Annotated in this window: 64 protein-coding genes and 2 CRISPR repeat arrays; of the genes, 29 read left to right on the plus strand and 35 right to left on the minus strand. The window is 46.1% G+C overall.

Going from position 1 to position 81,866, the window contains the following annotated elements:
- Positions 1-279 precede the first annotated feature (279 nt).
- Positions 280-2,394, minus strand: a complete 2,115-nt coding sequence (gene recQ, locus DKW60_RS12840) for a DNA helicase RecQ (protein WP_109838057.1) — start codon at positions 2,392-2,394, stop codon at positions 280-282.
- Positions 2,395-2,509: 115 nt separating this feature from the next.
- Between recQ and purM the strand changes: the two genes are divergently transcribed.
- Positions 2,510-3,559 (plus strand): phosphoribosylformylglycinamidine cyclo-ligase, encoded by a 1,050-nt coding sequence (gene purM / locus DKW60_RS12845; protein WP_109838058.1) that lies wholly within the window; start codon positions 2,510-2,512, stop codon positions 3,557-3,559.
- Positions 3,560-3,562: 3 nt separating this feature from the next.
- Positions 3,563-4,201: a phosphoribosylglycinamide formyltransferase gene (purN, locus tag DKW60_RS12850; RefSeq protein ID WP_109838059.1), complete on the plus strand. Its 639-nt coding sequence runs from the start codon at positions 3,563-3,565 to the stop codon at positions 4,199-4,201.
- A gap of 99 nt (positions 4,202-4,300) precedes the next feature.
- Here purN and DKW60_RS12855 read toward each other — a convergent pair whose 3' ends face one another.
- The 11 genes from DKW60_RS12855 to murJ form a co-directional block, all read right to left on the minus strand.
- Positions 4,301-4,699, minus strand: coding sequence for a hypothetical protein (locus DKW60_RS12855; protein WP_109838060.1), 399 nt, complete (start codon positions 4,697-4,699; stop codon positions 4,301-4,303).
- Positions 4,700-4,781: 82 nt separating this feature from the next.
- Positions 4,782-5,540 carry a 3-deoxy-manno-octulosonate cytidylyltransferase gene (gene kdsB, locus DKW60_RS12860; RefSeq protein ID WP_109838061.1) on the minus strand — a complete coding sequence of 253 codons (759 nt, stop codon included), beginning with the start codon at positions 5,538-5,540 and terminating at the stop codon, positions 4,782-4,784.
- Positions 5,537-5,722, minus strand: coding sequence for a Trm112 family protein (locus DKW60_RS12865; protein ID WP_109838062.1), 186 nt, complete (start codon positions 5,720-5,722; stop codon positions 5,537-5,539). The genes kdsB and DKW60_RS12865 overlap by 4 nt, the downstream gene beginning before the upstream one ends.
- Positions 5,719-6,741 (minus strand): tetraacyldisaccharide 4'-kinase, encoded by a 1,023-nt coding sequence (gene lpxK / locus DKW60_RS12870; protein ID WP_245929705.1) that lies wholly within the window; start codon positions 6,739-6,741, stop codon positions 5,719-5,721. Before lpxK ends, DKW60_RS12865 begins: the two co-directional genes overlap by 4 nt.
- A gap of 16 nt (positions 6,742-6,757) precedes the next feature.
- A complete protein-coding gene (msbA, locus tag DKW60_RS12875; RefSeq protein ID WP_245929706.1) occupies positions 6,758-8,515 on the minus strand; it encodes a lipid A export permease/ATP-binding protein MsbA in 1,758 nt (585 codons plus the stop codon).
- A gap of 22 nt (positions 8,516-8,537) precedes the next feature.
- Positions 8,538-8,960 (minus strand): ExbD/TolR family protein, encoded by a 423-nt coding sequence (locus DKW60_RS12880; RefSeq protein ID WP_109838063.1) that lies wholly within the window; start codon positions 8,958-8,960, stop codon positions 8,538-8,540.
- Complete coding sequence (locus tag DKW60_RS12885) at positions 8,957-9,682, minus strand: MotA/TolQ/ExbB proton channel family protein (protein WP_109838064.1); 726 nt, start codon at positions 9,680-9,682, stop codon at positions 8,957-8,959. Before DKW60_RS12885 ends, DKW60_RS12880 begins: the two co-directional genes overlap by 4 nt.
- Before the next feature lie 172 nt (positions 9,683-9,854).
- Positions 9,855-11,183, minus strand: a complete 1,329-nt coding sequence (gene rlmD, locus DKW60_RS12890; protein ID WP_109838065.1) for a 23S rRNA (uracil(1939)-C(5))-methyltransferase RlmD — start codon at positions 11,181-11,183, stop codon at positions 9,855-9,857.
- A gap of 8 nt (positions 11,184-11,191) precedes the next feature.
- The gene (locus DKW60_RS12895; protein WP_109838066.1) at positions 11,192-12,448 is read right to left on the minus strand and encodes a hypothetical protein; all 1,257 of its coding nucleotides are present in this window, start codon (positions 12,446-12,448) and stop codon (positions 11,192-11,194) included.
- 32 nt (positions 12,449-12,480) lie between these two features.
- Positions 12,481-13,854 carry a DUF945 family protein gene (locus tag DKW60_RS12900; protein WP_109838067.1) on the minus strand — a complete coding sequence of 458 codons (1,374 nt, stop codon included), beginning with the start codon at positions 13,852-13,854 and terminating at the stop codon, positions 12,481-12,483.
- A complete protein-coding gene (gene murJ / locus DKW60_RS12905) occupies positions 13,851-15,407 on the minus strand; it encodes a murein biosynthesis integral membrane protein MurJ (protein WP_109838068.1) in 1,557 nt (518 codons plus the stop codon). The genes DKW60_RS12900 and murJ overlap by 4 nt, the downstream gene beginning before the upstream one ends.
- Positions 15,408-15,732: 325 nt before the next feature.
- Between murJ and DKW60_RS12910 the strand changes: the two genes are divergently transcribed.
- From DKW60_RS12910 to yjgA, 4 genes are all read left to right on the plus strand, one after another.
- Positions 15,733-20,394, plus strand: coding sequence for an Ig-like domain-containing protein (locus tag DKW60_RS12910; RefSeq protein WP_109838069.1), 4,662 nt, complete (start codon positions 15,733-15,735; stop codon positions 20,392-20,394).
- A gap of 150 nt (positions 20,395-20,544) precedes the next feature.
- Positions 20,545-22,431 (plus strand): DNA topoisomerase IV subunit B, encoded by a 1,887-nt coding sequence (gene parE, locus DKW60_RS12915; RefSeq protein WP_109838070.1) that lies wholly within the window; start codon positions 20,545-20,547, stop codon positions 22,429-22,431.
- A 283-nt stretch (positions 22,432-22,714) separates the two neighbouring features.
- A complete protein-coding gene (locus DKW60_RS12920; RefSeq protein ID WP_146203480.1) occupies positions 22,715-24,391 on the plus strand; it encodes a hypothetical protein in 1,677 nt (558 codons plus the stop codon).
- Between the two features lie 138 nt (positions 24,392-24,529).
- Positions 24,530-25,054, plus strand: a complete 525-nt coding sequence (yjgA, locus tag DKW60_RS12925; RefSeq protein WP_109838072.1) for a ribosome biogenesis factor YjgA — start codon at positions 24,530-24,532, stop codon at positions 25,052-25,054.
- 18 nt (positions 25,055-25,072) lie between these two features.
- Here yjgA and DKW60_RS12930 read toward each other — a convergent pair whose 3' ends face one another.
- The 4 genes from DKW60_RS12930 to DKW60_RS12945 are packed head-to-tail and all read right to left on the minus strand — an operon-like array spanning position 25,073 to position 27,870.
- The gene (locus DKW60_RS12930; RefSeq protein ID WP_109838073.1) at positions 25,073-25,927 is read right to left on the minus strand and encodes an SPFH domain-containing protein; all 855 of its coding nucleotides are present in this window, start codon (positions 25,925-25,927) and stop codon (positions 25,073-25,075) included.
- Positions 25,928-25,938: 11 nt separating this feature from the next.
- Positions 25,939-26,391: an NfeD family protein gene (locus DKW60_RS12935; RefSeq protein WP_109838074.1), complete on the minus strand. Its 453-nt coding sequence runs from the start codon at positions 26,389-26,391 to the stop codon at positions 25,939-25,941.
- Positions 26,392-26,393: 2 nt separating this feature from the next.
- Positions 26,394-26,582 (minus strand): hypothetical protein, encoded by a 189-nt coding sequence (locus DKW60_RS12940; protein WP_109838075.1) that lies wholly within the window; start codon positions 26,580-26,582, stop codon positions 26,394-26,396.
- Complete coding sequence (locus DKW60_RS12945) at positions 26,575-27,870, minus strand: hypothetical protein (RefSeq protein WP_109838076.1); 1,296 nt, start codon at positions 27,868-27,870, stop codon at positions 26,575-26,577. The genes DKW60_RS12940 and DKW60_RS12945 overlap by 8 nt, the downstream gene beginning before the upstream one ends.
- A 320-nt stretch (positions 27,871-28,190) precedes the next feature.
- On the opposite strand from DKW60_RS12945, the gene DKW60_RS12950 reads away from it, so the two are divergent.
- From DKW60_RS12950 to DKW60_RS12960, 3 genes are read left to right on the plus strand one after another with little or no spacing between them, the layout of a single operon-like run.
- Positions 28,191-28,391, plus strand: coding sequence for an RNA polymerase sigma factor (locus DKW60_RS12950; RefSeq protein WP_109838077.1), 201 nt, complete (start codon positions 28,191-28,193; stop codon positions 28,389-28,391).
- Positions 28,360-28,785, plus strand: coding sequence for an RNA polymerase sigma factor (locus DKW60_RS12955; RefSeq protein ID WP_109838078.1), 426 nt, complete (start codon positions 28,360-28,362; stop codon positions 28,783-28,785). The genes DKW60_RS12950 and DKW60_RS12955 overlap by 32 nt, the downstream gene beginning before the upstream one ends.
- Positions 28,772-29,245 carry a cupin domain-containing protein gene (locus DKW60_RS12960; RefSeq protein WP_109838079.1) on the plus strand — a complete coding sequence of 158 codons (474 nt, stop codon included), beginning with the start codon at positions 28,772-28,774 and terminating at the stop codon, positions 29,243-29,245. Before DKW60_RS12955 ends, DKW60_RS12960 begins: the two co-directional genes overlap by 14 nt.
- 77 nt (positions 29,246-29,322) lie before the next feature.
- Here DKW60_RS12960 and DKW60_RS12965 read toward each other — a convergent pair whose 3' ends face one another.
- Together DKW60_RS12965 and DKW60_RS12970 are read right to left on the minus strand one after the other, a co-directional pair.
- Entirely contained in the window at positions 29,323-29,595 is a 273-nt protein-coding gene (locus tag DKW60_RS12965) for a hypothetical protein (protein ID WP_109838080.1), read from the minus strand.
- A gap of 18 nt (positions 29,596-29,613) precedes the next feature.
- Complete coding sequence (locus DKW60_RS12970; RefSeq protein ID WP_109838081.1) at positions 29,614-31,083, minus strand: DUF4331 domain-containing protein; 1,470 nt, start codon at positions 31,081-31,083, stop codon at positions 29,614-29,616.
- A 163-nt stretch (positions 31,084-31,246) separates the two neighbouring features.
- On the opposite strand from DKW60_RS12970, the gene DKW60_RS12975 reads away from it, so the two are divergent.
- The 3 genes from DKW60_RS12975 (at position 31,247) to DKW60_RS12985 (ending at position 33,557) form a co-directional block, all read left to right on the plus strand.
- The gene (locus DKW60_RS12975; RefSeq protein ID WP_146203481.1) at positions 31,247-32,563 is read left to right on the plus strand and encodes a toll/interleukin-1 receptor domain-containing protein; all 1,317 of its coding nucleotides are present in this window, start codon (positions 31,247-31,249) and stop codon (positions 32,561-32,563) included.
- Positions 32,564-32,636: 73 nt separating this feature from the next.
- Positions 32,637-33,014: a DUF3127 domain-containing protein gene (locus tag DKW60_RS12980; RefSeq protein WP_109838083.1), complete on the plus strand. Its 378-nt coding sequence runs from the start codon at positions 32,637-32,639 to the stop codon at positions 33,012-33,014.
- A gap of 114 nt (positions 33,015-33,128) precedes the next feature.
- Complete coding sequence (locus tag DKW60_RS12985) at positions 33,129-33,557, plus strand: DUF3429 domain-containing protein (protein WP_109838084.1); 429 nt, start codon at positions 33,129-33,131, stop codon at positions 33,555-33,557.
- Positions 33,558-33,615: 58 nt separating this feature from the next.
- Here the strand turns inward: DKW60_RS12985 and DKW60_RS12990 are convergent, their stop codons facing one another.
- The 3 genes from DKW60_RS12990 to DKW60_RS13000 form a co-directional block, all read right to left on the minus strand.
- Positions 33,616-34,104, minus strand: coding sequence for an enolase-like domain-containing protein (locus tag DKW60_RS12990; RefSeq protein WP_109838085.1), 489 nt, complete (start codon positions 34,102-34,104; stop codon positions 33,616-33,618).
- Positions 34,105-34,116: 12 nt separating this feature from the next.
- A complete protein-coding gene (locus DKW60_RS12995; RefSeq protein WP_109838086.1) occupies positions 34,117-34,929 on the minus strand; it encodes a hypothetical protein in 813 nt (270 codons plus the stop codon).
- A 78-nt stretch (positions 34,930-35,007) separates the two neighbouring features.
- Complete coding sequence (locus DKW60_RS13000) at positions 35,008-35,388, minus strand: VOC family protein (protein ID WP_109838087.1); 381 nt, start codon at positions 35,386-35,388, stop codon at positions 35,008-35,010.
- Between the two features lie 249 nt (positions 35,389-35,637).
- On the opposite strand from DKW60_RS13000, the gene DKW60_RS13005 reads away from it, so the two are divergent.
- From DKW60_RS13005 to DKW60_RS13020, 4 genes are all read left to right on the plus strand, one after another.
- Positions 35,638-36,141 (plus strand): sigma-70 family RNA polymerase sigma factor, encoded by a 504-nt coding sequence (locus DKW60_RS13005; protein ID WP_181389691.1) that lies wholly within the window; start codon positions 35,638-35,640, stop codon positions 36,139-36,141.
- Positions 36,134-36,811, plus strand: a complete 678-nt coding sequence (locus DKW60_RS13010) for an anti-sigma factor (RefSeq protein WP_109838088.1) — start codon at positions 36,134-36,136, stop codon at positions 36,809-36,811. The genes DKW60_RS13005 and DKW60_RS13010 overlap by 8 nt, the downstream gene beginning before the upstream one ends.
- Before the next feature lie 20 nt (positions 36,812-36,831).
- A complete protein-coding gene (locus tag DKW60_RS13015) occupies positions 36,832-37,044 on the plus strand; it encodes a fasciclin domain-containing protein (protein ID WP_109838089.1) in 213 nt (70 codons plus the stop codon).
- Positions 37,045-37,123: 79 nt separating this feature from the next.
- Positions 37,124-38,592: a CRISPR direct-repeat array (repeat unit 28 nt; unit sequence TTTCTAAGCTGCCTGCACGGCAGTGAAC).
- A 109-nt stretch (positions 38,593-38,701) separates the two neighbouring features.
- Positions 38,702-39,864 (plus strand): IS3 family transposase gene (locus DKW60_RS13020; RefSeq protein ID WP_109838090.1). Its coding sequence is split into 2 segments (ribosomal slippage): positions 38,702-38,957 and positions 38,957-39,864, totalling 1,164 coding nucleotides; the frame shifts between segments, so codons are not numbered across the junction.
- A 37-nt stretch (positions 39,865-39,901) separates the two neighbouring features.
- Positions 39,902-45,934: direct repeats of the CRISPR family, unit length 28 nt; unit sequence TTTCTAAGCTGCCTGCACGGCAGTGAAC.
- Positions 45,935-46,120: 186 nt separating this feature from the next.
- Here DKW60_RS13020 and cas6f read toward each other — a convergent pair.
- The 6 genes from cas6f to cas1f are packed head-to-tail and all read right to left on the minus strand — an operon-like array spanning position 46,121 to position 54,721.
- The gene (gene cas6f, locus DKW60_RS13025; protein ID WP_109838091.1) at positions 46,121-46,750 is read right to left on the minus strand and encodes a type I-F CRISPR-associated endoribonuclease Cas6/Csy4; all 630 of its coding nucleotides are present in this window, start codon (positions 46,748-46,750) and stop codon (positions 46,121-46,123) included.
- A 14-nt stretch (positions 46,751-46,764) separates the two neighbouring features.
- Positions 46,765-47,751 carry a type I-F CRISPR-associated protein Csy3 gene (csy3, locus tag DKW60_RS13030; RefSeq protein ID WP_109838092.1) on the minus strand — a complete coding sequence of 329 codons (987 nt, stop codon included), beginning with the start codon at positions 47,749-47,751 and terminating at the stop codon, positions 46,765-46,767.
- Positions 47,752-47,779: 28 nt separating this feature from the next.
- The gene (gene csy2, locus DKW60_RS24050; RefSeq protein ID WP_219988751.1) at positions 47,780-48,931 is read right to left on the minus strand and encodes a type I-F CRISPR-associated protein Csy2; all 1,152 of its coding nucleotides are present in this window, start codon (positions 48,929-48,931) and stop codon (positions 47,780-47,782) included.
- The gene (gene csy1, locus DKW60_RS13040) at positions 48,928-50,421 is read right to left on the minus strand and encodes a type I-F CRISPR-associated protein Csy1 (protein ID WP_109838093.1); all 1,494 of its coding nucleotides are present in this window, start codon (positions 50,419-50,421) and stop codon (positions 48,928-48,930) included. Before csy1 ends, csy2 begins: the two co-directional genes overlap by 4 nt.
- Positions 50,418-53,777 (minus strand): type I-F CRISPR-associated helicase Cas3f, encoded by a 3,360-nt coding sequence (gene cas3f, locus DKW60_RS13045; RefSeq protein WP_109838094.1) that lies wholly within the window; start codon positions 53,775-53,777, stop codon positions 50,418-50,420. Before cas3f ends, csy1 begins: the two co-directional genes overlap by 4 nt.
- 2 nt (positions 53,778-53,779) lie before the next feature.
- Positions 53,780-54,721 carry a type I-F CRISPR-associated endonuclease Cas1f gene (cas1f, locus tag DKW60_RS13050; RefSeq protein ID WP_109838095.1) on the minus strand — a complete coding sequence of 314 codons (942 nt, stop codon included), beginning with the start codon at positions 54,719-54,721 and terminating at the stop codon, positions 53,780-53,782.
- 218 nt (positions 54,722-54,939) lie between these two features.
- Here cas1f and DKW60_RS13055 point away from each other — a divergent pair, with 218 nt between their 5' ends.
- The 4 genes from DKW60_RS13055 (at position 54,940) to DKW60_RS13070 (ending at position 57,221) form a co-directional block, all read left to right on the plus strand.
- Positions 54,940-56,052, plus strand: coding sequence for an AAA family ATPase (locus tag DKW60_RS13055; RefSeq protein ID WP_109838096.1), 1,113 nt, complete (start codon positions 54,940-54,942; stop codon positions 56,050-56,052).
- 64 nt (positions 56,053-56,116) lie between these two features.
- Positions 56,117-56,359, plus strand: a complete 243-nt coding sequence (locus DKW60_RS13060; RefSeq protein WP_109838097.1) for an antitoxin — start codon at positions 56,117-56,119, stop codon at positions 56,357-56,359.
- A complete protein-coding gene (locus DKW60_RS13065) occupies positions 56,359-56,763 on the plus strand; it encodes a type II toxin-antitoxin system VapC family toxin (RefSeq protein WP_219988752.1) in 405 nt (134 codons plus the stop codon). The genes DKW60_RS13060 and DKW60_RS13065 overlap by 1 nt, the downstream gene beginning before the upstream one ends.
- 35 nt (positions 56,764-56,798) lie before the next feature.
- Positions 56,799-57,221: a VOC family protein gene (locus DKW60_RS13070; protein WP_109838099.1), complete on the plus strand. Its 423-nt coding sequence runs from the start codon at positions 56,799-56,801 to the stop codon at positions 57,219-57,221.
- A 446-nt stretch (positions 57,222-57,667) separates the two neighbouring features.
- Here DKW60_RS13070 and DKW60_RS13075 read toward each other — a convergent pair whose 3' ends face one another.
- Genes DKW60_RS13075 through DKW60_RS13090 form a run of 4 tightly spaced genes read right to left on the minus strand, consistent with a single transcriptional unit; the run spans position 57,668 to position 64,977 of the window.
- Entirely contained in the window at positions 57,668-60,739 is a 3,072-nt protein-coding gene (locus tag DKW60_RS13075) for an efflux RND transporter permease subunit (RefSeq protein WP_109838100.1), read from the minus strand.
- Between the two features lie 2 nt (positions 60,740-60,741).
- Positions 60,742-62,001, minus strand: coding sequence for an efflux RND transporter periplasmic adaptor subunit (locus tag DKW60_RS13080; RefSeq protein ID WP_109838101.1), 1,260 nt, complete (start codon positions 61,999-62,001; stop codon positions 60,742-60,744).
- Positions 62,001-63,479, minus strand: a complete 1,479-nt coding sequence (locus DKW60_RS13085) for a LysM peptidoglycan-binding domain-containing protein (protein ID WP_109838102.1) — start codon at positions 63,477-63,479, stop codon at positions 62,001-62,003. The genes DKW60_RS13080 and DKW60_RS13085 overlap by 1 nt, the downstream gene beginning before the upstream one ends.
- Complete coding sequence (locus DKW60_RS13090; protein ID WP_109838103.1) at positions 63,469-64,977, minus strand: efflux transporter outer membrane subunit; 1,509 nt, start codon at positions 64,975-64,977, stop codon at positions 63,469-63,471. Before DKW60_RS13090 ends, DKW60_RS13085 begins: the two co-directional genes overlap by 11 nt.
- Before the next feature lie 121 nt (positions 64,978-65,098).
- Here DKW60_RS13090 and DKW60_RS13095 point away from each other — a divergent pair, with 121 nt between their 5' ends.
- Positions 65,099-65,674, plus strand: coding sequence for a TetR/AcrR family transcriptional regulator (locus tag DKW60_RS13095; protein WP_181389692.1), 576 nt, complete (start codon positions 65,099-65,101; stop codon positions 65,672-65,674).
- 215 nt (positions 65,675-65,889) lie between these two features.
- On the opposite strand, the gene DKW60_RS13100 is transcribed toward DKW60_RS13095, so the two are convergent.
- From DKW60_RS13100 to DKW60_RS13110, 3 genes are all read right to left on the minus strand, one after another.
- Positions 65,890-66,933 carry an IS630 family transposase gene (locus DKW60_RS13100; RefSeq protein ID WP_109838105.1) on the minus strand — a complete coding sequence of 348 codons (1,044 nt, stop codon included), beginning with the start codon at positions 66,931-66,933 and terminating at the stop codon, positions 65,890-65,892.
- A gap of 52 nt (positions 66,934-66,985) precedes the next feature.
- Complete coding sequence (locus DKW60_RS13105) at positions 66,986-68,158, minus strand: MalY/PatB family protein (RefSeq protein WP_109838106.1); 1,173 nt, start codon at positions 68,156-68,158, stop codon at positions 66,986-66,988.
- An 85-nt stretch (positions 68,159-68,243) separates the two neighbouring features.
- Positions 68,244-68,669 carry a DUF1223 domain-containing protein gene (locus DKW60_RS13110; protein WP_109838107.1) on the minus strand — a complete coding sequence of 142 codons (426 nt, stop codon included), beginning with the start codon at positions 68,667-68,669 and terminating at the stop codon, positions 68,244-68,246.
- Positions 68,670-68,878: 209 nt separating this feature from the next.
- Between DKW60_RS13110 and DKW60_RS13115 the strand changes: the two genes are divergently transcribed.
- The 6 genes from DKW60_RS13115 (at position 68,879) to corA (ending at position 78,047) form a co-directional block, all read left to right on the plus strand.
- On the plus strand, positions 68,879-70,543 hold the full coding sequence (locus DKW60_RS13115) for an NAD(P)H-dependent oxidoreductase subunit E (protein WP_245929708.1): 1,665 nt from the start codon (positions 68,879-68,881) through the stop codon (positions 70,541-70,543).
- Positions 70,540-73,278 carry a formate dehydrogenase subunit alpha gene (gene fdhF, locus DKW60_RS13120; RefSeq protein ID WP_109838109.1) on the plus strand — a complete coding sequence of 913 codons (2,739 nt, stop codon included), beginning with the start codon at positions 70,540-70,542 and terminating at the stop codon, positions 73,276-73,278. The genes DKW60_RS13115 and fdhF overlap by 4 nt, the downstream gene beginning before the upstream one ends.
- A 301-nt stretch (positions 73,279-73,579) precedes the next feature.
- A complete protein-coding gene (locus DKW60_RS13125; protein WP_109838110.1) occupies positions 73,580-73,828 on the plus strand; it encodes an OadG family protein in 249 nt (82 codons plus the stop codon).
- Between the two features lie 54 nt (positions 73,829-73,882).
- On the plus strand, positions 73,883-75,703 hold the full coding sequence (gene oadA / locus DKW60_RS13130) for a sodium-extruding oxaloacetate decarboxylase subunit alpha (RefSeq protein ID WP_109838111.1): 1,821 nt from the start codon (positions 73,883-73,885) through the stop codon (positions 75,701-75,703).
- Positions 75,704-75,714: 11 nt separating this feature from the next.
- Complete coding sequence (locus tag DKW60_RS13135; protein WP_109838112.1) at positions 75,715-76,887, plus strand: sodium ion-translocating decarboxylase subunit beta; 1,173 nt, start codon at positions 75,715-75,717, stop codon at positions 76,885-76,887.
- 89 nt (positions 76,888-76,976) lie between these two features.
- Positions 76,977-78,047: a magnesium/cobalt transporter CorA gene (corA, locus tag DKW60_RS13140; protein WP_109838120.1), complete on the plus strand. Its 1,071-nt coding sequence runs from the start codon at positions 76,977-76,979 to the stop codon at positions 78,045-78,047.
- Between the two features lie 20 nt (positions 78,048-78,067).
- Here the strand turns inward: corA and DKW60_RS13145 are convergent, their stop codons facing one another.
- Positions 78,068-78,721, minus strand: a complete 654-nt coding sequence (locus DKW60_RS13145) for a TetR/AcrR family transcriptional regulator (protein ID WP_109838113.1) — start codon at positions 78,719-78,721, stop codon at positions 78,068-78,070.
- A 123-nt stretch (positions 78,722-78,844) separates the two neighbouring features.
- Here DKW60_RS13145 and mtoX point away from each other — a divergent pair, with 123 nt between their 5' ends.
- Both mtoX and DKW60_RS13155 read left to right on the plus strand, forming a co-directional pair.
- Entirely contained in the window at positions 78,845-80,227 is a 1,383-nt protein-coding gene (gene mtoX, locus DKW60_RS13150; RefSeq protein WP_109838114.1) for a methanethiol oxidase, read from the plus strand.
- 6 nt (positions 80,228-80,233) lie between these two features.
- Positions 80,234-81,866, plus strand: a 1,633-nt coding sequence (locus tag DKW60_RS13155; RefSeq protein ID WP_109838115.1) for a cytochrome c peroxidase, incomplete at its 3' end; no start/stop codon positions are given.

The following is an 81,866-nucleotide window of genomic DNA, read 5'->3' on the forward strand; positions in this document are numbered from 1 at the left end:
ACTCTTGACCATAGCTCCCGATTGTGAGATACAAAATATGATACCAATCCAAATATAGATATCTTTTGAATCAGGTGGAATGAATGAAAAGAAGTTTTCCAATTTTATTACCTATGTTACGGAAGTGAGTGGTTACTGCTAGGTAACTGTGACTACTCGTTTCTGTGAGAAGTCACAAATTGTTTCATTTTCAATTAATTCATTAGTGAATCTACATTTGGTGAAGAAATTTGGCTTGCAATAAACAAAAAACTCATGAGGATCACCAAACTTATGACCTCAAACACCTGCTAACACACAACGTAATACTCCATAATTCCAGTGGCCACCTAGTGACTGATACAAATCATTTACAGCACCTTCTGAGCGATTAGGCAGCTTGACTATGGCTTGTCGTATCACTTCAATATCTTCAGGGTCGAGATCTGTCGCATCTTCAACTGAGATCTTTCCTTCACGCACAGCATCCGCCAAGTCACTGTAAACCGTTGTGGCTACCACTTGTCGCTTCTGCATGATTTGCTCAACCGTCATACCTTGATTAAACATAGCGAGGGTTGAATTAGCAGAGCTCTCAGTGACCGGCTCCTGATTGCTGGCAAACTCTGCAATTACCGCCATAAACTCATCGCCGTAGCGCTCAAGTTTTGACTCACCGACGCCACCCAAATATCGGAACTCATCATTAGTCAGCGGTTGGTTCTGTGCCATTTCTTCTAGTGTGCGGTCATGGAAGATGACATAAGGTGGCACGCCCTGCTCTCGAGCCAGATCCAAACGCAGCGCCTTTAATGCAATCAATAAACTCTCATGCTCTGGTGAGAGGTCGGCACGCTCTCTGGAAGAACTACTTTTCTTGGCTAGCTTAGGAATGGCCAGTTTTCTGGCGAGCAGCTGTTCCTGACCTTTAAGTAACGGTCGGGCTTTTTCTGTAAGCTGCAAAGCACCATATCGCTCCATATTGATATGCAAAAAACCTTGCGCAATTAGCTGCCTGAACAAACTGCGCCAATCGACCTGCGTATGATGTTTACCCAAACCGAATACTTTTAGGTGATGATGACCGTTTTTCTGAATTCGCTCATCGTCCTTGCCCACCAGGATATCGGTGACATAAGTGACACCGAAGCTTTGCCCGCTACGATATACCGCAGATAACGCTTTTTGTGCATCTTCTGTCGCATCCCAGGTTTCGGGTGGATTCAGGCAATTATCACAGTTGCCACACTTATCCGCAGAAGACTCCCCAAAATAACCTAGTATCGCCGAACGCCTGCAACTCACGGTTTCACACAGTGCCAGCATAGCTTCTAATTTGTGCTGAGTGATCCGCTTGTGTTCTTCACTCCCACTGCTTTCCTGCATCATCTGGCGCAGTGTAATGACGTCCTGCAAACCGTAACTCATCCACGCATTTGCTGAGTTTCCATCACGCCCTGCCCGGCCTGTTTCCTGGTAATAAGCTTCGATATTTTTGGGCAAACTTAAGTGCGCGACAAACCGGACATCGGGCTTATCGATGCCCATACCAAAGGCAATCGTTGCCACAATAATCACGCCCTCATCTCGCAGAAAACGCGCCTGAGTATGCTGACGAAGTTCAGCGGGTAAACCTGCGTGATAAGGCAAGGCCGTTCGCCCTTTTCCGCTCAGCCAATGTGCAGTTGTTTCGACCTTTTTACGAGATAAGCAATAGACAATGCCGGCGTCTCTAGGGTGGTTCTCCTGAATAAAACGCCACAGCCGGTCACGAGAGTTCTGGGCATCTGACAAGGTATAACGGATATTCGGGCGATCAAAACTATTAACAAACACTCGTGCTTGTTGCAGATCCAGCTGCTCAATGATCTCATAGCGGGTTCGCTTGTCAGCAGTCGCAGTTAGAGCAATGCGTGGGATATCGGGAAAATATTGCGCCAGTATTCTTAGTTGTTGGTATTCCGGTCGAAAGTCATGACCCCATTGCGATACACAATGTGCTTCATCAACCGCAAATAATGAAATAGTGCATCGCTGAAGTAATTGCAGGGTGTAATCATTAGCCAGACGTTCCGGAGCAATATACAAAAAATCCAATTCACCCCTGCGTAGGTCTGACTCAACCGCCTGACGCGCCTCTGCATTTAGCGTCGAATTCAAAAAAGCGGCTTTAACACCGACTTGTTTCAGAGCATCCACCTGATCCTGCATCAGTGCAATCAATGGTGACACCACAACACCGACGCCATCACGAACAAGTGCGGGGATTTGATAACACAGCGACTTACCGCCACCGGTTGGCATTAGAACGAAGGCATCTTGTCCGGCAATCACGGTATCAATGATGTCGGCCTGATTATGGCGGAATTCTGAGTAACCAAATGTTGAATTAAGAATTTCCAGCGCACGCGACATAAACAAACCTTGAACATTTTGATGGGGAACCAATAAAAGCACATCGCACATCGTAAATGAATTAAAACATGATAGAATTCTATTTTTTAAACGGTTCGCAAGGATCCACGCTTCAATGGAAGAGAACAAGCCCTCCCTGACTTATCAGGACGCCGGAGTTAGTATTGAAACCGGTAACGCCCTTATTGATCGCATTAAGCCACACGCACGCCGTACCAAACGCCCGGAAGTACTGGGGAATATCGGTGGCTTTGGTGCACTCATGTCACTGCCTAACCGCTATAAAGACCCGGTTCTGGTCTCCGGAACGGATGGTGTTGGTACCAAACTAAAGCTGGCTATTGATATGAAGCGATTCGATACGATAGGTATCGATTTGGTTGCGATGTGCGTGAATGACATCATAGTGACTGGCGCGGAGCCACTATTCTTCCTTGATTATTACGCCACGGGTAAGTTGGATAATGACGATGCTGAAGCGGTTATCAAAGGAATTGCGGACGGTTGTGAATTAGCAGGTGCTGCGCTGATTGGTGGTGAAACTGCCGAGATGCCCGGAATCTACTCCGAAGGTGATTTTGACCTTGCTGGCTTTAGTGTCGGCGTGGTTGAGCGTGACGCTATCTTGGATCAAAGCGCTGTTGCTAATGGCAATGTGTTGATTGGTCTGGAGTCCAGCGGCCCTCACTCCAACGGATATTCATTGATTCGTAAAGTGCTGGAAGTGTCTGGTCAGACGCTGGATCAAACTTTTGCTGAGAATGATGATACAACATTGGGCGATGCGCTACTTGCACCGACAACTATCTACGTTAAGCCCCTGCTACAAGCACTGAAGCAATTTGATATTCGTGCGCTGGCACACATCACTGGTGGTGGGTTAACGGAAAACTTACCGCGTGTATTACCAAGCCACTGTAAAGCTGAGATTGATTTAAGTAGTTGGGAGCGCCCGGCCATTTTCAATTGGCTGCAAGAGCAAGGCAATATCGAAAACATGGAAATGTTGCGTACCTTTAACTGTGGTATTGGTATGGTGATTGTTGTGGCTGAAGATCAGGCAGACGAGATGATCAATAGCTTCAAGCTACAACAAATCCAAAGCTGGAAAATTGGCCAAATCAGCGCGACTGATGCCGATGAGTCATTTGTAGAGTACGTATAAGCAATGCTATCAATTGTTGTACTGATCTCTGGTGGCGGGACTAATCTGCAGGCGATTATGGATTATATCGCCACCGAAAAACCAGATGCAAACATCGAATTAGTGCTGAGTAACCGACCTGATGCCTACGGCTTGCAGCGCGCTGCCGGCGCATCCATCAAAACGGAAGTGATAGACCACAAGGCCTTTGATTCACGTGAAAGCTTCGATCAGGCGATGATCGAGGTGATTGATCCTTACCAGCCTGATCTCATCATTTTGGCTGGCTTCATGCGTATTCTGAGTCATGGTTTTGTTGAGCATTATGAAGGGCGAATGATTAATATCCACCCTGCTTTATTGCCCGCTTACAAAGGACTACACACGCACAAACGAGCATTGGCAGATGGTGTGAGTCATCACGGAGCGAGTGTTCATTATGTGACACCTGAGCTGGATTCTGGTGCAGTCATCGCGCAAGGTCGCGTGCCGGTACTAAAAGATGATACGGAAGAATCACTGGAACAACGTGTACATCGTATCGAGCACATAGTGTATCCGGAAGTTGTTAAATGGTTTGCAGAAGGTCGACTGAGTTATAGAGATAATCAGGCCTATATGGATGATACGCTTTTGACTGAACCTGTCGTTATTGATCTATAGCGACTGTGCCATACGAGATTGATGAAGGGACTATAATCGAAACGATTAAGACAGCCATTTCAGTAGCAGGAAATGGCTGTTTCAATTTCTGTCGGTTAGTTACTCAGGGACGCCCTGCCACAGCATTTCATAACCCGTTTCATAAGCGTCATCACAGAACTCTAATAGCTCATCGAACTTATCACGAAATGCTTTATCAGCATGTGACTTTTCATGCTGCTCGTAGGAGTTCCAGTACGTGATTATCGCCAACTCACCGGGCTTGATGCGCTTCTCTTCCGGCTCTTCGGCAAACGATCCTTCCTCAGAAACGAAGCCACCGTATTTGAACACCTGACCGGCTATAAAACCGCCTTTATCATCACCGTAAGTGTTTTTCACAACGTTACACATTTCGCCTAACGTCATTTCTACGTCTTCAACGGTAACGCCTTCTTTCAGATCGACCACATTGAACAACATGACACAACCGAAAGGAATAGAGATTGGGTGAAACATGATAAGACCTCATTATTAGAATAGTTTTATCATGCTAACAATCCAAACTAAGCGGTATCCATACCTCTTTTGGGTGAGCTAATCAGATGAAGGCTGCTTCACGTTTTTGGAAGACTTTCTCGACAGCTGCAAGATCTTCAGCAGTGTCGACACCACCTCCCGGCACTTCTGCCGCCTCAGCAACGTGGATTCTTGTGCCGTACCACATAGCACGCAGCTGCTCTAGCTTTTCCAGTTGCTCCAGCTGACAGCTTTCCATTTTCACAAAATTACGTAAATATTTGGCACGGTAAGCGTAAATACCAATATGCCGGCTAGCAAACTCAGAGATGCTCAACTCAGGATCACGCTGATATGGAATGGAAGCACGAGAGAAGTACATCGCCATGCCAGCATTATCGGTCACTACTTTCACAATATTTTTATCCGCATACTCTTCAGCGCTGGTGATTGGTGTGCTCAGTGTGGCAATCATTGCTTCAGAGTTATTTGCTAAATTCTCAGCGACCTGATGAAGGTTCACAGCAGGCGTCAGTGGTTCATCACCCTGTAGGTTGACCACGATATCTTCATCATCAAAGTGTCGGAGCGCAGCAACTTCAGCCAATCGGTCACTACCAGTTTCATGTGAGCTACTGGTCATACACACATCAGCAGCAAAACTTTCGCAAACCTCACTAATGCGTTCATCATCAGTCGCAACAATAATATTGTCAAAACCGGCTAATCGCGCACATTCGTAGACCCGTTGAATCATTGGCTTACCGGCGATAGGTAGCAATGGTTTTCCGGGAAGGCGTGTAGAGTTGTATCGCGCAGGGATTACCAGGATTGTTTTCATAATTTTTCGACCTCTTCCTGAGTCAGCACTCGGGCTTCGTTTTCCAACATCACAGGCTTACCATCGATGATTGGGTATGCAAGCCTTGCGGAGCGGGAAATCAGTTCTTGTTTATTTTTATCGTATATTAAGCGCCCCTTTGTAACAGGGCAAACCAGTATATCTAATAGCTTGGTGTTCATTGTTTATCCGACTTAATTTCGTTAATTCGTGCCAGTAGATTCTCAGCAAAAGCACTCGTCACGATTGCGGTGACTGGCACGAACCAATGATTGTCTTTTGCAAAACCGCGACACTTGACGGCATCTTTTTCAGTCATGACAACGGGAATTTCGTCGGCGAAGTCTACATCAGCCTGACTGAATGCATGATGATCAGGGAATGAATGCCTGGTCACCATTAAGCCGGATTCTTCTAACATATTGAAAAAGCGCAGAGGGTTACCAATACCTGTTACCGCGTGAATATGGCGACCTTTCCAATCAGATAATGGTTGCTTCAGATCAGAATTCAAGCGACGTATTAGCGTTGCCTGCAATTGCATACTCAGTTCAGAGTGAGGTTCAGGTTCATTGAAAATCACAAAATCACAGCTGGCCAGTCGTGATTTAGGCTCACGCAGTGGCCCTGCAGGTAAACAGTATTCGTTACCCAAGCCACGCTCCCCATCGATCACCACTATCTCAATATCACGCTTCAAACGGTAATGCTGCAAGCCATCATCACTAATGACAATATCAATGTTTCCTGGCTGAAGTAACGCGTCAACATCAGCATTTCGGTCCGGCCCGGCAACGACAGGAACACCACTGCGTTGTGCCATCAGTACAGGTTCATCACCATAAAGCGAGGCATCACCATCAGCTTCAACAAGTAGCGGCCAGTGAGAGGCGCTACCGCCATAACCGCGTGTAATTATACCCGGCCGATATCCCGCCTCTTTTAACAAATGAGCCAGATAAATCACCAGAGGAGTTTTACCTGTACCACCTACACTGATATTACCCACTACAATAACCGGCACAAAGTGGTTGACTTGTTTGTTGAGACTGAAGTGTTTATCCAAACGTGCAAGTAATCGATACAAGGCTTCTAAAGGCTTCAATAAATAAGCCCCTGAACCTCCCTGATACCAAATAGTCTCCAGTATGCGTTGCAACCAGGAGGTATTGTGATTAGTTTTTTGTGGTCGTGGACTCACGTTAACTCTCTAAGCACTAGTCATCACTTTGCATTTGCTGCAAGGTCGCATAAACACCATTTTGCGCTAGTAATGACTGATGAGTTCCTGACTCGACAATCTGCCCACTGTCCATCACCAGAATATTATCAGCCTGCTCAATTGTCGTCAGACGATGAGCAATCATAAAGGTGGTACGCCCTTTTAATAATTCATCCAGCGCTGCCTGAATATAGCGTTCGGATTGGGTATCTAATGCCGAGGTTGCTTCATCCAGAATCAAAATAGGTGTGTCTGCCAGTATCGCACGGGCAATGGCTAAACGTTGCTTTTGACCTCCTGATAGCAAGGTGCCATTTTCGCCTATAATGGTGTCGAAACCATTGGGAAGTTCTTCTATAAACTCTAGCGCATAAGCAGCTTTTGCAGCATCAATGATTTTAGAATCGTCAAGATTACGTAACATGCCATAGGCAATATTGTTCCGAACAGTGTCGTTAAACAAAGTTATATTCTGACCAACATAAGCGAATTGTTGCCTCAGGTTAGCCAATTTATAATCAGTAATCGGCATACCATCTAACTCGATACCGCCTTCCTGATAATCATAAAACCGTGGCAGCAAATTCACCAAAGTGGTTTTACCGCTACCGGATTTACCCACCAAAGCAATTTTGTCACCGGCCTTTACCTTAAAACTGATGCCCTTCAGTATCGAATCAGACTCATCGTAGTTAAATTTAACATTATTGAAACTAACGTCTCCTTTGACTCGCTCAACTTCATAACTACCCTGATCTTTCTCTGTCTGGGCATCGATAATCGTGAAGATACTCTCACCGGCTGCTACACCTGCCTGTAAGGTGGCGCTGATTGACGTTAAGCGTTTCAGTGGGTCAAACAGCAACATCATAGCCGCCATAAAGGACATAAACATACCCGGAGAAAAACGCTCCAGTAAGTCACCACGAGTCGCAATAACGATAATGACCGCCAGCGCGACGGCCACGATAAAATGCACAAGCGGCATGCTGAGACGTTCAGTCATGATCCGCTTCATAAATGATTTACGGTTACGCTCATTTACCTCAGCAAAGCGGTCTTTCTCAAAGTCAGTAGCACCAAATATTCTGACCTCACGGGTTGCCTGAATCACTTCGCTACCGATCTGTGTTACTTCACCTGTTGATTCTTGGATCTGTCTGCTAAAGCGGCGGAAACGCTTGGATACATATCGGATAATGAAAGCGATTAGCGGACCTGTCAGCAATACCACACAGGTAAGCTCCCAGCTGTAGTACATCATCAAGCCTAGCAATCCAATTATCGTTGCAAGATCCTGCACCAATACGGTCAAACCACTAGTGGCGGCAGCAGCGACCTGCTCGACATGAAAAATCAGCTTAGTGACCACCTGACCAGAGTTGGTTCGGTCATAAAAACTAACCGGCAAATGAATTAGTCTCGAGAAAACTTCACTACGTAGCTCAGTAACGACCTTGCGACCTACCCACGACATAAAATATCCAGACAAAAAGCCTGATATGCCGCGTAGCAAAAAGATAAATAATAGTGCTGCTGGTGCCCATTTAATGATGTCCGGGTCTTTGTCCATGAATGTGCCATCCAGCAAAGGCTGAAGATAGGCTGCAAACATGGGTTGAGTCAGTGCATTGATTACAAGGCCTGACAAGGCCAGTAAGAGATAGCGCCAGTGCTTCAGTGAATAGCCTGCCAGACGCTTATAAATTTCAACCCCATCCATGGATGGGGCTGTATCGTTACTACTTGTCAAAGATGACATCCTGTCGTTTCGTTTACTTCCTTGGGGCTTGAGCAGTCGCCATCGAGAAGTTAGTTAGTCCCAGTCTTCCGGCAATATCCATCGCGGTCACAACCGCCTGATAATTGGTGGTAGCGTCAGCACTAATGACTAGCGGTGGATTACTACCACGGCTATCCAATGCTTCGCTCATTGCCTGGAACAATGTTTCTGGTTTGTTATTCAACACTTCACGACCATCGATGTAGTAAGTTCCCTTACCATCAATCAGCAGCTCCATGGTCTGTTTCTGAACGACCGGCACTGCACTTTGAGTGGTTGGTAATTCAATTTTAATTTTAGCATTGCGATCAAACGTGGTGGTCAGCATAAAGAATATCAGTAGCAAAAACACCACGTCGATCAGAGGCGTCAGGTTAACTTCCACCTCGTCGGGTACATGCTGTGTGAAATTCATGCTACACCGCCTGCAGCCTTACTCTGTTGAGCTGCTCTGACTGCGGCCATGGCCTTTTGCGAACCACTGCTTGCTACAGACGGTGCTGCCGCTGCTGCAGCCACTGAGCGCTTGTGTATTGCCGCGTTACCAACGATATCAACCAGCTTCATGGCTGACTTTTCCATCTCTACAGCAAGACTTGTAATCTTACTACGGAAGTAACGGTGGAATATAAGGGCCGGAACAGCCACTGAGATACCGGCAGCCGTTGTGATCAGCGCTTGTGAGATACCACCTGCCAGCTCAGTTGGATTGCCAACGCCCTGACTTGTGATAACACTAAATACGCTGATCATTCCAACAACTGTTCCTAACAGACCAAGTAATGGCGCGATGGCAGCGATAGTTCCCAGCGTCGTCATGTACTTATCCATCTCATGGATAACGTGACGGCCCGTTTCTTCAATATTGGTTTTCATGATATGGCGTGGTTGATCAACACTGTCTAGACCCGCAGCGAGTACACGCCCTAGTGGCGAACCATCACGAATTTGTGCGATATGGGAGGGTGTCATTTTTCCTGACATAGCTAACTTCCCTGCCATGTCTGCAACCCCTTCAGGGATTACTTTCTTTGTATTTAGTTTAACAAACAGTGCAATCACGATTGCCATTGCTACGACAGAGCAAAGTAAGATTGGTATAATTAAAATACCACCCGCTGTTATATATTCAAACATATCCGGCCTTTAAATTTTATTATAATAATAGCTGTCTGAACTGGTTTTGCCCCGAATGAATAAAACCAGGTTCCCTCGACACTGTAGTTACATCCCTCACTACAGCTAACGTCATTATACAATAACGCCCCGACCCTATTAAAGGCCATAAAGTCAGAACGTACGCTGAATATTAAGGCTTCTCGAAGACAGCAATAGACTCAACGTGAGCAGTATGAGGGAACATATCCATAACACCAGCGCCAAGCAAGCGGTAACCTTGGTTATTCACCAGCTCATCAGCATCTCGTGCCAGTGTTCCGGGGTGGCAGGAAACGTAAACAATACGCTGAGCACCAAGCTTTTTAAACTGCTCAATCACCTCTTTCGCTCCGGAACGTGGCGGATCTAACAAAATGCAGTCATATTGCTGTTTCATCCAAGGCTGTTGTTTGACATCAGAGGTCAGATCAAATGCATAGTAACTGGTATTATTAATGCCATTGGCCAGTGCCGTTTCCTTAGCACGACGTACCATGACTGAGTCGCCCTCAACACCAACGACTTCAGCCGCATTTTGTGCGATGGGTAATGTGAAGTTGCCAAGACCACAAAACAGATCCAGGACCCTTTGTGAACCGTCTAATTGCAGTAACACAACAGCTGTTGGAACCATCTTGCGATTGATACTGCTGTTGACCTGAAAAAAGTCCTGCGGTCCAAACGCCACCTTAGTCTTGAAGTCGGGATGTTCGTAGAATAATGACGCATTGTCCGGCCAAATACAGTGCACCGTGTTTGGCCCCTTAGGCTGTAAATACAGTTGGAAGTTATGCGCTTTAGCAAAGTCGATCAGTAATCCCTGATCCTTATCACTCAATGGCTCCAGATGACGGAACACTAAGGCTGTTGCCTCGTCACCGACGGCGACTTCAATCTGTGGAATAGTTTCTTTTGCATCCATCTGAATAATCAGATCCTGTAGATCTGTCAGTTTTTCACCAACTGACGGATGCAACACTTTGCAGGATTCGATATCGGCAAGGAATCGCCCTGCACGCTCACGAAAACCAACCAGCACTTTGCCTTTTTTACGGTTATAGCGCACACCTAAACGGGCTTTGCGACGGTATCCCCACTGCTCGCCCGTGATCGGCTCAAAAACTTTGTCAGGTCTTACTTTACCAATGTGTTCCAGCGCATCAAGCATGGCTTTCTGCTTGTGATGAATCTGCGTTTCAACAGCCAGATGTTGCATACTGCAGCCACCACAGACCTTAAAGTGAGGACACCCCGGCTCTACGCGCTCTTCAGACGTCTCTAATACCTCAGATACATAGCCCTCATCGTATTTACGATTGATCGCGGTGTAGGTGAACATCACCTTTTCACCAGGCAAAGCACCACCCACAAAGACTGTCTTACCATCAATATGAGTAATCCCTTTACCTTCAAGGCTCAGGGACTCGATCACCGCTTCAACTGGCTTTTGCGGTGGTCTGGGTGGTCTGCGTTTAGCCATATTACATCCTAATACGTTGGACAGGTTGCCCGATATGGAGTATTCGTTAAGCCCCAACGACTTTCGATGGGTGCGTGGGGGTCGGATGATACCTTACCCGCATTGAGATTGCTCCACAATTGACGCAAATTGATGAATCGCTTTTGGTTAGTTGGATAAGCCGCTAAACCGCAGAAACGGTTTAACTCAGCATTCAGATGCCCCGGTATTTGATCATGAAAAATCGCACGTGCCAGTAGTTCGATTGATACTTCATCACGTCGCAGCGCACCACCGGCATATGCAATTTTCTCAACTTCGCTGAAATACATTTTCAAACGCTTATCACGTGATGGCGTTGAATAGTAATCATACTCCGTGCGATTCATACACTGGCGACCACCTGCACGCATTTTGCGAACATAATTCAAACCGTCATTCACATAGTTCACCCGTTCTTTAGCAAACGCACATAAGCCGTATAAAACGCGAGTCGTTTTCTCATTAAGTGGCTCAGGGCGGCGACGTAGTTTTTTCGCAATAATGTCCGTGAAGGCGACATAGTTATAGTTCACCTGCTCAGCAATACGGTACTGTTCGTTACTGTAGCCGGGTTGCTGTTGCATTGGCTTTTTCATGTTCTGTGGCCATTTAAAACGGCGGTAACCATCACGCATGTTCTTTTTATCCTTAGGAATAAAGAAAGGATAAGCAAATAGTCTCACCATCATCTTAGGTGAGGCTGGCGTGGTAGAACTCATGATGGAGGTCACACCCGTCTCGGTAATTCCGGTGATCTCATAGGAATGTGAGCCCGGCTCGACATACAGGTCACCCGCTTTGATGTCTGCAAGCGCGATTGGATATGTATCAAGGTGCAAGCTGCGAGTTCCGACTCTGTCAGCGACATACTTCATAAAATTACGGACGCGTTGTTGCTCAGGTAAACGATCCCATGTTTTCAAGTCATTCGTCAGCAACTCACCAGGACGCATAATATTATTGATGGCAAACGGCAGTTTGTTCTCATAGGAAAATGCCATTCGCATGAAATAGATTGCATCTGCACAATCATGCGCGACCCGGTTATAAATAGGCTTTTTAGGGTTCATGAAAAAGTCTGTTGTCCAGTTCTCAGCAACCCATTGCTGGTAGCGTTTCTCCCACGCTTGTGACCACTGATTTTTAGTCTGCCAGATCCCCGCATTAGCAGATGACATCAGCATAAACATTGACAGGAATAGCAGTACTGCAAACGATCCTTTTGCTTTTTTTTGATTACACATAGTTATGGTCTATTTGATTTCCTAAATGTATTTTATTGGTCAGTGAGTAGTTGCTTTAGTTCAGAACTTAAGTCTTCCCATGACACCCGAATATTGTTCAGCAAAAACTGCTGATGGCGAACCGCAATGTCCGCCTCAAAAGCAGCTTCATAGCGCCTCAACCAAAAACGTTGATACCAACGCTCCAGTAATGTTTGACCAGCCTCAGTCAGTACATCTCTCACTACACCAGCATCGCCACTGAGTGCTAATTGTGGGTTTTGCTTGCTGCCTTTGGTTCCGGCCTCAAAAGCGATATGCCCGAGTTCGCCGACATCATCTTTTAATCGAGCGTTCAAGACTAGCTGACTGTGGTCATATTTAAGCATTGGCCTAAACACATCACGAGAAGATGACTGTTTGATACGGTCTGCATCACCGTACAGACTCATAATAAAATCTTGCTCTTCAGGGGTTTCTGCTCCCTCTTTCAGCGCCCACTCCGCTTGCTCGTATAAATTGGCGATTTTGGCCTGCTGACGCCAGTAGTCCAAAAAACCATCCGCAATTAATTCTCTGAATTGCAGGTCAATACGCAATTGTCGTGCCGTCTCATTGGGATTAGACTTAAACAGCATTTGCCAGTCGCCGCTTAATGTATCATTAATAAGCCATAATGAACCACGGCTGCTTAAATCTAATGGGATTTTTTTTCCTTGTTCGCTAAATTGAAGCATCGCCTTGTTGGCAATAATATCGATGATAGCTGCATTCGATCGACCATCCAGATCAGGGTTTTGAGTTAAACGTTGAGCAGCAATATCAACTTCCGGAATCCTTATGGATGCTCCTCCCCATGAAAGTCGGCTGTTTAATGAAGAAAAACTCAGATCATAAGCCCCATTACTCAGGTCAAAATGACCTGTCAGCATTAGCTCATCAACCCGTAGATCACGACTTTGAAAATGCTTAGCTACAAAGTGATAGTGAGCCTGATCAGAGAAATCGAGGCGAATCACCGCTTTTGGAATCTCACCATTAAACAGAGACTCAATGGTATTGGATACGACTACATCTGCAGCTTGGTTAACTGACACCACCCAGCGGACCGACCCAAACTGAATGCCTTCTTCATTAATGAAAACCGGCCCGTTTAAACGCTTAGCAATTAACTTTAACTCACCGAATACTGCTTTGAATGAAGGTATTGCAAAGTTGACGGAGAGTAATGCCTCTGCACCTATCAATGTTTCTTTGTAGTCATCAACAGCCACATCAAAGAATGGCTCACGGCTATGCGCATTGAGCGCGGCAACATAGTCATGGAAGGCTGCCTCGGATTTTTGAGAAAGATACCAACTGAAGCTACCCCACAACACAAGCAGTGCCAGCGTACATATCAACAGTAACTTCAAATGCTGCTTCATACGCGTAACAGCTGCCTTGGCCGTATACCCATTGCGAGTATTGCTAACAGATATGTCAACATGGCACTCAGTACCAGACCACCCAATGCTGCAATTTTTCCAAACACTCCAGAGTCTTGCCACCAACTGTCAGCTGGATTGACATACCAAACAACGGCTGCCATACACAAAGATGCGATGACAATTTTCATTAAATATAGTGGCCAACCAGCCGTCGCAGCAATCATGCCTTGTTTACGCAAACCGATAAATAATAATGTGGCATTTACGAATCCGGAGATTGCGGTTGATAACGCTAATCCGGCATGAGGCCCGATAAAGCCGAGCTTGTACCATGGCAATACGATCGCGATATTACAGACAATATTAGCAACAATCGCAATCAAACCGATTCTGACAGGTGTACGTGTATCCTGACGTGAATAGAACCCGGGCGCTAACACTTTAACCATAATAAAGGCGGGTAAACCTAAGGCATAGGTCATTAAGCTTAAACTTGCCATTTCCACATCACGCCAACCGTTGACACCATTATCAATGACCGTAGCCAAAATCGGCACCGCTAATACAATTAAGCCAACTGTTGCCGGAATCGACACCAGCAGAGACAAACGCATTGCCCAATCTAAGGTGCCTGAAAAGGCTTTACCCTCAGCGTTGGCGTGATCCCCCGATAACTTTGGCAAAATTACAGTTCCAATAGCGACACCAATCAACGCTAATGGAAACTCCACAAAACGGTCCGAGAAATACAACCAGCTGATACTGCCTGCGGTTAGTGTTGATGCAATCATTGTGTTAATGGTGATATTGAGCTGTGCGGCTGATGATCCCAATAAAGCTGGCCCCATCAGTTTCATGATTCGCTTAACCCCCTCATGCCCTTTTTTAAGACTGAAGTGTGGCACTAAGCCGAGTCGTTGAAGAAAAGGCAACTGAAAACCCGCTTGTACGATACCGCCTATAAACACCCCCCAGGCTAATGCTTCAACTGGCTCTTCAAACGCGGGTGCCCACCAGATAGCAGCAGAAATCATCACTACATTTAATAGCACTGGCGTAAACGCAGGCACCGCGAAGTTCCCGAAGGCATTCAAAATGCTGCTGAAAAACGCCGCCAGAGAGATAAACAGCATGTATGGCGCGGTGATTTTTAATAAATAAGCCGCAAGCTCTGGCTCTGCATCGGGTTTTGCTTCAAAGCCCGGCGCAAACACCATCATTAATAGCGGTGACGCAATCACGGCAATCAATGACACGATAAACAAGATTAAACCCATTAATCCGGCTACGTGGTCAATCAGGTCTTTTAACTCTTCCTTAGATTTTTTTTCTTTATATTCAGTCAGTACCGGGATGAAAGCTAATGAAAAAGCCCCCTCAGCAGATAAGCGACGCATCAGGTTTGGTATACGAAACGCCACTAAGAATGCGTCCATCGCACTGCCCATAACAAAGTAATTGGCATAAACCGCGTCACGAACCAAACCAAGTACTCGCGACATGAGTGTCATAATACTGATCACCATGCCTGATCGAAATAAGCGACTCATCGGTTAATCCACACCTCTGCGATAAAGTGCATTACTCTTATTGTTATCATTAGTGCTGAAAGTCCTTTTTGGTTTTTTTGTTCAGTGCTACAAGGGTATACGGCATTTTACACAAGACAGCGTAAAAAGTTAGTGATCAATTTTAAAAGCTGGCAGAGTTTTTAATGATGATAATTAGTTGATTATTTTATAATCACATTCCACTTATCAAAAAGTTCCCCCATTCACTCGCTTTTTTCTTGCCTACCCTTTCGGTATCCCCTCTAATGGTGCGCAGATACATTTTTTAGCCCCCACATAAAAATAAAAACAACGAGTTCATATAATGAAAATAAGAAATCGACACCTCCGGGCACTACGCTATATCGCGCCAGTATTTTGCTCGATCGCTGTTCTCTCCACTCAAGTACAAGCAGGTCCTACCATCCAACTTAATGGCGATGAGTCTCGAGACGGCATGGCTGACTCTGGTAACTTAGGTTACGTTGGAGGTAATACCCGCATTGGTGTGAGCATAGACCGCGAACTGCAAGGTCAGGTAGATATTAATCAGATCATTCATGAAGATGATAGCAGTGCAACCAGTGCCGAGGGTTGGTTTGGTTACAAAATCAAAGACGATGATAATGCGACTAAAGGTTTCCAGGGTGGTGGTGTCAAGGTTAACCACCAATGGGTGAATGACGAGTTAGACACTGTACATAAAGTATTTGGAGCCTACGACCGCAATACGGATGACCAGGCTAAAGCAACCTTAGGTTATGGTCAGGAAACAGAAGACTTGTTTTGGTCAGGTCATGTCAGTAAAGGCATGGGCGACGAAATTGTCAATGGTGATGTAACTACGCGTGGCTACGACTATGGCGTCGGTGGTGAAGTGGGTACGTTCTTCGATAGTACACTGACGCGTGTTCGTGGTGGTTTGGACTATGAATTTGGTACTGAGTATGCTGATGATGAAGACCGTCCGGGACAACTGACGGTGTCAGCGGGTATCGAGCAGTTCTTCCATGACACTCCACACAGTATCAGTCTGGATGTATCCGGTAACCGCAGACAAGGCGGTAATGATGCTGAAGACACTGACTTTAACGCACGTTTAGGCTATCGCTATGAGTTCGGTGGCAATGGTGCATTCCAATCTGAGCAAACAACCCGCCGTCGCCGTGTAGAAATTCCGGGAACACCGGGCCGACCTGGCCGCGCTGCAGTTCCGGCAATACCACCCACACCTGCCATTGCTGCAACACCAGCTCGTCCTGGTCGCGCAGCGATTCCTCCGAAGTATGAGCGTCGTGCAGTACAAACACCGGGACATGAGTTTGTTAAGACAACGATGAAGCTGGAGAACGAGACCTTCTTTAAGCTGAACTCATCCGCGTTGACAGAATCTGCGAAGCGCAATCTGGATAAGATCATTTCTCAAGTGCGTGGCCATGGTTACCTTGGTGCAATTCGCATTACGGGTAACACCTGTGGCATGGGTGATCCGGTCTACGATCAGCGTTTATCCGAGAACCGTGCAAATGCTGTGCGTGATTACCTGATTGACCAAGGTTTCAACCCTGATCATTTGATTGCACGTGGTTTGGGTAAAGGCAGTCCGAAATATGATCGTTCTGATAATGACTTCAAGAACCGTCGCGTTGACTTAGAGTATGTTACAGAGCGCTCGATTCGCAAGAAGACGACCAAAACACAGTATAAAAATGTATTGGTTCAGGAAGGTCGTCCGGCAATCCCTGCACAACCTGCCCGACCTGGTCGTGCCGGACACCCTGGCCGCCCTGCTATTCCGGCAATTCCTGCGACTCCGGGTACACCATCACGCTTTGTTTGGAAAACAGAAGTGGTTAAATCTGCTCCGATCTGGATCAAGCGTGCCCTTCGCAATACGATTAAGCACAACAAGACCATCAGTACTTATACCACGCGTACTGCTCAGGAAGTTAAGAACGACACATTCATCATGGACAGCCGTGATGGTTTGATTGATGTCTTAAGTAATGACAGCGCTGGCGTCACCTTAGTCCGTGTGTCACAACCTGCGAATGGTACGGTGGTGATTGAAGGAAATAAAGTTCGCTACGTCCCGAACCCCGGATACAGCGGACCGGACTCATTCACCTATACTGTAAGTGATCGCGATGGAAATGAAATCACCGCAACAGTGAATGTTGATGTCCCGGTCGCAATGAATAATGTTCCTGTAACGACATCAGACACTGCTTCAACCACAGAAGATACCTTAGTGTTGATCGATGTGCTGAGCAATGACAGCGACCCTGACGGAGATACTTTGGTTATCGAAAGCACCTCCACCCCTGCCAATGGTTCGGTGCGTGTGGTTGGTGGTCAGATTGAGTACACACCTAATACCGGTTTTGATGGCGAAGATACGTTTACCTATACCGTCAATGATGGAAACGGCAATATCTCAACTTCGACGGTGACAGTTAGCGTATCGAATGTTAACGAGGCACCAAAAGCCACTGATGACATGGTCACAACGCCAGAGAACACACCAGTGACGATCGATGCTGTTGCTAACGATACTGATGGCGATGGTGATGACTTAGTTATTACCTCGCTAAGTAATCCGGCAAATGGACAGGTTGCGATTGTTAACAACCAAATCGTGTACACACCTGATGATGGCTTCTTTGGAAGTGATAGCTTCACCTACACAATTACTGATAATCAGGGCCATGATGTCACTGCGAACGTAACAGTCAATGTGACTGACGTTAATGTAACGCCAGTTCCTGTTAATGACATGCGTACTACGCCAGAGAATACTCCGGTAACAATCGCAGTGCTTGATAATGACAGCGATCCTGATGGTGATCCGCTAACTATCACAAGTACTACTAATCCGTCTAACGGCTCAGTGAGTATCGTTGGTGATGAGATTGTTTACACACCTAATACGGGTTACTTCGGTTCTGATAGCTTCCAGTACACTATTTCTGATGGTCAAGGTCACTCTGAAACGGCAACTGTTACTATCGAAGTAACCGATGTGAACATGACGCCGGTAGCCGCTGATGACATGCGTACTACGCCTGAGAACACTCCGGTAACAATCGCAGTGCTTGATAATGACAGCGATCCTGATGGTGACCCACTAACCATCACAGACACTACAAGCCCAGTTAATGGTTCAGTGAGCATTGTTGGGGATGAGATAGTTTATACACCTAACACTAACTACTCCGGTCCTGACAGCTTCCAGTACACCATCTCTGATGGCCAAGGTCACTCTGAGACTGCCACGGTTAACATCGAAGTAACCGATGTGAACATGATGCCTGACGCTGTTAATGACAGTGAAAAGACAGATCAGGATACGCCAGTGACGATTAGCGTTCTGACCAATGATACAGACCCTGATGGAGATACCTTAAGCATTACAGGTGCAACTGCTCCTCTGAATGGTACGGTATCAGTATCTGGCAATGACATTATCTATACGCCAAATACCGGATTTAGTGGAACCGATATCTTTGATTACAGCATCACTGACGGTCAAGGTAATAACGATACTGCATCGGTCGTAGTTACTGTTGAAAAGACCAATGAAAGCCCGCTCGCCGTTGATGATTCACGTACAACTGATGAAAATACTCCGGTCACTATTGCTGTACTGGCAAATGACAGTGACCCAGATGGAGATACACTAAGCATTACAGATACGACCAGTCCATCAAACGGTACGGTGAGCATCGTAGGAGACAGCATAGTCTATACACCTAATTCAGGTTACTCAGGCAATGACAGCTTCGATTACACCATTACTGATAACAACGGGAATGATGTAACAGCGACAGTGACTATTGTGATCAATGCTGTTAACCAGGCACCAAAGTTAACAAATGATGTGGACTCAACTGAGGAAGACACACCAGTAACCATTGATGTGACGGCGAACGATACAGATCCGGAAGGTGACACACTGACGGTGATGTCAGCATCTGATCCGTCTAACGGTACTGTCAGCATTGTCGGTAACAATGCGGTCTACACCCCTGCAGCGGGTTATGTTGGCCCTGATAGCTTCACTTATACTGTGAACGATGGCAACGGAAATACGCAAACCGCAACCGTCGATGTTACCGTCACGGCTAAGGTCGTTAACCTGCCACCGATTGCAGTTGATGATACAGCCAATGTGGCCTATGAGACACCAACAACCATCCCTGTCGCAACGAATGACACGGACCCTGAAGGTGGGACAACCTGTGTATCTGCTATTCAGACAGCTCCAACCAATGGCTGGGTTGAGATTTCATCAAGTGGAACGGATGTTATCTACACACCATTTGATGGCTTCTCAGGCACTGATAGCTTTGTATACTTAGCGTGTGATGCTGAGGGTAATACTTCACCAGCAACCGTAACAGTCAATGTGGCTGCGAATACAAACTTACCACCAGTGATTAGCCCGAACTATGCGGCAATCCAGGGTTATGGTTCAGTACCGATCCGCGTACTAGCTGACGATATGGATCCGGAAGGTGACACCCTGACAATTCTACGTATTGAAAATGGTCCTGCAAACGGTACAGCCACTATCAGTGGAGATCGCGTACTCTATCAAGCCGACGATGGTTTTGTCGGTGCGGACTCTTTCTACTACGTGGTTAGTGACGGTAATGGTAACGAAGGCTCTGCACGAGTTGATGTCGATGTTAAAAACGATATCATCGAAAACAGAGACCCTGTCATCAGCACTATTCCGGCATTTGATGCAGCAAACAGTGGCACCACGGCAATGGATGTTGGTAGCTTCATTTCTGACCCTGACGGCGATAGCGTTTACGTTGCAGTAGCAGATGCGCTAAGCGGAAGAGTTGTGTTCAGCGGTACAACGCTGCAATACACGCCCGAGGAAGCTAAGTCTGGTGATACAGACACCATCTACATCACTGTATCTGATGGTAACGGCGGAATGGCCGACAGCGTTATAACCGTTAATATTCAATAATTAATTGTTTCAGCGTTAAGCATTAAACCTGCCACAACCGAGGCCTGCAATTCACATTGCGGGCCTTTTTTTTACACTTATCCAGATAAGCCTTTACCAAAGACGTAAGAAACGCTATTTTCTGAACTTTTCACGCACCAATGGAAGTCTATGACGAGCGAATATAACGCGTCAGCAATTGAAGTACTCAGTGGCCTCGATCCGGTTCGAAAACGTCCGGGAATGTATACCGATACCACCCGCCCCAATCACTTGGCGCAGGAAGTCATAGACAATAGTGTTGATGAAGCAGTCTCAGGCTTTGCCAGCAAGATTCACGTAACACTCCATACTGACGGCTCACTCTCAGTCTCTGACAATGGTCGCGGCATGCCCGTGGACATTCATCCGGAAAAGAAACTACCGGGTATTGAAGTCATTCTCTGCACCCTGCATGCCGGCGGCAAATTCTCCGATAAAAATTATCAATTCTCCGGTGGTTTACACGGTGTCGGTGTCTCCGTAGTAAATGCCTTGTCTCTGATACTGGATGTGCGTATCAAGCGTGACGGCAAAGAGTACCAAATGACTTTCGAGAACGGTAACAAAGCCAGTGATCTGGAAGTTATCGGAACAGTTGGCAAGAAAAACACAGGCACCACCCTGCACTTCTGGCCTAATGCGCAGTACTTCGACAGCGTTAAATTCTCAGTGACCCGACTCAAGCATAACTTGCGGGCTAAAGCCGTATTATGTCCGGGCTTACATGTTAGCTTTGTAGAAGAAGCTAAAAATGAAACCACCGAATGGTACTACGAAGATGGTCTGAAAGATTATCTGGTGGATTCCATCAAAGACTTCATTACCTTACCGGAAGAACCTTTCTGTGGAACCTTCCAAACCGATGCTGAAGCCGTTGAGTGGGCGCTCAGCTGGCTACCTGAAGGTGGTGATCTGGCACAGGAAAGTTACGTTAACCTGATTCCTACACCTCAGGACGGTACCCATGTCAATGGTTTACGCACCGGATTAACCGAAGCGCTTCGCGAGTTTTCAGAGTTTCGAAACCTATTACCGCGCGGTATCAAAATAGCACCAGAGGATGTGTGGGATCGCGTCAGTTTTATTCTGTCATACAAGATGAGCGAGCCTCAGTTCGCAGGGCAAACTAAAGAGCGTTTATCCTCTCGCAATGCTGCAAGTTTTGTCTCCTCTGCCACAAAAGATGCATTTAGCTTATTCCTGAATCAACACCCGGAAATTGGCGACCAGATTGCCGAGCATGTGGTTAATAATGCACAACGTCGCCAAAAAGCCAGCAAGAAGGTCATTCGAAAGAAAGTAGCAACAGGTCCTGCACTACCGGGAAAACTTGCTGACTGCGCTTCACAAGACCTTAGTATGACTGAGTTATTTCTGGTAGAGGGAGATTCGGCTGGAGGTTCAGCAAAGCAGGCACGTGACAGAGAGTTTCAGGCAATTATGCCGCTACGAGGTAAAATCCTGAATACATGGGAAGTCGATTCTGACCAGGTATTGGGGTCTCAGGAAATCCACGATATTTCCGTAGCTGTTGGCGTTGAACCCGGTTCAGCAGATCTGGACAATCTACGCTATGGCAAAATCTGTATTCTAGCTGATGCTGATTCTGATGGTGCTCACATTGCTACGCTCATCTGTGCGCTGTTCGTTAAACACTTCAGACCAATGGTCGCTGCTGGTCACGTCTATATTGCTATGCCGCCGCTATATCGTGTAGACATCGGTAAGGCCGTTGAATATGCCCTTGACGAATCCGAACGGCAAGCGATTATGGATCGTATTGAGAAAAAGAAACTTAAAGGTAAAGTGACCGTCACCCGATTCAAAGGACTAGGGGAAATGAACCCAAGTCAATTGCGTGAAACCAGTATGGCACCGGATACACGACGACTGATTCAACTGACATTGGATGACCCCGAGTCAGCCGATGCGACGATGGATATGTTACTGGCGAAAAAGCGCGCGAGTGACAGAAAGCAATGGCTCGAAAGCAAAGGCGACCTTGCAATAATTTGATGATGCTTCGAAATATGTCATACTCCCGAACTAACGGTTTGAAATATTACTTGAATTATTACCGTTGCGAACTTATTCGCTGTTGGAGTGACCAAAGGTGCATTACAACAAAATTACCTCGGATTTTTAGGCAGCTCCCCCGACTGTTTGAAGATTCCGGATACAAATTTACACTTCCGATTAACGCAAGTCATGCCTTGTCACTCGTGCCTCTAGCGCGACCCTGTACAAGGTCTGTATACAAAAACAAGGAATTCAGCGACTGATGAACAAGGAGCTTGTGATGAAACGTTTCCGCAAATTAGGTCTGGGAGCGGCATTGATCGCACTAGCCGGAATGGCGCATGCAAACCCGGGTAACAAACTCGGCTTTAATACTAGTGGTCTGGCCCAGATCGCAGTATCTAACCCCTTCATTGATAAATTTAAAGTATCTCGTGGTTGGATTACTTCATGTAACTACGATTGGCAAAACGACCGCCCGATAGATCCCGGTTGTACAAAGAAAACCTCATTCAACACAGGCGAAACTGATAAAGTAAAAGTGGATCGTTTTGGTTGGCCGATGCGTTTACCGACTAAGGCTGAAGCCCCTGTTTATACCTCAATCAATGCGATTTGGGATTTAGGCGAGTTCTTCACACTAGGTGAATACGTCGTTACTTATCAGGGTGATGCAGATATCAAACCTCACGGTGATATTGTGATCACTGATCAACGCCCTGGCCGCATTGAATTCACATTGAATTCTACAAAGCGTAATTTACGTTTACATATCACTCGCATTAATCCTCAGAATTACATCCGTAATATCAAGGTTATTCCTAAGCGTTTCGTACAAGTCGCCAGCCGCCAAAAATTTAATCCGGATTACCTGAATACGATTCGTCCGTTCAACTCGATCCGTTTCATGCCTTGGCAGAACACCAAAGATACAACATTTACTCGCTGGGAACAGCGCACTACCCCGAACCATGCGTTCTACAACGGCAATGCAGGTATGCCAATCGAGACCATGGTTGAGCTGTCCAATCAGGTTAATGCAGCGCCGTGGTTCTCAATGCCTCACCTTGCTGACAACACCTTGTTGTACCGCTTTGCCCAGACTGTTAAGCAGAAGCTGAAGCCGGGTCTGAAGGTCTATGTCGAGTATTCCAATGAAATCTGGAACTACATGTACCCTGCGACGCATCACGCCACGCGTGAAGGCCTGAAACTCTGGCCTCGTGCATACTCAGAGCTAAACCAAGGTTCACGTAACCTGAAGCTGGCACTGAACTACAACGCAAAGCGTACTGGTGAAATCTGTGATATCTGGAAGCAGGTATGGGGCAATCAAAAGTCACGCGTTGTATGTGTACTATCAGCATACGCTGGTGCACCAGCCATGGGTGAAGAAGCACTAAGCTGTCCTTTGGCAGGCGGTAACTGTGCAGCTAAGATTGATGCTTATGGAATCGCACCCTACTTCGGTGACTACATCGCACGTATCGAAAACCGCAACATTCTACGTGGCTGGGCACATCAAGGTGCTGCTGGTATGAATGCGCTCTTCTCTGAAATCAATAGAGGTAACTATATTGATGATAAGATTCCGGGCGGCGCTATTCCACGTGCTGTAAAGAACCGTATTGCACCGAATGTCGCACTGGCTAAAAAGTATGGTGTACAACTGCTTGCTTATGAAGGAGGCCAACACCTGCTTCGTGTAGATGGCGCACACCGTATTTATGACGAGAAGATCTTTGAGCTGTTCTCCAAAGCTAACCAAGACCCTCGTATGATTGGTCCATATCAGCAATATCTGCGTGCATGGAACCAGAATGGTGGTGGCATGATGATGCACTTCAATGGTATTTCTAATATTGATAACCGTAACTACTTTGCGATGCTTGAGCGTCCTGAGAATCCAAATTCTGCAAAGTACCGTGCACTGACAAGCTACCTACGCGGTCGCTAAGTTAGTCACACAAGCTTGATGAAGGGCGAAGTCGAAAGGCTTCGCCCTTTTTTATGCAAATCAAAAAACTGTCAAAAAGTGGTTTAGCGCTTTAAAAGTGATAAACTGACTAATCAGTCAAACAAATGAATACACAACATGCCTTGGGATGAAGAAACACAAGAATTTATATACGCTGAGCGGCCCAACAAAACGCTGATTAAGCGAGAGTTGGAAGGTTTGCAAGCACTAATCAAACGCATCATTGCGCTACCGCAGGTACACTTTGATGAAGTACCCATGAGTGATGATATGCGTGAGCAATTTGTATTGGCGCGACGTATCGAGCGAGGTGCGCTTAATCGTCACATCCGCTATATGTCTGGCAGGATTCATGAAGAAGATATGGATGCGATGGTCGCAGTGATGGACCGTCAGGGGTTGCCTCAAAAGGCCGCCGTCGAGCGCTTACACCGTGTAGAAGGCTGGAGAGATAAATTGATAGCCGGTGATAATGCGCTATTAACCGAACTGGTCAACACGCTGCCGGGCTGCGATGTGCAATACCTTCGTCAGATGGTACGCAATGCCAATAAAGAAGCGAAAGCTAAGAAGTCTCCAAAATCTGCCCGCCTGTTGTTTAAATACTTAAACGAACTCGACGAGCAGCAAGATAAGGGCTGACAACAGCTTACAGAAAGATTATTTCCCGCCCATCATACCTTTGATAGCGGCGGGGATATCAGCCGGGAATACCACGGTTTTTGAATTATCAGACTGGGCGATTTCTTCCAGTGATGCGACGTACTTCTCACCCAGCAAATACACCACAGGCAGCTCATTCTCGCCAATCGCTTCCGTCACCATTTGAATGGAACGCTTACTCGCCTCAGCCAAAATTACTTGCGCCTGTGCATCACGACGGGACGCTTCTAAACGACCATCCGCTTCCAGAATCTGCGCCTCTTTTTCACCATCAGCACGTGTGACCGTTGCACGACGAGCCCGTTCTGCTGCTGCCTGTTCTTCCATAGCATGCTGCATGGTTCCAGATGGATTGATGTCCTGAATTTCGACGGTTTTAAGCACAATCCCCCAGTCTGCAATATCGTCTGAAATCATGCCTTTGAGCTTTGACTTAATGAGATCACGTGACGACAAAGCTGAGTCCAAGTCCATTTCACCAATAATGGAGCGCAGAGACGTTTGTACCAGCGTTTGGATCGCTACCACATAATTTTCAACACCGTAGACTGCTTTTTCAGGCGCAACGATATTAATATACGCCACTGCATTGGCCACAATCACAGCATTATCGCGGGTGATAACCTCCTGTGAAGGAATGTCCAATACGATGTCTTTGGTCGTCACCTTGTAAGCCACGGTGTCAATAAACGGAATCAAAATATTCAGACCCGGCTGTAAAGTCTTGTGATATTTCCCTAAACGTTGCACTACCCATTTGTAACCTTGCGGAACAAGACGCACACCTTTGGCAATGGTCATTGCTACAATAAAGAGCACTGCCACCGCCAGAATTAACCCAGAATCAATCATTTCCATACTCCTTAAACCTTAATTACAATCAGACTATTCCCGGATATATCACTGACTCTGACCCGGTCACCGGCCTCAACCTCATCATCACATAAGAACGTCCACTCATCCGCACCTAAAATCGGCACTGAGAAACGCAATACACCGCGTCGGTCAGTGGTTGGCGGTGTCAATACCTGTCCTGTCTCACCGACGATCGCTTCACGCGACAAACCTGCTTTAGTACGATCCTTGGATAATGGCTGCATGAATTTAAACCACAGCCATGTCAGCAATATTGATATAGCTACCCAACATAACACCTGAATCGACAGGCTCATGGAAGGAATAATCAATACAACCACTCCCACTAACACCGCTGCTGCACCAAACCAAAGCGCCACAAATGAAGGGAGAATAATCTCAAGCGCCATTAAACCAATACCCAGAACGATCCAATGCCAGTACAGCACCACAAAATCCATGATTAATCCTCGTCTTTGGGTTTACGCATTAATTCATTAATCAACTTTTCTGCCAAGCTTTCAGCCTCATCGACTTCTCCCTTTTGAGGGGCATCCTCGTCAATCTCAACCGGCATATTCGGGAATAACTCTACCTTTAGCTGCTCCATAGAGTGGAATACTCTGTTGGTTTCATTTGCACGATTAGTCATTATCAATACCTCTGAAATAATTTTTGTAGAACGTCGCATTCAGCTCTGGCGGGAAATAGTGCTTACGTTTAATCCAGACCAGACCATCACCTTTGGAAATAACTGCCACATCAATTGGACCACCGACTGTTTCCAGCGTATTGGTCATTTTACGCTTAAAGGCAGTCAGATTAACCAGAGCCTCAGCCATGGCCGCCAACTCATCCTTCGGTAACACACGCACCATATTCATGACTGGTGTGATATGAACATCACGAATGTGCTGACCAAAACCTTGATAATAAGAGTTCAAAGCTGCCTCCAGACTTAAGCCCAAGGAATCTTTTATCTCAGCAACCGAACGCACCTCCGTATTCAGATCTTCATCTTTAATTAAGTCTGGCACGCGCTCAATAAACCCGGTTAGCGCGGTCGTCATATGATGCAGTATTTGTGAATTCACACCATTTAAGAACAAATTAACCATGTCCTCCTGAGCAAAGGGATAAACCGCCGCATCACGCGAGTGAGTAATCTTTTTACTTTTACTCTCATCAAGTCGGTATTTCAAACGCCCCTGTAGAATTCCCTCAATCTCATAGTTAGCCACTGACGGGTAAATTTCTTTGTTACCGTAACCAGCAAACACCAAGCCTGATGTTGCACGTGAATACACATTACGGGTATGAATATAGATCGCAATATCGTACAGCTTGGTGACATAAGCCTTACGCGGTTTTAAGTTCTGAAAAACACCTTCCAGCAACTCTTTAAACAACTCACTGTAATGACTGCGTGCCTTATCCTCAAACTCCTCATCCATCCCCAGTCCATAAGGCTCAGCACCTAAAGTCTCATGCTGCTTATCAATCAGCTCTTCCAACATCTTTGCAACCTGCTCTTCGCTGACAGGTGTTCCGGATTGCATCAGTGGCTCAACAGCTTTAATCAGTTGCTCACGTAAGCGGTTGTAGAGCCGGTAAACATTCCCGCCAACCCACTGACGTTCCAGTTCTGGCGGAAACAAATCCATGCGTCCTTTCAGATAGGATAGAAAATCTTCCGCGTAGTCTTCCAACGTATCCATCTGCTTATCTTTAAGCGCAACACGATAAATCTTGATCAAGGTCTCCCAGGGGACCCCCATCAAACCAGCATTACCATAGACCATAATGCCAACTGGCTCTGTTTTTGACAGTGCCATCAGTTTAATCGCGGTGTTATAAATTTTGGTCCCACCAATGGTCACTGCACTGTCAGCAGCAAGTGCAACACCTGAAGAATTAAGTATGATCACCTCAGCAGTCATAGAGCCTCCTATTGTTGTTATGCATTAAGATTAAGTCATTAATAACTCACTATACTGCGATTCTTTGAGCATAGCTAGCGAAGCCAAGCCACTCATAAGCTTGCACTAACCATTCATCTGCCCCACGACTTCAATCACAACACCCTAAGTATTACTCTGAAAAAAGTAAGGGAATGAATCATTCTCTATGTTCGAGCAACCAACCTGCAAACAGTTCAGAATCACTATTCATTCGAATAATACCCAAATGAATAATCATCCTGAGTCTCATTTCACAGACATGTGATACACTCTTTAGAACTGTACAACGGAACGAGCATATGACTCAAAATCAGGAAGATTTGTGCCTCTTAATTGATAAAATTCAACAAGAGAATCAACAAGCCTTGGGTGAGCTTTATGATGCGACGGCTAACCGGATATATGGTTTCGTACTGAAGTTAACTAATAACAAACCGCTAACCGAAGAAATCGTTGGCGACTTGTATTATGCAGGTCTGGCGCAACGCGTCGAAGTTTGACGCTGAACGTGCAACACCAATAGCCTGGTTGTTAATGATGGCACGAAGCCGGGCATTTGATGCACTAAGACGTGAACAATCACGAACCAGACTTCAGGACGCCATACCGGACAATTTCGATGCTGTTGATGTCACTAACCCTGACCCTTGCACCCAAACTTTGGAAGCAGAAGAAGGTTCAGTGCTGCAAGAAGCGCTTCAGTTGCTGAATGAACAACAACGACAAATGATTGCGTTAGCGTTTTACCGAGACATGACCCACAATGAAATAGCAAACTATATCAACCAACCACTGGGTACTGTAAAAACCACCTTACGCCGTTCGCAGGCTATTTTGCGGGCAGCGATGACCAAACCTGATTTGGTCAAGAGAGATTGCTATGAACAAGCATAATTACGCTCTGAACAACGAGCTTGATGAAGACATCATGCAAGCCTTGGCAGACAATGAATCTGCCGTACCAATGCCTATCGACCTGAAAGCCAAGTTACGCGGTAATATTATGGATAGGGTTGCTCAGGAACACTCAGGCGAAGGCCCGGGCTATATCACAGTACGTGCCAGTGATGATGGCTGGGTTGAAGCGTTACCCGGTGGATTTATCAAGATTCTGAAAGAAGCAGATGAGAATGGCTCATTGACCTACCTGGCACGCTTAGAGCCAGGCTTTGAAATGCCGAGTCATGTTCACGAGTTTGGTGAAGAATGCATCATGCTAGAAGGTGAGTTATGGATGGGTGATCTACACCTTAAGAAAGGTGATTATCACTACGCAGCAGCAGGCATGAAACATGGTAAACACCGGTCTCCTACTGGTGCCCTGATATATTTGAATGGGCCACTACCAATCTGATCAGTAACAAGGTTTGGAGATTAAAAAAAATGGGACCCGAGGGTCCCATTTTCATTTAGCTGCTATCAAAGTACTGATTACTGTAAACGTTTAATGACAGTTTGAACGGTATCATTATCTTTTACATCAACCGGATCAGCATCGGCTGCGCCAAATAAAGCCGTAATATCTGATGTCAACGCCCCCGGATCAAGGATCATCCCGGGATCAGCATCAGCTGACTTATTGGCTAAAGAACTTGCCTGATTTGCAGTTGCGCCTGTTTTCTTGTCGCTACTGCTGTTGAAACAAGCTGTCAGAATCAACGTTGAACTTAGCAAAATCACTGCATTTAAGTATCGGAATTTCATCGTGTCACCCTCCTTTGTTTAGTTAGATGACCCGCCAATAGGCGTAATCAGGTAAGGGAATGTTGCATCAAACTGCGCAGCACTTTGTGTGACACCATCGGTATAAGCTAAATCTCCGCTTGGTGCATCCTCAGGGTCACACAAACCCAGATCCAAGTGGCATAGTAAGCCCATCGCAACCCGGATTTCCGCATCAACCACGTCATCACCCGGACGACGACCATTTGGGAAACCGGCTACATCACCAGCAGCTACACCCAGATTGTGTTGGTCACCTTTGTCTGTCACGGGAAGACTCGTATTCAAACGTACCATCTCACCGACAGACCCGTTAGCATTCACACCTTCTAGTCCAGTCAGGAATGCTGCAACCAAATCAGGACGTCCTTCCGCAGTAGGAGCGGTAACACCAAACAAGGCATTCAACAGAACAGGTAACGTCGGGCTAGTCACATAATCCAGAAACTGCGTGTCATCCTTCGGCTCACTGGCATTAAATAAATTCTTATCCGGCAATCCAATCACCACCTCATTCACCAGAGGCATACCTAAGCGTGAGACCTGAGTCCAGGCACCTGCTGAGACATCAGCCTGCAAGTTTTTAGGACTGGGATCTAATATACGAACTTGCGGTAAACTCGCAGTAATCCACGAACCAATAATTCCGCTATCATTGTCGTTCGTCAGGCACGTAATCGGCACTTCCAGCGCAAAAGTAGTCACGTTTTTGTCTGCCAGATCATCCGCTTCACCATCTGTCGAGCCTAATGGATTGGTATTCACCAAATCAAAAATCTCACCTAAGTTTACCGAGAACGGATCTTTACGCTGACCAACAAATACCCGACCGCTTTGTGAGCCAACCGGACAACCCGTTAACGTAACCTCATGAATAAAGCTGTCTGCATAATCTGCATAAGCCTGTTCGCCAAACGTCTTTTCACCAACATTATCGAAGGGCTTAGCAAAACTACCGGAACCAGTTGCTGCATTCTTCACGACATGCTTGCTGCCGGTGCGTCGATCGCCTTTCACCATTGTTAGCGCATAAGACTCTTTAAAGTTTAAGCTGTCAGAGTTACTGCTGGTCACCGCACCAATATTCTTTAACGGCACAGCCATGTCTTTTCCATCGATCGCTAACGTCAGACCGCTGCCATCATTGCCCAACTCGTTCGTCACCTGAAATTGGAATGTCAAATCTTCAACACCATCACCAGTGTTATCAATGTGCATTTCATATAGCGCATCTGCGGCCAGACTGAAATAATTCGGACCGCCGTATGGGTCTTGCAGGGGATTGTAATTAGCAATCAACGTCACGTAATCTTCGCGACCTTCCTCATAACTTCTGAAGGCATAAAAGTCAGTGGCGTCAACTTTTGGGTTTGCCGTAATAAACGGTGCTTCGCGGTGGCTCGATGCATTGACTACGCCTGAAATCGCCAGGGCAAGTGTTGCAACGGTAAGTGTGTGTGATGCTTTCATAGTTAACTCCTCAACTTTCGTGTGGTGTAACAAAAGGCTCAAATGAACCTGTTGTAAGGAGTTACGCAGCTATTTTTCAAACCGGATTTAATTTTCTTAAACTTTTTTCAAATGCGCTATATTTAAGGGATCGATGCATTAACAAACCATAGGGACATAGTTTGTGAAACACACACTAAAAACGCTTACTACAGCAATGACGATTGTCATGCTGGTCACGTTGATCACAGGCTGTTTCAGCAAGAAAACAGACAATGATGTTAGTCAATCTCAGGCAATTGAGGAAAACGACACAGAAGCAGCACCTCCTCCACCCGCAGCGGTCATTGAGCCAGCACCAACTATGTCCGCACCAGTGGTTACATCCGCGCCGGCTGGCTCGATTGATTCGGGTATGGCAGAACCGATCATTGAAGAACCGGTTATTGTAGAACCAATGATGGTTGAGCCAAGCGCTGGCGGTGCTGCGGCCCAGAGGCCCAGTAAAACGATTGGTAATATTCTGTATAACCCGCCTACAGAAATGACCATGAATGTTACTGAAACAGTGGAAGTGCGTATTGCTAAAAATGAAATCAGTGAAGACAATCTTACAGGCTCCGGCGCCATACAAAAAGATGAAATTCCCATTAGCCAAACCATGAAAGTTCAACTGTGCTGTGGTGATTCACAAAAGGGAGACCCCTTTGATATTCACAGCGTCAGTGCCCCGGAGCAATTAGTCGATGACCCACTGCTGGATGATGATGAATATACCGAGTGGGTGTTTCAGGTAACCCCGCGCCAATCCGGAGAGCAACAGCTACAGTTGTTAGTCACAGCTCTCTATAACTATCCTGACGGCAGTATTCGCCAAAAAGACCGCGTACTCAATAAAGCAATCAAAGTACAGGTCGATACCACTAAAGAGGCACAAAACTGGATTTCACAACATTGGCATTGGCTGGGTCTGTTATTAGCCATACCACTGGCAGCGATACTGGTTCGTCGACGCAACAAGCCAGACAAACACTACGCCGCAGCATCGGGCAATGAATCTATATTCATCAGCTATCGTCGTGATGACAGCAGCGGCTATACCCTCGCCATCTACGAAAAGCTCAAATCCGCACTAGGCGATGAATCTGTATTTATGGATATGGATGATATTCCTCACGGTGAGGATTTTGCCAAGCACATCGAGAAAGTGCTAAACAAAGCCGATACCGTGTTAGTAATGATTGGTAATAGTTGGCTTAACGCCAGTAATTCACAAGGAAGACGTCTGGACAATGCAGAAGACTTTGTGCGAATGGAAGTAGCGACTGCGCTGACAAAAGATTTGCGGGTTATTCCGGTATTACTGAGAGGCGCTGAGATGCCTGAGCCTGACGAACTGCCGGATACCCTGAAGGCGCTGAGTACTCGTAATGCCATCCGCATTCATGATGATCAATTCGATGAGAGCATTCAGCGGCTCATTCAATCAATTACGCGCTGACTCAATGCAAAATAGTTAATAAGCACCTATAATCGCCATCCTATTATTTCCAACAAAGATTTAAGGTTACGACATGTCTAAATCCTACGAGGCGCAAGGCACCATTCATTCTATTGGCCAAACCACTGAATATGGCAGCAACGGCTTTACCAAGCGCGAGTTCGTTATCCAGCTGACAGGGCCTGACGAAAACAGCCAATATCCAAACTACGTGGCGCTTGAGTTGATCAAAGACAAATGCGCATTGATGGATAACTATAAGGTTGGTGATGAGATACAAGTGACGTTTAATTTATCAGGTCGCTTATGGTCAAGTGGTGGCAAGCCAGAGAAATGCTTTACTAGTTTACAAGCCTGGAAAGTTGGCTCTGTTTCAGACAGTCAGGAGCAACCACCGCAAGGCTGGGATGACAACGGTGCCCCTCCATTTGACGAAGATATTCCGTTTTAAACACGCTGACCCTATCAGTAAATTGTATGAAAAATAGTGTTTGCTTTCGATACTGAGCGCTTCAGTTGATAGAGTTGAACAACACGAAACCAGACACTGAAAGCGCTATTAATCATGAATAATGCAAACCTAATTAAGTTGTTAACCTATCTGGGTGCAGCACCCTTTTTTCTGGCTGCTGGCCTCAGCTTTGCTGGCAATACGTTTCTCGGGGTTACAGCAAGCCAATGGTTTCTGAGCTATGGCTTGGTGATTTTGAGTTTTATGGCAGGCACATTGTGGGGGCAAGTCATTAATGAACAAAGCCACATCAAAGCGATTGCGATTGCCACAAACGCCATTACGCTTGCTGCTTGGTTCACCTTTTTATTAGGCTCACCATCACTCACACTAGTGATGGTAGCCCTTGGCTTTGTGGCGCTGTATTTGTTGGAGGCAACGTTTATGAAGCCTCTTAACAAACCAAGTTACTATCTGAGTTTACGACGCAATGTAACCACTTTAGTCGTTATCGCTCATGGACTTATGTTGTGGCTGGGTTAATCGGCGTCCTGATTAATCTCGTCAGGCGTAGCCATCTTGGCGGTTTGATCAATAGCGATTACCAGTGCCACAAAGTACCGTCTTCTAATCGACTCACTGGCAGGTATGAACGTTTGTAAGGGTACTTCGCAGCCGCCTCCTCATCGAACTCTACGCCCAGCCCCGGCGCATCACCATTGGCATGCGCATAGGTCAGCACCTCTTTACGGCTCTTACCTCCCAACAACTGATACACCGGCATGCCTGCCGCTTTCCCTTTAATATCCCACAAAGCCATATCAACCGCTGCTACTGCCGCCATATTAATCGGGCCTCTGCGCCAATACACGCCACGATACAAATACTGCCAGATGTCTTCAATATCATGCGCATTGCGACCAATTAAACACGGTGCCACATGCTCCCGAAGATAGGTATACACCGCCATTTCGCGGCCATTCACAGTAGCATCGCCAATCCCCACTAAACCACATTCAGTCATGATTTTAAGAGTGACAAAGTTACGACCAGGGCAACACGTGATGACCCTTACTTCTTTTATAATCAATTTCTCTCCCCCTTAAGCGGCAAGCATATTGCTGGATAATATCGATACGGCACACAGTGGAAACGGCTCATCGGTTTTAAGCAGACTTAATTGCTTCAGGGCAACCGTCAGCGCATTACCACCGCCCTCAGTTGCACCGGGTTGCTCGATAATGCTGGCGAAAATCGCAGTGGCAATCACCCATAATATCCCACCGGCAATCAACAAACTGGCAAAGACATGAATACCCGCAGCAGCCAAATCAATCGTGCCCAACCAGAGGCCGACAAAGATCACAGCAACCCCGGAAATACTGCTACTCCATCCCATTAGCGCACCACGGCGACTTTTTGACACCGTTTTACCCAACACATCTTTGGCAGACACCGAGCATAAACCCCGTGATAAACTAAAGATAATCAGCATCAATATGATTGCCACACCAGCCGAGACACCTTCGAAACTCACCGCAGCATAAGCCATGCCAAACATACTCAAGGCAGACAAAATCGACCCAATCAGCAAGATTGTTTTGCGAATCGCAACACGCCGTACGGCAGCAGCTACCGCTAGCTGAGGTAATAACACACCCGCCTCACGAATCGGCACTAAGAAACCGGTGAATACAGCTGGCACCGCCAACATGCCAAACACCCACGGAATAATCAGTTTGGCACTACCAATTTCATCCGCCACCTTGCCCAGCGCATTCGCCCCAAGATACGCAAAGAAATTACGTGGCTGGTCATTGCATGCTGACTCCGGAATATCCTTACATACCCGTGCATCTTCATCATTGGTGATGCGGTTATACAAGTTCTCGATGATAGTGTTATCGGTCTTCAATGGTTGATTTCCTTACTTTGTTGTTCTGATCAGCACAGCGCTAAGTCAATAACCTTAAATCATTAACAGACCAGTACCTTATTCATGCTCATCAAAATCGATGTGAATATGGTTGCCGTCCGGGTCCCAGACATTAATCTGGATGAGATTAAGCGACTTAATGCCTGAGCGGCGGAATGTAATGCCTTTGCTATCTAAGCGTGATAAAAACTCAGAACAGCCGCTGGCAGACAAAGCGAAATGCTCAAGTTTTAGCTTATCCTCTGAGCCATGGCCAGCCTCACCTTCCACTTCAATTAAGTGGACAACCGGATCATTTCCGGCATACATCCATGCACCATTAAAATTAAAGTCAGGCCGCTCGCCCAGCTCCAGACCCAATACATCGCGGTACCAATCGATCATCACTGCTAACTGATTAGTACGGATATTGACATGATCAAGCTTATTAATTTGCATCGCATTACACCTTCTTCAAAAAACGGGCACCGAGTACCACCCAGTGTCAGCGGTACGCCATTGATATCTAACGTCGGCTCATCAACCGACATGTCAAACCCAAACCAACTGTAAAAAGGTGGATATTAAAGGATTCTTTAGAGGCCGGCACTAATCATTACCTAATCAGCGAAATAACTAAATCTAGTAGCAATCTAGCTTGCGTATACCCAAACACAGCCGACGACAAAGGCAAACAAAGGATGATATATGATGGAAAAAGCCGATTTAGAGCGCTTTATCTCACAAGCCGCGCTCGGTGATCAGGCAGCATTTGGGCATATTTACGACGCCACTGCCGCCAAGCTTTACAGTGTTTGCCTCAAGATACTAAAGCGCCATGACCTCGCCGAAGATGCCTTGCAAGAGACTTACATCAAGATATGGATGAGTGCTGACCATTACCAAATAAATGGACTTAGCCCAATGACCTGGCTAATAACCATCGCCAGAAATACCGCCATTGATAAGCTTCGTTCGAATGATGCACAACATCACTCCCCTGATGAATTAACGCAGCTGGTGGACGCAGGACAAAGCCCCGAAGCTGAATCACTGGCCAATAGTGATCTGGCAGACGCCGTTCGAAGTGCTTACTTACATGGCTCCAGCTATGCCGACTTAGCAGAACGCCATGAAGTACCCATCAACACCATGCGAACCTGGTTGCGTCGAAGTCTATTAAAACTAAAAGGGTGCCTAACAAATGACTGATATCAAGGAAAACCAAGATACGGTTCTGGTGGCTGAATATACCCTTGGCCTAATGGAACCTAAAGAAGCCAAAGACTTTGCCGAACGGCTGACGCATGACGACGGTCTACGCGCAGAATACATTCGCTGGACAGAGTACTTCGCCAAATTATCCAATGAAATTGAAGCGGTCGAACCACCGGAATCACTCAAAGCCGATATACAAAAGCGCCTGTTTGGTGAACCTGAGCCAGAAAGAACGCCCGGCAGGTGGTTTAATATCCGCTGGGCAGGTGGTTTGGCGCTGGCTCTGATACTTGCCATCGTGGTGTTAATCGACTCCCCTGCACCATTTACGCCCACCTACACGGCGCAGCTCACCTCTGCAGACAACAACCTTGCGGTGACTGCGCTGTATGACGAGCAGTTGCAATCACTCAAAATGACCTCGTTCACTGGCACGCCCGAAGCGGGTCGGGACTTTGAACTTTGGGTAATTATTGGTGATCAGCCGCCGGTATCGTTAGGCGTGATGTCGTCCCTTAAAAAAGGAGCAATCACGATTGCACCAGCACTTGCCAAGTCATTAAACGGCGCAACCCTGGCCTTAAGTGATGAGCCACTGGGCGGATCACCGACGGGCAGCCCTACTGGTACCGTGCTCGTAACGGCAACCATTCAGGCCATTTAAGCCTGATTTAAATTTATTCTATGTCAATGGCCATTAGAGGCATTATCAATGATGACGGCGGCAAACATCCGGTTAAAACACTTGGCGGTTGCGTGTTACAAGCAAGTTACAGCGGCGACAAGATTATGCTAACGGATGAAAATGGCCGTGTCGCTACGGTGACTGTTGCTGATGTTAAGCAATCAAATGGTGTGATTCATGTTATTGATACTGTGATGTTGCCAAAGCAATAAGTCGCTGATTAGAGTCGACTTGGGGTACTCACTAGTTTTTTATGGGACTGGTGAGTTCCTCGAAATTATTGAAGTAGTATCTCTAAGCTGCCTGCTCGGCAGTGAACGCTCATCTACTTCTTCTTTGATTACAGAAGCATTTCTAAGCTGCCTGCACGGCAGTGAACACGCCGATGCATACCCGTTGGATCAGCTGGCATTTCTAAGCTGCCTGCACGGCAGTGAACTCTAACAGCCGGAACTTGCCCCCCGGCACATCTTTCTAAGCTGCCTGCACGGCAGTGAACTAATTTATCACTCGGATTTTTTTCAAACTGCATTTCTAAGCTGCCTGCACGGCAGTGAACACTTCCGACATATCGCCCTGAACGGATTTCACTTTCTAAGCTGCCTGCACGGCAGTGAACATAAGTCTCAGGCGCATAGTTTGGCCGGTATTTTTCTAAGCTGCCTGCACGGCAGTGAACCACCCAAGCTGGGTACGGCTAAAGCGCGCGGTTTTCTAAGCTGCCTGCACGGCAGTGAACACTGACTCCGAATGAATGCGCCAGACTTCAAGTTTCTAAGCTGCCTGCACGGCAGTGAACACTACAAAACAAAAGGCGCTCGCAAAGTCCAATTTCTAAGCTGCCTGCACGGCAGTGAACGCTAAGGCTGGTTAAGTCACTGACGCTGGCAATTTCTAAGCTGCCTGCACGGCAGTGAACTAGTGGCTTATCCGGTGTTGGCGGCTGAGTATTTTCTAAGCTGCCTGCACGGCAGTGAACGACCTGCGCTTCGCTTTCTCGCAAACGGCATTTTTCTAAGCTGCCTGCACGGCAGTGAACGGCCACGTTTGATGCCGATGTCGCGACGTTGTTTTCTAAGCTGCCTGCACGGCAGTGAACTGATTGCGGCATTGCAGGCGTTTAGTGATACATTTCTAAGCTGCCTGCACGGCAGTGAACTTAATCACCACGTTGGCCAAGCCCCGCAGGCTTTTCTAAGCTGCCTGCACGGCAGTGAACAAAATGGCTTGCTCTCTGGTTCGTTTGAGACATTTCTAAGCTGCCTGCACGGCAGTGAACGACATAGAATACTAACCTACACGACACCGCAGTTTCTAAGCTGCCTGCACGGCAGTGAACGCTGTCAACGAGCGCACGTAAAAATGCTACCATTTCTAAGCTGCCTGCACGGCAGTGAACAGCATCGACTCAGCCTCATCAGGTTTTACAATTTTCTAAGCTGCCTGCACGGCAGTGAACTCTAGAGATGTGATTTTGTGAGTTGTCCTTTATTTCTAAGCTGCCTGCACGGCAGTGAACGCGCTTGCTTTGAATTCTGGTGTGTCCTTTTGTTTCTAAGCTGCCTGCACGGCAGTGAACTTGCATAAAATTGCCGTCTCCACTCTGCGACATTTCTAAGCTGCCTGCACGGCAGTGAACTCTGGGAGCTTGGATTCGACTTGGACGCGGTCTTTCTAAGCTGCCTGCACGGCAGTGAACAAAAAGTTTAATAGCTTGCCGGATGAGGCGAATTTCTAAGCTGCCTGCACGGCAGTGAACCGCTTCTCTGGGGCCAACGATGCCGAGCTCCTTTTCTAAGCTGCCTGTAGTGGTTTAATAAAACCGGACACCAACATAGGTGGTAAAATCCACCTTCAGTGAGGTGTTAAATGAAAAAACAGCGTCGAACTTTTACGACAGAATTTAAACATGATGCAGCAGCGTTGGTATTAGACCAAGGTTATTCAGTCGCACAAGCCTGCCGTTCTCTGGATGTCGGTGAATCTGCACTTAGACGATGGATGAAGCAGCTTCAAAGTGAGCGAGGTGGCGTGACACCAATCACCCATGCAATGACTCCGGAACAGCAAAAAATCCAAGCACTTGAAAAGCAAGTAAAGCAACTCGAACAAGAGAAGGAGATATTAAAAAAGGCTACCGCTCTCTTGATGTCGGACGATTGGAATCGTACCAGATGATAGACCAGTTGAGAGAGCGCTATCCCATTGACAAGGTCTGTCAGGTATTTGGCATTACACGTTCAACCTATTACGACCATCGCAGTCGTTCCAGTCAAGTAGACACTGAGCGTGAAGCCCTCAAGCAGCAGGTTAAACGAATTTTTCACGACAGTCGTGGCTCTGCAGGTACCCGAACAATCAAAGCGATACTGGCAAAGGAAAACGTTTATATCGGCCGGTTTCTTATCGGCCGCCTGATGTCAGAGTGTCAGCTGAGCTGTAAACAACCAGGTCCACACCGGTACAAAGTCGCTAACACTGAACGACCTGACATTCCTAATAAGCTCAACCGGGCATTTTATGTGGATAAACCCAATCAGGTTTGGTGTGGTGACATTACCTATATTTGGGCAGGCTCACGCTGGGTCTATCTGGCTGTTATCATTGACTTATATGCCCGTAAGGTTGTCGGTTGGGCGATCTCGGAACAGGCTGATACAGATCTGACGATCAAGGCATTGGATGATGCTTATCACCGCCGGGGGAAACCGAATGGGGTTATGTTTCATTCAGATCAGGGCTCGCAGTATAGTAGCCTTCGATTCCGGCAGCGGCTGTGGCGTTACCGTTGTATACAAAGCATGAGTCGTCGAGGTAATTGTTGGGATAATGCGCCTATGGAACGCTTATTTAGAAGCCTTAAGACTGAGTGGATTCCAGGAATGGGCTATCAGGGCATGACCGAAGCAAAAATGGATATTGGGTGGTACTTAATGACTTATTACAACAAACGCAGGCCCCACGCAGCGAATGACGGGTTATCTCCCGTAGAGAAAGAAGAAAAACTTAAATATGTGTCCGGAAATAGTTGACCACTACAAGCGTGGTAAATCTCCGATGCTGCGTGCCTTTCTAAGCTGCCTGCACGGCAGTGAACATCTCGATTTATACCTATACGGCGTTATCGGCTTTCTAAGCTGCCTGCACGGCAGTGAACAACGGCACGTTCTCCGCACAACGTCAGGAACTTTTCTAAGCTGCCTGCACGGCAGTGAACCGGAAGCTCGCCAGCGTCAAGCGTTTGAAGATTTTCTAAGCTGCCTGCACGGCAGTGAACCATAACCCACAACCGGTCCAACCGCCTCCTTCTTTCTAAGCTGCCTGCACAGCAGTGAACTGGATGGGGCGGACTGCGCATTTGTTTCATAATTTCTAAGCTGCCTGCACGGCAGTGAACGTGGTGATGAGCTGGTTGGTATGGACTGGTTGTTTCTAAGCTGCCTGCACGGCAGTGAACAGAATAATGGCGGTAACGTGCATACGTTTACGTTTCTAAGCTGCCTGCACGGCAGTGAACTCGGTAAAGGCACCGAAATAATGCTTTCAGACTTTCTAAGCTGCCTGCACGGCAGTGAACACACGGGCTATCAATCAGCAGCATCTAACACGTTTCTAAGCTGCCTGCACGGCAGTGAACATAGGAGACTCCACCTGAAGTTTGTTCCACAATTTCTAAGCTGCCTGCACGGCAGTGAACAGTATGAAGTGGGCAAAACTTTTACACATGATTTTCTAAGCTGCCTGCACGGCAGTGAACGAGTAAGTGACGCAACCGACACCGCCATAGCATTTCTAAGCTGCCTGCACGGCAGTGAACGCAATCGCTGGCGCTGGCGTATTATTGCTGATTTTCTAAGCTGCCTGCACGGCAGTGAACATTGTTTGCTGGGACGGTTAAGTTCTGGCAATTTTCTAAGCTGCCTGCACGGCAGTGAACGCACTACCAACGGCCACCGGAATGCACGGAACTTTCTAAGCTGCCTGCACGGCAGTGAACCGAGATAGCGATAGAGCTTGGTAAGCTCCGCTTTTCTAAGCTGCCTGCACGGCAGTGAACCATGACGTGCTTTCGTTGCAGATCCCGCGTCGTTTCTAAGCTGCCTGCACGGCAGTGAACTCTTTGTAGTGGTCTTCATAAGTGCTGTTGACTTTCTAAGCTGCCTGCACGGCAGTGAACAGTAATAGAGCATATAAATTTACCCCGTTATGTTTCTAAGCTGCCTGCACGGCAGTGAACGAAGCGACTGATCTAAAGCCTCACCAGTTACTTTTCTAAGCTGCCTGCACGGCAGTGAACGCTTGGCTTGCCTGATGGCAATGTCGGTGAGTTTTCTAAGCTGCCTGCACGGCAGTGAACTTCCCATCGTCGGGAATATGATCTGCCTTGATTTTCTAAGCTGCCTGCACGGCAGTGAACTAATACAAAACCAGATCGACATATTCGGAGGCTTTCTAAGCTGCCTGCACGGCAGTGAACTGACGCACTTATTGAAGAAGACAAGCGTCAATTTTCTAAGCTGCCTGCACGGCAGTGAACCATAATTCAATTCGCCATCTGACGCACGGATTTTTCTAAGCTGCCTGCACGGCAGTGAACGAGAGGCTGGAGGGGCTAATAAAGCACCTAAATTTCTAAGCTGCCTGCACGGCAGTGAACGAGAGGCTGGAGGGGCTAATAAAGCACCTAAATTTCTAAGCTGCCTGCACGGCAGTGAACCCGTCCGGCGATACTGTGCGCATTGAGCTGGTTTTCTAAGCTGCCTGCACGGCAGTGAACTTCTCCCTGATCTTGCGTTTAATCTTTGTAGTTTTCTAAGCTGCCTGCACGGCAGTGAACCAAATCGCCGTTAATTGGCGTACTGCTAAACCTTTCTAAGCTGCCTGCACGGCAGTGAACATTGAAGTGACCGTCGGCTCAGCAATGACGATTTTCTAAGCTGCCTGCACGGCAGTGAACTTATCCAGTTCTGAAAGCTTGTCTGCTCTTATTTTCTAAGCTGCCTGCACGGCAGTGAACTGCGAAACATGGCGGCGAACTCGGCGCAGGCTTTTCTAAGCTGCCTGCACGGCAGTGAACGGGGTGTCGATTGGGGAGATTGAGGAGGTTGATTTCTAAGCTGCCTGCACGGCAGTGAACAGGGCGGGTTGATGGGTAGCTTAATTCAGGGTTTTCTAAGCTGCCTGCACGGCAGTGAACCAGGAAGGAATGACAGAAGGTTTGTCGCTTTGTTTCTAAGCTGCCTGCACGGCAGTGAACCTTGCCGCGTAGTTCGCCTTTGTAGTGTTTGATTTCTAAGCTGCCTGCACGGCAGTGAACCGAAAGCCAGTAACAGCTGAGCCAAAACAGGATTTCTAAGCTGCCTGCACGGCAGTGAACCAACTGGCGGACTGATTGATATATTGCTGATTTTTCTAAGCTGCCTGCACGGCAGTGAACTTCATGCTTAGCTCTTATTGATTGGTGTGAATTTTCTAAGCTGCCTGCACGGCAGTGAACATTGCTGAAGCATTTAAACCCAAACTGGTGGATTTCTAAGCTGCCTGCACGGCAGTGAACCGGGTCGTTGCGCGATGTTTTGGAAGCACCGATTTCTAAGCTGCCTGCACGGCAGTGAACACCAGAAATACCACCGGCTGAATATGCTTTCATTTCTAAGCTGCCTGCACGGCAGTGAACGAATGGAGCCATTCCCGATGACCGTCAGGAATTTTCTAAGCTGCCTGCACGGCAGTGAACGTTATGCAACGGTTCACTGATATTCAGTTAATTTTCTAAGCTGCCTGCACGGCAGTGAACTGTTTATATTGCTTGTACTCAGGAAAATGGCGTTTCTAAGCTGCCTGCACGGCAGTGAACTTAGTGAGCAACTGATTAAGCTCTCTGCGTGCTTTCTAAGCTGCCTGCACGGCAGTGAACAGGCAGTAAGGGGTTTGCCTTGAGTTCTTTGATTTTCTAAGCTGCCTGCACGGCAGTGAACTCCTGACCCGTTGCTTCATAAAAGGCAATCAGTTTCTAAGCTGCCTGCACGGCAGTGAACGGGGATGCCATGATAAGCCACCCGATCAGAGCTTTCTAAGCTGCCTGCACGGCAGTGAACATTACCGAGCTGACACAAAATCACATGGATATTTTCTAAGCTGCCTGCACGGCAGTGAACTCTTCGGTCGAGCGTGATTAGTGATTGTTCGTTTTCTAAGCTGCCTGCACGGCAGTGAACAATATGTTGATTGTTCATGTTTGTGTTCCTTTTTTCTAAGCTGCCTGCACGGCAGTGAACTCTCGTTACCTTCACGATAACAATTTGCATACTTTCTAAGCTGCCTGCACGGCAGTGAACGACGACTCCAACGTATTAGCGACAAAGTGGTAATTTCTAAGCTGCCTGCACGGCAGTGAACTGGGTGGTGTGAGTGCGTTGCCTCTTGGCATGTTTCTAAGCTGCCTGCACGGCAGTGAACGGCTGGCTAAGGCTGGCGCTTATGTAGCAAACTTTCTAAGCTGCCTGCACGGCAGTGAACCATTGAAAGACTTTTTTCAAAAGTTAATCTCATTTCTAAGCTGCCTGCACGGCAGTGAACAGTGGGCAGGTACGAATTCTCGGTTAGATTCTTTTCTAAGCTGCCTGCACGGCAGTGAACTACAAAGCAGATCATGCCAAGCAAACCACACTTTTCTAAGCTGCCTGCACGGCAGTGAACATTTTAGCGGGAATGTCTGGACTCGTTGCACTTTTCTAAGCTGCCTGCACGGCAGTGAACAGGCTATCGCCCACCGAATCCAGTGAGCTATTTTTCTAAGCTGCCTGCACGGCAGTGAACACGGTACGACTTGGACAAAAACGGGAACGATGTTTCTAAGCTGCCTGCACGGCAGTGAACAAAAAGCTGGACGCTGAGAAAGTAGCTGCACTTTTCTAAGCTGCCTGCACGGCAGTGAACGATACTAAATATCGATCGGTTGTTAGTGCATATTTCTAAGCTGCCTGCACGGCAGTGAACTCGACGCAACATGCGCCGCTGCTCCGGTTTTTTTTCTAAGCTGCCTGCACGGCAGTGAACTGAGAGTACTGAACCGACTGACCCAGACAGTATTTCTAAGCTGCCTGCACGGCAGTGAACGCCGTATGCGCAAGCGTGAGCGGGCACCTGTCTTTCTAAGCTGCCTGCACGGCAGTGAACAATGAAAGTTCTTAGGGTCACCACCTGGATCATTTCTAAGCTGCCTGCACGGCAGTGAACACCCATTTCAGTAACAACAGGCATTGCCAAGTTTTCTAAGCTGCCTGCACGGCAGTGAACATCGATAAGTCTGGGCCCGGTTTATATATCCCTTTTCTAAGCTGCCTGCACGGCAGTGAACCGATTTTCGATGAAATTACGAAAATCGCGATCTTTCTAAGCTGCCTGCACGGCAGTGAACGTAATGCTGGGGCTGACCAGTTTTAGCCAGATTTTCTAAGCTGCCTGCACGGCAGTGAACCATGAGTGGCGAGGCGGAAGCATCAATGCTTTTTTCTAAGCTGCCTGCACGGCAGTGAACCCAGATGTAAAAGAAAGTCTGCAGCAGTTAGCTTTCTAAGCTGCCTGCACGGCAGTGAACGCGGATATTCATAGAATGTTTCAGGACTTGGTTTTCTAAGCTGCCTGCACGGCAGTGAACGTAGTAGTAAAAGAAATCGGAACGGACAAAGATTTCTAAGCTGCCTGCACGGCAGTGAACTTCTAACCATGATTATGAATGGTGGTAACGATTTTCTAAGCTGCCTGCACGGCAGTGAACTTAATCGTCCAACGAGTATTCGTCATATTGATTTTCTAAGCTGCCTGCACGGCAGTGAACGTGGATCAGGTAGGGGCAAATAATGCCGCTACTTTCTAAGCTGCCTGCACGGCAGTGAACCGGTAGGAACAGCGCAAGATCCAGACTTTAAATTTCTAAGCTGCCTGCACGGCAGTGAACAATTAGACGGTGCGTTGGTGGCAGAGGTTGATTTTCTAAGCTGCCTGCACGGCAGTGAACTAAGTCCAGCTGGGTACCTTGCTTGTTGTTTTTTTCTAAGCTGCCTGCACGGCAGTGAACATGGGTGATGCCTTGTTCGCTGCCCATCGTTTTTTCTAAGCTGCCTGCACGGCAGTGAACACTGACTGCAAACATGCCCAACACCGATAGTTTTTCTAAGCTGCCTGCACGGCAGTGAACCAATACCCACCAAACGAACCACCATTGTTCCCTTTCTAAGCTGCCTGCACGGCAGTGAACTCTTAAACCGATATTCATAAGGCCAAGCGTGATTTCTAAGCTGCCTGCACGGCAGTGAACCTTCTTGTCCCAACAAAGTTGGAACGCAGGAATTTCTAAGCTGCCTGCACGGCAGTGAACATTGCCGTAAGTAATCATTAATTTTTTCAGAATTTCTAAGCTGCCTGCACGGCAGTGAACGCTCCTCATGCCCCAACACACTATTAATCGTATTTCTAAGCTGCCTGCACGGCAGTGAACCAAGCGTTGCTCATGACGTGAGTGACGCCATTTTTCTAAGCTGCCTGCACGGCAGTGAACTTTGACCTGGCTGCTTACATGACAAAACACACTTTCTAAGCTGCCTGCACGGCAGTGAACGCTGTTGTAGCTGGTGCCGGGCTTTGCTGCTGTTTCTAAGCTGCCTGCACGGCAGTGAACCTCTAGCAAATTCAGACGTTTTTCACTGATGCTTTCTAAGCTGCCTGCACGGCAGTGAACCATACAAGGCTGCGGTATGAGCACCGCCGATGCTTTCTAAGCTGCCTGCACGGCAGTGAACCCATCCATTTTTTCTTGGGATCTTCTTTCTCATTTCTAAGCTGCCTGCACGGCAGTGAACTTCGTTTGGGCGACAGGTTTTACTGCGGTTTGTTTCTAAGCTGCCTGCACGGCAGTGAACAGAAGGCTTTTTCTATCCATTCGGATGTTGATATTTCTAAGCTGCCTGCACGGCAGTGAACATGAATCGGCACTCTGGGATGTACTTGGCTCATTTCTAAGCTGCCTGCACGGCAGTGAACAATGAACCGTTCTTGATGGCGTTGTTTATAGCTTTCTAAGCTGCCTGCACGGCAGTGAACTGGAGTATAAACTCCAAAAAATTAATTACAACAATAAGTTAGCGCTTTTTGGTTAATTTTACCAACCAAAAAGCACCAAATCCTAACCTATTGATTTTATTGAGTTGTTAAAGAGCCAGCAAAAAAATGGGTAAAATAGCTAAAATCTTCTACTTTCCCTTGAGGTCAAAACCTTACTGTTAAAAACTATCGAAATATCGGTACAGCACTTCTAAGATCATTATCTTCCAGACTCAAACCGTAAGTACTGAATCCAATTCTAGTCTCATGATGCCCAACATCCTCACGCACAACCGAAACAGGGTATTTACTACCTGAACTTAGGCTTGTCATCCAAAAGAACGGATAATCGCTAGCTTGAAAATCAGATTGCTGCCTTTGCTCCGTATCCTTAAAAAACGCTAATGCATCCTCTAAAGATATATCTAATTTTTTCGCTCGTCGTCTAGCTAACTTTTCAATATTAGACTTCTTGTTCAAACGTCTAAAAACAGCATAACCATCAACATGCTCAGGCACACTTTTTATACTGCTCATGTGGGTATAATCATTCAATCGTGACAACCATTTAGCAAGACACAACACCTCTAGCGCTTGTTCAGACTCTGCAAAAATACGCAATTTGTCACCCAGCCAACGCTTTTCACCACCTGACTTATACCGAGGAAATGAAACCCCAATATTCACTTTTCCTTGATCATCAATAATCTCAACAAAAGCTAAATGCAGCTGCTGATAAAGTTTCTCCCAAATAAAGGTAAGAGGAATTTCATCTCCGACATTAGGCAATAAAGTAATCTCTTGGTAGAACTTCATAAACTCATCCTCGGTTAATCACTCTTTCCACCAAACACGCCACCCCGAATAAAGTTGGCCAAGACAAAACAACGTTGCTCATCGCTAATTTCTTTGTCATTTACCCAATCTAGCATCAAGGTGTACAAGTCATTTTTACTTGGCCTATACGCTTCGCCACGTTGCGTAACCGAACCATAAGGCTCAATTGCGATTGGTACTTTGGCATTCACGTACCAATCATCAATTGTGCGAATAGCATTACCTACCTTCACACTGTGCAAGGCGGCGCAATTATCAAGTTTGAACAATACTTTCTTCTTCTCCCCCATGTTCATTTCTTGAGATGGAAACACATGTTGACCATTACCTAAACGCACATAAGCATCAACTTTTACGCAAACAAAATCACTTTCACTACTTAAACCTTGAAATATTGCATCAGCTAATTCTTCTAAATCTGCATTGTTGCGTTTTGCCGAAAAATCATTTAGGGGAAAATCATAGCCATTGAATTCAAAGCTCCCTTTTCCATCGCTTAACTCAGTTTTTACCAATACACTTTCCGCACAAACACGGTTACGCCATAGAAAGCGCCCACTAGCAATATTATGCGCATAGCGATAAGCCAACTCTTTAAGCCCAATATCTTTAAAGTCAGTAACCTTTTCAGCTAAAGCCTTTTCAAAAGCAGGCTCATTACAACTGAATGGGCTTGCAACATTACCAATGACTCTTAATGTAAAAGACACCTTCAGCGTGTCACGATCATGAGGCAAATTAGCATCTTGACTATCAGAAGAAACAGGATTCGGTTGTGTCTTGGCCTCATCCTTTATGCCATAGGCACTTTGAGTAGATCGATTTTGTCGTGTTGTAATTTTAATCGGCTGCCATTTGCCTGAATCACTTTGCTTTACATCATCCCACTCACCTGCATACATCAGTGCATCGGACACTTCCAGCTTACGTTCAAATGCCAGAATGCTGGGTAAAGAGATTGCTTTCTTATCATTAGCCATTTACGTATTCCTTTGTAAATAATTTAAATTAAAATTCGTCATTAGGGTCTACTGGGGCACTATCAGTGCCTACGTCTTTTTTGAACTGTCTGCATAGATACCAACCATCGTCATAAAAATATTCCCATTGGCAGTGTGCGAAATGTTCAGCCGTTTTTAAGCGATTCACACCTCGCCACTCCCCTACCGAATGAATGGATTCGACAAACCTAACATCAGTTTCATAGTCGCGAGTATTTTCAATTTCTGAGTTTTTATACAGTGGGGAAATCGCTTTGTAGCCCGTCATAATTGGCACTAAGTAACCGGTTGAAGGCTTTGGTAGATGCCCCCAATCGGCGGGCGTTTTACTGTCGGGATTTAAGTATTGGTTCCATTGAGCAAGCAGTGCTTTGTTCTTTTTATTATTTTCTAACTGCTCAAAATGAGAGCTAAACAACGCTGGCACTTCACCATTGTAAGGGCCACTAGCAATATGCTTTTCCCACTTCTCCATAAGTACTGTCTCGTTGCTTTTATCATACCTAAGCAAGTGCTTCTTGATGAGGTCGGACTTCGGACGTGCTTTTCGTTTCAGTAGAGAAAAGTCGAGCCAAGCGTCCATTAGCTCTGCGCTTCCATGATTCGCTAGGCTTTTATCATAATGCTTGGCTAATTCTTCCGAACGATCTATCAAAGCAAAACCTGGTAATAACTTTCTCTTTAACAACAGAAGCTTATTACCTTCATCCACATCAAATGCTTGAATATCACCAACATCTAAAATGGTTCCTCCTGCTAGTCGCTGTAAAAAGCATCGTTTCTTTAGCCACTTAAAAAATTCATCGCTACGACCAAGGTTCCCCGTGTACCCAATCAGCAATGACACCGTCATATTCATTTTTCCCTCTTCAATTACTGAAGGGGTTTTATCCTTGACCGCTGCGTTCTTCATATACGGCGGGTTTTTACTCTGAGTGAAGTTATCTTTGTATTCACCATAAGTATGGACGTGATGCTCATGAGCGAAGACACCACAGTTCAATAGTGTAATATTTTCGAAGGCAGTTCCTTTGAGCTGGCGCACAAGGTTGTGTTGAAAGCCTAAGAAATGAGTAATCGCGGGAAAACCCCAAGTAAAGCCGGCAACAGCATTCGCATTTTGCACTTTGATGCGATTGATCAAAATATACTGTGTCATACCTTCTCCTCATCTTGTGCAGCTAAAACAGCTTCAACGACTTGGTTTGAATCTCTCAGTGCCTTTTCCATTAACGACTTCCAGAGCTTTGTATGTTCTTTTTGTGGTGTGAATTTCTTATCTTTTCCTTTCAGTTGATTATTCAGCCATGCCGCAAAATCAGCACACACAACGGGAGACCAATCGGTTGCTTGTCGAGCGACTTGAAAATCTTCATCAGAACGATAAGGGTCAAGAAAATACTGCTGCTCCACTTTCAACTTTGACTTTGGGTCATCTGACCAACCAGGCGTTAAATTCTGGGCATCCTCAGCAAAAAACAATACGTTGGAAATAATACGATTCACCCATTTGACCATCCACTCTCGCTTTTTGGGGTCTCTGGTACTCAGATCAAGATGATTAAATCGAACTAGGAAATCTCTCAGAAAATCAATATCCTCCTTGGTGGCGCGATAAATACTGTTTTCATAAAACCACGATGTTTTACGCACCGGTGGTTTCTTTTGATGCTGCCAAACAGGTGGTTGAGCAGAAAAAAGTCGAACCCTCCCACCTCTTTTACCATTGAGTACCGATACGTTTTGAGGTTGGCTTAAGGTGGTCGCAATTTTACAGACACCAAGCGCCTGCTTAGAGATTTCAGGTGAGTACTTCTCTGCCTTACGTGCCTTATTGACAGACTCGCTTAACTTTCGAGCTTCCTTTGAAAAATAATCCCCGTATATTTTTTGCGATAAAGATGATGATCTAACAACGGTCAACAGATGATAGTCATTCTCTACGGGAAAGTAGATTTGTTTTAATAGGAAGTCACTGCTGGGTTTTTTGTTAAGTATTTCACGATAGTGATCACCCCATACTTTCAACTCTAACGGAGTTGATTCAAACCCAGCGAGAACAGAATCATTACCTTTCAACAGCTCATCAAATAAGGCGACTCCACCATGCTCCAGCATTAAAAACTTAACTTGCTTCGATAGTGTTGCATTAGGGTAAGTACCATCAATAATTTCATCAGAAAGCGAGCTAGTTGTGAGGTATTCACTTTTTCTACTGATAGATCGGTCAAGAAATGAAGAACCTGCACTACTAGAATGGGTCAGCTTAGCGATGTGTGTACCAGGAACCACACCATCACCAATCATTACCGAACGGCAAATCCAAATGTTATAGAAATTTGTTTTTGTCTCAATGAACTTGATTTTCTCAGTAAGGTCTTCGACCCACTCTTTGGAACGAAAAGTACTATAGAGCGCTTCAAACTTAACTCTACTATTCGCTGATGCTGGTATTCTCTTGACGGTAGCGATCAACTTTGAAAGCTCTTTTTGTTCTTGCTCATTGTCGGTCGACGCTCTTGCTAAGCTGTCCGAATAAAACGAAGACAATAGTTCATTAATAAACTGACCCTTTTTATCTTCATCGTTCAGTTCGTCGATATACGTTTTTATTACTTCCTGCCATGAAGACAGTGGCTCTGTGCTCATTGATTATCAAGCTCCTGATAAAGTCCTAAATTGTCGTGATAAAAATATTCATCACGATCTTTTTTTTCGTATTCTGTTACTCGTAGCTCACCAAAATTTCTGCTTACTTCTGTTAGATCGAAGCCAAAGGCATCGGCAAGCTCCGAATAAATTGCAAGCGGGCTAAGGTCAAACCAGAAGTGGCTATTATTCCCGTGCATTAAACCTTTCTGCGTAGAGATACTAATAGAGCTGGGTTCACCAAGTTTTGGCGGATAAGATTCTTCGTTTAACCAGCACCAGTAAGGTGTTTTGTATTCATCATCAACATATAAATAATAGGCTTCATCATTGTTGGACTGACGGAACCGTTGCTGGCGCTGAACTTCACCACACCAGTAAGGCTGCTTATCCCACCAAATTTTTGCGTGTTTATCTCCGGTAAATAGCTGCCATGCTAGCGCCTTATGCTCCAAGGCACTCAAGTTCACGTATTCATTTTTGTCAGTTGGCGTGTAATCCTTAGTATCTGGTAGTGTGATTCGAGGAGTAGCTGTTATTTTGCTGTATTGGCTTTCATGTAGGCACTCCTTCAAATCATGAGATGAAAGTTTGATACTTTCCATTTCAAAACCAGGCTTTTCAAAGCAGATTTTATTCCCTTTCAATGCCTTAAGATTTTTGTTCAGCAATACAATATTAGGGGTTGTGGGCTGCGCTTCGGTTCTATGGCGCAATAGCCGCCCAGCAAGCTGAATAATAGATCGCATGGAACTAGGTTCAGCAATCGCCCAATCGTAGTCATGGTCACGACCGACTTCTGCCACAGGAGATGCCAAAACAACAAAGACATGATTAGTCTCTGGGAGATCACCCAAAACACGACCAACTTCACTATCAGCTTGCCAGAGACTGTCGCTGTCTTTTCGCTTGAGTATTTTATCTAGCTTCCGCTCAATGTGAGATCGAATAGCCAGTGGATAGCGGCTATGGTAAACGCAATAATGGATACGGGTATCTTCAGGGGCATCCAGCTTCAACAAGGCTTTGGCCACTTCAACAAGCGGGTTAATATTTGCCATGCGTACTAGCCCAATAGAAACATTCCGTTTTCCATCACTTACGTGGTGGCGTTGGTGCAACTTAAGTATGTTCTCAAATATTACGCTGGATAATGAATTGATCGTTGAAGTTTCCGAATCCGTTTCGACAATAGCTAACTCCCCTAAACGATTAATCACTTTTTGAGACAAGAGCTTTTTAGTTCTCTGAGAAACAAAACGACTATGCTGTTTTTTAAATATTGCAGCATCAGCAACCATACGTTTATCGACATCTGAAGTAGCGAATTCGTCAAACCACGCGCAACAGATATTGCCATCCCAGGTTGCTAAATTAGCCTTCGCGTATTGTGCCCAGCCTGATTTGTAGGATTCAAATAATGCCGAAGATAAGGCGGGTGGCATGGTTGCCGTTGACAATAAAACCTTACTTCCCAACATCGCTGCCCAATGGACTAGGCGACATAAGGCTGGAAGATCTTCCAAGCCAAAGTCATCAGGTTCATCCAGTATTAAATCACCAGTTAGTAACCGAAGCATTGGACCTATTTGTTTTCCACCTTTTGTACCCTCTGTTGCAGGGATTAAGTGATCAATCGTGCACACAAGCACTGGCGCACATAACAACTTATCGAGTCTATCATTCTGCTTAGTCCACGTGCTCAAACTGTGTTTATACAACTCACCCGTGTAATCAACATAGAACTCATCATCGAGCACCTCACCTTCAGACTCACTACCTGACTCAGCATATTGATTGGATACCTGCTCCGAAGCTTGGTTATATTCAAACAGTTGTTTTACTGCTGTCCCACCAACCGCAATCGCCACCTCTTCGCTATTGAGCGCCATTCCTTTTTTATCTTGGAACTCTCTACCAGTTTGCAAGGTAAGTGTTCGCAAGCCCATTGCCACACTAAACCGGATTCTTTCTGCCTCCTCTCCAAGCGCATACATGATCTTGGCATTGGCAATAGTTTTACCTTTGCCAGTAGACGCCATATTAATTCCAAAAAAACCGTTATTAAGCGTATCCTTCCCAATTTTTTTAGCAAGTTTTACTGCTTTGTCTTGCCAGCCAAAGCCCGCTTTATTTTTTTTGCTGACAGGGTTTGTTAAAAAATTATTATTCCCCAACTGCCTCAAACTGCTACTCAGCTTTGGTAAGGATTTAGTGATTCTCCCTGAATGGTAAGCAACACCAATGAGGTGTTCATCCAGCTGTTGTTTAAAGCCTGACTTCACATCATGTTTACCATAAGTATTAGCATAAACATTGTAAGAATCACCGCGCCACTTAGTCGTCACCTGCTTTTGTGACGAATAATAGTGATCAGCAAGCATCATTGATAATCGGGCCAAATGGCTGGTAAAAAGATGGTCATTGATAAAATCCAACGATACTCCACTTTCCAAAAGCCCCAATGCCTCTTTGGCTTCCGATGCAATAATGCAAGCGTGGGAACGCCATTTTGTACTGTTGTATGGCAAAGCCTTGTTTGGGAAAGCCCAATTTTCTTTTAAACGTGCTTGTTGGTCTTCTTCTTGACACTTATATGAATTCCAGATTGCTCCGAAATTCTGAGCTAGCCATTCATCTACATATTTGAAACTTGCCGAGCTAACTTCATCTTTCCACGCGGGAACTAGCGGTAAACGATGATGTGAAAGAATAATCCACACAACTAAGCGAGCGAATGAAGGCAAGCGCAGAATCGGATGATTATCACTATCAACCTCTCCGTCTATACCATCTCGGAATAAATCATCGACGCACTCTTGACCAACTTCGGATAACTTCTCCAACCATTCGCTGTCAGTCTGTTTACCAACAAATGCTTGAAATAGGCGTAACGATACCCACTCATGTCGATAAGGCTCAAAAACAGAAGTTTGTATATTTGGATCGATTTTCTGCTGAAATAGCTGGTTTGCCTTGCCGAAGTCATGAAATAGTCCAGCAATTACCGCTGCATAGTGAATGACGTTAATCGTTTGCCACTGGCTATTATCTTGAAATTGGCTGATATCCGTTTCTGTAGCATTTACAGGAACAATTCCTTGAGCGTTAAATTTACCTCGGTTCCCAACCACCCAAACCAACTCACTCCGACTCCGCGAGCGTATCCAATGACAACTCACCGCTGTATTCTTACTTGCTGTTTTACGCAGTAATTTCTTAACCGCTTCCAAGCCTTCCAACGTAATCACTGTCTGCCATGTGCGATTTCCAATCCGGTTTGCAAATGCATCCAATACCCGTCGCGTTTTGGGCAGCGCCTTCTTTTCACACTGCGATACAAAGGTCACCATCATGGTTAAAAGTCACCTTTGCTAAGTTGCTTCACGCTATCAAACATGAAGTCCAACGCTTTGTGGCTGGTGAAGTTTTGCAGGCATTGCTGGCGAAACTCTTGCTCAGTCGCGCCTTCCTTAGCGCAGATAAACGCCCAAGGCAAAATGAGTGTGTCTTTAATCAAGTCGGCCACATCAAACACCAATGCACCACGACGCGTTTTACCATGAAGCACGGCAAAGCCATGTGGTATGCCGAGCACCCAAAGCGTGGTGGCTGCCAGCCCATACGCCAGATAATTGCCGTGATTCAAGAAGGCATTCGCATCATCAACGCTGTCATGCTGGCGCACGAAGTCGGTTTGCTTAGTTCGGTTGGCAGCGATTTTGTAGAGTGCTTTGGTGAGTTTGGCTTCGGTGAGCAATAGCTCGGTAATATTTTTGCTTTCGTCGATGCGCTGATTAAACCTCTGTAGGGCGTGCCGGATGTCCTCGTCATCCGCATTAAACCCTTCACCACGCAGATCCCGGTCACTAGTCCAAACCCGTTGCATGTATTGAATACGTAAACGCTGTATTGCTTGCCCGGCGAGGAATCGTTTGTGATCATCAAACCAAAACTGCATCCAACCCTGTATGTATTCGGTAGGTCGGTATTCGCTCTGCGGGGATAGCCATTCAACTTCATTGGCGGCCAGTAAAGGTGTGCCACCACTACCGCTAAAACCGATCAATACACCGGCAGATGCCAGCATTCTGACAGCGGCCTGCGTGATTGAAGTGCCTGTTCCCAGTAGTATGCAGGTTGTATTGGCGATGGGGATATTCCAATACTGTTTTTCAACTTTTTCTTCGGTGAGATAGAGTACGCGACCGTCTTTTTGCATGACGCGGCACTTTTCAAGGTAGTAAATATTTGCCCTTTTTGAGTGTAAAATTGCCTTTAAATCAGTCAGATAATCCATTCCAACACATAGTATTTTTCATTGTGAGGCTGTTATGGTGACAGGTTTATAGCCATAAATAAATTATAAATCATCAAATAATACCCAATACAATATTAAAATGGGTATAAGCAAGCGGCCATATAAATCGAGATAACTTATGCCGTAATTTTTTTACGGCAACTCATCTTGTGTGCTAGGATTAATTCATATCAACAGCTGCACCCAATGAGATTCCCATGATTACAAAGTTTGAAGTTAAAAACTTTAAGAACTTCGACGATTGGTTTTGTTTCGATCTGAGTAATACCAAAAACTACAGCTTTAGGCCCGAGTGCATCTCAGATGGCGTGGTTAGCAAAGCGCTCATCTACGGGCCAAATGGTTCAGGTAAATCAAATCTTGGCTTTGCAATGCTCGATCTGACCCGCCACCTCAGCGGTGACCGTATCGCAAGCGATAATTATGAACATTACTTCCCTATTGGTTCTAATCACGAGCTTGCTGAATTTCGTTACTCTTTTGTATTTGACGGTGACGATGTTGTTTATGAGTACGGGAAAAGTGACAAGAATACTTTAGTCTATGAATCTCTAACGATTCAGGATGAGCAGGTGCTACAGGTGGACCGCAGAGAGTCAACGACTGCGACAATCAATCTGAAAGGGGCGGAAACATTAAAGACGGATATGGGTGAGTCCTCTATTTCTTTGGTCACTTATATAAAAAATAATTCACTACTGGATGACAACAGACAAAACGATTTATTTGAACAATTTATCAAACAAGCCTCTGGCATGCTGTTTTTCAGGTCGCTAAAAGACTACCGTTCTTTAGGTGCAAAACTGCGTCACCGCACTGTGAGTGAGTTTCTGAGTTCAGAGCAAAAGGTTGGGCATCTTGAGAAATTCCTGAACGATGCGGGGATCGCGTGCTCATTAGAGTTGGTGGAAACCGATAGCGAGCCTGTTTTGATGTTTGTGAAAAACGGCAAGAAAGCACCCTTCGCGGAGATTGCATCAACGGGAACTCACTCTTTGGTGGTACTTTACTTTTGGTGGCAACAACTGGTGGTGAACCCCGATATTTCGTTTGTTTACATCGATGAATTTGATGCTTTTTATCACCACGAATTATCAAGGCTTGTCATTCGTCAGCTGTGTCAACTCAATGCTCAGGTAATTCTGACTACTCACAATACTAGTATTATGAGCAATGACATCTTGCGTCCGGATTGCTATTTCCTTCTGAATAAGCAGCAAATTGGTTCGCTGGCTGACAAAACGGAGAAAGAGCTACGATCTGCCCATAATATCGAGAAGATGTATCGCGCAGGTGCATTTGGTGGCTAACTGGTTGCTTGGATAAATTTTGTGATATACTATTGATATATCACAAAACATCTTGGAGCGAAGCATGGGACAGATAGCGAAATTATTCATGAACGGGCGAAGCCAAGCTGTTCGACTTCCGGTTGATTTTCGTTTTGATTGCGAAGAAGTGTATATTCGCCGTGACGAAAAAACCGGAGATATTATCTTATCCAAACACCCTGATTCATGGGATGCTTTTTTTGATTTATTGGACGACTGTGAAGTACCTGACGATTTCTTGTCAGATCGTGATAATGATGCACCTCAAGAACGAGATGTCTTCTGATGAGTTCACTTTATATGCTCGATACGAATACCATCAGCTTTCTGCTTCGCGATAAATCACCCACTATTAAGAAAAAGCTGCAGCAAGTGAGTATGGGGTCTGTTTGTATATCAGCAATAACAGAGGCGGAACTACTTCGGGGACTGAAGAAAAAGCCGGAGGCTACCAAACTGTCAAAGTTGGTTAATGAGTTTTTACGCAGAGTATCGGTTTTACCGTGGGATTCAGAAGCTGCTGCGGCATATGCGGTTTTTCGTACGATGTGTGAGTCTGAAGGAAAATCTCTGGGAAACATGGATATGCTCATAGCTTCCCATGCTATCGCTATAAATGCAGTGTTAGTGAGTAATGACAAAGCCTTTTTCAAGATAGATCATCTCTTATCTGTTGAGGACTGGTGTTAGTATGAAAGGCAACACTTTCTAACTGGTAAATCCCCTTGAAACAAAACATCATCCACATCGCCCTGGTCGTAAAAGACTACGATGAAGCCCTCGATTTCTATGTAACAAAACTCAAATTCGACGTCATCGAAGACACGTACCAACCCGAGCAAGACAAACGCTGGGTCGTGATCGCGCCACCCAATTCCAGTGGTGTGACCTTACTACTGGCCAAAGCCTCAAAACCAGAGCAGGAAGCGTTTATTGGCAACCAAGCCGGAGGCCGGGTATTTCTGTTTCTCAATACAGATGACTTCTGGCGAGATTATGAATACATGAAATCAGTTGGTGTTAGCTTTATCCGCGAGCCTAAAGAACAGGACTATGGCACGGTGGCGGTGTTTGAGGATTTATATGGCAATCGCTGGGATTTATTACAGATGAATCCTGATCACCCAATGGTTGCGAGGACCATGTAATCAGCTCTGAACACAAATAGATTTGAAATAGAGTTTGGAGTACTGGTGCATGTACACTAGTTTTCATTATTTAAGACTGTGATATCCATTTACGTGATTTCGATGTATCAGAAATCATCTACGCATTACAACTTAATACTCTGCAATACGTTCTCTCGAGTCTGAAACATAGGCATTTAAAAATGTAAACTGCTAAGCAAACAATTATTTTTATGAACTACAACTGAAACTAGAGATAAACTTAATCAAGTCCCATTCAATCCGGTCTGCCATCAACACCAGAGGATGACGCAAATCGATAAAGCCAGATAACACTGGACGACTATTTGGTTGGGATTGGGGATTTATTAGTGGTGGCTAGCGCGTTCTGAAAGAAACACGCTAACTTAGACCCACCTTTTAAGGGGAGCTATCCCGCTTACATTCAAGACAAATTGGCTATGAGTTTATGCAACTTGCTCTGAGGTTTTGACTCTAAAAAAGATACTGTAGAGCACTGGCACTATCACCAATGTGAGAATAGTCGCAAAGCTCAATCCGCACATAATCACGATTGATAAGCCACGGAAGAATGGGTCTGGTAGCAGAGGAGCAACGCCTAATACGGTTGTCACCATACCCAACACTACTGGGCGTACACGACTTACAGCAGAATCAACCACTGCGGTCATGCGCGCTTTACCAGAAGCTATTTGACTATCCGTTTCATCCACCAAAACAATGGCATTTTTAATCATCATTCCGGTAAGGCTCAACGCTGCTAAAATCCCCATGAAGTCCATCGGGCTATTGAAAGCAATCAAACCATAAGCAACACCAACTATCGACAATGGTACGGTCAGCCAAATCACCAATGGCTGACGATAGGCATTAAACAATAGAATCACTACCAAAATCATGGAGCCAAAACCCAAGGGCATAATGGATGCTAAACCGCTCTGAGCATCGGCGCTGTCTCCGGCCTCACCTCGCCATTCAAGGTCGTAGCCAGGAGGTCGCTCTATCTCTTCTACTTTATGTCGTATGCGCTCGTATAAAGCATATGAGTTAACACCATCTGCAGGGTCGGCTTGCGCTTTAATCGCCAATGCACGATTGACACGACGCACCTTGTAGTCATCAAAGACAACATCAAAACGATCTACTACCTGACTTATGGGAACAGATTGTCCCGAGGTTGGGCTATAAACCATTACAGAACGTAATGCCTCAGGTGATGTACGATACTCCTCCGCAGGACGGAATATAATCCTACGTAACTCTTCACCTTCACGAAGTACGCCTATTTGTGAACCACTAAAGTGCTCTTGAAGTGCTTTAGCAACATCTTCACCACTGAGACCAACTTGACGAGCAGCAACCTCGTTAATAATCGGCTGAATCGTTTTTATCTGATTCCGCCAATCATCCTTAATAGCAACAGCCCCTTCTTCATGAAATACAACTTTCGCCTGTTGTGAAAGGCTGCGCAAAACAGCAGGATCTGGCCCAGTAAAACGTGCTTCAATTTTACTCCCTCCCCCTGGACCCAGCAAAAACTTCCAAACTTTAAAACTACTGTCAGGATAGTTTTCAGATAGGTACTCACGTGTTGGTTGTAACAGGCCCTCTATGACAGAAAAATTATCTACATCCACTAACACCTGCCCGTAGGAGGTTTCATTACTTTCCCCAAGATACGTCAACATGAAACGTAAGTGTCCACCACCTACCGCTGTTGTTGACCCTGTTACACCTTCCTGATTGCGCAACCAAGAAGATATTTCCTGTAAATCCTTTGCTGTTTTACGACTATCCGTTTCAGGTGGGAGATAATAATCAACAACAAACTGTGCTCGAGTAGAAGCTGGGAAAAAGCCTTGAGGTACAGCCGCAAAGCTGTAGATAGCTGAAGCAAACAGCAACACAATCAGCGCAACAGTTAACCAACGTACTTTAATCGCCAGCATTAAAAAACGACGGTATAAACGTAGCATTAAACCTTCTTTATTCGCTTTTGACGCTTTCGATTTATTAAGCGACCGTTGATACGATTTACCAAATGTCAGCGTACAAAAATAAGGTGTCAGCCAAACTGCGACTAACCAGCTAAATAGCAGAGAAATCAAAATAGTCCAAAACAAAGACCCAGCATATTCCCCTGTATTGTCTGGAGAAAAGCCAATCGGTGAAAAAGCTAAAATACCAACAATTGTTCCACCAAGTAGTGGCCACTTCGTTTGATTAACTACATTGATTGAGGCACTTGCAGCGTCCTCACCCTTTTGTACCCGAACAAGGGTTCCTTCAACGACAACGATTGCATTATCCACCAACATGCCCAAAGCAATGATCAACGCGCCTAGAGAAATACGCTGCATGTCCAGCCCCCCTAGATACATCCCAAGCAATGTCCCAGCAACGGTAATAAGAAGAATTCCCCCCATCAACAAACCAGAGCGTAGGCCCATAAACACTAACAACGTTCCCACTACAATCGCTAACGCCATAACAACATTCATTATGAAATCATCAACTGACACTTTAACGGACACACCTTGATCAGAAATCGCTTTTACTTCCATTCCCAATGGGCGATGTTCTTCCAACTCACTTAAACGCTGCTTAATCGCATCAGCCATGTTCACGACATTTCCACCGAGAACATTGGAAATACCTAAAGTAATAGCAGGCTGACCATTTGAGAATATACGTTTTTCTGGTGGATCAATTTCTTTCTGTGCCACCGTTGCAATATCACCTAGACGATAACTCACACCACTTTGCGCATCAGTGATTCTTAAGGCTTCTATATTTGCAACAGAATCAATGACTGAATTTGGTTTAATACGAAGCCGCGTATTATTAAGTATTACCTCACCTGAAGAAGTAACGAGGTTTTGCCCTCCTAACACCTGAGATATTTGCTCTGACGAAATACCCAATTGCGCTAAGCGCGCAGGCGAGTATTCGACATAAATAACCTGAGTGGGCACTCCCTGAAGTACCGCCTTGGAAACACCAGGTACAAGCACCAACTCTTTTTGTAAGTCCTTGGCGTACTCATGTACCTCTTCTAAAGTGTAGCCGTCACCTGTAATAGCATAGTACAAAGCATAGACATCACCGTAGTCATCATAGACCTGTGAAGGGCTAACGTTGGGTGGCAGGCTTGACTGTGCGTCACTAACCTTGGCGCGAAGCTGGGTAAAACGCTGATTCAATTCGTTGCGTGTTTTACTCGCATTGATATCAAACTCTATCGTAATTTCTGACAAACCCGGAGTGGATATAGAATTAATCTCTTTAACACCTTGCAACTGTTGCAGGGCATTTTCCAAGGGGTCAGTTACCTCCTCGGCTACTTCAATCGAGCTAGCGCCTTGGTATGAGGTAACAACCTGCGCTTGGCGAATAACAAACTCGGGATCTTCGAAACGAGGCAATAAGTTGTAAGAAACATAACCTCCGACCAAGATCAACAAAGTAGCTAATGTACTAACAACACGTTTTGAGATCGCAAACTGAGCAAGATTCATGATTAATTCCCAATCTCATTGACAGGACGAACCTCAGTGCCTTCAATCATTGCCGAAAGTCCCGCACCGACAACCACGTCACCAACACTAAGCCCTTTGAGCACAGGAATTCTGTCTTCTCTTGCTTCACCTATTTCAACTTTACGCATTTCAACGATATTGCCTGAATTAACAAGCCAAACTACCGGATTACCGTCACTATCAGCGCCCAAAGCACCTCCTGGTATACTAATAAGTGGCACTTCCTCTGCTTGAAAAGTATCAATGACTCGAACCTGCCCAACCATACCGGGTAAAATAGCAAAGTCCGTTGGTCGCTCTATGGAAACACGTGCTTCAAATGTCCGAGTGCGCTCATCAGCTTGAGAGGTAAACTCAACAACCTCCGCAGCAAAACGTCTTCCCGGTACTGCGTCTAACGATGCCTCTAGCTTCAGCTCATCAGGGTGGGCACCAAAACGAGCAACATCTGGCCCAGGAAGGTTAAAACTCAACTCAAGGTTTTCTAAATCCTGAATAACTGCAATGGTTTGATTTGGCTGTACATTAGCAAAGTTATCCACTAACCGTTCGGCGACTATGCCATCAAATGGCGCTAGCATTGCCGCGTCATCTTCAACATCTTGCGCATTATTTAATTGTGTTTGAAGGCTTCTAATAACCGCACTCTGAGCTGTTACATCTTCCTTTCGTGAACCACTTTGACCTTTATTTAAGGCTTGCTGATCAGCGGCTAATTGAGCCTGCGCTGTTTTCACAGCAGCAAGTGCACTATCCATTTGTTCTTTAGGGACTAAACCTTTGCGGTATTGCGTAAGTGTGCGTTCTGCATCAGAGCGTGCTGCGACTACCCTAGCTTCAGACGCCGAGATTGCCGCCCGAAAAGAGGCCAAGTCTTCACTTCTGGAGCCACTGGTCATCGCTTTTAAACGTGATCTTTCTGCTGAAATCTGTGCTTTAAGCTGATTCACCGTTGAGGTGTAATCACGAGGATCAAGTTTGGCGATCAGGTCTCCTTTTTTTACTTCCGTCATCGCATTAACAGGTAACTCAACAACTTGCCCACCTACACGGAAAGATAATTCCGCTCTTTGCGCAGATAAAACAACGGCGGGATAGCTATATTCGGTTCCCACTGTTGACTCCGTCACTTTAATCACCTTAACAGGTCGTGGCGGTGTCTTTTCGACGGCACTTTCTTCAGCAGGTTGGCAACCGACTAACAATAAGAAAAAGAGTACGCCATACTTGTAGTGACTCATTACGAATCTCCTCTTTTTATCCAAAGCGAAACACTTTCTCCATCACGCAATAACTGATGGCCAACCGTCGTTCTAATAGTCACTAGGAAATTACGCAAGTCAGTATCTAGTACAGGACTAATTGAATGAATTCGCCCACGAATCTTGTAAGTGTTAAGTGCCTGAGTGGGTCCAATAGCTTCATTAGGTAAACGCTCCTCCAAGGAAGCATTTACTTTAGTAATATCAATATAAGCGTCTTGGCCTACACGAACCGAGTCATATTGACCTGCAGGTAACTTAATTGAGACTTCGAATCGAGAAGGGTCAATCAAAATGATTGGAGCCGTATCAAAGACCTGTTGCTCGGTTTGAGTTTGCAAGTATTGCGGTGAATAGTAATAGCCCTGTTCGATATTGATTCTAGCCACCACGCCATCAATGGGTGCAACCAAGTACGATTCTTTCTTGCTGACCTGAGCAGTTCTTAGTCCCGCTTTAGCATTGGCAATTCCAGCCTTGGCTGTGTTTACACTTGCTTTAGCTCTGGCAATACCCGTTTTTGCGACATTTACATCCGCCTTAGCTGTATTAATTTGGCCAATCGCACGTCGCACAGCAGCTTGTGCGCTAACTAGCTTAGCCTGAGCTTCATCGTATTCCTGTTGAGAAGCTGACTTCTGTTTCAATAATGTGCTGTAACGCTGAAAAGTACGCTTCGCCAATAAAAGATTAGCATCCGCCTCACTGCGACTAGCCTCCGCAACGGTCACCTGTGTCTGTGCCCTTACTAACTGCGCATTTGCATCAGATACTTGAGATTGGCTACTAATGAGTTGCGTATTAGCACTGACTAACTGAGTATTTGCACTTGCCAAAGAAGCCGCTGAGCGACTTTGTTCTTGATACGCCAAAACCTGGCCTTTGCGAACACGATCACCCTCTTTAAGCTTCGGATCCAAATATGCAATACGACCTGCGCTTTCAAATGTCATATATTCACGGCGAATTGCCCGTGCAACACCTTCGGTATATACCCATTTAGCATTCTCAGAAGCTGGTTGACTTACCTCAGTCAGCAAAGCACCACTAATATCCCCCCCCAATAAAGCGGCAACATCGGCAACGTTTAAAGAGTCAGTCGGTTCTGATACACCACTACTAGCCATGGCATCATCTAAAGATGGGATATTTAAGATCATTCCTGGAAAAATATTCGTTGAACCTCCAGGTAATTGATCGGCATTGGCGTTTAAAATAGCACCCCATAAGTCATGACTACCATAAAAATAATTAGATATCTTTGACAATGAGTCACCTGCAATCACATTATACGTCGTGCTTTTTGTCATCACGGTTGCCAACTGATCAAGGTCTAAATCCCCATTTTGGTTGGATTGTGCTTGGAATGGAATGATAAGAAGCGCGAACATACACAATGCGCGCAAACCCGTATGGCATAGTTTCATTGCCTGATACTCTTGAGTGTTAATATTCATGTTTATTGACCCTGATTAGATTTAAGGGCTTTTTGCTGTATTTTTTCTGAGATAAAGGCTCCACTCTCTCGTCAAAACCTCCACCTAAAGCAAGCTGTAAATCGATATAATTAATTAGCGCGTCGTGACGAGCCGAGATACAAGAACTAGCAGCACTCAAAGCTCGTTGCTGACTTTCCAATACCGTCAAGTATGGCTCAACGCCCTGTCGGTAGCGATTGAAAGCAACACGCTCCGCAGCCTTTGAAGCATTCGCAGCTTCGCACAATGCACTCTGACGACGGTTTATAATGGCACGGGCCGCTAGCGCTGACTCTACTTCGGTGAAAGCCGTCAATGCAGTTTGTGCATAAACATTAATAGCTTCTTCTTTGACCGCTTCATTCAACTGAACATTGGCTCTTAGTTTTCCACCCTGAAAAATAGGCTTTAGCAATATTCCTGCTAATGACCAATAGGAATAATCTCCGCTAAGGATATTTCTCAGCTCCGAACTAGCAGTACCGATGGCGGTTGATAAACTGATTGTTGGCAATAAAGACTTTTTTGCAGAAGTCACATTAAACCCTGCCGCACGTAACTGTTTTTCAGCAGCTAACACATCTGGTCGTCTTGTTAATAAGCTAGCAGGTATGCCCACCTTAGGTAGCGGAGGCAGGTTGACAAGCTTGTTAGCTGTCAGAACCTTGCCGTTCGGATAATCAGCAGTAAGCAACTGTAGCTGTCTTGAGACTCTCGCTAAAGCTTCCTCTTGACCCGCTAAACCAGCTGCGGCTGATTGCATATTTGAAACTGATAAGTGTTTATCACTCGGAGAGGCAATACCCACATCTGCACGATTCCCTACCTGACGTGCTGTTTCTTTTAACACCGCCAATGTTTTCTTCGAAAGATTGACTTGCTCTCTTGACTCAACTGTAGCGAAATAAGCTTTGGCAGTTTGCGCAGCAACAGTCTGTCTTACTGCACGTAAGGCATCATAACTGGCTAAATAGCTTTCTCTGGAGGCCAAAGACTTAGTCTGTAAACGCTTCCACAAGTCCACTTCCCAAGAAACATTCAAGTCAACACCATAGGACTCTGTTGTTGAAAATCCAGATGAACCAGCACCCTGACGAATCGCAGAAGGGCTGGTGCTTGCAGTGACCGATGGTAGCCTATCTGCCCCAACAATGATTGCCTGCGCTCTAGCCTGAGCAACTTGAGCCTTTGTTTGCCAAATCTGGTAATTGTTTCCCACAGCTTTATCAATAATTTGGTTCAAATTTGGGTCTTTAAGCTCTTTCCACCAATTACCATTGGCCACCTCGCCTTGAGTTAGCAAGCTCTCTTGGATTCCTGACCACTGCTGTTTGCCCTTTCCTACGAGATTGTGCTTAGTACTTTTAATAACATCATTAGAAGACTCATTCACAGTAATATTGGAACAACCTGATACAAGTATTAAGAATGCAGTTGTCCCTACCCACTTAAGGCGATTTCGTTTTAGTAAAGTCATGACTCCGAAATTTCGTATAATGATAATTAATAGACACTGTCTTTTTATGTGATAAGGTAAAAACAGTCAATACACACAAATCTTGGCATGACAAATAGAAGACAAAATAGCGAAAATGTTTATGGAAAGTAGTACTGATTTACGCGTTAAACGAACTCGCCGTTGGTTACAGGATGCGTTACGCGAGTTATTGCAGGAAAAGCCTTACCAAAAAATTAAGATCGGAGAAATCGTTTATAGAGCTGAAGTTGCTAGACCAACCTTCTATTTACACTACGCTTCAAAAGATGACTTATTAATAAGTGTTTTTGATGACTTATTCTCTGACTTTAGAGAAGCCATAGAAAAAGAGCTACGGCGTGAAAATATCGACTTACCACTTTTTGGAACATTGATATTTAATTGTGTTAGAAAAAATGCACAAGGCTTACGTACAATTTTAGACGCTGGTGTTGAATCTTTAGTAGAAAAGCGTTTTAGAGTGATTCTAGTCGATGTGCAACAGCCTATTAAAGTCATTGAACCAGTTGCAACGGAATCAGAAATACTCGTTCCCTATCTCGATGATTTTGTTGCCAGTGGGATTTTTGCCTTATTGAAGCGATGGGTCAAAGAAGACATGGTAATCCCGGATGAAACAATGGGCCTGATAGTAGCTAATATGGGAAAAGGTTTGAGGGAGATGGTTAAAGCGTAATTGAGTAACAACCTAGACACTACACCTACCAGATACTCAAATCTGCGATATTTCTGCTCTCAAAGGTTTAACTGGACTACGGAGATTGAATCTATCTACTACTCTGGTTAGTGATATATCCCCCTACTATCACTTCTTAAAAAACCAATACGTGCAGTGAGTATAAAGAGGTATTTTTTCGGGGGACTCAACAGTTGATAATATTAACAAAGAAATCAAATACCCGACGAGGCATACTGAATGGATGGGTGTCGGAAATAGTTCATAACTCGCTGTGGTAGTGCCTGGATTCTTCTCAGATGACCGAGTACTTTCTTTTCCAGCTGGGCTTGCGTTTTAGCGGGTGACGAAGCTTTTATGTGTTGCTTCAGATCGCCATTCAAATACTCATCTGGGTTAAGGTCTGGTGTATACGGTGGTAAAAAGAAGACCTCTATCTGTTCCTTGTACTTCTCTAACCAAGCTTTGACTAGTTTGGAATGATGAACACGTAGGTTATCCAAGATCAGAAATACCTTCCGTTTTGTATCTTTGATCAATCGCCTCATAAACCGAATCAACACGCGACTCGTCATGGTTTCCCGATACATCATAAACCGCAACTTTCCTCGGTTATTCACCGCAGAAATCAGGTTTGTTCTGAGCCGCTTTGCTTGCGTTTTAATGACAGGTGTCTGGCCTTTAGGTGCATAGCCTCTGGTATGCTGGCACTGATTACTCACGCCTGTTTCATCACCCCAGAAAACCTCAGCATTAAAATTAGCGGCTCGTTTCTTAATATAAGGGTAGGTCTCTTCCAACCATTCTTGGGTGGCTTTGTCAGAACGTTCATACGCTCGCTTGGATGCTTTTTGTGGTGTAAAGCCCCACCGTTTCATATAGTTACATACCGTACGGTGGCTCATGTCGATCCCCCACATTGTCTCAACCGCACTGCGGATAGCTGTGCTGCTCCAGAGTGCAAAAGGGAGACTCATCTGATCAGGGTACTTTCCGAGGATCGTTTCTTTAAGCTTACTTTCCTGAGCCTCGGTCAGTTTGCGGCCATCGCCCGTACGTCGCCCCCGTTGGCCAATTTTTAAAGCCTCAAGACCACCTTTATTATAAAGAGCAATCCACTCACTCAGCGTTGACTTATGCACACTGATGATCTCAGCAATATCGGCACGACTCAGACCTTTCAAGTGTAGCCTGATTGCTTGCTCACGATTATGCTGTTGGACTTCTGTGCTTTGTTTTCGGGTATCAATTTTGCTCATCGCCACATTATAGCATGTCGTCTATTTGATTTCTTGGTTAATATTATATTGGTCAAGCAAAAATAGATTTCAATCTTTCAATCGCTTCCAAAACCATGTCACGCCGACAAGCGAAGTTAAAGCGCAAGTAACCTTCTCCGCCTTTACCAAACATGGCCCCGTGATTAGTCGCGATATTGGCCTGTTTCTGGACTCGCTCAATGACTTCCTTACTGGATAAACCTGTTTCCCTAAAGTCCACCCAAGCCAGATAAGTCGCTGACATCGGCATGGATGATAAGCCAGGAATGGCATTCACTACCTCGTCAAACAAACGACGATTCTCATCAAGATAAATCAATAGCTCGTCCAGCCATTGTTCGCCGTGGGCATAAGCCGCAGTCGCCATTAGCACCCCATAGCGGTTGGGCGAGGTGCCAGAGGCATGGTATGCCTTCATAAACTGAGCGCGTAGTTCAGGGTCTTGAATAATGACATTACCAGTCAATCCACCGGCAATATTGAAAGTTTTGGTGGTCGCCGTCAGCATGACTAATTGCGGAATAACTTGAGGTGCTGCCAGTGGCATCACGGTGTGTTTAGCGGACGGGTAGACCAAATCATGATGGATCTCATCTGATACCAACACCAGATGATGCTTCTGACAAAACTCCGCAACTGCCTGCAATTCTTCAGTACTCCAGACACGCCCACCGGGATTATGCGGCGAACACAGAATCATGAGTTTTTCATGACCTTTGAGCTGTGATTCCAAGGCCTCAAGGTTCATGACGTATTGACCGTCTACCAGCGCCAGCGGCGACTCCACGACATCGCGATTATTCGCTTTAATAATGCGTGCAAATGCGTGATATACCGGAGTGAATAGAATGACGCCATCGTCTGGTTGCGTGAACGCCTGTACGCACAGCGCAGTGCCATGTACCAGTCCATGTGTCGTGCTTATCCAGCTTGGGTCAACCGTCCATTGATGACGCTTTTGCATCCATTGGATAATGGCCTGATGGTGCGCTGATTCATCACCAAAGTAGCCATGCACTCCGTGATCAACGGCACCCTGCAAGGCTTCTTTAACAGACTGTGGTGGTCTGAAATCCATGTCTGCAACCCACATTGGCAGGCTCTTTTCAGGATCAAGTCCGTAGTAGTCTTGCAACATATCCCACTTCATGGAGTGAGAACCGATACGATCTATTTTTTCATCAAAATTAATAGTGTCAGACATTTAACAAGCCTCAGCTTTCAGTATGAATTCGGAGCAAGCCGCCATCATACTGCAAACCAAGGCCGGTTTAGAGTGATTTTACGTTTTATAAATAACCACCGGTTGCCTGTATGGTGCGCTGCGTGTTTGGCTCGGATAGCCACACCACCAAGGCACTCTTTGTCTGCCCACTTTGCGGGACAGCTGGCATGGTCAGATTCCATTGTGACGGGTTGGCTGCAACGGTTTGTTGTTGATGATTCAATACCACAAAGTCATGATGCAACACGGTATCCACGTGAAATGCCATCGGAATGACGTCACGAAACAGTGTCGGTTTATTTTTAAAGGTGCTCAGCCAACGGTCTGCCGGTGGGCAACTGCTGCAGCCTTCTGAAGTGTACAGTTCAATAACATCGGTGGCGGTGGATTGACTGACATAGTCTTTGGCGAGTGCGGGTGTTGCAGCAGTGAGTGCTAATAACAGTCCGGCCACAATGGCTGGGCCGGGTTTAATTACTTGATTGATCATAGGGTTACCTCCGTTAGTGCCTCAATATACGAAGGCCTGCGTATTTTAGATTAGTTCAATCCGGACATCAGCCTGACTTTATAAGCAGAATCAACAGGAATGAACACATAAGTAAAATTAGGTCATGCTGACAATATCCATCGTTTGATACGGTGTGAAGGTTCGTTCTATTATCAGAAAAACACCTATTAACAATGGAAATCTTCAGCATGGCAAAACAGAAAAAGACCAAAAAGTGGCGCGGTCGTGGTCTTGATGAATCAGCATTAAACACGGTCGAAGCGTTGATCGACGATATGCCCATGCGACGCGACTTGTTGATTGAATACTTACACCGGATACAAGATAGCCAACATTGCCTTCCAGCGGCACAACTGAATGCTCTGGCGCACCTGATGAAGATTAGTCCGACTGAAGTGTACGAGGTCGCCAGTTTCTATCATCATTTTGATGTGGTTAAAGAGGAGGAAACCCCACCCCCGGCACTCACCGTCCGCGTTTGTGAGTCGGTTAGTTGCGATATGTTCGGCAGCAAAGATTTAATCGCATCACTTCAGGCAGAATATGGCGACGAGGTGCGTATCCAACCGGTTCCTTGTGTGGGTCGCTGTGAGTCCGCACCGGTTGCCGTTGTAGGCCAGCTACCGATTGCGAAAGCTACACATCAGTCTGTCGTCGAGGCGGTTACACAGGGTGAAACGACGCATTCGCCTGAACCTTACACGGATTATCAGGCGTATTTGGATAATGAAAGCGGTTATGTCACGTATCAGGATTGCTTGGATAAACAAATCACCCGCGAACATGTCATTGAGACATTGGAAAGTTCCAATTTACGCGGCTTAGGTGGCGCTGGTTTTCCGGTGGGTCGTAAATGGAAAATTGTCAGCGAGATGCCAGATCCAAAATACATGGCGGTGAATATTGACGAAGGGGAACCCGGTACCTTTAAGGATCGCTATTATTTAGAACGTGATCCGCACCGTTTCTTAGAAGGCATGCTGATTGCAGCTGAAGTGGTCGGTATCAATCACATTTATATTTATCTGCGCGATGAGTATGCGGACATCCGTCATATTCTGGAAACCGAGTTAAAAACGCTGGCAGAACAGGCAGACTTTACCTTACCTACGATAGAGTTACGTCGTGGCGCGGGTGCTTATATTTGCGGTGAAGAGTCCGCCATGATTGAATCTATCGAAGGTAAGCGAGGCATGCCGCGGTTACGTCCTCCGTTTGTGGCGTCAGTTGGTGTGTTTGGCCGTCCTACGCTGGAGCACAATATGGAGTCACTGTACTGGGTGCGTGACATGATCGAAAAAGGCACGGATTGGTTTACCAAAGAAGGCCGCCATGACCGCACCGGTTTGCGCTCATTCTCAGTCAGTGGCCGCGTGAACAAGCCGGGGGTGCATCTTGCGCCTGCCGGTATCACGGTCAAAGAGCTGATCGAAGAGTATTGTGGTGGCATGTTGGATGGTCAGACATTTTATGGCTATTACCCCGGTGGAGCTTCCGGTGGGATATTACCCGCAAGCTTGGGCGATGTGCCGTTAGACTTTGATACCTTGCAACCACATGGCTGTTTTATCGGCTCTGCTGCAGTAGTCGTGCTGTCGGATCAGGACTCTGCTAAAGACTGCGCGATTAACTCTATGCACTTCTTCGAACATGAATCTTGCGGCCAATGCACGCCGTGTCGCGTCGGCACCAGTAAAGCAATTCAACTCATGGAAAAAGACACTTGGGATACTGAGCTGATGAATGAATTATCCGACGTCATGGTTGATGCCTCAATTTGTGGCCTGGGGCAAGCCGCGCCGAATCCCATGCTCAGTGTGATCAAGTTCTTCCCTCAGGAGGTGAACAAATGAGCACTCAAAATAATACACACCACCCTATTTCATTCACGCTAAACGGTCAGAAGCTGCAAGCTGAGCACGGTGAAACCATCCTGCAAGTGGCTAAACGCAGCGATATCACTATTCCACATCTGTGTTACAAAGATGGGTTAGCAACCGATGGAAATTGCCGCGCCTGCGTGGTAGAGATCGATCATGAACGTGTGTTGGCACCGTCCTGCTGTCGCCAACCGACTGAAGGAATGGAAGTAAAGTCCGATAGCGAACGCGCGCAGAAGTCGCAGAAAATGGTATTAGAGCTGCTGCTATCTGACATGCCTGAAACTAAGTACACCCCGAATAATGAGCTGACCGACTGGGCTGAAAAAATGCAGGTGCAGACGCCTCGTTTTGACGCGCGTAAGGCAGTGCAGCAGGACTTATCGCACCCGGCCATTGCGGTAAATCTTGATGCGTGTATCCAGTGCACGCGCTGTTTACGTGCCTGTCGTGACGAACAGGTGAATGATGTCATTGGTTATGCCATGCGCGGGGCCGAGTCTAAAATCGTGTTTGATATTGATGACCCAATGGGTGATTCCAGCTGTGTAGGTTGTGGTGAGTGTGTGCAGGCCTGCCCGACAGGTGCGCTCATGCCGGCCAATAATGTTGGTTTAGAAGTACCGGATAAGCAGGTGAAATCAGTCTGCCCGTATTGCGGTGTGGGTTGCCAGCTAACCTACAATGTAAAAGACAATAAGATTCTGTTTGTGGATGGTCGAGATGGGCCAGCGAATCAAAGTCGATTGTGTGTAAAAGGACGGTTTGGTTTTGACTATGTACACAACTCCGAACGTTTAACCAAGCCATTGATTCGTCGTAGCGATGTGCCTAAAAATGTCGACTACATCGACTTTGATCCAGCCAATCCCGGCACGATATTCCGCGAAGCGAGTTGGGATGAAGCCCTGGACTTCGCCGCTGATGGTCTGAAGAAGATTCTCAAGGAAAATGGTGGCGAAGCACTGGCAGGCTTAGGCTCCGCCAAGGGGAGTAATGAGGAAGCTTATCTATTCCAGAAACTGATTCGTACTGGTTTTAAAACGAATAATGTGGACCACTGTACGCGACTTTGTCATGCCTCCTCAGTGATTGCACTGCTGGAAGGCGTTGGTTCTGGTGCTGTATCAAACCCAATGGGTGATGTGTCCAATGCCGATGTCATTATCATTACCGGTGCAAACCCGACAGTGAATCATCCGGTGGGTGCCAGCTGGATGAAGAATGCCATTAAGAATGGTACAAAGCTGATTTTGCTGGATCCGCGTCGTTCTGAGCTAACTCGACATGCAACACATCATGTGGCATTTAAACCAGCCAGTGATGTAGCGCTGCTCAACGCCATGATGCACGTGATCATCAAAGAAGATCTGACTGATAAAGCGTTTATCGAATCCAGAACAGAGAACTATGAGGAATTAGCTGCACATCTCGAAAGCTACTCGCCGGAGGCAATGGAGCCAGTTTGTGGGATTAAAGCGGACAAGATTCGTGAAATAGCGCGCTTGTATGCGACTGCGGATAACGCAATGATCCTGTGGGGCATGGGCGTGTCTCAGCATATTCATGGGACAGATAATGTTCGCTGCTTGATTTCTTTGTGCATGATCACGGGACAGATCGGTCGTGAAGGCACCGGTTTACATCCGCTACGTGGACAGAACAATGTACAGGGAGCTTCTGATGTCGGATTAATCCCGATGGTATTTCCGGATTATCAACCCGTCACTAACGAACAGGCGCGTCATCGTTTTGAGACACTATGGGGAACTGAGTTAAGCGACAAAGTAGGCCTCACCACGGTTGAGATAGTTAATGAGGCATATAACGGCAATGTGAAAGGACTGTATGTCGAAGGTGAAAATCCGGCGATGTCTGATCCTGACAGCAACCACGCTCGTGCTGGTCTAGCTAAGCTTGATCACCTGATTGTTCAGGATATCTTCCTGACTGAGACCGCTTATTATGCAGATGTAGTCCTACCAGCATCAGCTTTCCCTGAGAAAACCGGTACCTTTGTAAACTCTGACCGCTCGGTGCAATTGGGCCGTCAGGCGCTTGATCCACCGGGTGAGGCAAAACAAGATCTGTGGATTATTCAGGAGATCGCCAAACGTTTGGGACTGGATTGGCAGTACGATAGTGCTGAGCCAGTGTTCAATGAGATGCGACAAGGCATGGACTCAATCGCGGGAATCACCTGGGATCGTTTACAAAACGAGTCAGTCACCTACCCATGTAAGGAGGAAGGCGACGCCGGTTCACCGATTATCTTTACTGACAGCTTCCCGACGCAAAGTGGCAAAGCCTTATTAGTACCTGCCGCAATCGTTGCGCCTGATGAAACACCAGATCAGGAGTACCCATTTGTACTAATCACCGGCCGGCAACTTGAGCATTGGCACACTGGCAGTATGACGCGTCGTGCCTCAACACTGGATGCACTGGAGCCAGAAGCTTATGTTGCCGTTAATCAACGTGATTTATTGTCGCTCGGTCTGGAGGCTGGTGACACCTTAAAGCTACAAAGCCGTCGCGGTGAAATTACCGTAAAGACACGCATTGATGATTTAACGCCTGCAGGCACGGTGTATATGCCGTTCTGTTACTTTGAAGGGGCAGCAAATCAACTCACCAATGCAGCCCTCGATCCTGACGCTAAAATAGCGGAAGTCAAATACTGCGCAGTGCGAATTAGCGCAGCATAGGCGTAAAACGGCGCATTATCTTTCTGGTAGTGCGCCAGAATTATCATTGATTATTTAATGCTTTAGATTGAGTTTTACAATAATTAAGATTTATTTTTTATGTTGCACTGCAACCAAATTGACAATTCACTGGAATATCGATACTTTAAGTCGCGAATTCATAACGAATTTGGACCTTGGGTACGCCTACTGAACAAATTCATTTGCCTGTAAAATTGTGTCACTACGCTGTAATAATCGGGGATATCCTGACATTATTACGTGGTTATTAGCAATTCACCTTCGAGGATTCATCACACCTATGGAAAGCTCTTTAATTGCACAAGGGTTTGATCTCATGCTGTTCGGCATGGGTACTGTTTTCGTTTTTCTGACGCTACTGATATTTGCAACCACTGCGATGTCTAAAGCGATTCTTCGCTGGTTTCCTGAGAAAGTTGTGGAAGCACCAGCCCCCAGAAAGAAACCTGCTGCTGTCAGCGGCTCGGCCATTGCGCCAGCTACGCTGAATATTCTTCAGGCCGCAATCGACAAGCATCGCAAACGATAATCTACGACTCCCTGACGGGAAACTTCAACCTTTCTTGAGAACAACCAGAGTATTATGAGTCAGAATACAAGCACCGAAAATAATTCAGGACAACGCTTAGGCATCACTGACGTGGTTCTGCGTGACGGCCATCAGTCCTTATTTGCAACTCGCATGCGTCTTGATGACATGCTTCCCATTGCTGAGAAGTTAGACCAGGTCGGTTTCTGGTCTGTTGAGACCTGGGGTGGCGCAACATTTGATTCCTGTATTCGCTTTCTGGGTGAAGATCCATGGGATCGTATTCGCCAGCTTAAAGCAGCGATGCCAAACACCCCTCAGCAAATGCTGTTTCGTGCACAAAATATTCTAGGTTATCGCCACTATGCCGATGACGTAGTTAATAAGTTCGTCGAACGTGCTGCCGTTAATGGTGTAGATATCTTCCGTGTGTTTGACGCGATGAATGACACGCGCAATATGGAAACCGCGCTTAAGGCTGTTAAAAAAGTAGACAAGCATGCACAAGCTGCGATGTCTTATACCCTTAGCCCGGTTCACAACCTTCAGGGCTGGTTGGACATGGCACGACGTCTTGAAGACATCGGTTGTGATTCCATCATGATTAAAGATATGGCGGGTCTGTTGAAGCCATACACGGGTTATGAATTGGTTAGCGAGCTTAAGAAAGCGGTGTCTGTGCCGATTCATATTCAATGTCATGCGACCACTGGTTTATCTTCAGCGACATACCTGAAGTGTATCGAAGCGGGGATTGATAATGTTGATACCTCGATTTCTTCTATGTCGATGACTTATGGTCACTCACCCACCGAATCCATTGTTGCCATCATGCAAGAGCATGAGCGCGACACAGGACTTGACCTAAACTTGCTTGAAGAAATTGCGGCTTACTTCCGTGAAGTTCGTAAGAAGTACGCAAAATGGGAAGGTTCTTTGAAAGGTATCGACTCGCGTATTCTGGTTGCTCAGGTACCGGGCGGCATGCTGACTAACATGGAGAATCAACTGAAAGAACAAGGCGCTGGCGACAAGCTGGATGCGGTTCTGGAAGAAATTCCTCGTGTACGTAAAGATTTGGGTTACATCCCATTAGTAACACCAACATCGCAAATTGTAGGGACGCAGGCAGTATTGAACGTGCTGACTGGTGAGCGTTATGCAAAGCTGACTGGTGAAGCCGCTGGCGTTCTACGTGGTGAGTACGGTGCAACACCGGCTCCTGTAAATGAAGAGCTACGTGAAAAAGCATTGGCTGGTGATGAGTTGATTACTTGCCGCCCTGCTGATCTGATTGAAGATGAGTTGGATAAGCTGAAAGATGAGCTGGTTTCAATCGCTGAAGAGAAGTCTATCAAGCTGACTGAAGGTGAAGGGCTAATTGATGACGTGCTGACTTATGCACTCTTCCCGCAAATCGGCCTGAAGTTCCTTGAGAACAGAGATAACCCAAGTGCGTTTGAGCCTGTACCTACCGGTAATGAAAGCGCTGCTGTGATGACTGATGGTGGAGAAGAAGTTTACACCGTGACAGTTGATGGTACAGATCATGTCGTAACTGTCAGCAACGGTGGTGATATCACCGGAATTGTGCCGGTTGCCGGTGGAGCTGCTGCCAGCACGGGTGGAGCTGCCTCGCCTGCCGCCGCACCCGCTACGGGTGGTGAAGCGTTCCCTGCGCCAATGGCGGGTAATGTGTTTAAGGTACAGGTACAACCTGGTGAGATGGTTGAAGAAGGTGATGTTATGATCATCCTCGAGGCTATGAAAATGGAGATTACGGTTGTCGCACCGAAGTCCGCAACGGTTGTTGAGGTCACAGTGAGCGAAGGCGATGCTGTGTCACTTGGCGATACTTTGGTAACACTAGCCTAGGACTCTGACTCATGGATAATCTCTTAACACTGTGGAGCGATTCCGGAATCGCTCAGTTAGAAATGGGTCAGGCAGCCATGATGCTGGTTGGCTTAGGCTTACTTTACCTTGCCATTAATAAAGGCTTTGAGCCTCTGTTATTAGTACCAATCGCTGTGGGTACAATTCTGGTAAACGTGCCAGGCGCAAGCTTCGAGGCAGCCCCTGTATATGATGCAGCCGGTCATATGACCAGCCCTGGCGGTATGATGTATTACATCTATAACGTCGGTATTGCATCTGGTATGTTCCCACTGATCATCTTTATGGGTGTGGGCGCGATGACTGACTTTGGACCGTTACTGGCGAACCCAAAGACGTTACTACTCGGTGCTGCGGCACAGTTCGGTATCTTTGCAACGGTATTGGGCGCGGTTAGCCTAAGCGGCATGGGTATACTGGACTTCAGCATTAACGATGCTGCTGCAATCGGTATTATCGGTGGTGCAGATGGCCCTACCGCGATCTTCGTTGCCAGTATGTTGGCACCGGATATACTCGGCCCGGTGGCGGTTGCTGCTTACTCTTACATGGCATTGGTACCGATCATCCAACCACCCATCATGCGTGCACTGACTAACGAAAATGAGCGTGCGATTAAGATGACCCAGTTACGTCACGTGACTAAGACTGAAAAGATTGTATTCCCGCTCGCGGTATTGTTCTTGGTGGCCATGGTACTACCAAGTGCTGCCCCGCTATTGGGTATGTTCTGTTTTGGTAACCTGATGCGTGAAGCGGGCGTTGTGGATCGTTTAAGTGACACTGCTCAGAATGCTTTAATCAATATCGTGACCATCTTCCTTGGTTTAGGTGTTGGCTCTAAGATGAGTGCTGATAAATTCCTGAACTGGGAAACACTGGGTATCTTAGGTCTGGGTGCAGTTGCATTCTGTATCGGTACTGCCTCGGGTGTGTTGCTGGCTAAACTAATGAATAAGTTTAGTGAAACGCCGATTAACCCTCTGATTGGTTCGGCGGGTGTATCCGCTGTACCGATGGCTGCACGTGTATCAAACAAAGTCGGACTTGAGGCTAATCCTCATAACCACTTGTTGATGCATGCGATGGGGCCAAACGTAGCGGGTGTTATTGGTTCTGCGATTGCTGCCGGTGTGATGATTAGTATGGTTGGCGGTGGTTAATCACTGATTGTTAATCGTTACATCAGATATAATGAAACCGGACTTTTTAGTCCGGTTTTTTTATGGCCAGCACTTTATCCGGGATGCACATGACTGACTCATTAAAAACACCTTCTGCCAAACTGGGCTTGCCGCCTGGTTCACTCATTCATGTGGGTGATGTACTGGAGACAGAGACCCGAATGTCTGTCATTGATTACAGTTCTGGTCATCTGGAAAAAACAAACATCAGCAATATCGATGACATCCTGAAATACAGAGACAGCGATAGCGTCACGTGGTTAACCATTGAAGGGCTGGCCAATGTTGAGATCGTCCAGCGCATCGGCGAGATAATGGATATTCATCATCTGGTGTTGGAAGATATTCTAAATACCAATCAGCGGCCGAAATTTGAAGAATATGACGACCACCTCTTTATCGTACTGAAATGCTTGCTAGTTGATGAAGACGAAGATTTTGACGTGAGTTATGAACAGATCAGTCTGTTAGTCCTCAAGAACTTCGTCATCATGTTTAAAGAAAAGCAGGATGACATATTCCAGCCTTTGCAAAAACGCATCAAAGCCAGTAAAAGCAAACTAAGAACGCTCGGTACTGACTACCTGACTTACGCCATTCTGGACTCGATTGTGGATCAGAACTTTGTGCTATTGGATTCATTAGATGAAACCGTCACCATTCTTGAAGATCGACTGCTCGATTCCGAACCCACTAAAGAATTGCTGCACACCATTCAAAAGCTAAAAAGAGAAATTGTTGCTATCAGGCGCTATATCTCACCGGCCAGAGAACTATTGTCTGCCATGCTACGCAGTGACTCAGCGTTAATCGGAGATAGCACGCACCTCTATTTTCGCGACGTACTGGATCACACATTGCGGGTGATTGAGTCTATTGAGTCATACCGGGATATTTTGACCGGCTTACTGGAAATCTATACATCCAGTGTCAGTAACAAGATGAATGAAGTGATGAAAGTACTCACCATATTCACCTCTATTTTCACGCCGCTAACGTTTATTGTTGGGATTTATGGGATGAATTTCGTGAATATGCCGGAGCTGAAATGGTCGTGGGCGTACCCTGTACTATGGGGTGTGTTTATTATCATCCCGCTTGGATTGTTTGTGTACTTTAAGAAAAAGAAGTGGGTTTAGGGGGTTAAGGTAGCAGATGTTTATACCGCAACTGAGCTAATAGGAACGACCTGGCTCTCAGAGGTACTTTGATTCATTGGCAGTGTAATACCACAAAATGCTGAGGCCGTTACCTGCTGAAATAGGCGCTCATCTAATGGTGTAGCAACCATGCCATCCAACCTAAGCTGCATTAAACGAATAGGCCCACCAAAAATACAAGAGGCCGCCACAACAGGCTCCATCGCAACAAATTCACCCTGCTCGATACCTTGTTGCACAACCCCGCGAATTTTCTCAAAGCCAGCACTTTCGCATAATAACGGCTGGTCAGACAAAAACTCCGCATGCCTGATATTAAAGATATACGCCATGATGTCAGAGTGTGTTTCGGTATAGCCAAACATCAAACGAATGATTTCAGTGCACTGCTCGGTCGCTGTATTTCCGGCACTAATGCCATCATCAACTAACTCTTCAAACTCTCTGGAGATATGCATATAAAGCTGTTTGGCAATACCCTCTTTGCCCCCGAAGTGATTGTAAATAGAGCCAATACTCACATCAGCATGTTTTTGAATTTGATGAATCGACACGCTGTGAAAGCCATTTTTAATAAATAGCTCAAGCGCTGAAGTGAGTATTTTACAATCAATCGGTTCCGGGTCTGGAACCTGTCGTTTTAAGTAAGGCATTCCATAATAGTACCCTGTGCAAGAATAACTCGCAATTGACAAAAGTGAAGCTTCATTCTATTTTAATAAACAGCAATAGAATGAACCTTCACTACGTTCAATTGTTCTTACAAGGAGAAAATCATGTCTTACCGCAAGTCTTCACGTCTTCGCCGTACCAGCACACTGGCACTCGCCGTTTCTGCACTACTCGCATTTCCTACACTTCCATTACAAGCCGATGAAACCTGTATGTCGCCTTATATGGCTAAAATCACCGGACAGGAAGATTTCGTCTACATTTGGACTTTAGGTGTTGAGGGCTTGGGTGACGGACAAGACAAACTCGTCACCGTGGATGTCAATCCAAAATCTGACAACTATGGAAAAATCATCAACTCACTGTCCGTCGGTGGCCGCAATGAAGCCCATCACTCCGGACTAACCGATGACCGTAAATACCTATGGGCAGGTGGCTTAGACACCAATAAAATTTTTATCTTTGATGTTCACACTGACCCTGCCAAACCGACTTTAAAAAACACCATTGAGGACTTCACCTCAGCTACGGGTGGACTGGTTGGCCCACATACAACTTACGCATTACCAGGCCGCATGATGGTTACTGCCTTATCAAACAACAAAGATAATGGTGGTCGCACTGGTATGGCGGAATACACCAATGATGGTAAATATCTGGCAACTCACTGGAATCCACGCGAAGGTAGTCTGGGTAGCGCTGTCAAAACCGGTGAGCATGCCGACGGTTATGGTTATGACCTACGCGCCCTGCCTCGCCGCAATGTGATGTTTACTTCCTCCTTCACCGGCTGGTCTAACTACATGATGGACTTCGGCAAAATGCTCGGTGACGGAGAAGCTATGAAGCGCTTCGGCAATACTATGGTACGTTGGGATCTGCACTCAAGAAAGCCCCGTGAAATCATGGACGTGCCGGGAGCACCACTGGAAATTCGCTGCGCATGGCAGCCTCGTAATAACTGGTGCGTTACCACCACCGCATTGACCTCAAAAATCTGGTTGGTGCATGAAAACACTGAAGGTAAATGGAAAGCAGAGCCTGTAGCCGATGTCGGCGACCCTTCAAAAATCCCGCTACCGGTAGATATTTCCCTGAGCGCTGATGATCAGGGACTGTGGGTGAATACCTTCATGGACGGCAAGACCCGTTACTTTGATATGAGTGATCCGTTTAATCCGAAGCAAACCTATGAGAAGAAAATTGGTGCTCAGGTGAATATGGCTTCATCCAGTTGGGACGGAAAGCGCGTCTACTACACCTCATCCCTACTCGCCAACTGGGATAAAAAAGGCGACGACAATGAGCAATATTTCAAAGCGTATAACTGGGATGGTAAGGAGTTAGTGGAGCAATTTAGCATCGACTTTACGGCTGAGAAGCTGGGACGTGCCCACCAAATGCGTTTTGGTGCTTACTCACTGTATGCAAATGCCAGCCCGGTGAAGAAGCCAGCGACTCAATTGACTCAGTTATTAAAGAAATAATCGGGTATGTTAAAACGACTCGCACTACTTAGTGTCATCGGCTATTTAACGTTGGGAGTTGTTTGCTTAGGCGCAACTCCCGTTACCCCTGCGGTTGGCTACAACACGTTACCGTACGACTTACCGGCTGTGGGTAGTTACACATTACCCAGCATACAGGCAGCTGCAGATGGTGATGTGATCGACCGTAAGGCGCAGCCTCTTAAGCTGCATCAGATTTATGATGCAGCTGACAAGTACACGCTTCTGGGGTTTATTTACAGTAACTGCGGTGATGTGAATGGCTGCCCGCTGTCATCTTATGTGTTTTACAAAATCAAATCAGAAATGCAACGAGATCCGGTTCTGGCATCTCGTTTGCGTTTATTGAGTCTCAGTTTTGATCCGGAGCGCGATACCCCTGAAGTCATGGATCTTTATGGCAAGAACTTTGACTATGCCGGCCCAAAAGGCGAATGGCGTTTTCTGACAACAGATTCTGAAGAAACGCTCATCCCCATGCTGACGGATTATAAGCAAGACCTACAGCGTGAAATGACGGTAAATGGTGAGCCGGGAACGCAGATTTCACATGTGTTACGGGTATACCTGATTGATCCACAGCGCAATATTCGCAATATCTACAGCGTCGAGTTTCTGCACCCGGATATTATTATCAATGACCTCAAAACGTTGATTCAGCAGGAAGAATCCTCTCAACAGCCCACAGCAAAACTAACTTATGCAAATAACAAATACGAAGCGCTACAGCAACAAGCAATCCAACTTCGTAAAGGCAAACAAACCGATTTACACGCACTTGCGAACAATCCACCGTTAGGTTTGCCAGACTTATCAAAAGAAATAGTTAATGGCCTGACTCCTGAAAAAATAGCCCTTGGTAAAAAACTGTTCTTTGACCGCCGTTTATCCCTCAACAGCACGATGTCCTGTGCTATGTGCCACGTCCCCGAGCAAGGTTTTACCAGTAATGAAATTGCCACTGCAGTTGGTTTGGAAGGTCGTAGTGTCCGCCGCAATACCCCATCGCTGTACAATGTCGCTTACGCTGAAACACTCTTTCACGACGCACGTGAAGACTCATTAGTCCAGCAAGTCTGGGCACCCTTTTTAGCCAGAAACGAAATGGCCAATCCATCGGTTGCCGCCGTAGTTAATAAAATCAAAGGATTGAAGGATTACCAAAACAGATTCGAATCAGTTTTTAACAAGCCAGCAGGTATGGAAAATATTGGTGACGCCCTGGCAGCCTACCAGCAGACACTCCTGTCCGCTGACTCGCCCTTTGATCGTTGGCACTTTGCTAAACAATCAGCAGAGCAAGCTGGCATGAGCAAAGATGCGCAAGCGGGTTTTAAACTATTTACCGGAAAGGCCCGCTGTGCAAGTTGTCATCTCATTAAGGAAGACAGCGCGTTATTTACCAATCAGAGCATTCATAATACCGGTTTAGGCTATCAACGCTCCATGGGCATCAAACCAGCTAAAAAGAAAGTCGAGCTTGCTCCCGGTGTGTTTGTTGAGGTTGATCAATCGATTATTGATAGTGTGAGTGAAAAGCCGGCTGCTGATGTGGGTCATTATGAAATCACCCAAGATCCTGCAGATCGCTGGAAATCTCAACAACCACCAGCTAAAG

The organism is Leucothrix pacifica, from assembly GCF_003172875.1.
In the GTDB taxonomy this organism is placed as follows: Bacteria; Pseudomonadota; Gammaproteobacteria; order Thiotrichales; family Thiotrichaceae; genus Leucothrix; species Leucothrix pacifica.

Coding starts and splice junctions, on each gene's coding strand:
- recQ (WP_109838057.1), bottom strand. CDS start 2,394: ATGTCGCGTGCGCTGGAAATTCTTAATTCAACATTTGGTTACTCAGAA.
- DKW60_RS12930 (WP_109838073.1), bottom strand. CDS start 25,927: ATGATTGATTCTGGGTTAATTCTGGCGGTGGCAGTGCTCTTTATTGTA.
- DKW60_RS12945 (WP_109838076.1), bottom strand. CDS start 27,870: ATGACTGCTGAGGTGATCATACTTAATTCTTCAGGTGTTGCACTTGCT.
- cas1f (WP_109838095.1), bottom strand. CDS start 54,721: ATGGATTATCTGACTGATTTAAAGGCAATTTTACACTCAAAAAGGGCA.
- DKW60_RS13085 (WP_109838102.1), bottom strand. CDS start 63,479: ATGAATATTAACACTCAAGAGTATCAGGCAATGAAACTATGCCATACG.
- cas3f (WP_109838094.1), bottom strand. CDS start 53,777: ATGATGGTGACCTTTGTATCGCAGTGTGAAAAGAAGGCGCTGCCCAAA.
- purM (WP_109838058.1), top strand. CDS start 2,510: ATGGAAGAGAACAAGCCCTCCCTGACTTATCAGGACGCCGGAGTTAGT.
- DKW60_RS12880 (WP_109838063.1), bottom strand. CDS start 8,960: ATGAATTTCACACAGCATGTACCCGACGAGGTGGAAGTTAACCTGACG.
- DKW60_RS13135 (WP_109838112.1), top strand. CDS start 75,715: ATGGATAATCTCTTAACACTGTGGAGCGATTCCGGAATCGCTCAGTTA.
- DKW60_RS13105 (WP_109838106.1), bottom strand. CDS start 68,158: ATGTCTGACACTATTAATTTTGATGAAAAAATAGATCGTATCGGTTCT.
- DKW60_RS12895 (WP_109838066.1), bottom strand. CDS start 12,448: ATGTGTAATCAAAAAAAAGCAAAAGGATCGTTTGCAGTACTGCTATTC.
- fdhF (WP_109838109.1), top strand. CDS start 70,540: ATGAGCACTCAAAATAATACACACCACCCTATTTCATTCACGCTAAAC.
- DKW60_RS13115 (WP_245929708.1), top strand. CDS start 68,879: ATGGCAAAACAGAAAAAGACCAAAAAGTGGCGCGGTCGTGGTCTTGAT.
- parE (WP_109838070.1), top strand. CDS start 20,545: ATGACGAGCGAATATAACGCGTCAGCAATTGAAGTACTCAGTGGCCTC.
- DKW60_RS12865 (WP_109838062.1), bottom strand. CDS start 5,722: ATGAACACCAAGCTATTAGATATACTGGTTTGCCCTGTTACAAAGGGG.
- DKW60_RS13060 (WP_109838097.1), top strand. CDS start 56,117: ATGGGACAGATAGCGAAATTATTCATGAACGGGCGAAGCCAAGCTGTT.
- corA (WP_109838120.1), top strand. CDS start 76,977: ATGACTGACTCATTAAAAACACCTTCTGCCAAACTGGGCTTGCCGCCT.
- csy3 (WP_109838092.1), bottom strand. CDS start 47,751: ATGGCTAATGATAAGAAAGCAATCTCTTTACCCAGCATTCTGGCATTT.
- DKW60_RS13010 (WP_109838088.1), top strand. CDS start 36,134: ATGACTGATATCAAGGAAAACCAAGATACGGTTCTGGTGGCTGAATAT.
- DKW60_RS12985 (WP_109838084.1), top strand. CDS start 33,129: ATGAATAATGCAAACCTAATTAAGTTGTTAACCTATCTGGGTGCAGCA.
- DKW60_RS12855 (WP_109838060.1), bottom strand. CDS start 4,699: ATGTTTCACCCAATCTCTATTCCTTTCGGTTGTGTCATGTTGTTCAAT.
- DKW60_RS12935 (WP_109838074.1), bottom strand. CDS start 26,391: ATGGATTTTGTGGTGCTGTACTGGCATTGGATCGTTCTGGGTATTGGT.
- purN (WP_109838059.1), top strand. CDS start 3,563: ATGCTATCAATTGTTGTACTGATCTCTGGTGGCGGGACTAATCTGCAG.
- csy2 (WP_219988751.1), bottom strand. CDS start 48,931: ATGACACAGTATATTTTGATCAATCGCATCAAAGTGCAAAATGCGAAT.
- DKW60_RS12965 (WP_109838080.1), bottom strand. CDS start 29,595: ATGAAATTCCGATACTTAAATGCAGTGATTTTGCTAAGTTCAACGTTG.
- DKW60_RS13090 (WP_109838103.1), bottom strand. CDS start 64,977: ATGACTTTACTAAAACGAAATCGCCTTAAGTGGGTAGGGACAACTGCA.
- mtoX (WP_109838114.1), top strand. CDS start 78,845: ATGTCTTACCGCAAGTCTTCACGTCTTCGCCGTACCAGCACACTGGCA.
- csy1 (WP_109838093.1), bottom strand. CDS start 50,421: ATGAGCACAGAGCCACTGTCTTCATGGCAGGAAGTAATAAAAACGTAT.
- DKW60_RS12910 (WP_109838069.1), top strand. CDS start 15,733: ATGAAAATAAGAAATCGACACCTCCGGGCACTACGCTATATCGCGCCA.
- DKW60_RS13000 (WP_109838087.1), bottom strand. CDS start 35,388: ATGCAAATTAATAAGCTTGATCATGTCAATATCCGTACTAATCAGTTA.
- DKW60_RS12920 (WP_146203480.1), top strand. CDS start 22,715: ATGAAACGTTTCCGCAAATTAGGTCTGGGAGCGGCATTGATCGCACTA.
- cas6f (WP_109838091.1), bottom strand. CDS start 46,750: ATGAAGTTCTACCAAGAGATTACTTTATTGCCTAATGTCGGAGATGAA.
- DKW60_RS12940 (WP_109838075.1), bottom strand. CDS start 26,582: ATGACTAATCGTGCAAATGAAACCAACAGAGTATTCCACTCTATGGAG.
- DKW60_RS12955 (WP_109838078.1), top strand. CDS start 28,360: ATGCAGGTCTGGCGCAACGCGTCGAAGTTTGACGCTGAACGTGCAACA.
- DKW60_RS13015 (WP_109838089.1), top strand. CDS start 36,832: ATGTCAATGGCCATTAGAGGCATTATCAATGATGACGGCGGCAAACAT.
- DKW60_RS13075 (WP_109838100.1), bottom strand. CDS start 60,739: ATGAATCTTGCTCAGTTTGCGATCTCAAAACGTGTTGTTAGTACATTA.
- yjgA (WP_109838072.1), top strand. CDS start 24,530: ATGCCTTGGGATGAAGAAACACAAGAATTTATATACGCTGAGCGGCCC.
- DKW60_RS12980 (WP_109838083.1), top strand. CDS start 32,637: ATGTCTAAATCCTACGAGGCGCAAGGCACCATTCATTCTATTGGCCAA.
- DKW60_RS13080 (WP_109838101.1), bottom strand. CDS start 62,001: ATGAGTCACTACAAGTATGGCGTACTCTTTTTCTTATTGTTAGTCGGT.
- DKW60_RS12970 (WP_109838081.1), bottom strand. CDS start 31,083: ATGAAAGCATCACACACACTTACCGTTGCAACACTTGCCCTGGCGATT.
- DKW60_RS13095 (WP_181389692.1), top strand. CDS start 65,099: ATGGAAAGTAGTACTGATTTACGCGTTAAACGAACTCGCCGTTGGTTA.
- rlmD (WP_109838065.1), bottom strand. CDS start 11,183: ATGGCTAAACGCAGACCACCCAGACCACCGCAAAAGCCAGTTGAAGCG.
- DKW60_RS13100 (WP_109838105.1), bottom strand. CDS start 66,933: ATGAGCAAAATTGATACCCGAAAACAAAGCACAGAAGTCCAACAGCAT.
- DKW60_RS13055 (WP_109838096.1), top strand. CDS start 54,940: ATGATTACAAAGTTTGAAGTTAAAAACTTTAAGAACTTCGACGATTGG.
- kdsB (WP_109838061.1), bottom strand. CDS start 5,540: ATGAAAACAATCCTGGTAATCCCTGCGCGATACAACTCTACACGCCTT.
- oadA (WP_109838111.1), top strand. CDS start 73,883: ATGAGTCAGAATACAAGCACCGAAAATAATTCAGGACAACGCTTAGGC.
- DKW60_RS13145 (WP_109838113.1), bottom strand. CDS start 78,721: ATGCCTTACTTAAAACGACAGGTTCCAGACCCGGAACCGATTGATTGT.
- DKW60_RS13005 (WP_181389691.1), top strand. CDS start 35,638: ATGATGGAAAAAGCCGATTTAGAGCGCTTTATCTCACAAGCCGCGCTC.
- DKW60_RS13065 (WP_219988752.1), top strand. CDS start 56,359: ATGAGTTCACTTTATATGCTCGATACGAATACCATCAGCTTTCTGCTT.
- murJ (WP_109838068.1), bottom strand. CDS start 15,407: ATGAGTCGCTTATTTCGATCAGGCATGGTGATCAGTATTATGACACTC.
- DKW60_RS13125 (WP_109838110.1), top strand. CDS start 73,580: ATGGAAAGCTCTTTAATTGCACAAGGGTTTGATCTCATGCTGTTCGGC.
- DKW60_RS12950 (WP_109838077.1), top strand. CDS start 28,191: ATGACTCAAAATCAGGAAGATTTGTGCCTCTTAATTGATAAAATTCAA.
- DKW60_RS12885 (WP_109838064.1), bottom strand. CDS start 9,682: ATGTTTGAATATATAACAGCGGGTGGTATTTTAATTATACCAATCTTA.
- DKW60_RS13110 (WP_109838107.1), bottom strand. CDS start 68,669: ATGATCAATCAAGTAATTAAACCCGGCCCAGCCATTGTGGCCGGACTG.
- DKW60_RS12900 (WP_109838067.1), bottom strand. CDS start 13,854: ATGAAGCAGCATTTGAAGTTACTGTTGATATGTACGCTGGCACTGCTT.
- DKW60_RS12960 (WP_109838079.1), top strand. CDS start 28,772: ATGAACAAGCATAATTACGCTCTGAACAACGAGCTTGATGAAGACATC.